This window comes from Mesorhizobium sp. M1217 (genome assembly GCF_040318275.1).
In the GTDB taxonomy this organism is placed as follows: Bacteria; Pseudomonadota; Alphaproteobacteria; order Rhizobiales; family Rhizobiaceae; genus Mesorhizobium.
In genome coordinates this window covers 228,602-338,028 of the sequence record NZ_JAMYMA010000003.1, presented here as the reverse complement: position 1 = coordinate 338,028, position 109,427 = coordinate 228,602, and the positions used below count along the sequence as shown (strand labels likewise).

Below are 109,427 nucleotides of genomic sequence, written 5' to 3'. Positions count from 1 at the left end.
CGAAATCGCCCATACGGACAACAAAGCCGCCATGCTGAATCAGACCAAACCGGATCCCGTTCGGTCGCCCTTGCTGGAAACGGCGCAAGGCATCCGCCACGGCTACTTCACACGCGTCGGCGGCATTTCCAGCGGCATCTACCGGGGCCTCAACATCGGCACCGGATCGAGCGACGACCAGACGCTGGTGCGCGAGAATCGCCGCCGCGTCGCCGAATGGATGGGCGTGGCGGCAAGCCATCTGCTGACTGCTCATCAGGTTCATTCGCCGGACGTCGTCATCGCCAGGGAACCTTTTGCCGGCGAGCGTCCCAAGGCCGATGCCATCGTCACCGACCGGCCGGGCATTGCCATCGGGGCCTCGACCGCCGATTGCGGACCGGTCCTCTTCGCTGACGCCGAGGCGTGCATTATCGGAGCCGCCCATGCCGGCTGGAAAGGCGCTTTCACGGGAGTGCTGGAAAACACCATCGCGGCAATGGAAAGCCTCGGCGCCCAGCGTGACCGCATCGTCGCAGTGCTCGGTCCTTCCATCGGCCCACAGAATTACGAAGTCGGACCGGAATTCGTCGCCCGCTTCGTCGACGCCGATGCCGGTAATGCCCGCTATTTCGCGCCCTCCGCAAATGCCGGACACGCGATGTTCGATCTCAACCGCTACACGGTCGACCGGCTGACCAAGGCTGGCGTCAATGCCGAAGGGCTCGGCCGCTGCACCTATGCCGAGGAAGAGCTTTTCTACTCCTATCGGCGCAGCACGCATCGCAACGAGCCCGACTACGGACGGCAGGTTTCGGCAATCGTTTTGGAGACTGACTGATGGCGCTGCATTTCGAACGCTCGGAATTCGACGCGCGGCGCGATCGACTGATGATCGAGATCGCCGAAAAGAAGCTCGACGCCGTCCTGCTGTTTGCGCAGGAAAGCATGTATTGGCTAACCGGCTACGACACGTTCGGCTTCTGCTTTTTCCAGTGCCTGGTGGTCAAGGCCGACGGCTCGATGGTACTGCTGACGCGTTCGGCCGATTTGCGCCAGGCACGCCACACCTCGATCATCGACAACATCGTTTTGTGGACGGATCGCAACGGCGCCAATCCGGCGGTCGACCTGCGCAATTTGCTCAACGAGCTTGACCTGCTCGGCGCCCGCATCGGCGTCGAATACGACACCCACGGCCTGACGGCATATAATGGCCGGCGCCTCGACGAGCAGTTGCAGACCTTCGGGCAGATCGCAGATGCCTCTGGCATTGTCAGCCGGCTGCGGCTGTTCAAGAGCCCGGCCGAAATCGCCAAGGCGGAAAAAGCCGCAAATCTGGCCGACGACGCGCTGGACGCAGCACTGCCGCTAATCAAGCAGGGCGGCGATGAGGCGCTGATCCTCGCCGCCATGCAAGGCGCGATCTTTGCCGGCGGCGGCGATTATCCGGCCAACGAGTTCATCATCGGCTCGGGCGTCGACGCCCTGCTCTGCCGCTACAAGGCCGGTCGCCGCAAGCTCACCAAGAACGACCAGCTGACACTCGAATGGGCCGGTGTCTTCCATCACTACCATGCGGCAATGATGCGCACGGTGTTGACCGGCAAGGTATCGAAACGCCACCAGGAATTGTTCGATGCCGCCCGCGCCGCGCTACTTGCAGTCGAGAAGGCGATGACACCTGGTAATACGTTCGGCGACGTGTTCGACGCCCATGCCCGCACGCTCGAAGCCCACAATTTGACCAAGCACCGGCTCAATGCCTGCGGTTATTCGCTCGGCGCCCGCTTCACCCCGTCCTGGATGGATATGCCGATGTTCTATCAGGGTAATCCCGAACCGATTGCGCCGAACATGACGCTGTTCGCCCATATGATCATCATGGACTCCGAAACCGAAACGGCGATGACCCTTGGCCGCACCTACCTGACGACCGAATCCCAGCCGAAGCCGCTGTCCCGCCATGATCTCGACTTGATCGTGCAGTGAATCCATAATGGAAAAAGTGTGAGGGGCGTTCGTCGCCAAGGAGTTTTCAGGCTAATGAGACGATCGCATGTGACGACCGTGTCATTGCTCGCGGCGCTGGCGCTGGCGGCTTGCACCAATGCGAAGGACGTTCTCGAACCCTCGGCCATCGCCCCGCAATCGACCCAATCCCTGCCCGGAGCCGGCGGCGCCGCAACGCCCCCCTCAACTGCGGCGCCGTCTTCCGGCACCGCGCCAACTGCAGATACAGCGCAGCCTCCGGCGGCAGCAGCCGTGCCGCCCGCCAAAAGCGCCGCTGCCATTGCGCGAACCCGGCTGCAGGTGGCGCCGATCGTCGGCGCCTCGGTAGAAGCCGCGACACCGCTGACCGCCGAGCTTCAGACACGCGCCAGGCAGCGTGGCATCACCTTGGCCGGCAGCACCGACCAGACCCCAACGCACGTGCTCAAGGGCTATTTCTCGACCATGACGGAAGGCAAGGACACCACCGTCATCTATGTCTGGGACATCTATGACCCGGCCGGCAACCGGCTGCATCGCATCAACGGCCAGCAGAAGGCGCCCTCCGTCGGTGGCGGCGAAGGCTGGGCGGCGGTCGCGCCGGCGACCATGCAGGCGATTGCCGACCAGACAATCGACCAGTTCGCCACCTGGCTTGGCGGCGGCGCCGGCTGACCTGGAGCATGATTCCGAAAAGTGGAATCCGGTTTTCGGAAAAGAGCATGCTCAGACTGAAAGATAGAAGCTATCCCGATTCTGTCGGCATCGAAGTGGACCTATCGCCGCATCGTCAAGCCGTAAGCGATTATTGAGATTAGCCGGCGGATTCCCATTCACGACGCTTGCAATACCGGCGCGGGCCGCTAAAAGCCCGACTAAGAGGCTGGAGTGCTATCGGAGTCTCTCAATCCTTCGCCAGGAACGGTGCATGAAGCTCTTCGCGGGCAATTCCAACAGGGTGCTGGCCGAATCAGTCGCCCGCTACCTCAACATTCCGCTGGGCAAGGCCAGCGTCAGGCGCTTCGCTGACCAGGAAATCTTCGTCGAGATCCAGGAGAACGTGCGAGGCGAGGACGTCTTCATCCTGCAGTCCACCTCGTTCCCGACCAACGATCATCTGATGGAACTGCTCATCATGATCGACGCCTTCATGCGCTCCTCGGCCAAGCGTATCACTGCGGTTATTCCTTATTTCGGCTATGCCAGGCAGGACCGCCGCGCCTCCGGCCGCACACCGATCTCGGCCAAGCTGGTAGCCAACATGATCACGCGGGCGGGCGTCAACCGGGTGCTGACGCTGGATCTGCATGCCGGGCAAATTCAGGGCTTCTTCGACATCCCGACCGACAATCTGTTTTCCGTGCCGGTGATGGCGCGTGACGTGAAGGCGAAATACAAGCAGCTCGCCAATGTCATGGTGGTGTCGCCGGATGTCGGCGGCGTGGTCCGCGCCCGTGCCCTCGCCAAGCGCATCGATGCCCAGTTGGCCATCGTCGACAAGCGTCGCGAGCGCCCCGGCGAATCGGAAGTCATGAACGTCATCGGTGACGTGCGCGGCAAGGATTGCCTGTTGATCGACGACATCATTGATTCGGGCGGCACGCTATGCAATGCGGCCGATGCGCTGCTTGCCGACGGCGCCACCAGTGTCACCGCCTATACTACCCATGGCGTTTTGTCCGGCGGCGCCATCGCCCGCATCGGCGCCTCGAAACTGCAGGAACTGGTCATCACCGATTCCATCCAGCCGACCCAGGCAGTGCTGGACGCCGCCAATATCCGCGTCATCTCCATCGCCGAACTGATGGGCGAGGCGATCTCCCGCACGGCAACCGAGGAATCGGTGTCGAGCCTGTTCGATTAATACATGTCGCGCAAAAGTGAGCAGCGGTTTTGCGACAACGACATGCATAAAACAAGACCCTAAAGCGCGTCGCATGAGACCGGTCGAACGCGACGCGCTTTAGGGCTGCGACTCAGGCCGAGCCGGACCGCTTATTCGCCGCACACCTTCACCAGCACCACGGGCGCCGCGCATGTAACCGCGTGGCGAGGCTCCCAGCATGCGCTTGAACATGGTGATGAACGCCGGCACGCTGTCATAGCCGAGATCGAGCGCCACCCTTGTGATCGGCTCGCCGTCGGCCAGCCGTGGCAGCGCCGCGAACAGACAGGCCTGCTGGCGCCAAGTCGACAGCGACAATCCGGTCTGGCGATGAAAGGCGCGGGTGAAAGAGCGGCGGCTCATGCCGACGATAGCGGCCCATTCATCGATCGTCGCGTGCGGTGACGGTGCCGAGACGAAGCGCCGGCACAGCGCTGCCAGCCTTGCGTCGGACGGGAACGGCAGTCCGAGTGGCCGTTGCGGCAGGTTCGGGATTTCGTGCAGCAGGAGCTTCATGATCAGCCCGCCCCGCCCCTCCAGCTCGGCGCCCTGCGGCAGCTTTTCCGATTCCACGATCAGGCTGTGCATCAGGTCGGTGATGCCGACGACGCGCAACCCGTCCGGCAGGCCGGGAATGGCCTCCGGCATCACATAGACGGAGCGCATGCTGACGTCGCCCAGCATCTCAACCGAGTGTTCGGTGCCGGCTGGGATCCACATCGCGTGGTCGGGGGGCACCATCCAGCGCCCATGCCGCGTCGTCACCAGCACGACACCGACCAGCGCGTGCAGCAACTGGCTGCGGCTGTGATGGTGCCGCGGCACGTGATAGCCGTCCGGATATTCGGTCGGCAGCGCCACCGCCGGCCCGACGGCCTGCTCCAGCCATTGCCAGCGACGCTCATGCAACAGCCCAAGATCGGTATCGCCCGCTCTGAACATTTCCCTGCCATGCGGCATCAGCTATGGCCCACTTGCGAAACTATTGGACCAAACCACGAAAGAAGTCGCGTGACAAGCAACGTATAAGGCAGCCGGCCCATAAGACCGCCTGCGGGAGCGCCCGCCAAAAAGACCACGGAGCCTGCCTTGACCGATACCACAGCAACCGCCGACGCCAAGCCGGCAGCGGCCAGCCACATTTCAGCTCAGGCGACGGCCTTCACCGTCATCCTGGCGGTGAGCTTCTGCCATTGCATCAACGACATCATGCAGTCGCTGCTGTCGGCGATCTATCCGCTGCTGAAGGACAATTACGGTCTCGATTTCTGGCAGATCGGCCTTTTGACTTTCACCTTCCAGGTGACGGCATCCTTGCTGCAGCCGGTGATCGGCATGATTACCGACAAGCGGCCGATGCCGTATTCGCTGCCCTACGGCATGGCCTCTTCGTTGATCGGCCTGGTCGTGCTGGCCTATGCTGGACATTACTCGCTGCTCCTCATCGGCGCCTCGCTGATTGGCATTGGCTCGGCGATCTTCCACCCGGAATCCTCGCGCATCGCGCGCTTCGCCTCTGGTGGCAGGTTCGGCCTGGCACAGTCGCTGTTCCAGGTCGGCGGCAATTTCGGCCAGGCCATGGGGCCGCTGCTGGCAGCCTTCATCGTCGTGCCCTTCGGCCAGACCAGCATCGCCTGGTTCGCCGGCGGCTCGCTGATCGGCATCATCGTGCTGTGGCAGGTCGGCGGCTGGTACAGCCGCCTGCGTGCCGCGCAGAGCACCCGCAAGGCGGCAGGCTTCGTCTCGCCCTTCCCGCGCCGCAAGGTGATGGGAGCGCTGCTGGTGCTGACGCTGCTGGTACTGACCAAGAACGCCTATATTTCCAGCCTTGCCAGCTATTATACCTTCTATTCCATCCATAAATTCGGCGTTTCAGTCCAGATGTCGCAAGTCATGCTGTTCCTGTTCCTCGGCGCCTCGGCCCTGGGCATCCTGCTCGGCGGCCCGTTCGGCGACCGCTACGGGCAGAAGGCGATGATCTGGTTCTCGATCGTCGGCGTGCTGCCCTTCACCCTGGCCCTGCCCTATGCCAATTTCGAGTGGACGATGGTTCTCACCGTGCTGATTGGCCTGATCCTGTCCTCGGCCTTCTCGAACATCGTCGTCTTCGCGCAGGAACTCGTGCCCGGCCGGGTCGGCATGATCGCCGGCATCTTTTTCGGCTTCGCCTTCGGCATGGGCGGCATCGCGGCCGCCGTGCTTGGCGTCGTCGCCGACATGAAAGGCATCGATTTCGTCTTCCAGGTCTGCTCGTATTTGCCGCTACTCGGGCTGCTGACGGTTTTTCTGCCTAACATGAAGGAAGCGAGGAAGGTGACCACGGTCGGATGAAGCCCGGTTCGGTTTCTAAGCGAATCCCCTCTTCCGACGCGCCCGTCCAGCCGCCGTGCCATCGCCCGCTGCGGTTATTTGGGCCAGGCCCGGCGACGCCGATTTGGCGGCCGTCAGCCGCTTTCGTAGTTCGTTCCCTCTACACCCAGGCCTGCAGCTGCCCACTCGGGCAAGCCGCCTTCGAACCGGCGCGAGGCCCAGCCTCGTGCCCTCAGGATTGCCAAAGCGTCGGCCGACAGAACGCACTGGACCCCACGACAATAGGCGACAACGACCTTCTCTCGTGGAAGCTCCGCAAGCCGCTGCTCCAGCTCATCAGCGGGAATGTTGATCGCACCCGGCAAATGCCCCGTCGCGAATTCGTTCTGCGGCCTGACATCGAGCAGCACGACTTCGTCGTTTCGCATGCGGCGCACGAGTTCCTCGCGCGAGATGTTTTCCAGCCTGTCCGGCTGGCTAATGCTGTCGTTGATAAACTCACGGATCTGCTCGCGTCTATGGTTTGCAAGGCTTCGCAGCGCCGCGAACACGTTTTCGATTGGGCCATCTGCAAGCCGGTACAGAACGCGTTTTCCGTCTCGCCGGGTCTGCACCAGGCCCGCTCGCTTGAGATGTTGAAGATGCTGCGACGTATTCGCCAATGCGATCCCCGAAAGCTGCGTCAGCTGCTCGACGGCCAGTTCGCCATCGGCAATGTGACGCAGCAGAACCAGCCGGTGGGCATGCCCCAAGGTGCGGGCGAGATCCGCTACTTCGTCGAAGATCGGGTGGTGAACGTCCGTGCTTTTCATATGACTTGGCTAGCATTAATCAATCAATCAATCAATATGTTGAATGATTGATTCTAATTGGTTAACGTCTGGCTGAAACAGGAGAGCAAAAATGTTGGAGTTCGTTGTCCGTGCGGCCGTCATTGGTATCGGCGCGACAGCCCTGATGGACCTTTGGGGATGGTTTCTGAAGCGAATGCTCGCGATTCCATCGCTTGATTACGCCTGGGTCGGCCGCTGGATCGGACACTTTCCGCGTGGCCGTTTCGCGCACGCGAATATCGCGCAAGCTGCTCGCGTTCGCGGCGAAACCGCCATTGGATGGAGCGCACATTACGCGACCGGCATCGTATTTGCCGCGGCGCTGATTGGAGTGTGGAGCCTCGACTGGGCACGGCACCCGACAGTGCTTCCGGCCCTGTTGGTCGGCGTCTGCACCATCGTCGCCCCGTTCTTCGTGATGCAACCGGCTTTTGGGATCGGCATCGCGGCTTCGAAAGTTCCCAATCCGCGCACTGCGCGCCTGCGCAGCCTTATGACCCATCTGTCCTTTGGCGTCGGACTGTACATTGCAGCATTGCTTTCGGCACTGCCGTTTCCGGCCTGACATTGATGGGACACGGTCCGTCCCTGGGCACCTTCCGCCCCGCTTGCACCTCGCGCCGCCTTCCGCTATAGAGCCGCCACCCGCGTAGACACCCTTGGAGGCAACGCGGCGGAAGGCCGCCTTCCCGCATGATCCCGAAAAGTGGATTCCGGTTTTCGGACCAGGTCATGCGTTAGCTATGTCGGCTTTCGACGTTTACGGCCCCGGCACGTTGCCGGCCGCGAACGCTCCAGAACAACGCGAAAGGAAATGCCATGAGCCACGATACTTACGAGCTCAAGGCCGAAGCGCGCGAACAGGTCGGTAAGGGGTCCGCCCGTGCAGTTCGCCGCAACGGTAAAGTGCCTGCAGTGATTTACGGCGACAAGCAGCCTCCCCTGGCGATTGCGCTGACCTATAAGGACATCTACTACAAGATCCATGGCGGCGGGTTTCTGACCACGGTCGCCACGATCGATGTCGACGGCAACAAGATCCAGGTTCTGCCCAAGGACTTCCAGCTCGACCCGGTCAAGGATTTCCCGGTCCATGTCGATTTCCTGCGCATCGGCAAGGACACCGAAGTCAATGTCGACGTGCCCGTGCACTTCATCAATGAAGACAAGTCGCCCGGCATCAAGCGCGGCGGCGTGCTCAACATCGTGCGCCACGAGGTCGAATTCCACTGCCCGGCCAATGCGATCCCGGATTTCATCACCATCGATCTCACCGGCACCGATATTGGCGATTCGATCCACATTTCGGCCGTCACCTTGCCGGCCGGCGTCAAGCCGGTGATCTCCGACCGTGACTTCACCATCGCGACCATTGCCGGCTCCTCGGCGATGAAGCCGGAGGCCGTAGAAGAGACGACTGAAGCGGCTGCGCCCGAAGCGGCTCCTGCCGCCGAAGAGAAGTAACCCCTTCCCGCCCGGAGGCGACGATGCTTGTCTTTGCAGGCCTCGGCAATCCGGGCGCGAAATACGCCAACAACCGGCACAATGTCGGCTTCATGGCGGCGGACGCGATCGCCCGCCGCCATTCCTTTTCGCCCTGGTCGAAGAAATTCCAGGGGCTGATCGCCGAAGGCACGCTTGCCGGCGACAAGGTGATCCTGATCAAGCCGCAGACCTTCATGAACCTGTCCGGCCAATCGGTCGGCGAAGCCTTGCGCTTCTATAAGCTCGGCCCTTCGGCGCTGACTGTCTTTTATGACGAGATCGACCTTGCCGCCGGCAAGGTGCGGGTCAAGGTCGGTGGCGGCTCCGGCGGCCACAACGGTATCCGCTCGCTCGACCAGCACGTCGGCAAGGATTTTCGCCGTGTGCGCATCGGCGTCGGCCACCCCGGCGTCAAGGAAATGGTGCATGGCCATGTGCTCGGCGATTTCGCCAAGGCCGACCGCGAATGGCTGGACGTGCTGCTCGACGCAATCGCCGATGGTGCCGGATTGCTTGCCAAGGGCGACGACAATTCGTTCATGAATCGCGTGACGCTGGCGCTGCGCGACAAGCTCACGCCGACGGACGACGACGACCGCCCGCCACCCAAGGCGCCAAAGGCACAAAGCCACGTCCGTCAGGCACGGCCGCAGCAACCGGCGGCCAAGCTGCCCAAAACCGGCCCGATGGCGGCGATGCTGAAGAAGCTTTTTGGCGGCAAGGACTGAGCCATGAATATGGATGACGTCCAGCAATTGGTTCGCCGCGTAAGGCAGAAGTATGTTGATTATTTCGTCGCCGCTGCCGGCGAACTTGCTCGCAACGGCCAAGGATCGCATGCGACCGAGGTCAAGTTTTCGAACGTCGATTCCTTCTATCGAAATCTCATCGCGGTTGATTTCGTCGGCAATGACGGACAGCCAAATCCGCAGTTCATCAATAGCGATACCTATGTGAAATTCTCTCCGGATATTCACGCCGGGATCGGTGGAATGGATGTCCTCATCTCACCGTTCAAGTGGGACGAGGTTCATTTCAAATTCCCCGTAAATGAGCTTGACGGCGATCTCTTCGACGAATGGTTTCGCGGCTGGTTCGATATCGATGGCGAGCGTGAAACATCGGAGACCTTAGGAAGCATCATTCACAGTGCGCAATTGCTCGAGGGGCAACTGACGATCGATTTCGGAACCGCGGATGTCGACGCGTTCTGGCATCTTCTGCAAATACTGAGCAGGTCCGGCGTTCACGCGTTGGCGATAGGCACCGATGACATCGCGCAGCGTCTGAATTGAATTGCGCCTTGACGATCGTCGGCGCTTTCGCCCATAGCCCTGATCAAATTTCGATTTCCCGATAGGACCAGACAAAAATGGGTTTCAAATGCGGCATCGTTGGCTTGCCCAATGTCGGCAAGTCGACGCTCTTCAATGCGTTGACCAGGACGGCGGCGGCACAGGCCGCCAATTATCCGTTCTGCACCATCGAGCCGAACACCGGCGAGGTGGCGGTGCCCGACCCGCGCCTGCAGAAGATCGCCGCGATCGGCAAGTCGAAGGAGATCATCCCGACGCGCATCTCCTTCGTCGACATTGCCGGCCTGGTGCGCGGCGCCTCGAAGGGTGAAGGGCTGGGCAACCAGTTCCTCGCCAACATCCGCGAGGTCGACGCCATCGTCCATGTGCTGCGCTGTTTCGAGGATGACGACATCACCCATGTCGAGGGCCGCATCGATCCTGTCGCCGATGCCGAGACCGTCGAAACCGAATTGATGCTTGCCGACCTCGACAGCCTCGAGCGCCGCATCGTGCAGATCCGCAAGCGTGCCGCCGGCAAGGACAAGGAGGCAGCGACCGTACTTCCCATGATGGAAGCGGCGCTTGAACTACTGCAGGCCGGCAAGCCCGCCCGCATCCTGCTCAACGGCATCTCGGCTGAGGATCTGCGCATCCTGCAGGGACTGAACCTTTTGACGTCGCACCCGGTGCTTTACGTGTGCAACGTCGCCGAAGCCGATGCCGCCATCGGCAACGCCCATACCAGGGCGGTCGAGCAGATGGCGGCCGCGCAAGGTGCCCGCACCGTTGTGATTTCGGCGGCGATCGAGGCCGAGGTCGCCCAGCTCTCGGACGAAGAGGAAATGGAATTCCTGGCAACGCTCGGCCTGGACGAACCCGGCTTGAACAAGGTCATCCGCGCCGGCTACGAGCTGCTGCAGCTCATCACCTACTTTACCGTCGGGCCGAAGGAGACACGCGCCTGGACCGTGAACAAGGGCGCCAGGGCGCCGCAGGCGGCAGGCGTTATCCACACCGATTTCGAGCGCGGCTTCATCCGCGCCCAGACCATCGCCTATGACGACTTCGTCAGGCTGGGCGGCGAAGTGGCGGCTAAGGAGGCCGGCAAGGCGCGCGACGAAGGCAAGGAGTATGTCGTCCAGGACGGCGACATCATGCTGTTCAAGTTCAACACCTGACCAGGCGAGGGAGCCCAGCGGCCACCATTGCCGCCGCTCGATGCCAAACTTCAAAGCAGGGGTCGCAGTGCCTCTTGCGCTGCTTGACGGGCCGTCGTGCGGGGTCTAAGGGGCCTTTGCACCGGCCTCGCGCCTCACCTGCCCGTGTCCGTGCGATCTGACTGACGCGCCCCTCCAACGAACGCTCTTTGGCAACAGCAAGGGAGACCCGGCGATGATCAAGGCCTTCGTCGTCGACAATGATCGCCTGCGCCTGGTCGACGATCTCCTGCAGAACAGCGACACTGTGGTCTGGGTCGACCTCTTCAACCCGACAAAGGAAGAAGAGACGACAATTGAGACCTGGCTCGGCATCGCCGTTCCGACCCGCGAAGAGATGGAAGAGATCGAGATCTCGAGCCGTCTCTACGTCGAGGACGGCGCCTACTTCATGACCGCCATTCTGCCTGCGCAGACCGAGGTGGACGATCCGTTGATGTCGCCGGTTACCTTCGTGCTCGCCGGCAGCAGGCTGATCACCGTGCGGTACCACGAACCGAAGGCGTTTAAGACCTTTCCGCAGCGCGCCGAGAAGGTGGCGACCGGTTGGACCAGCGGTGACACCATCCTGATCGGACTACTGGAGGCGATCGTCGACCGCCTCGCCGACATTCTGGAGCGCGCCGGCCGCGACGTCGAGGCGATCTCGCGCGACATCTTCGAGGCACGCTCGACCAAGGTTTCCAAGCGCAACCGCGACTTCCAGGAGCTGTTGAAAGGCATTGGCCGCAAGGAGGATCTCGCCTCCTCGGTCCGCGACAGCCTGATCTCGCTGCAGCGCCTTGCCGGCTTCCTCGCCCATGCCTCCACGCAGACCAGGATGAGCAAGGATACCCGCGCCCGCATCAAGACCTTGTCGCGCGATGTGCTGTCGCTCGCCGACCACGCCACGTTCCTGTCGCAGAAGATCAGCTTCCTGCTCGACGCGACGCTCGGCATGATCTCGATCGAGCAGAACGCCATCATCAAGATCTTCTCCGTCGCCGCTGTCATCTTCCTGCCGCCGACGCTTGTCGCTTCAATCTACGGCATGAATTTCGACATCATCCCCGAGCTCAAATGGCACTTTGGTTATCCCTTCGCCATCGGCATGATGGTGCTTTCGGCAATCCTGCCCTTCTGGTATTTCCGCCGCCGCGGCTGGCTGTAGGGTCATCAATACCTCCGCTGCGGCTTGGGCGCCGCAGGCTGGCGCACTAGAAATTGCTTGACCAAATGCCGCGCTGCCTGCATCCGGGACCCCGACCCGCAGCGATCGTACAATCCTGAACAGGATTTCCAGACCATGACCGCAAAGACCTGGGCTTATGAGGATTTTGTCGAGGGCGCTTCGCTCGACCTCGGCACCAAGCTGGTAAGCGCCGCCGAAATCATAGAATTCGCCGGCGAGTTCGATGCCCAGGCGATGCATCTCGACGAGGCTGCGGGTAAGGCCAGCATCCTCGGCGGGCTGGCGGCTTCGGGTTGGCACACCTGCGCCATGTTCATGCGCATGCTGTGCGATGCCTTCCTGCTCGACTCGACCTCCCAGGGCGCGCCAGGCGTCGACCAGGTCAAATGGAAACGGCCGGTCCTGGCCGGCGACCTGTTGAGCGGCAGCACCACCGTCCTTGCCAAGCGCCTGTCTAGATCGAAGCCCCGGCTTGGCCTGGTGACCATGCGCAGCGAGTTGTTCAACCAGCGCGGCGAAGGTGTTTTCGAGCTCGAAAACACCGTCATGTTCCTCACCCGCGAGGGCAGTGCGTGAGCCTCGACGAATTCTTCTGCATCGGTATCACCGTCACGCTCGGTTCGCATCGATTCGAACCGGAGGCGATCAAGGCGTTCGCCCGCAAATACGATCCGCAAGTTTTCCACATCGATGAAGAGGCGGCGAGGAACAGCATATTCGGCGGGCTCTGTGCCTCGGGCTGGCACACCGCCGCCACCTGGATGAAATTGAACCTCCAGGCTGGCATAGAGGCAGAGGTCGCCCGCTGGCCCGGCCCCGGGCCGGTGCCGGAATTCGGCCCCTCGCCCGGCTTCAAGAACCTCAAATGGCCCAAACCTGTCTATGCCGGGGAAACCGTGACTTTCACCCGCACGGCGCTGGCCCACCGCCCCATTTCCTCGCGACCGGGCTGGCGGCTGCTGACGCTCCGCTCAGAGGCCTTCGATTCGACGGGCGACAAAGTCATCGAATTCGAAAGTGCCGTGCTGGTGAAGGTGGGGTGAGCGGAATTCTTCCCTTCTGCCACGGGGGAGAAGGAAGAAACGCTCAATGCCCCTCAAACCCGATCAGCGTCCTCACCGGCACGCCGAGCCCCTCTAACCTCTCGCGGCCGCCAAGGTCCGGCAGGTCGATGACGAAGCAGGCGGCGAGAATGTCGGCGCCGATCTGCCGCAATAGCTTGACGGCCGCCTCCGCCGTGCCGCCGGTGGCGATCAAATCGTCGACGAGGATTACCTTCTCGCCCGGAGAAACACCGTCCTTGTGCATCTCCATCTCGTCCAGCCCGTATTCCAGGCTGTAGGCGACGCGCACCGTCTCGTAAGGCAACTTGCCCTTCTTGCGGATCGGCACGAAGCCGGCTGAGAGCTGGTGGGCGATGGCGCCGCCGAGGATGAAGCCGCGCGCCTCGATGCCGGCGATCTTGTCGATCTTCAGGCCGGCATAGGGATGCACCAGTTCGTCGATCGCGCGGCGGAAGGCCCGCGCATTGCCGAGCAGCGTGGTGATGTCGCGAAACAGGATGCCCGGCTTGGGATAATCCGGAATGGTGCGGATCGCGGCAAGCAGCGTCTCTTCGAGCGAGGACTTCATCAAGCGGCTCTCCGGGCCATTCAGATTCGGCTAAAGACGTGAAAGGAATTGGCCAATCGTAACCCGGTGCAGCCAAGTCCGGCTACCGCCATGTGACGCCTGACGGAAAATTGTCCGGCAAAGGGCCTTGTTCAGCGCCGGCTGCGATGAATCGACATGCCTGCAATGAAAAGGGCGCCTTTCGACGCCCTCGCATTCTCTTATATCGTAGGGCTCAGTGCGCCACGCCGGCCCACACCTTGCGCTTGGTCAGGTAGACCAGTGCGCCGAACAGCAGCAGGAAGACCAGTACGCGAAAGCCGGTCTTCTTGCGGTCCTCGAGGTGCGGTTCTGCCGCCCACATCAGGAAGGCCGACACGTCGCGAGAATACTGGTCGACCGTCTGCGGCGCCCCGTCATCATAGGTAACCTGGCCGTCGGAGAGCGGCTTCGGCATCTTCAGCGACACGCCGGACAGGAAGTACGGATTGTAGTGCGTGCCTTCTGGTATGACCATGCCCGCCGGCGGCTGTTGGTCATACCCGGTCAGCAGCGAGTGGATGTAGTCGGGGCCGCCCTGGGCATATTGCGTAAAGATGTCGAACACGAAGCGCGGGAAGCCGCGCTCGACGCCGCGCGCCTTGGCCAGCAGCGACATGTCGGGCGGTGCTGCACCGCCATTGGCCGCCGCCGCCGCTTCCTCGTTGGGGAACGGCGGCGGAAAATGGTCGGACGGCTTGCCGGGACGATCGAACATGTCGCCGGCATCGTTCGGGCCGTCATGGATCGTATATTCGGCCGCCAGCGTCTTGATCTGCGCATCCGAATAGCCAAGGCCTTCCAGCGTACGGAACGCCACCAAATTCATCGAATGGCAGGCCGAGCAGACTTCCTTGTAGACCTTGAGCCCGCGCTGCAGCTGGGCCTTGTCGTAGGTGCCGAATGGCCCGGCGAAGCTCCAGTCCATTTCCTTCGGTTCGTCAATCGGGAAATGCGTCGGCGCCGCCTCATTGTGCGCCTCTTCCTGGGCGCTCGCTCCAGTGCCTGTGGCCCCAATGCCCGCGGCCACAAGGCCAAGCAGCGCCAACGAGGCGAGAATCTTCTTCATGCCATATCCCCTTGAGATTCTCTGACGCGCGGTCATCGTCCCGAGCATGATCTTGTCCGAAAACCGGTTTCCACTTTTCGGGATCATGCTCAGCCTTTGGTTTCCGGCGCGGCCGTGGCGCCGGCAGGATGTCCACCGCCACCCTTGTTCTTCTCGAGCACCGCCTCGGTGATCGAATTCGGCAGCCGCCGCGGCGTCTCGATCAGTCCAAGCACCGGCAGCGCTACCAGGAAGAAGGCGAAGTAGAACAGCGTCGCCATCTGCGCCATGAACACATAGCTGCCCTCGGCCGGCTGCGAGCCCAGCCAGCCGAGCAGGATGGCGTCGGCCATGAACAGCCAGAAGAACAGCTTGTACCAGGGCCGGTAGACAGCCGAGCGCACCTTCGAGGTGTCGAGCCACGGCACCAGGAACAGCATTACAATCGCGCCGAACATGCAGAGCACGCCGCCGAGTTTGGAGTTGATGGGCCCGATATTGAAGGTGATGGCGCGCAGGATCGCGTAGAACGGCAGGAAGTACCATTCCGGCACGATGTGGGCCGGCGTCTTCAGCGGGTTGGCCACGGTGTAATTGTCCGGATGGCCGAGATAGTTCGGCAGGTAGAAGACGAAATAGGCGAAGAAGAACAGGAACACGATCATGCCGAACCCGTCCTTGATGGTCGCGTAAGGCGTGAAGGCGAGCGTGTCGGTCTTCGATTTGACCTCGATGCCGGTCGGATTGTTCTGGCCAACGACATGAAGCGCCCAGATATGCAGCACGACGACGCCGGCGATCATGAACGGCAGCAGGTAATGCAGCGCAAAGAAGCGGTTCAGCGTCGGATTGTCGACCGCGAAGCCGCCAAGGAGAAGCTGCTGGATCCAGTCGCCAACCAGCGGTATGGCGGTGAAGAAGCCGGTGATGACGGTGGCGCCCCAGAAGCTCATCTGGCCCCAGGGCAGCACATAGCCCATGAACCCGGTCGCCATCATCAGCAGGTAGATGATGCAGCCGAGGATCCACAGCAGCTCGCGCGGCGCCTTGTAGGAGCCGTAGTAGAGGCCACGGAAAATATGGATGTAGACGGCGACGAAGAAGAACGACGCGCCGTTCGAATGCAGGTAGCGCAGCAGCCAGCCCGAATTCACGTCGCGCATGATCTTCTCGACCGAATCGAAGGCGAGAGTGCTGTCGGCCGCGTAGTGCATGGCCAGCACGATACCCGTCAGGATCTGCGCCGCCAGCATGAGCGCGAGGATGCCGCCGAAGGTCCAGGCATAATTCAAATTGCGCGGCACCGGATAGGCGATGAAGCTGTCATAGACCAGCCGCGGCAGGGGCATGCGCGAATCGAACCAGCGTCCGATGCCGGTCTTGGGCGTATAGGTCGAGTGTCCCTCGCTCATCGAAATATCCCTTGCCTCAGCCGATACGGATCTTGGTGTCGGAAATAAACTGGAACACCGGTACCGCCATGTTCTCGGGTGCCGGCCCCTTCCGGATGCGGCCGGCGGTGTCGTATACGGAACCGTGGCACGGGCAGAACCAGCCGCCGAAATCGCCTTCCTGGCCGAGCGGGATGCAGCCGAGATGGGTGCAGACCTGGACCATCACCATCCACGCTTCCTTGCCCGGCGTGGTGCGGTTGGCGTCGGTCGCCGGCGCGTCGGCCGGCAAATTGGCGTTGCGGGCAATTGGATCCTTGAGCTCGGCGAGATTGACCGCCTCGCCGTCCTTCATCTCTTGCTCAGTGCGGTTGCGCACGACCACCGGCTTGCCCCGCCACTTCACAACGAGCGACATTCCTGGCGTCAGCGAAGAGACGTCGACCTCAACCGAGGCAAGGGCCAGCGTCGAGGCATCCGGACGCATCTGATCGATGAACGGCCAAGCGACGGCGCCCGCGCCGACCACCGCGGCCATGCCGGTGGCGACGTAGAGAAAATCACGACGGTTGGGATCCTGGGTGTCGGTTGCGCTCACGGGTGCCTGATCCTTTCGCCTCTTCCATGCCGGCGGCCGAGCCTTGTTCCCGCTCAATCGCGCCGGCCCGACAGCGCATGGCGAACAGGCTAGCGAATTCCTCCGGCATTTGGGACTTGGGTTTATGCGTGAAGCCTGTTTTTGTCCAGACGGGTGAAGGCACAAGGGCAGATTGTCGCGGGGACGTAATTTGCCCGATGGAATGATTGGAAAATCGCAGGAAAACCAAACGACTGCGTTCGCCTCGACAGCGGGCGCTGGCGCGGTTTATCCTCGCCCTATGGCGCATGTTATAGACCGCGACAAATGGGCCGAAGCGCCCGACCACTGGCAGGGCGAGTTGCAGTGCGGCGCCTACGGCTCCAACAGCTGCCTGATCTTCAACTACCTGCCTGAGATCGGCGGCGGCCCCAGGCTGCACAGCCATCCCTATTGCGAGATTTTTATCATCCGGACCGGGACCGGCCTGTTCACCGTCGGCGACCGGCAGATCGAGGCCACATCCGGCCAGATCCTGATCGTACCGCCGGACACGCCACACAAATTCACCAATCTCGGGCCAGGCCCGCTGGAAACCACCGACATACACGAGAACGGCAGCTTCATCACCGAGTGGCTGGAATAACGCCTCCCAAACCGATTCCGGTTCGGATCATACGCTGGCGCCGAGCCTGGCCAGCACGGCCTTGGGAATATTGTATTCCCGGATCACCGCGTCGTGCTTGCGCAGGCCGCAGAGTTCGCGCTGGATGAAATAGCCGTGCACCGCTTCGGCTGCGTCCTTGAGCAGCTGGGCTCGATCGTCGCTGTCGCCATTCTCGCGCAGCCTCGTCAGTGTTTCCTCGACGCGCCGGCCGGCGCGGCCGAGCGCTGCCGCCTTTTCGCCGAGGATTTCGTGGCCAAGCAGATCCAACGCGCTCTCCTGCGCGCCGGACCGTCCGAAATTCGATGGCATTCTCACCGCCATGGCTCACTCCGGTTTATGGAAAACTACTCCGCCGGCCGGGTCTCGGCCAACGCGCTCTCTTCGTTGAACAGGAAGCCGCCGGACTGCCGTTTCCACAGCCGTGCATAGAGCCCGTCGAGCGCAACCAGTTCGTCATGCGTGCCTTGTTCGACGATGCGGCCCTCGTCGAGCACCACCAGCCGGTCGAGTGCCGCGATGGTCGACAGCCGGTGCGCGATGGCGATGACTGTCTTGCCTTCCATCAGCCTTGCCAGATTCTCCTGGATTGCCGCCTCGATGTCGGAATCGAGCGCCGAGGTCGCCTCATCGAGCACCAGGATCGGTGCGTCCTTGAGGAAGACGCGGGCGATCGCCACGCGCTGGCGCTGGCCGCCCGAGAGCTTGACGCCGCGCTCGCCGACAAAGGCTTCATAGCCAGTACGATCGCGACTGTCGCGCAGGCCGAGGATGAACTCCTGCGCCTCGGCCTTCTCCGCTGCCGCGATCACCTCGGCGTCGGTTGCTTCCGACATGCCGAGCTTGATGTTGTCGCGCAAGGAACGGTGGAAAAGTGCCGTATCCTGGCTGACGACGCCGATATTAGCGCGCAGCGAATTCTGCGTGACCCTGGAGACGTCCTGCCCGTCAATGGTGATCTTGCCGCTCTCGAGGTCGTAGAGGCGCAGGATCAGGTTGACCAGCGTCGTCTTGCCTGCGCCGGACGGCCCGACCAGTCCGACCTTTTCACCCGGCCGCACCACGAGGTCGATGCCGTTGAGCACGCCGGACCCCTTGCCGTAATGGAACTCGACGTTTCTGACGTCGATGCGCCCACCGCCAACGAGAAGCTCTTTCGCGTCGGGCGCATCGGTCAGGCCGAGCGGCTTCGAGATCAGCGCCTTCGAGTTTTCCAGCACGCCGAGGTTCCGCAAAATACTGTTGAGCTGCATCATCAGCCGGCCGAGCAGCATGTTCAGCCGCAGCACCAAGGACAGCGTGAAGGCGACGGCGCCGACGGTGATCGAGCCTTCGACCCAGAGATAGACGGCAAAGCAGGCGATCGCCGTGATCATGATCCCCGACAGCATGGTCAGCGCCATGCGCACGCCGGTCAGCCGGCGGGTGAACGGGCGCAGCGCGTCGAGATAGATGTCGAAGCCGTTCCTGATATAGCGGTCGTCGCCATCGGCCGAGAACAGCTTCAGCGTCTGCACGTTCGAATAGGAATCGACGATGCGGCCGGTGATCATCGAGCCGGCTTCGGCGGTGGCCTCGGCATGCTTGCGGATCGCCGGCAAATAGCGTCTGGCCAGCAGGCCGAAGGCTGAGATCCAGATCACCACCAGCACCGCCAGCCTGAGATCGAGCCCGGCGACCAGCGCCAGCGTCGTCACCGTATAGACGACCATGAACCAGACGACCTCGATGAAGCTTTCCATCAGATCGCCGGTCGCCTGCCCCGCCTGCCAGACCTTGGTCGCGATACGTCCGGCAAAATCGTTCTGGAAGAAGGCGTAGGACTGGCGCGACACATGGCGATGCGCCTGCCAGCGCACCAGATTATAGAAACCCGGCGTGATCGTCTGCTCGTCGACCAGCGCCGACAGGCCGACGACGATGGTGCGGATGACCAGCACCACGGCGATCATGAAGACAAGTTCGGGGCCGGCGGCAGTCCACAAGGCATGCCAGCTACGTTCGCCAGGAAGCTGGTCGAGGATGTCGACCAGCCGCCCGACGAAGTAGAACAGTCCGGCCTCGACCAACGGCGCGATGCCGCCGATCACCAGCATGGCGAAGAAAGCGATCTTCGCCTGCCCGACATAGTGCCAGAGGAAACCCCTGACGCCGGCAGGTGGCCGAAGGTCCGCGGGCTCCCGGAACGGATAGACCCAGTTCTCGAACCAGCGGTAGATGGCAGTCATCATTCGGCGGCTTCACCCTTGGCGAGTGCATCGTTGGCGGCTGCATCGTTGGCAGAGGGGCCGTCGTCGAGCAGGAAGCCGCCCGACTGGCGCTGCCAGAGCTGGGCGTAGAGCCCGCCGCTGGCAACGAGTTCCTCATGCGAACCTTCTTCGATGACGCGGCCCTTGTCCATCACGACGAGCCGGTCCATGGCGGCGATCGTCGACAGCCGGTGCGCGATGGCGATGACGGTCTTGCCTTGCATCAGTTTGTAGAGGTTCTCCTGGATGGCCGCCTCGGCCTCGGAATCGAGCGCGGACGTCGCCTCGTCGAGAATGAGGATCGGCGCGTCCTTCAGCATAACGCGGGCAATGGCAATGCGTTGCCGCTGGCCGCCGGACAATTTGACGCCGCGATCGCCGACATGCGCGTCGAAATTCTTGCGGCCACCGGCGTCCGAAAGCCCTGATATGAAATCAAGCGCTTCGGCGCGGCGTGCCGCCTCGACCAGCATCTCGTCACTGGCGTCCGGCCGGCCATAGAGGATGTTCTCGCGCACCGAACGATGCAGCAGCGAGGTGTCCTGCGTGACCATGCCGATCTGGGCGCGCAGCGAGTCCTGCGTCACCGCCGCGATGTCCTGGCCGTCGATCAGGATCTTGCCGCTTTCAAGGTCGTAGAAGCGCAACAGAAGATTGACCAGCGTCGACTTGCCGGCACCCGAACGGCCGACGATGCCGACCTTCTCGCCCGGCTTCACCGTCAGCGACAGGCTTTCGATCACGCCCTTCTGCTTGCCGTAGTGGAAGCGGATGTCCTCAAAACGGATCTCGCCCTTGGTCACGGCAATATCCTTGGCCCCAGGCCTGTCTTCGACGAGGCGGGGCAGCGAGATCGAGCTGATGCCGTCTTGCACCGTGCCGATATTCTCGAACAGCGTGGACATCTCCCACATGATCCATTGCGACATGCCCCACAGCCGAAGCACGAGGCCGATGACTAGGGCGACGGCGCCGATCGTTACGGCCTGGCCGAGCCACAGCCACAGCGAGATCGCCGTGACCGAAAACAACAGCAGCGAATTCAGGATGTAGAGCAGGCCGTAGAGCTGCGTCACCAGCCGCATCGACCGATAGACGGTATCGAGAAAGCCGGCCATGCCTTCCCGGGCGAAGGACGCTTCGCGCCGCGCATGCGAGAACAGCTTGACCGTCTGGATGTTGGAGTAGCTGTCGACGACACGGCCGGTCATGGTCGAGCGCGCATTGGCCTGCTCCTCACCGACCTTGCCCAGCCGCGGGATAAAATAGCGCAAGAGCAGGACATAGCCGGCAAGCCAGACGGCAAGCGGCGCCGCCAGCCGCCAGTCTGCCGAGCCGACGATGAACAGCATGCCGAGAAAATAGACGACGATATAATTGAGCACGTCGATGAGCTTGATGACGCATTCGCGCACCGCGAGCGCAGTCTGCATCAGCTTGGTCGCGATGCGTCCGGCGAACTCGTCCTGATAGAAGCTCATCGACTGCTTGAGCAGATAGCGATGCACCTGCCAGCGGATACGCATCGGATAGTTGCCCATCAGCGTCTGCTGGTTGAGGAGCGAATGGAACCAGACCGTCGCCGGCAGCGCGAAAACCACGATGAAGGCCATGCCGGCCAGCTTCAAGCCTTCGGTCTGCAGGAACGTCTCGCGATTCTGCGCCGACAGCCAGTCGACGATCCGGCCCATGAAGCCGAACATCCACACCTCAGCCAGCGCGATGGCCGTCACCAGCACCGCATCGAGAGCGATGTAGGGCCACGCGCCGCGCGTATAATGCACGCAGAAGGCGATCAGCGTCCTCGGCGGCTCGACCGGTTCCGCAGCCGGAAACGGATCGAGCCTTTTTTCAAACCAGCTAAACATAGTGATGCTCACAATATTGTTTCCGCTCACGCGGCACGGGAACGGACGACGTGCCCAGACCGCATGGCGTCAAGGACCGGCGATACGGAATCGTCCGCCTCGCCGGTCCTGCTTCGCGCTATATAGGTTGTCGCGGGCCTTTCGCCGACAGTTTCGTTTGACGATGCTGACGACGTTTTGACGATCCGGATTTTCGCGCCGGTTTTTGCACCAGGCCGGATGAGCCTGATGATCCGGCGCACCAGCGACGGCCGGCTATAGTCCGGAACGGCATGCGAGAAATCGACGTCCGGCAGCATGCCGCGATGCGGACGCTGGCGGGTCTCGGCGTGAACCGCCGACGAGTAGGTCTCGCCGATTAAAAGCGCCCAAGTCGCGGTTTTGCGCTCGTGCAGGCTTCTTGAGCCGGGTATTCTACAGGGATCGAACATCGGTCCGTCCTCCAGTTGAAGATGCAGATAGAAGGGTGAACCAACCCGGACCGTGGGCACGCGCCGCGCGGCAAGGGTGATATCGGTCGAAGCACGTTCAGGTGGGGCGTTCAGCCCCTTCGACAGCTTGAAAAACATCGCCGGATTCCTTCGAAGGCCGAAAAAGGTTTCGGCGGGAATCGGTGCGATTGAAGTCTAGAAGTTCAGGAGAATCGTCGTACCGAAACCGCCGTCGGGCTGGTAAGCCCACGAGAGGGGTGGTGGATGTGCATGGCCATCATGAATTACCCCTTCATCGGTTCGGGTTGACAATGCTGGCCGTATAACCGACTTCGCAGAAAATGACCACCCGCCAGTCCAGGAATTTCCAAAACCGCGAGAGCTCTGTGGCTGATCTGCCACTTATTAGAAAGACGCGGAAATGAACGACCGTCTCCGCATTGCGCTCTACCAGCCGGATATCGCCGGCAATACCGGGACTATCCTGCGCTTCGCCGCTTGCCTCGGCCTTGGGGTCGACATCATCGAACCGACCGGCTTCCCGCTCTCCGACCGGGCGCTGAAACGGGCCGGCATGGACTATCTCGAAATGGCGGCGCTGACCCGGCATGTCGACTGGCACGCCTTCGAGGACTGGCGTAAAGGCGAAGCGCGGCGGCTGGTGCTGCTGTCGACCAAAGCCGCGAGCGCCTATACGGATTTCGTCTTCACCGGCGCCGACGTTCTTCTGTTCGGCCGCGAATCCGCAGGCGTTCCGGATCATGTCCACGAGGCGGCGGATGCGCGACTGACCATCCCGATGCAGGGCACCGCGCGCAGCATCAACGTCGCGCTTTCCGTCGCCATGGTGGCTGGCGAGGCGATGCGGCAGCTTGGATAGGATTTGCAGACCGTCAGCGCGCGCGGCGAGTACGGCCGCTTTCTGGTCGACGACTGCGCCCTCGCTTGTCATTCTAACCCAGGCGCACATCGCCTTCTCCTGCGGTTTGCCTATCCAGAATTTCTTCGTTACAAGCTCAACTTAACTTGAGGTCAAGCGGAAAATCGGAGATGGCTGCGGCAACGGAATTAACAGTCGGCCAGGTGGCGATGCGCAGCGGCGTCGCGGTGTCGGCGCTGCATTTCTACGAAGCGCGCGGGCTGATCCGCAGCCACCGTACCGCCGGTAATCAGCGGCGCTACGGCCGCGACGTGCTGAGGCGTGTGGCGATCATAAAGGTGGCGCAGGAGGTCGGCATTTCGTTGGCCGAGATCGGCACAGCACTTCGATCACTGCCTGAAGGCCGAACGCCGACGCGCGAGGACTGGAATCTGCTGTCGACGGCTTGGCGCGACGAACTCGACCAGAAGATTGCCCAGCTCAAGAAGCTGCGCGACGGGCTGACGGACTGCATCGGCTGCGGCTGCATGTCGATTGACAAATGCCCGCTGCGGAACAAGGGCGATCGGCTGAGCACCCGGGGGCCGGGAGCGAGACGGCTGTTGATCGAGCGTTAATCCGCCGCCGGCAGCCGCCTGATGGTGAATTCGATGACGTCGCCCGGCCGCTCGAACCAGCTTTCGATCTCTGTCCAATAGGCCTGCTTGGGAAAACGCTCGAACCACTCTTTCGCCTTGAGGCGCGCGTCGGAGCGCGGCAGCACGAAGGTCTCGCGCAGGAAGCCGTCGCGCGGCATGCGCGCGTTCTCGGCGCGCGAACGGTCGAGCCTTTTCTTCAGGCCATCCAGCGGCGGTCTTGCCGGGGTGCGCACGAAAGAACTCCATTCACACTTGACCCTTGCATCCAAGAGATTAGGGATCGCGGCCGGAAAAGACGAGTCATTTGTCGGGCGCGCCCGCAACCGGAGACAGCATTTGCAACGACCCGAGATACCGGCGGGGCTGCCAGCCGACATCGAACAGAAGAAGACGAAGGCACGGCTGTGGTTCGAGACGTTGCGCGAGCGCATCTGCGCCAGCTTCGAGCAGATCGAGCAGGACCTGCAGGGGCCGCAGGCCAGCTGGTCGCCCGGCCGCTTCGAAAAGACGCCGTGGCAACGCGATGCCGGCAACGGTGGCGGCGGTATCATGTCGATGATGCATGGCCGCGTCTTCGAAAAGGTCGGCGTCCACACCTCGACCGTTCATGGCGAATTCTCGCCCGAGTTCAGGAAGCAGATGCCGGGCGCCGACGACGACCCGTCCTTCTGGGCGAGCGGCATTTCGCTGATCGCCCATCCGTGGAACCCCAACGTGCCGGCCGTGCATATGAACACGCGCATGGTCGTCACATCGCGCCTGTGGTTCGGCGGCGGCGCCGACCTGACACCGGTGCTCGATCGCCGCCGCAGCCAGGACGACCCCGACACGATCGCCTTCCACAGGGCGATGCAATTTGCCTGCGAGAAGAACGCGGCGATCGCCGACTTCGCGAAATTCAAGGCCTGGTGCGACGAGTACTTTTACCTGCCGCACCGCGACGAGCCACGCGGCACCGGCGGTATCTTCTTCGACTGGCTGCATTCGGGCGAGGACAAAGGCGGCTGGGACGCCGATTTCAACTTCGTCCAGGATGTCGGGCGATCCTTTCTCGTCGTCTACGGGCATCTGGTGCGCGCCAACTTCAACGACAACTGGACCGATGGCGACCGTGACGAGCAGCTCATCCGCCGCGGCCGCTATGTCGAATTCAACTTGCTTCACGATCGCGGCACCATCTTCGGGCTGAAGACCGGCGGCAATGTCGCCTCGATCCTGTCCAGCCTGCCGCCAGAGGTGAAATGGCCGTAAAATCTCGGTGAGCGCGACGTGAGCCGCAATCGGGTCCAAATCCCGAGAATTTGACGGCGAATGTGGCGCAAGGCGCGCCAGAAAATATCTTTTTCGTCTAATATACTATTGAAAAGATTGGGCTATTTGTCGCGTCGGGCCGGGAAACGCCGGCGGTTCTTACCCCCCGAGAGCTGCGACCCGACGTGACCGGACGGCCCATGATTAAGTGGGGTACCTCTCCCAAGCAGGTGCCCGCATTTTCCAGGAGAGCATGCCATGCGCAAGCTTATTATGACCGCAGCCGCTGCTGCCGTTCTCGCCTCTGGTACCGCCGCATTCGCCGCGGTCAAGCACACCACCGGCACGATCAAAAGCTTTGATGGAACGGCGATGAGCCTAGTTCTGGATAACGGAGCCACCTTTACGTTGCCCCAGACCTTCAAGGATCCTGGCCTGAAGGTCGGCGAAAAGGTCCGCGTCACGTGGGATATGAGCGGCAAGGACAAAATTGCCGAGGCAGTCAAGATCGTGAAGTGATGGCCTGCCCGCTGGAGCAAGACAACGTCTTGCCTCGGAGGTAGCGTAGAGGGCGGAGCAGCGATGCTCCGCCTTTTCGCAAACCCGTACACTAGAACGCCGCTTGTCGGGTTGGACGCGCGGCGCTCTAAGGCAACCAAAACCGTTCGATCGTGTTATGCTTAGCTGGCCAGCGTATAACCCGAATGCCGGAACCCGGTTTCGAGATCATGCGCGAGATCAAAGGTCTGGAGCTTCCGTGTCAGTGCGCTGCGCGGCGCTCCAAGGAGGAAATGAGGAGAAGCCGATGAAGGAATTCCATTGCGGGTCGCTCGTACCCGGCTGCGAGTGGCACACACGCGCCGAGGAGGAGGCAGAGGTCATGCGTCGTGCCGTCGAGCATCTGCGCGAGACGCATGGCGAGACGGTGATCCGCGAGACGATGATCGAGGCGATCCGCTCGCGCATCGAAAAGGTCCGCGACGCAGCGTGATGGTTAGGATTGGAGTGCCTCTGCGGCGCGCTTGAGCAGCGCGCCGCGATCAAGCGCAAAACCGGACTCGACCCATTCCTTTTCAAGATTCTTCAACGTTGCACCAAGCTTCGGCCCCGGTGAGGCGCCAAGTGTCGTCAGATCGGCGCCCTTGACCGGAAAAACAGGGCTTTGCCATTTTGCGGCGAAGGCAAGCAGGCGCGAGAAGCCGCCGGCTTCGAGCAGTGCGTCATTGTCTTCGACCGCGCGGGCTCGAGCGGAAGCGAGCGACAGCCGCAACCGATCGACAAAGCCTTGGCGGTCGCCAGAATAGAGCTTTTTCGCCAACTCTCCTTCGGTTGTTTTCGGATCGATGGCAGCTGTCATCGCCCAGTACCGCAGGCGGCTTGCCTCGCTCACGGAAAGCCTCAATCTCTCGGCAAGCGTTTTCATGCGCGCGGCATCCGGCGGCACGATGGCTTCCAGCCTGAGCAGCGGGTCCGGCGCCCAGGCCAGATCCTTCTCGGTCTTGGTCAGCCCGTGGATGGCATCAATGCCCCATTTCTCGCTTTCCGGCAAAACGCCGGTCAGAACGCCGGCCTGGCGCATCCACAGCAGCGCCCGCGACGGATCTGGCGCTGACAGCAATTTCTTCAACTCCCACCAGACGCGCTCGACCGAGAGCTGGTCGAGCCCCTGCTTCAGCCGGGCGCAAGCCTTCAACCCTTCGGCATCCGGCCTGCCGTCCCCATACCAGGCGAAAAAGCGGAAGAAACGCAGGATGCGCAGATAATCCTCGCGGATGCGCGCTTCCGGATCGCCGATGAAGCGCAGCCGCCGCGCTTCGATATCGGCGATACCGCCGACCAGATCGACGACAGTTCCGTCAGCTTCGGCGTAGAGTGCATTGATGGTGAAATCGCGCCGCTCCGCGTCGGCTTTCCAGTCGCGGCCGAACGACACTTTGGCGCGGCGGCCGTCGGTTTCGATATCGGCACGAAGCGTGGTGATTTCATAGGCCTTGCCGTGGGCGACCGCGGTGACGGTGCCATGCTCGATGCCGGTCGGCACCGTCTTGAAGCCTGCCGCCTCGGCGCGCCGGATGGTTTCCTCGGGCACTGTGGTGGTGGCGATGTCGATGTCGGCAACCGGCTGTCCGATAAGCGCATTGCGCACGGCACCGCCGGCGACACGCGCCTCCTCGCCACCGTCAGTCAGCGCGGCGAGCAAGCGCTGCAAGTGGCTTTCGCCGAGCCAGCCGGCCTTGCCCGCGATCGACACCGGATCGCTCACGAATAGAGCCTTTCATAAAGCGTTCGGATGATGCCCGCAGTAACGCCCCAGATGCGCTGGCCGCCATAGGGCATCTCGTAAAAGAACCATTCGAGGTCGTTCCACATGCGGCTGTCCCTGGTGTGGTTGGCGGGGTCCATCAGAAAGCCCAGCGGCACCTCGAAGACGGCATCGACTTCGTCGGAATTCAGCGTCAGGCTGAAACCGGGCCGCACAATCCCGAGCACCGGGGCGATGCGATAGCCGCTGCCGGAGACGTAGTCCGGCATGCGGCCGAGGATCTCGATATAATCCCCATCGAGACCGATCTCCTCGAACGTCTCGCGCAATGCCGCCGCTTCCGGGCTCACATCGGTTGGATCGATGGTTCCGCCGGGGAAAGCCACCTGCCCTGAATGGTTGCGCAGCTTTTCCGCCCGCCGGGTCAAAAGGACCGTGGCCTCGTGGCCATGGTCGACCACCGGGATCAGCACGGCGGCATCGCGCAGCGCCTTGGCCAGCTTCAGCCTGGGATGACCCGGATTGAAGCGGTGGTCGCCAAAATCGTCACCGGCATGCGCCTGCGGCTGCGCCACGACGCGCTGGCGAAACTCGGCGGCGGAAAATGGCACCGGCGTCACCTGATCCATCATAGGCGGTCCATCATGCGCTCAGCCGTTTCAGTTTCTCAGCCGGCATGATCGGATAGACCTCGCCTTTGGAACGGACGGCAAACATCGTCTTGCCGCCGATGTCGATCTCTTCGCCGTGCTCGACCAGCTCGTACATCACTGGCCGCGCCACCAGCGCTTCCAGCCGCCCGCGCACCAGCACATAGGGCTTCAGGCCACCTGTCTCGTCCTCGTCGACGAATCGCAGCGGATGCTCCGCCCCAGCCTCGACCACATCGCCGACATTGGTACGAAAGGTGATGATTTGCCCGTCGCCGGCGCCCGACACATCCATCTCGACGGCGATGAAGGGCGCGTCGGCGACGCGGATGCCGACCTTTTCCACCGGCGTCACCAGATAGGTCTTGCCGTCGTCGTCCTTGCGCAGCACCGAGGAGAAAAGCTGCACCAGCGGCATCCGGCCGATCGGCGTTCCCAGATAGAACCAGGTGCCGTCCTGCTTGATCTCCATGTCGAGATCGCCGCAAAATGCCGGATTCCAGCGTTCCACCGGCGCCGGCCCCTTGCCGGCGCGCGTCGCGCGCGAGACCAGCGCCTCTAGCCCACGCGCCTCGGTCGCGGCCGTCAGGCTCTCTTCACGATGCTCGGCGGCTTCTGTCATGGTCACGAAATAGTCACTGTTGTTCCGCTTGTCAGCCTAAGTCTGTGATTTAAGTTCTTTGCAGGCGCCATGCGAGGCCGAATCGCGGCATTCTGCGGCCCCCAAGGTGCCAAGCGGTATTTCCAACCAGAAGGATCGATGCTGCATGAGCGTTATGATCAAGGAAAGCCCGATCAGCGAAAAGGACATGGTGGCGCAGGCCGAGAAGGCGCTGGCTGACATTTCGAGGGTCCGCGACGGCGTCGGCCGGGTCATCTTCGGCCAGGAAAGCGTCGTCGAGCGCACGCTCGTCGCATTGCTGGCAGGCGGCCATGCACTGCTGGTCGGGGTGCCCGGCCTTGCCAAGACCAAGCTGGTCGAAACGCTGGGCATCGTGCTCGGCCTCGATTCGCGCCGCATCCAGTTCACGCCCGACCTGATGCCATCCGACATTCTCGGCTCAGAGGTGATGGAGCAGGATGAATTCGGCAAGCGTTCGTTCCGCTTCATTTCCGGACCGATCTTCGCGCAACTGCTGATGGCCGACGAGATCAACCGCGCCTCGCCGCGCACCCAGTCGGCGCTGCTGCAGTCGATGCAGGAATACCACGTCACCATTGCCGGCGTGCGCCATGACCTGCCGGCGCCGTTCCATGTTCTGGCGACGCAGAACCCGCTGGAGCAGGAGGGCACCTATCCGCTGCCCGAGGCTCAGCTCGACCGCTTCCTGATGCAGGTCGACATCCTTTACCCCGAGATCGAGGCGGAGCGCCGCATCCTGCTGGAAACCACCGGCATCGAGGATGCCAAGGCCGAAAACGTGCTGCAGCCGACGCGGCTGAAGGACATCCAGACGCTCATCCGCCGCATGCCGGTGCCTGAAAGCGTCGTCGAGGCGATCCTCAAGCTGGTGCGCTCGGCGCGTCCCGGCCAGGGCAACGCCGATACCGACAAGCACGTCGCCTGGGGCCCGGGCCCGCGCGCCAGTCAGGCGCTGACGCTGTGCGCCCGCGCCCGCGCCCTCTATGACGGCCGGCTGGCGCCGTCGGTCGACGATGTCCGCGCACTGGCCGAGCCGGTGCTGCAGCACCGCATGGCGCTGACCTTCGCCGCCCGCGCCGAGGGCACCACGGTACGCGACGTCGTGGCGAAGCTCGCGAAAGGGATTTGATGGCGCGCATCGGTGAAGCGCAGGCACCGACAGCGACGCGCGATGCGCTCGCCAGAGGCCGGTTGCGGGCTTCCCTGGTGCCGGACCTGCTGGTCGAGGCGCGCCGCATCGTCAACACGGTGATTGCCGGCTGGCATGGCCGTCGCAAGCGCGGCATCGGCGAGAATTTTTGGCAGTTCCGGCCCTATGTCGAAGGCGATTCCTCGCGCATCGACTGGCGCCGCTCGGCGCGCGACGACCACACCTATGTCCGCGACCGCGAATGGGAGGCCGCCCATACGGTGTGGCTGTGGGCCGACCCCTCGCTTTCCATGCTCTACAAATCGACCGGAGCCAGCGTTTCCAAGGAGTCGCGCGCTCTGGTGCTGGCGCTGGCCATGGCCGAGCTTTTGTCGCGCAGCGGCGAGCGCATTGCCTGGCCGGGCCTGACCGACCCGTTCACCGCCCGCAATGGCGCCGAGCGCATCGCGGCGCAACTGATGCACGCCGCCGACCTGCCGGCAAAGCCCGACCTGTCCGGCATCCGCCGCTTCTGCGACATCGTCATCGTCAGCGATTTCCTCGACCCGGTTGAGGACACCATAGCCTGGCTGGACGTGCTCGCCCGCCACGGCGTGCGCGCCCATCTGATCGAGGTCGCCGATCCGGCCGAGGAAAGCTTCCCCTATGCGGGGCGCACCGAATTCACCGATCCTGAGACCGGCGACAAGCTGACCGCCGGCCGCGCCGAAATGCTGGGCGAAGAATATCGCCTGCTTTATGCCGCCCGCCGCCAGGAACTGGCCGCGTGGTGCAAACGGCTTGGCTGGAGCTTTACCGTCAATCATACCGACCGCCTTGCCTCCGAGGCGCTGGTGCGCATCCACATGGCGATGACCGCCGAGGGCGCCTTTGCCGGGAGGGCTCGCGCATGAGTTGGCTGCCGCTCTCCTTCGGGGCGCCGATGGTGCTGTGGGGCCTGCTGGCGCTGCCGGTGATCTGGTGGCTTCTGCGGCTGACCCCGCCCAGGCCGCAAACCGAGGTGTTTCCGCCGCTCAGGATTCTCGCCCGCGTGCTGAGGCGCGAAGAAACGCCGCAGCAGAGCCCGTGGTGGCTGACGTTGCTCAGGCTGCTGATGGCCGCGCTTATCGTGGCAGCACTTGCCGAGCCCGTCTTCAACCCGCGCGAAAAGCTGCCGGCCGAGGGCGCTGCCCTGGCGCTGGTGATCGACAATGACTGGGCAAGTGCCGCCGACTGGGGTAAGCGCGTCGCCACCGCCGAGCGGCTGATCGCCGATGCCAATTCGAACGGTGTGCCGGTGCTCATCGCTTTCACCGCCGAGAAGCCGAATGCCGAGATCGGTCCCTTCGATGCCGCTGCCGCGCTCAACCGGCTGCGCGCGGCAAAGCCGCGCCCGATCCCGACCGACCGCCCCGCCGTCTATGCCCGCGTCGCATCAGCCCTGGAGTCGCTGCCGGGCACCAGCGTTGCCGTGCTCGCCGATGGCCTGGCGGCGCAAGGCGACGAAGCCGCCTTCAACACGCTGTTGTCGAAGAACGCAGCACGCGTCGTCTGGGCCGTCTCCGACCGACTGTCGCTGACCGGCCTGACCGGCGCCGATAACCAGGTCGACGGCTTCGCCCTGACCGCCATCCGCGCACCGGGCGATCCGGCACCTGCACAGGTGACGGCCGGCGCCTTCGACGACAAGGGCCGCCGCATCGCCGACGCGACGCTGACCTTTGCCCCGGGCATAACCACCGCCACCGCCACGATGGCGGTGCCGTTCGAACTCCGCAACGACTTCGCCTACATCGCGCTCGATGGCGAACGCCAGGCCGGTGCCGTCCGCGTGCTCGATGAGAGCTCGAAACGCCGCCGCGTCGGGCTGCTGTCGCAGGCCGAGGCCGACCAGGCGCAACCGCTGCTGTCGCCGCTCTACTACATCCGCCGCGCCCTGCAGCCCTTCGCCGATCTCGTCGAGCCGTCCAGCGTCGATCTCGCCGATGCCATCCCGCAACTGCTCGATCAGAAACCGGCGATGATCGTCATGGCCGATGTCGGCACCATTCCGGAACAGGCCCGGGAAAGGCTGGTCGACTGGGTCGACAAGGGCGGCACGCTGGTGCGTTTTGCCGGTTCGCGGCTCGCCGCTGCCGGCAATGACGACGACCTGCTGCCGGTCCGGCTCCGCACAGGCGAGCGCTCGCTGGGCGGCGCGCTGTCATGGACGGCGCCGCAGCCGGTCACCGAATTCCCGAAAACCGGCCCCTTCGCCGACCTCGCGCCGCCCACCGAGGTCACCGTCACCAGGCAGGTGCTGGCCGAACCGACGCCCGATATCGTCGAGCGCACCTGGGCCACCCTTGCCGACGGTACGCCGCTGGTGACCGGGATGAAGAAGGACAAGGGTACGCTCGTGCTGTTCCACGTCACCCCCGAGGCGACATGGTCCAACCTGCCGATCTCCGGCAGCTTCGTCGAGATGCTGCGGCGCATCGTGCAACTGTCGCGCAACCAGGGAGCGGCGGTCGCCAATGCCGAAGCCGCCGCCACGTCGCTGGCACCTTATCGCATGATCGCCGCCGACGGCACGCTGGTGCCGCCGACGCCGGACGCCAGGCCGCTGGTGCCCGGCGCCGGCCCGCTGCCGGTGACGCTGGAAAACCCGCCCGGCCTCTACGGCTCCGAGACGGGGGTATTCGCTCACAATCTGCTCGGTGGCGACAGCGCATTCACGCCGCTGGCCCGGCCTGAGATCACCGTGCCGGTCACCACCGTCCAGTATGCCTTCGACGAGCAGCGCAACCTCAAAGGTCCGCTTGTCACGGCCACCCTGGTGCTGATGGTGCTCGACACGCTTGCCGTATTCTGGATGGGCGGCCTGTTGTCGCGCCGCCCGCGCCGTCCCGGTGCTGCGGCGACGGCAGCCGTCCTGCTGATTGCGCTCGGCGCCTTGATTGGCCACGCGGACGTCGCGCGTGCCGACGACGCCAAACCGGGAGATACGGAGGCGATCGGGGACATTTCAAAGACCCGGATCGCCTATGTGCTGACCGGCGAGCCGGGTGTCGACTCGATCAGCCGCGCCGGGCTCGAAGGCCTGACCCGCTTTCTCATCGAAAAAACCGCGCTCGAACCCGGAGCACCGGCCGGCGTCGACATCTCGAAGGACGAACTGTCCTTCTACCCGCTGATCTACTGGCCGATCGATCCCGCCGCCCCGATGCCGAGCGAGGCCGCCATCGCCCGTATCGACGCCTATATGCAGCAGGGCGGAACGGTCTTGTTCGACACCCGCGACCAGTTCGCCAACGGCATTGGTGCGGATTCGACCAGCCCCGCAACGGAGCGGCTGCGCGACATCCTCGGCAACCTCAACGTGCCACCGCTGGAACCGGTGCCTTCGGACCACGTGCTGACCAAATCCTTCTACATCCTTCCAGAGTTTCCCGGCCGCTTTGCCGGCAGCCCGCTTTGGGTCGAGGCATCGCTCGAAGCCAGCAACACCGAGCACCGCCCGGTGCGCACCGGCGACGGCGTTTCCCCGATCATGATCACCGCCAATGATTTCGCCGGCGCCTGGGCGGTCGACGAGAATGGCGACCCGCTATTGCCGACCGTGCCGTCGGATCCGATGCAGCGCATCTATGCGCTGCGCGCCGGCGTCAACATCATGATGTACATGCTGACCGGCAACTACAAATCCGACCAGGTGCACGTCCCGGTGCTGCTCGAACGGCTGGGGCAATAGACCATGAATTGGTCGCTCGCCTTCGAACCGCTCATCACTTGGCCGCTGCTCGCCGTGGTTCTGTTGCCGCTGCTGCTGCTGGCGCTGGTCGGCCTTTGGTTTCGCCAGCGCGGCGCGATCTTCCGCCTGGCAGCCCTGATTGCGCTGGCTGCGGCGTTGCTCAATCCGGTATTCCTCGACGAAGAGCGCGAGCCGCTGAAAAGTATCGTCGCCGTCGTCGTCGATCGCAGCCAGAGCCAGGATATAGGCGACCGCACCAAGCAGACCGACGCGGCCTTGGCCGGGCTTCAGCAGCGTCTCGGCCGCTTCAAGCAGTTCGACGTCCGTGTCGTCGAAGCCGGCAAGTCCGAAGCCGCCGACGAGCGCACCGAGACGCGGTTGTTTTCCTCGCTCGAAAATGCTTTCCGAGACGTGCCGCCGTCGCGCATTGGCGGCGCCATCATGATCACCGACGGCGAGGTGCATGACGCGCCGCTTGGCGCACCCGACTTCAATGCCCCTCTGCATGCGCTGATTACCGGCAACGACCATGAAAAGGACCGTCGCATCCGCTTCGAGAATGCGCCGCGCTTCGGCCTCGTCGGCAAGCCGCTCGACATGACCTATCGCGTCATCGCCACCAACAACGAAACCGGCCCGGTCGATGTCCGCGTATCGGTCAACGGCGAGCAGGTATCGGTCGAGCACGCCAACATCGGCCAGGCGATGCCGCTGCAGGTGACCATTCCCAGCGCCGGGCGCAACATCGTCGAACTCGCCATCGACCACGAACCGGGCGAACTCACCGATACCAACAACCGCGCCATCGCGCTGATCGACGGCATCCGCGAAAATCTGCGCGTGCTGCTCGTGTCCGGCGAACCACATGCCGGCGAGCGCACCTGGCGCAATTTGCTGAAATCCGACGCTTCGGTCGACCTCGTGCACTTCACCATCCTGCGCCCACCGGAAAAGCAGGACGGCACGCCGATCAACGAGTTGTCGCTGATCGCCTTCCCGACACGCGAGCTGTTCGTCGAGAAGATCAAGGATTTCGACCTGATCATCTTCGACCGCTATCAGCACCGCGACGTGCTGCCGATCCTCTATTACGACTACATTTCCGAATATGTCGAAAAAGGCGGCGCGCTGCTAATCGCGGCAGGCCCCGAATATGCCGGCGAAAGCTCGATCGCCCGCACGCCGCTGATGTCGGCGCTGCCGGCAATGCCGACCGGCGAGGTCATCGACAAGGCCTTCTACCCACGTCTCACCGATACCGGCCAGCGCCATCCGGTCACGCGCGGGCTCGACGGCTCCGCAACCGAGCCGCCGCACTGGAGCCGCTGGTTCCGCACCATCGGCGTCGAGAACCCCGAGGGCGAGGTGGTGATGAAGGGCGCCGACAACCGGCCGCTGCTGCTGCTCGACCGCAAGGGCGAAGGCCGCGTCGGCATGCTTTTGTCCGATCAGGGCTGGCTATGGGCGCGCGGCTTCGAGGGCGGCGGCCCGCATGTCCAGCTCTACCGACGCATCGCCCACTGGCTGATGAAGGAGCCCGAACTCGAGGAGGAGCGGCTGACCGCCGACGGCCGCGGCATGGTGCTTGAAATTCGCCGCCAGACGATGAGCGACGACCCCGGCCCGGCGCAGGTCATCACGCCGTCCGGCAAGGCACTGATCGTCAGGCTCGAGAAATCCGAGCCAGGCGTCTTCCTCGGCAGCGTCGAGACCAGCGAAATCGGTCTCTATCAGGTCGGCAATGGCGACCTGACGGCATTGGCCCATGTCGGGCCTGTCAACGCGCCGGAATTCACCGACGTCGTCTCCACCGAGAACCGGCTGAAACCGCCGGCTGAGGCAACCGGCGGCAGCGTTCGCCGACTGGCGCCGGCCTCGGCGATTGGCAATCTCACCAGCACTGTCACGCTGCCCTCCATCGTCCCGGTTCGTGCCTCGGGCGCTGCCTCCGGCAACGACTGGATCGGCCTGCGCACCACCGACGACAGCGTGCTCAAGGCCGTCTCGCGCGTGCCGCTGTTCGGCGGCTTCCTCGGCCTCGGCCTGCTGCTTCTGGCGATGGGCTCGATGTGGTACCGCGAAGGACGGTAGTTCCCTTCTCTCTCCCTGCAAACGGGGCGAGGGAGGAGGTCTATTCCTCCGGCTCCGTCGTGAACATCAGCGGGTAGCCCTTAGCCTTGCCGGCATCGGTTGCCCGCGCCGCCTTGGTCTCGGCGACATCCCTGGTGAAGACGGCGACGACACAGACGCCGCGCCGGTGAGCGGTGATCATAACCCTATGTGCCTGGTCTTCACTGAGCTTGAACTCGGCCTTGAGCACCGTCACGACGAATTCGCGCGGCGTGAAGTCGTCATTGACCAGGATGACCTTGTAGAGCTTCGGCCGTTCGACCTTCGGCTTCGTGCTGGTACGGGGTTTTGTCGTGATTTCAGGCATTGGACCGGCAATTGCGTACGACAGCTTTGCGGTCATTTTGACATGGGCAAAAGCGGTCGTCCATTCAACCGCGCGCGATCGGCCGTAGTGTCTGCACGCCAACAAAGATGACCGCTCCAGGCAAATCGCAACTGGAGCGGTCTTCTCATACGGCAGAAGATGTCGCTTGATCAGGCCTTCGGAGCTGCCTTGACCGCGTGCTTCTTGTGCTTCTTGACGGTCTTCTTGGCAGCGACCTTCTTCACGGCCTTGGCCGGCGCAGCGGTCGTCGTTGTCGTCGCAGCCGGGGTGGTGGTCGCGGCATTGGCGCTGCTGGCGCCGAGAACCGGCATCGAGAGGGCCAGCGCGATGGCGAGACCGAGGGCGGAGAGGAGGGACTTTTTCATGGCTTCACTTCCTTTTTGTGCAGATCGGATTGAGTGTCACTGAACGGGATCGATCGGTGTCACTCCAAGCAGCTTCAAAGCGTTCGCGAGCATCCGGATTCCCTGTGCCTGTTTCTTGTTGGCGCAGAACCGGTTTCCCTTTCTTTGAAGTGCTTTCGCCGCGGTGACCTGCGTTGCCGCGGCATGGGTTTCGAGGGCTTCGTCAAACTGGCGGTTCAGATCGATGCAACGCTCGCTGCGGGTGGTCGCCACCTTTGCATCGGCCGCCTTTGAATTGGCCGCCTTTGCATCGGCCAGCTTTGCATCGGCATGTTCGACCGCAGCCGTGACGAGCGAAATGGAAAGCAACGCACCCATCAGACTGATCGAGAACCTTTGCATTGGTCTGTCCGTAATCCCGTAACGCGTGTCGCAGCCGATGACCCGACCGCCACGGCACCACTTATGCCTTTGATTTTTTTCGGCAGTTTTTCCGGATTGTAGAATTTTGTTTCTGGATTGTTTCTGGGCGGCCGGATCAAGCCGCCGATCTCCACTGGCCAACTTATGGCCTGAATTCTATCGTCTGGCTGACGGCCGAAGCACCGCTTGGGCGATCCACAAATGACAGGTTTCCTGTGAAATCCGACCCCCACATACTGATCGTCGACGACGACAAGGGCATTCGCGACCTGCTTCAGGAATTTTTCCAGAAGCGAGGGCTGCATACATCGGTCGCCGCCGACGGCACCGAGATGGAGACCGTGCTGCGCCGCGCCCAGGTCGACCTGATCGTTCTGGACGTCATGCTGCCCGGCAAGAGCGGCCTGGAGCTCTGCCGCGAGTTGCGCGCCAATTATTCGACACCGATCATCATGCTGACCGCGGTCACCGAGACCACCGACCGCGTCGTCGGCCTGGAGATGGGCGCCGACGACTACGTGCCGAAACCCTTCGATCCGCGCGAGCTGCTCGCACGCATTCGTGCCGTCTTGAGGCGTAATGGCACCGCCGAACCGCGACGTGCCGCTTCGCGGCAGATCTACCATTTCGCCGGCTGGACGATGGACTGTTCGCGCCGCCGGTTGATGGCGCCCGGCGACGTCAGGATCGAGCTAACGATGGCCGAATTCAATCTCCTGCAGACCTTCGTCAAGAGCGCGCAACGCGTACTGAGCCGCGAGCAGCTCATCGAGCTGTCCGGCGGCGACAGCGGCTACAGCTTCGACCGCAGCGTCGACATTCTGGTCAGCCGGCTGCGGCGCAAGATGGAGGACGACCCGAAAACGCCGAAGCTGATCCTGACGGTGCGCAGCGGCGGCTATCAGTTCCTGCCTGAGACGACCTCCGAATGAGACGCATTCTGCCGCAAACGCTGCCGGCCTGGGTGCTGCTCATCGTCATCGCCGGCCTGCTGATCAGCCAGATCGCGACCCTCTACATCGTTTCGCGCGACCGTGCCGCCGCCAATGACGTCGTCGATCTCTACCGGCTCAACGACCGCGCCTTCTCGCTGGTACAGCTGATGCATGATGCTACGCCGGAACAGCGCAAGGCGACGGCCTCCGGCCTGTTCAACGCCACTTACGCACTCACCGTCTCCGGCACGCCCGCCGTCACTTCGTCGATAGCCGGCGACGACGAGCTGGCCGAATTGGAGGACATATTGGTCGGTCGGCTATCGAAGTTCGGCATCACCGACGCGCGGGTCCGCCGCGACCCGGCAACGCACGAAGCCGACGCTCCCGGTGGGACGGTCGCCGGTCCCGATGTTGGCCAGGTCGAGCGCGACCTGCTGGTGCTGGCCGCCGATTTCGCCCAGAGCGACAAGCTGACCGCTTCGCTTCGCTTTGCCGACGGCCAATGGCTGAACTTCACCGAACCGAACACGCCGGCCGGGCCGATACTGAGCTTCGATAGCCTGCCGCTCTATGCCTTGATCGCCGGGCTGGTGGTGGCTTCCTCGATCTGGTCGCTGCGCCGGCTGACGGCGCCCTACCGGATGATGGAGACCGCGGTGAAGCGGATCGGCGAGGACCTGAAGAGCCCGCCGATCGCCGAGAGCGGCAGCCGCGAGGTGCGTACCGCGGCGAAGGCGGTCAATGCCATGCAGGCAAGGCTGCGCGCCTATGTCGAGGACCGCGAGCACCTCGCTGCGGCGCTCGCGCACGACCTGCGCACGCCACTGACCAGGATGCGGCTGCGCCTCGAACTGCTCAGGAATTCGACCATTCGCGCCGCACTGGGGCACGACCTCGCCGACATCGAAGGCATTGCCAGCTCGGTCATCGACTTCGCCACTTTCGAGGTGACCGAGGAGAAGAGCGAGAGGATCGATTTCTGGTCGCTCGTCGAATCGGTCGCCGACGGCTTCGAAGAGGTCTCGTTCGACAATGACGATGCGCGCTCGCGCGGCCTGATCTGCATAGCGCGCCCAGTCGCGCTCCGGCGCTGCGTCACCAATCTCGTCCAGAACGCGGTGACCTATGGCAAGAAGGCGCATCTCAACCTGCGCCAATCGGACAGGATCATCGCGCTGGCGATCCGCGACGAGGGGCCGGGCATACCGCAGGCCGAGCTCGACGCCGTGTTCGGCTCGTTCGTACGCCTGGACCAGTCGCGCAACCGCCAGACCGGCGGCCTCGGCCTCGGCCTGACCATAGCCCGCAATATCGCCCGCGGCGCCGGCGGCGAAGTCAGCCTGTCCAACCATCCCGATGGCGGCCTGTTGACGGAGCTGCGCCTGCCGCTGGCGGTTTAGCTTGCGGTATCGGGCTAAGCTGGCGTTCCTTCGCGCCCCCCTCTGTCCTGCCGGACATCTCCCCCACAGGTGGGAGATTGGCTGTCGTCGCCGATTTCGCCAACTACAAACGTTGGAGTGTGAGAGCCGTCTGCGAAACCGCCGATCTCCCCCAAGTGGGGGAGATGTCCGGCAGGACAGAGGGGGGCGCGACAGAACTCGGCGTTGGTCTTGGTTCTCTCCCCAAGGAGAAAAACTACCGCCGCAACACCGCGCTCAGCACATCCCTGACGCCGATGGCGCCGACGAAGCGCGATTGGTCGTCGAATAGCGCCACGGGTGCTGTCTGTGAGCGATGCATGGCCAGCATCACCGTCTTCAGCGAGGTGCCGGGATTGGCCCAGAACACCTGCGCCGTCTCCTCCGGCTGAGCCTCGACGTCGGCGCAGGAGACCCACACCGCCGGCTTGCCGTCGCGCTCGGCCGCCGCCACCAGCCCATGCTCGTCGATCTTGAAGCGCGTCGTCTTGCGGCGGTCGAGCCACACCCAGCCGTTTTCGCCATGTTCGAGGTCGCGGCGGTCGCGCATGACGTTCCAGGCGGTCAGCACCGAGAGCGGGTTCACATTGGCGATGAAGTCGCGGACATAGTCGTTGGCAGGCCGCAGCACGATGTCTTCCGGCGCACCGGTCTGCACGATGCGCCCGCCCTCCATGATGGTGATGTGGGTGCCGATCTTCAGCGCCTCCTCGAGGTCGTGGCTGACGAAGATGATGGTCTTCTTCAGTTCGGCCTGAAGCTGCAGCAGCTCGTCCTGCAGCTTGGTCCGGATCAGCGGATCGAGCGCCGAGAACGGCTCGTCCATCAGCAGGATCGGCGCCTCGGTGGCGAAGGCGCGCGCCAGGCCGACGCGCTGCTGCATGCCGCCGGAAAGCTCATGCGCGTATTTCTTCGACCACTGGTCGAGATGAACCAGCTTCAGCTGTTTGCTCACCCGCTCCTTGCGCTCGGCTTCCGGTACGCCGGCGAGCTCGAGGCCAAGGCCGACATTTTCCTCCACTGTGCGCCAAGGCAGCAGGCCGAACTGCTGGAACACCATTGCCACCTGCTTTTGCCGCAACCGCCGAAGCGTCGCCTCGTCGCAGGTGACGACGTCGACCGTACCATCGCCGTCCTTGACCAGCACCTGGCCGCGCGAGACGACGTTCAGCCGGTTGACGGCTCTGAGCAGCGTCGATTTGCCGGAGCCGGACAGGCCCATCAGCACCGAAATCTCACCCTCGTGCACGGTGAGGCTGGCACCGGCACAGCCCAGCACGTTACCGGTCTGTTCGAGGATCTCGGCACGGGTGGCGCCGCTGTCGATCAGCGCCAGCGAACCGGCCTGGTCGGCGCCAAAGACGATGTCGACATTCCTGAAATCGACGGCGACGGTCATTTCTTGCCTCCCACGCCGATGCGCGTCATTCGATCAAGCACGATGGCGAGCACGACGATGGCCAGACCTGCCTCAAGCCCGAGGTCGATCCGGCGCGACCCGAGCGCCCGGTTGATCTCTGTGCCGAGGCCGCCGGCGCCGATCAGGGCGGCGAACACCACCATCGACAGCGACAACATGATCGATTGGGTCAGCCCAGCCATGATGGTCGGCAGTGCCGAAGGCAGCTCGACCTTCCACAGCAGCTGGCGCTTGGTGGCGCCGAACGCTTCGCCCGCCTCGACGATCGATTTCGGCACCGAGGTGACGCCGAGATGGGTGAGCCGAACCGAGGTCGGGATGACGAAGATGATGGTGACGATCAGGCCGGGCGCGTTGCCGAGGCCGAACAGGGTCAGCACCGGGATCAGGTAGACGAAGGTCGGCAGCGTCTGCATCAGGTCGAGCACCGGCAGCATGACGCGATAGATCTTCGGCTTGTGCGCGGCCCAGATGCCGAGCGGCACGCCAATGGCCATCGAGACGGCGGCGGCGGCAACGACCAGCACCAGCGTCTCCACTGTCTGCTTCCACAGGTTCTGGTTGAGGATGAACAGCAACCCGATGAACACCGCCAAAGCAAGGCCTTTCGAACGCTGCAGGAAATAGGCGAGCAAAGCGATCAGGGCGATCAGCAGAACCGGCGGCAGCAACAGCAACCCGTCGACGATGCCATCGAGCAGGAAGTTGAGGCTGTTGGAGAAAGCCCTGAAGACGGTGTCGAAATTGTCGGTGAGAAAGCCGAAAAACGCCTTCCCCCACGCGCCTATGGGGATCTTGTAGCTGACCAGGAATTTGGAGATCGGATCCATCTAGCCCCTCTTCTGCCGGCGCCGTCCTTTGCCGGACGGTCATCTTGTCACAGGATATGAAAAAGGGCAGCCATTTCTACCGTGGCTGCCCCTTGTCTCGTCATGCCAGATGGTCGGGTCAGCTTCCGAGCGCTGTTTTCACCGCTGCCGCCGCGTCGCCGCCGTCGAAGGTGGTGACGCCGGCGATCCAGGGAGCAACCGCGTCCGGGTGCTTCTTCAGCCAGTCGGTCGCGACCGTATTGGCGTCGCCGCCCTTCAGGATCGCGTCCATCATCTCGCCTTCCATGTCCAGGTTGAACTTCAGGTTGGTGATGAACTTGCCGGCGTTCGGGCACTCGGTCGTATAGCCCTTGCGCACGATCGTATGCACGGTGGCGGCGCCGAAGCCAGTGTCGCCCATGCCGTCGAGATAGGTGATCTTCATGGCGCCCATCACCGGATGCGGCGTCCAGCCGAGGAAGGCGATCCATTCATTGTTTTTGATCGACTGCTCGGCCTGGGTGAGCATGCCGGCTTCGGACGATTCGACCAGCTCGAAGCCTTCGAGATTGTCGGCCGGGTTCTTGATCATGTCGAGGATGATACGATTGCCGTCATTGCCGGCCTCGATGCCGTAGATCTTGCCGTCGAACTTGTCCTTGAACTTGCCGAGATCGGTCAGCGTCTTGACGCCGGCGTCGGCGACATAGGTCGGCACGACGATGCCGTAGCCGGCACCGCTCAAATTCTCGCTCACGGTCTCGATGGAGCCTTCTGCGGTGTAGTCCTTGATGTCGTTGGTCATCGACGGCATCCAGTTGCCGAGGAAGACATCGAGGTCCTTGTTCTTCAGCGACGCCATCGTCACCGGCACCGAAAGCTGGATTACCTGCGGCTCGTAGCCGAGCGCGGTGAGCAGCACCGAGGCTATACCGGTTGTCGCCTGGATGTCGGTCCAGCCGACATCCGACAGACGAACCGCCTTGCAGCTTTCCGGATCGCCGGCGAAGGCCGCAGTCGTGGATAGAAAAGCCGCCAGGCCGAGACCGGCGACGAATGAATTCATGCGCGACATAGAAATTCTCCCATTTCAGTTCTCGGTGAAGCGAAGTGGCGGTTTTATCTCCACCTTTGTTCCGTCAGCCAAACACCATTCTGCTGCGGTTTCAAGCACTAAGGCAACCACGATCAACGGCGCAGGCTGGTCGATCAACGACACGCCCGCCGCTTTCCGGATGGAAGTCGTCTTTTCCCGGTGGAATGTAGGCGCTCCCCCTCCCCGCTTTGTTGCAACTCGGCTTAAAAGGACGGCATGGCCAAGCTGTACTTCCACTATGCGACGATGAATGCCGGCAAGACGACGATGTTGTTGCAGGCCTCGTATAATTACCGCGAGCGCGGCATGACGACGATGCTGTTCATCGCCGGCCACTATCGCAAGGGCGATACCGGGCTGATCTCGTCGCGTATCGGCCTGGAGACGGAAGCCGAGATGTTCCGCGACGGCGACGACCTATTCGCCCGGGTCGCCGAGCATCATGACCACGCCACGGTCCATTGTGTCTTTATCGATGAGGCGCAGTTCCTCGAAGAGGAGCAGGTCTGGCAACTCGCCCGCATCGCCGACCGGCTGAACATCCCGGTCATGTGCTACGGCCTGCGCACCGATTTCCAAGGCAAGCTGTTTTCCGGCTCGCGCGCCCTGCTGGCGATCGCCGACGACCTGCGCGAGGTGCGCACCATCTGCCGCTGCGGCCGCAAGGCGACGATGGTGGTGCGCCTCGGCGCCGACGGCAAGGTGGCCAAACAGGGCGAACAGGTGGCGATCGGCAAGGACGTCTATGTCTCGCTCTGCCGCCGCCATTGGGAAGAGGAAATGGGCCGCGCCGCCCCAGACGATTTCATCGGCTTCACCAAAGCCTAAACCAGCGCTATTGCTTTCATCCGACCTCCCGGCTGACATTCGTTCCGCAATCGCGCCATTGCCGCCTTTATTGAGCGTGCCGCCTATTTTGATCCACAGCCAGAGCCGTCGGGAGTTCCCATGCTTCGAGTAATTTCGTCTGCAACTGCTTTCCTCATCGCCGGCATCGTTGCCGCGCATGCCGACGGCGATGCTGCTCTCGGCAAGAAGGTCTTCAACAGATGCATGGTCTGTCACGAGGCAACGAGCGACCGCGACAAGGTCGGCCCGCATCTGCTTGGTGTCGTCGGCCGCACCGCCGGCACCGCGGACAGTTATCTCAGCCGTTACTCGCAGGCGATGAAGGATGCCGGCGCCGCCGGTTTGGTCTGGGACGAAACAAACCTTGCCGAATACCTGCGCGCGCCCCGGCAGAAGGTCCCCGGTAACAAAATGGCCTTCTCCGGCCTGACCAGCGACGATGACATCGCCAACGTCATCGCCTACCTCAAAGCCGATCCCAAGCCCTGAGCGTCGCTCCCGAGCAAAAGTCCAGCCGAGGTCGAAGCGGTGCCTGACCGGCCGGCAGTTACAGCGTAATCATGGCTTGATTATCCTGCAGTCGCCTCCTGAAATTCTTTGTTTTCCTGTGATCCCATGTCTTCCGTCTTTCATTCGCCAAACCCGGCACATATATTCGCGGCGGTTTGCGAAACGAAACCGATGCCGAAGCGGGAGGCCCCAATGGCGACATTGCAGAATTTCGATGCCGAGATTGCCAAGACCAAGCAGGTCGTGCAGGACATGCGCACCAAGATTGAGCAGTCCGGTGCCGTGCTCGACACGCTCGCCACCGCCGACAAGAAGATCGGCGACGCCAATTTCGACATCGAGAATGCCCGCATCGAGGATGTGCTGAAGCAGCAGAAGGTGATGGAAGGCAATATCGCCGACCTGATCATCGGCCTCGAGGACGCCACCAACGTCTTCGGCGCCGAATTCGAGAGCATGAAGAACTACACCGGCTGGGAAAGTTTCGTCGGCGTCTTCTCCAGCCAGCGCAAGCAGCGCATGCGCACCGACCGCGTCCGCAACATGTCGCTGGCCGGCAATTTGCAGGAGCTGCTGGCGAAGTCCGACACCATCGTCGGCATCCTCAAGGCGCAGAAGCAGGTTCTCGATACGCGCTACAAGACCTCCGAGGCCAGCCTGTCGCAGGTGATCGAGCGCCGCAAGACCACCATGTCCAATCTCGAGACCGTGCAGAAGCGCATCGAGGAGCTCAACCCGATGCTGCTCGACATCGAGAACAAGATCGCCGCCTCGACCAGCCAGAAGGAGCGCACGCAGCTTGAAGGCGAGCGTTCGAAACTGGCCACGGAATACAACGAGAAGCAGGCCAAGGAGCAGGAATTGCTGGCCGAAAGCCAGACGCTGGAGCGCTACACCTCGATGTTCCAGACCTTCGTCGATTCGCTCAACAACCAGATCGCGGCGCAATCGACGCTGATCAACAAGCTGACCATCGATACCGAGCAGCGCATCGTGCTGTACAAGGCCCTGGAAGATTCGCTGAAGACCGCCGCCCAACAGGATGTCGCCCACAAGATCAACACGCTGGGCAGCCAGGTCGACAACACCGCCGAAGAGACCATGGCCGGCATTGGTGCTGCCTCGCAGAAGCACATTGGCGATCTGCTTCAAATGCACGAGAAGAACATGGTCGCCACCGCCGACATCCAGCGCCGCAAAAAGCTCGCCGACGATGCCTTCGCCCGCCGCTTCGACGATGTGATGAAGAAGCACAATTCGGCAAATTACGTGCAGTCGTAATTGCTGCACGTGCACTGCTCCCAAGGGCTGGCAGCATGACCCCCGAAAACGAAGCGGCGGCGCGCTATTTCTCGGCGATCGCGGCGGCACTTGGCGGCCTCGAAGTGTTCATGCGCGACGATCGCTCGCCGCTCTACCGGCATGGCATCGTCGCCAAGATCGTCGCCGAATACATCGCGCGGCTCGACAAGTCGTTCTCGTGTTGGCGCAACCGGCTGGGCTTCACCGAGACGTTCCGCATCTCGCGCGCCGAAAGCGGTTTTCCGGTCTTCCAGAACCTGCTCGAGCTGGAAAACGACCGCCGCCAGGCCGATGCGCGCCTCGCCAACCTCCCGTTGGCCGACGAGCTGCGCGAGGAAATGGCGGACTTCATCCTGCGCCACAAGGAATTCCCCGAAGCGCTGCAGAAGTCGATGGCCGAGCGGCTCTACCTCGAAGACGTCAAGAGCGAGACCACCTTTGGCCCGTTCACGCTGGCCCAGACGGCCAAGGTTTCGGTCAATCCGAAGACATTGCGGCCCTATTATCTGGTCCACTGGGCCTGCTTCGACGGCAGCGCCAACCTGCCGCTGGTCTATATGCTGACGGTCGAGGATTCCTCCGACGACATGATCCGGCAGCTGGTCGACTCCGGCGGCAAGCTTAATGAGAGGGTCGACATTCCGCTGCCGGTCGACGGCTTGCTCAATCCCGAGCTCGCCCACCGTTTCGACGATTTCGCCGAGAAGAATTCCGCCTACACGCTGTCGCCGGCGACCATCGCGGTCAACCTCGACAAGGATTTCGAACCGCTGCATCCCAAGCAGCTGCGTCGCGTCGTGCTCGGCCCGTTCTATTCTGCAGGGATTACCGACAACAATTCGACGGTAAGCGAAGTGCTGGCCAAGGTGCGCAAGCCGGAAAACGCCTGGCTGCTGACCTGGACCATCCAGGAGGTCTTTTCCAAGGCAGAGAAGCCAGGCCGCAAGGGGCTGTTCTCGAGCGAAAAGACGACGCAGGAATTCTTCATCAATACCGACGATCTCGAGGCGGCGCGCCAGGGCGTGTCGAGCTATGAGAACCATGCGCTGATCCCGCACGAGGCCTATCAGGCGCTCTATGCCGCCGGCGAGGCGCAGAAGATCTTTTCGGGCTACAAGGTCCACATCCTGTCCAAAGGGCAGGTCATCAGCGACGTCTGACCGTCAAATCGCGGAGCATCTTCCATGGACACCGGCCTGACCACCATCCCGGAAGCGGCAATTGAAAAGCACCGCGCCACTGCGCAAAGTTTCATCACCCGCATCGTCGTGCTGGAAGACCCATCGCGTGAGTCCGGCACAGCACTTGCCGGCACCAACCGCCGCTTCGTCTCGACCGTCTCGGTCGGCTCGGTTCGCCGCACGCGCGAGGTCGAGCTCGCCAAAACCGTCGCCGCCGTCCATCCCGACGACCAATTGCTGACCATACCGCAGCACATGCTGTTGTTTCGCGCTCGGCGCGGGGCGGCAATAGCGCTGGCCATATCGGATGTCTTCGCCGAAGGCTCGGACCTCGAAAGCCTGCAGGCGAAAAACGCCCGCGCGCCGCTCGAAGGCGACGAAGCTGCCACCTTCAAGAAGCTGCTGTCGGCCTCTGCCTACATCTCCGCGTTCAGCCTCGCCTCCTATTTGTTCCAGCTGATCGACAGCGACGGCGAGGCGCCGAACGACACGCCCGAGCCGGACTTTCTGTTCGACACCCCGCAGGATGCGGTGAAGTCGATCGTGGCCGGGCTCGACAGGGCGATAGCAGGTTCGAAGGACGACGCCGACCTGATGACCCGCGCCCGCGCCTTTGCCCGCGTAGCCATCGACGGGCTGTTGGCGCGAAAGGGCCGCTTCGACGGCATCGGCCCGTTCGAGAACGCCCATATCCGCATCGACGTCGACGATTTTACCCTCGATGGTTTCGACGTCGCCCCTGGCAAGCGGGCAAAACCGCTGGTGATGACCTTCAAGAAACCGGAAGAGGTCGTCGGCAACCACATCGCCAAGTACCAGTCGGTAAAGCTCGCCAAGATGCTGATGGCGTACGACTTCGAGCGCGAGCTGAACCCATTCGTCGAGCTTGGCGGCTTCCTGTTCACGTTTATCGGCGACGGCGCGCCCGGCACCGGCAAGACGACGCTGATCCAGATGATCGCCGGCCTTCTCAACGGCTACTGCCAAGTCGCCGGCTATCCCTTCGCCTACGAAAATTTCGGCGTCGACCAGATCTCCTCCTACCAGGGCAAGTCCGGCCAGAACTGCCGCCAGTTCATCAACAATGTGCTGAACCCGCGCGTCATCGGCTTCGGCACCATCGACGATATCGACCAGGTCGCCGCACGCCGCTCAGACGACCGCGCCTCGGCCGGCCAGCAGGAAATCACCGGTGTGCTGATGGACGCATTTGCCGGCGCGGCAACCGTGGTGCGCGGTAATTGCTCGTTCGGCATGTTTTCCAACTATCCCGAAAACGTCGACGACGCACTGCGCCAGCGCGCCGGCGCACGCTGGCTGGTCGACGGTCCGCAGACCCGCGACGATTACATCGACATCTTCGTCCTGCTGGCCGGCAAGAACCACAAGATCCCGCTCGGCGACCACAAGCTCTACGCAGCCCAGGAAATCCAGCGCGCGGTGATGGAGGCTTATGAAGAGCATGAGAAACCGCAGGAAGACGGGCTGATGAAGGTCTACGAGCGCTACATGAAGGAGAACAGCGCGCCGAAGTCGATGGCCGATATCGGCACCTATCTGCACATGATCAAGGATGCCGAGCCGCGCTTCACCGGCCGCGCCATCAAGAACGTCACCGACGCGATCAAGATGCGCGCCATGGATATCGAGTTGCCGGACGAATGGTTCGAGAAGCCGGAAGTCTTCATGCACAAGGGTTACGACGACAAGAAGGCGATGATCGAGGAACTGCGGGGGCCGTTCTCGATGGACATGGTCATGCAGGAGATCAACCGGTATGCGGATTCCGAGTTCCGCTATTCCGACAAGGCCGACGATGCGGCGGTGACCAAGATGATCCGCGACACCCGTCTGCGGGAGCGTGCCGTCCGCGAGATCGAGGAGTTGAAAAAGAAGGGAATGTGGAATGCGTGATCTTCCTTCTCACCGGATAGCACTGTTTCCGGTGCGATGCATAAGCTCCCACAGCAACGCTGAAAGACGTGGCTCAAACGCTGACGCCCCCCTCTCCCCGTTCTTCACGGGGAGAGGTAAGGGTGAGGGGCAGCGCATGCGTGGGCCAGAAATAGACACAACCAAGCGCGCAAGGCGCCTGCGTCAATCCGACAACGATGCAGAAACCGCGCTCTGGCTGGAGTTGCGCGACCGCAGACTGAACGGCCATAAATTCGTACGGCAGTTGCCGATAGGCTCTTACTTCGTCGATTTCGCCTGCAGAGACTGCCAGCTCGTCGTCGAAGTCGATGGCAGTCAGCATGTCGGCAGCCAATATGATCGAATCCGAGATCGCTTCATCGTCTCCGATGGCTGGTCTATCCTTCGCTTTTGGAACGTAGACGTATTGAAGGAGCGGGAAGCAGTCCTTGAAACAGTGGTGGCTGCGATCGAAGGGCGCCTCGAACGCCATATCGAAACGCGTGATCTTCGATTTGTCGCCGCCAAAGGCTATGGAGAGACATGTCCTTGACCGTTTGCGCTGCCCCTCACCCTTACCCTCTCCCCGTGAAGAACGGGGAGAGGGGGGCGTCAGCGTTGGAGCTCGGTCATCCAGCGCAAGATCCGTTGGGACTACGCGCATGAGCCCTGCCAAGAAACCCGACCTGCTACGCGACAACGAGCTGATCTACGGCCGGCTGCTGACGGTCGACGAGCCGCATCTGATCCAGCGCTACAACAAGGCGATGGTCGCCTTCGGGCTGAAGCCGACCAAGCTGAAAAGCTTCGAGATCGACCGTACCGGCTTTTCGCCGCAGGTCGCCGAGGAATGCGGCGACTACAGCTACCTCGATCCGAACGAGGTCAACCGCCGCTTCATCATCCTGACGCCGTCGCAGATCGACCTGCCGGTGGTGCACACGGCTTTCTCCAACACCTCGCTGCTGATGTACGAGTTCATGTCGAAGAACCAGCGCGCCATCGATGCGCTGACCATCAAGGACGTGATCTACGGCGAGATCGAGGACTCGGTTCCAAAGGTCGACGACATCGAGGACCTGCTGTCGATCAACCAGGTCGAGTTCAAGGTGCTGTCGGCCGAGGACGTGCTGGGCAAGGCGGCCGAGCTCGGCAAGCTGGTCGACCGGCTTAAGCAGGAGCCGGACGCCTGGCGCGACAACGACATGCTGGCCCGCATGGTCGAGCTGGCCAAGATCTGCGGCGACATCCGCGAGAACGCGCTGGTGCCGGACCAGGTTATCTTCCGCCACAACGCCTATTGGACCAGCCATTTCGGCGGGCTTTATGTGTTCGTCGACCCGGACGTGACGACGGTGATCAGCGACCCGTCGGCGCCCGGCTTTCGCCGTTCACGGCCATGGCAGGTGAGCTACCTGTCGATCAACGACGCCGACAAGGTGTTCAAATTCCTCGCCTCGACCGGCCGCATCGAGCTGCCGCGCGCCTCATGGATCGAGACCTCCGGCTATCTGGAGCATCGCGCCGAAATGGTGGTGCGCACGCTGATCCGCGACACCGAACCGGACCGCAATCTGACCGACGTCGACAAGGTCTGGCTGCAGACCTGGATCCACGGCCATGCCGATCTGATCACCAGGGACGGCAATTTTCCCTTCCTCAACGCCGCCAAGCGCGAGATCGCCCAGCTCGGCCATCTCAAGATCGAGGATGTGTTTCCGCATCAGCGCTTCCTGGTGATCCGCGCCAAGCCGGACCATCAAGACGCCTGGCTGACCAACCAGCTGATCTCGGACTTCGTGCCGCAGGACTTCGTCTCGCGTTACGTCTTCAACAAGCCGGGCTTCTACAGGGATTATGACGGCTTCAGCGACGCTTGGCGATCGCATGTTGTGGACGTTCTGAAAACCACATATTTGAAGGACAAGGTGGCGTTTCGCACACGCCTCTACGGCTTGACTGACTGAGGGGGTGACATCGCCATGCTTGATCCGATCGTGAATTTCTTCACCCCGATTTTCCAGTGGATTGGCCGCGGCATCGGCTTGCTCATCGGCGCGATCCTGTGGCCGTTCCTGTGGGCGGGGCGCTGGTACACGCAACGCGGCTGGATCCTGAAGGCGGTGCTCGGCCTGGCTGTCGTCGTGCTGATCGGCCTCTACATTAATTTCTTCTACGCCACCCAGTGGTGGAACAATTTCGACCCGAATTACGTCGACAAATACACGTTCGAAAAGCGCAACAGCTCCGCCGGTGAACAGGTCTCTGCAGGCGCCGGCACCGACACGGCCAAGACCTGCGGAAATTCAGCCATTGCCCAGGTTGCGGCCGACCTGACCGACTTCAACGTCAACCAGAATGCCTGGGTGTCGTCGATGATCCTCTACAAGCTCGGCCTGTTCGGCATCGACTGGGACCACACGCCGTTCATGGACAACAAGGCTTCGTTCCAGCGCGGCATCAACCAGGCGGTGCGGCGCACGGCGACCGAGCTTGCCGACAATCTCGGCCGCGTCCGCACCACCTCGCAGATCGACGCCGACCTGCAGGACGCCCGCGGCAATCTGCAGTTCGATGAGGAAACCTGGTACTTCGGCTTGAACCCGTTTGGTCCCAAGACGCCGACGCCGAGCTATTATCGCGACGCGGTGCGCAAGCTGCGTTCCTTCAACGCCCGTCTGGCAGCCTGCCAGGCCACGTTCGATGCCCGCGCCGACAATCTCAAGCAGTATATCGACCGCATCTCGTCCGACATCGGCTCGACCTCGGCGATCCTCAAGGAGCGTGCCGAAAACCACAACAATGGCTGGTTCGACACCCGTGCCGACGACCGCTTCTGGTTCGCCTATGGCCAGCTTTATGCCTATTACGGGCTGATGAAGGGCGCGCAGGCCGACTTCGAGGACGTCATCAAGGAAAAGCACCTGCAGAACCTGTGGGATACGATGGACGCGCAATTCGTCTCGGCGCTGCGCATCCAGCCCTTCATCATCGCCAATGGCCGCGAGGACGGCTGGCTGTTGCCGACACATCTGACGACGATGGGGTTTTACATACTCAGGGTCCGCTCGAACATGGTCGAGATCAGCAACGTGCTGACGCAGTAGCGGATCGTTCCGCGCAGCCGGCGCTGGTGAATTTGCGCCGTTGCTTCTGTCGCTTTTCGCGTATTACGCGGCTGTTTTGAGACGGCGGAACCGCGCCTGCTCTGGCTTCTATACGGCGCGGCGACCGGCGCGAAAAAAGAACCTGTAGCAGGGCAGCCGACCGCAGAGGCACTTTCTTCGTAGGAAACATAGTTGCATGAAAGTTGACGCCGCGGCAGCGACAGGGGTAGAACATGCCCGCGCCTGCAGTGCCGGGCTTGCGACCACAGTAATCGAATCCGTTCAATTCAAAGGGAAGCCGTCATGGCCGAAGTGAAGTCCGACATCGAGATCGCGCGCGGCGCCAGGAAGAAGCAGATCCAGGAGATCGGCCAGAAGATCGGCATTCCGAGCGAACATCTTCTGCCCTACGGCCACGACAAGGCGAAGATCTCGGCCGAGTTCATCAAGTCGGTGAAGGGCAACAAGGACGGCAAGCTGATCCTCGTGACCGCCATCAACCCGACACCGGCCGGCGAAGGCAAGACGACGACGACGGTGGGCTTGGGCGATGGCCTCAACCGCATCGGCAAGAAGGCCATCGTCTGCATCCGCGAGGCTTCGCTCGGACCGAATTTCGGCGTCAAGGGCGGTGCCGCCGGCGGCGGCTATGCGCAGGTCGTGCCGATGGAGGACATGAACCTCCACTTCACCGGCGATTTCCATGCCATCACCACCGCCCATAACTTGCTGTCGGCGCTGATCGACAACCACATCTATTGGGGCAACGAGCTCGGCATCGACACCCGCCGTGTCGTCTGGCGCCGCGTCATGGACATGAACGACCGGTCGCTGCGCGAGATCATCTGTTCGCTCGGCGGCGTCGCCAACGGTTTCCCGCGCGAGGCCGGTTTCGACATCACAGTCGCCTCGGAAGTCATGGCCATCCTGTGCCTGTCGACCGACCTGAAGGACCTGGAAAAGCGCCTCGGCGACATCATCGTCGCCTATCGTCGCGACAAGTCGGCCGTCTATGCCCGCGACCTCAAGGCCGACGGCGCGATGGCCGTACTCTTGAAGAACGCCATGCAGCCCAATCTCGTGCAGACGCTGGAGAACAACCCGGCTTTCGTCCATGGCGGCCCCTTCGCCAACATCGCGCATGGCTGCAACTCCGTCGTTGCCACCACGACGGCGCTGAAGCTTGCCGATTACGTCGTCACCGAAGCCGGTTTCGGCGCCGACCTCGGTGCCGAAAAGTTCTTCGACATCAAATGCCGCAAGGCCGGCCTGAGGCCGGCAGCGGCGGTCATCGTCGCCACGGTTCGCGCCATGAAGATGAATGGCGGCGTCAAGAGGGAGGAACTCGGCAAGGAGAACGTCGAGGCGGTCAAGAAGGGATGTGCGAATCTCGGCCGCCACATCGAGAACATCCGCCAGTTCGGTGTGCCGGCCGTGGTCGCCATCAACCATTTCTACTCCGACACCGAGGCCGAGATCCAGGCGATGAAGGACTACGTCGCCTCGATGGGCGAAGAGGCGATCCTGTGCAAGCACTGGGCTCAGGGATCGGCCGGCATCGAGGAACTCGCCAAAAGAGTCGTGGCATTGGCCGAATCCGGCGCGTCGCAATTTGCCCCGCTCTATCCTGACGCCATGCCGCTGTTCGAGAAGATCAACACCATCGTCCAGCGCATCTATCGCGGTTCCGAAGCGATCGCCGACAAATCGGTGCGCGACCAGCTCCACGCCTGGGAGCACGCCGGCTACGGTCATTTGCCGGTCTGCATGGCCAAGACGCAATATTCCTTCTCCACCGATCCGAATCTGCGCGGCGCGCCGACCGGCCACACCGTGCCGGTGCGCGAGGTCAGGCTGTCTGCCGGCGCCGGCTTCGTCGTCATCATCTGCGGCGAGGTGATGACCATGCCCGGTCTGCCCAAAGCGCCATCCTCGGAAAAGATCTTCCTGAACGAAATGGGCCAGATCGAGGGCCTGTTCTAAGGATATCAACGCTCGAACGGCAAAGGGCGCCGCAACGCTGCGGCGCCCTTCTGCCTGCTCGCAATAGTCTCCTACGCCGCGCTTCGCGCCAGCGCGCGCTGGTTGGAGGCATAGGGTGTGTCGTGCTGGGGTACCACGCCGGTCTTCAGGCAATCGATCCATTCGGCGGTTTTGAGAACGGCCGCGAAGCGCGACTGCAATACGATCGTCACGACGCGATGGATTTCCTCGCCCGAAGCGTAGCCGGCGCTGTTGGCGTAGGGCAACGACCCCGTCGCGTCCGACAGGAACTCGACCTCAAAACCCATATGCACGGCATGGATGACCGTGGACAGATTGCAATTATGCGTCATGTAGCCGATGACCGTGATCGTATCGATAGAGTTGGCGCGCAGCCACTCCTCTAAATCCGTGCCGGTGAAGGCGCTGGGCAAGTTCTTTTCGATGTAGTGGTCGCGGTTTCGCCTGGCGATTTCCGGGTGCAACTCGGCGCCATGGCTGCCCTTGGCGAAGACCGATGAGGTTTCCGGTGCCAACTGCTTGATGACCACCACCTTGACGCCTGCCTCGGTGGCCGCGTCCATCGCTCGCGCCACATTGACGACGCTCTCGCGGAACGGCGGATGCTGGATGGCGAGGTTGCCGCCGTCATAGTCGTTCTGAACATCGATGACGATGAGGGCGCGGCGTGGAGCTTTGCCTTTGGCTGGGTCCGACATGGGGTTTTCCTTTCCCGTTTGGCATTGATGGGTGGACGATAAGCGCGGCGCCGGATCGCAAAAAGTGTCCCGATTGACATTGTTCGAAAGAATTGGGACAATCGGTGTCACCCTTTGCTGGAGCTCCCATGGCCGATCCTGTCGTTGCCGCCATCGCCTTCGATGGCATCAGCCCGTTTCATCTCTCCGTGCCGTGTCTCGTGTTCGGCGCGGATCGCACGACGCTCGGCCTGCCGCGCTTCGACTTCCGGGTCTGCGCGATTGAGAACGGGCCGATCCGCACTGATGCCGGGCTGACCATCAGCGTCCCGCACGGGCTTTCGGCGCTCGATGATGCCGACATCGTCATCGTGCCGAGTTGGAAGAATCTCGGAATCTCACCGCCGACGACACTGATCGAGGCGTTGCTTGGCGCGCACGAGCGCGGCGCGCTGATTGTCGGACTGTGCTTGGGAACGTTCGCTGTCGCGGCGACCGGATTGCTTTCGGGGCGGCGAGCCGCGACGCACTGGGCCTACGCGGATCAGCTGCAGGAACTCTACCCCGACATTCTCGTCGAACCAGAAGTGCTCTACATCGACGATGGCGATGTCGTGACATCCGCCGGCGTCGCCGCCGGGCTTGACTGCTGCCTGCACGTCGTACGGGCTCGTTACGGCGCGGAGGCAGCGCTTCGCCTTGCCCGGCAGATCGTGCTTTCTCCGCATCGGCAGGGCGGGCAGGCGCAATTCATCGAACGTCCCATCGCCAGAACCGGCAATGCGGACCGCTTCACCCAGGCTCTCGAAACGGTGCGCAAAACCCTGGGTGATCCGCACAGTCTGGACAGCGTTGCCGGTCTCGCCGGCCTCACCCGCCGGACGTTCACGCGCCGTTTCCAGAAAACGATCGGCACCAGTTTCGGCGACTGGCTGACCGACCAGCGTGTGCAACTCGCACAGCGGCTGCTGGAAGCAACGGAAAAATCGATGGATACGGTTGCCTTCGAGGCCGGCTTCGGCAGCGCCACCTCGCTGCGCCAGCATTTCGCAGCGCGGCTCAGAACCTCGCCCGTGCAATACCGGCGCGAATTCTCGAGGAGTGTCGATTTGGATAGACGCGGCGCTTCACGCTGATCCGGCTCACCCGCTCCTGATTACCCGTGCCGGATTGCCGACCACCGTGGTGTTCGCCGCCACGTCGCGCTTCACCACGGCACCGGCGCCGACGATGGCGCCATCACCGATCCTGACCCCGCCGAGGATGATGGCACCACCGCCGATCCAGGCATTGTCGCCGATCTCGACCGGCCTAGCGATCTCCAGCCCTGCCCGTCGCCCCGCAGCCTCCCTGTGGTGCTCGGCGCAATAGATCTGCACATTGGGGCCGAGCAGCGTTCCCTTGCCGATGCGCACTGGCGCCGTATCGAGAATGGTGCAGCCGGCATTGAGGAAGACGCGGTCGCCGAGAAAGATGTTGAAGCCATAAGCGCAGTGGGACGGCGCTTCGATCCGGGCGCCCTCGCCTGCAGCGCCGAGCAGCGCCCGCAAGGCAGGCCCGATATCGCCGTGCTGTCGTGGTGGCAGGCTGTTGTGCTCGAACACCGCGTCGCGTGCCGTGATCCGCAGCGCCTCCAGTTCCGGGTCGAGGCAGCAATACCACTCGCCCGCCGCCATTTTCGTGCGTTCGCTCCCCGTCATGGCCGCAACTCCAGTCTCAATCTTTGCCAAGCACAACTGGTGAAAATACGGAAGCGCCGGCGGCGACACCACCTCTGGTCAAATACCGGACCTATGGTAGCTTGCTCTCTCGGACCTGTCCCAAGCCGGCCATCGAGGGATCAATCATGCTGTACATTCTTGCACTCCTGATTGGCATCGTTGCCGGGCTTCGCGCCATGACAGCGCCCGCCGCGGTCGCCTGGGGCGCCTGGCTAGGCTGGTTGCCGGTCGCCGGCACCTGGGCGAGCTTCATGGGCCACTGGATCGCCGTCGGCATCTTCACCATCCTGGCCATCGCCGAACTGGTCACCGACCAGCTGCCATCGGCGCCGAGCCGCAAGGTGCCGCAGCAATTCGGCACGCGCATCGTCTTGGGCGCTTTCACCGGCGCGGTGATCGGCGCCACCGGCGGCGCCACCATCGGCGGCCTGATCGCCGGCGCCGTCGGCGCGGTGATCGGCACGTTGGGCGGCGCCGAGGCGCGTAAACGCCTGGCCACCGCCTTCGGCAAGGACCCGCCCGCCGCCTTCATCGAGGACGCGGTGGCGATCGTCGGCGGGCTTCTGATCGTGGCGGCGGTGGCATGACGGCAAAGACATTCGACGCCATCATCGTCGGTGCCGGGCAGGCCGGCCCACCGCTCGCCGGCCGGCTGAATGCGGCCGGCATGAGCGTGGCGCTGATCGAGCGAAAGCTGGTCGGCGGCACTTGCGTCAATACCGGCTGCACGCCGACCAAAACGATGGTGGCAAGCGCCTATGCCGCGCATCTCGCCCGCTGCGCCGCGGACTACGGTGTGACGCTCTCCGGTCCCATCGGCGTCAACTACAAGGCGATCAAGGCGCGCAAGGACAAAGTCTCGAACGATGCCCGCGGCAATCTCGAAGACTGGATTGCCGGCATGGACAAATGCACGCTCTATCGCGGCCATGCGCGCTTCGTGACCGCCAATACGGTGCGCGTCGGCGACGATCTGCTGAGCGCCGAAAAGATCTTCCTCAACACCGGCGGCCGCGCCTCGGTGCCCGACCTGCCCGGCCTCGACGGCATTTCTTACCTGACCAATTCGTCGATGATGGATCTCGACGTGCTGCCGCGCCATCTCATCGTCGTCGGCGGCAGCTATGTCTCGCTCGAATTCGCGCAGATGTTCCGCCGCTTCGGTTCCGAAGTCACGGTCATCGAAAAGAGCCCGCGCCTGATCGGCCGCGAGGACGATGACGTCTCGGACGCCATTTTGTCGATCCTCGAAAACGAAGCCATTGCCGTCCATCTCGGCGCCGACGATATCCGCTTCGCCAGGCGAGGCAACGAAATCGCCGTGACCTTCTCGCCAGGCAAGGCGGCTGCGGTCGGCTCGCATGTGCTGCTGGCCCTGGGCCGCACGCCAAACACCGACGATCTCGGCCTCGACAAAGCCGGCGTCGAGGTCGACAAACGCGGCTTCATCGTCGTCGACGACCAGCTGCGCACCAGCGTGCCCGGCATCTGGGCGATGGGCGACTGCAACGGCAAGGGCGCCTTCACCCACACCTCGTACAATGACTACGAGATTGTCGCCGCCAACCTGCTCGACAACGATCCGCGCAAGGTCAGCGACCGCATCGAGGCCTATGCGCTCTATATCGACCCACCACTCGGCCGCTGCGGCATGACCGAAGCCGCGGTAAGGAAATCCGGCCGCCGCGCCCTTGTCGGCCAGCGGCCAATGACCCGCGTCAGCCGTGCCGTCGAAAAAGGTGAGACGCAAGGCTTCATGAAGATCCTGGTCGATGCCGACACCAAGGAAATCCTCGGCTGTTCGGTGCTCGGCCCGGGTGGCGACGAGGCAGTGCACTGCGTGCTCGATCTGATGTATGCCAAGGCGCCAGTCAGTACGCTGGCGCGCGCGGTGCACATCCACCCGAACGTCTCGGAGCTTCTGCCGACCATCGCCCAGGAATTGAAGCCGCTGGCATAGGCCGGGCGCAGGCGTTATCTCGCGATCCTTTGAGCGCCAAGCCCGGATAGAGCCGTGCGCCCATAGCGCGAAAAGCTGGACCAATCGACAGTGTATTGGCGAAAGGGCATGTGTTCGGTCTCGTTTCCTGGAGACAGTCCATGCAGAAATCCATCGAACGCATCGCCGGCGACAGCGAGGGCGTTTCCTACGAATTCCCCGTCTTCCGCTTCACCGGAACGGACAAGACAGCGCCTTCGGCCTATCTGCAGGCGGCACTTCATGCCGGCGAATTGCCGGGCGTCGTTGCCATCGATGCGCTGATGCCGATGCTCAGCAGGGCGGAAGCCGAAGGCCGCATCAGCGGCAATATGACCATCGTGCCCTGGGCCAATCCGATCGGCCGCGCGCAATATCTCTATGGCGACCATCAGGGCCGCTTCCATCTGGGGACGCGCACCAATTTCAATCGCGGCTTTCCGCGGCTCGCCGCGCCCGACCTCACGCTCCTGCCGGCGCACGGCACGGTCGATCAGCGGCTGAAGACGCGGCTGCTGCAGCTCTCCATCGGCCACGACATCGTGCTCGACCTGCACTGCGACGATGAAGGCCTCGCCTACCTCTACGTCCACACCAGCCTGTGGCCGGCCATGGCGGATTGTGCGGCGGCTATGGGCGTCGATGCGGTGATGCTGTGGCACGAAGATCCCGACGGCACCTTCGAAGGCGCCTCGATCATGCCGTATCAGAACGTTCCCGCCGACGTCGCGCGCCTCGATCGGCGCGTCGCCACCACCGTCGAATATCGCGGCATACTCGACGTCGACGGCGCCCTCGCCAGCGCCGACGCCGAAGGGCTCTACCGGCTGCTGGTGGCGCGCGGCGTCATCCGGGATCAGGCGCTGCCCGCGTCTGGCAGCTTCGGAGGACTCGTCGCGCCGATCGAAAATATCGAGATGATGCCGGCGCCCCGTTCGGGCGCGATCCTCTACCACGTGAAGCCGAGCGACCGCGTCAACAAGGGTGCGCGCCTTGCCACCATCGTCCACGCGCCGGGTGAGCCCGACGGCCGCACGGAAGTGTTGGCGCCCCAGGCCGGCCTCATCCTGACACGCCGCTCGCGCCGCATAATTCGCGCCGGCGAGGACCTCTTGAAGCTGGTCGGCGACAGGAAGAGTGCCGATGCAAGGTCGGGGACGCTGGAGGACTGACGCAACCCGCCATGCTACCCCGAAATCGCCTGTCGCGCCTTGGACTCCAGCCATTCGGCCATCTGCCGGTAAGGCACCGGACCATGGCTCACGCGGGCGACGCCGAGTTCGGCAAGCCTCTGGCGCGGCGGCACATGCGCCAGTGCAATGATGTTGACCGGCAATGCCGTTGCCTGGCAGAGCGCCTCGATCAGGCCTTCATCGGCAAGCCCCGGCGCAAAGAAGCCATGCGCTCCGGCCCTTTCGTAGGCGTGCGCCCGCTCGATCGCCTGATCGAGGAGAGCCTTGTCGTGCGCATCCGGTTTCGCCTTCAGGAAAATGTCGGTTCGGGCGTTAATGCAGGCCGGAATACCCGAGGTCTTCACGGCCGCCGCGGCGGCTTCGATCCGCCTCACCTGTATGGCGATGTCGTGCAGCCCACTGCCGCCGACAATCTGATCCTCGAAATTAAAGCCGACGGCTCCAGCCTGCACGGCGAGCCCCACGCTGCGGGCGACAACCTCCGGAGCGACCCCGTAACCGCCCTCGAGGTCCATGGTTACCGGCAGATCCACCGCCGCAACGATGCGTTTGATGTTTTCGAGCGCCAGTTCCAACGGGATTTTCTCGCCATCGGCGAATCCGAAAGCGGCCGCGACCGGCCAGCTTCCGGTGGCGATGGCCTTGGCCCCTGCTTGCGCGATGATCTTGGCGGAGCCTGGGTCCCAGGCATTGTAGAGGACAATCGGGTTGCCCTTGACATGGAGGGAATGGAACGTCCGTGCGCGGTCGATCTGCTCGGTCATCGATGTTTTCCCGTCTTCCTGCTGTTTGATGCAGAGTCTAGGCAGGACTGCCGGTCTTGGCCATGTGCCATAGGTTGCGAAAGCAGCAGCCACCCCACAGACTTTCAAACCTGTTGCGCATACCGCTTTTCGCGGCTATGGATTTCGCCATGAATATGCGTTCGATCAAGACCATTTGGTGGTGGGCTCGCTGACAGCGGCCTGTTCGAACGCGTTCGCGTGACAATAGAAGGTGGCCGCAGCGGAATGTCCGGGCGGCCATTTGTTTTTTCAAGCCATTCCCGGGTCCGTTGCCCCAAAGACGCTGATGGAGACGGCAATGACGACGAAAATTCTGGAGAATGGCGCCGAGCGCTTCGTCACCGCGGGTGGCGTGGCGATTACCCGCCAGCGCCATGACCGGCCATATGAGGGCGCGATCGACGGCTATGTCGATGGCCTGAATTCGCGCCGCGGCGCCGTGTTTTCCTCGAATTACGAATATCCCGGCCGTTATACGCGCTGGGATACCGCCATCATCGATCCGCCGCTGGTGATCTCGGCACGCGGCCGCGCCATGCGCATCGAGGCGCTGAACCGCCGTGGCGAGGTGCTTTTGCCGGTGATCGGTACGGTGCTTGCCGGCCTTGACGATGTCACGATCGCCGAGACGTCGAACAAACTCATCCGCCTCGAGGTCGCCAAGCCCGGCCGTGTCTTCACCGAAGAGGAACGCAGCCGCGTTCCCTCCGTGTTCACCGTGCTGCGCGCCATCACTGCTTTGTTCAAGACCGAGGAAGACGCCAATCTCGGCCTCTATGGCGCCTTCGGCTACGACCTCGCCTTCCAGTTCGATCCGGTCGACTACAAGCTCGAGCGCAAGCCAAGCCAGCGCGATCTCGTGCTGTTCCTGCCCGACGAGATCCTCGTCGTCGACCACTATTCCACCAAGGCCTGGACCGACCGCTACGACTATTCCGGCGACGGCTTTTCGACCGAAGGCCTGCCGCGCGACGAAATCGTCGAGCCGTTCAGGACCGCCGACCGGATCCCGCCGCGCGGCGACCACGAGCCCGGCGAATATGCCAAGCTGGTGCGCAAGGCGATGAAGAGCTTTGAGCGCGGCGACCTGTTCGAAGTGGTGCCGGGGCAGATGTTCTACGAACGCTGCGAAACCCAGCCCTCCGAGATTTCCCGCAAGCTGAAGAGCATCAATCCCTCGCCCTATTCCTTCTTCATCAATCTCGGCGAGGGCGAATATCTGATCGGCGCCTCGCCGGAAATGTTCGTTCGCGTCAACGGCCGCCGCGTCGAGACCTGCCCGATCTCCGGCACTATCAAGCGCGGCGACGATGCCATTTCCGATAGCGAGCAGATCCTCAAGCTGCTCAATTCCAAGAAGGACGAGTCCGAACTCACCATGTGCTCGGATGTCGACCGCAACGACAAGTCGAGGGTCTGCGAGCCGGGCTCGGTGCGCGTCATCGGCCGTCGCCAGATCGAGATGTATTCGCGCCTGATCCACACCGTCGACCACATTGAGGGACGGCTGCGCGAAGGCATGGACGCCTTCGACGCCTTCCTGTCGCATGCCTGGGCCGTCACCGTCACCGGCGCGCCGAAATTATGGGCCATGCGCTTCATCGAGCAGAACGAGAAGAGCCCGCGCGCCTGGTATGGCGGGGCGATCGGCATGGTCAATTTCAACGGTGACATGAACACTGGCCTGACGCTTCGCACCATCCGCATCAAGGACGGCATTGCCGAGGTGCGCGCCGGCGCCACGCTGCTCTTCGACAGCATACCCGAAGAAGAAGAAGCCGAAACCGAACTGAAGGCATCCGCCATGATCTCCGCCATCCGCGACGCCAAGTCAGGCAATGCCGCCAGCACCGAACGCAGCACCGCGCGGGTCGGCGATGGCGTCAACATCCTGCTGGTCGACCACGAGGACTCCTTCGTCCATACGCTGGCCAACTATTTCCGCCAGACCGGCGCCAATGTCTCGACGGTGCGCACGCCGGTGCCGGACGAGGTCTTCGACCGGCTGAAGCCAAACCTGGTCGTGCTGTCGCCCGGCCCCGGCACGCCGAAGGACTTCGACTGCGCCGCCACCATCAAGCGAGCCCGTGCGCGCGACCTGCCGATCTTCGGCGTCTGCCTCGGGCTGCAGGCGCTGGCCGAGGCCTATGGCGGCGAGCTGCGGCAATTGCACATCCCGATGCATGGCAAGCCGTCGCGCATCCGCGTGTCGAAGCCGGGCATCATCTTCTCCGGCCTGCCCAAGGAGGTGACGGTCGGCCGCTATCATTCTATCTTCGCCGATCCGGTGCGGCTGCCCGATGGTTTTGTCGTTACCGCCGAGACCGAGGACGGCATCATCATGGCCTTCGAGCACCGCAAGGAGCCGATCGCCGCTGTGCAGTTCCACCCGGAATCGATCATGACGCTCGGCCACAATGCCGGCATGCGCATCATCGAGAACATCGTCGCGCACCTGCCGCGCAAGGCCAAGGAAAAGGCCGCTTAATTCGAGGGCTCAGTGTTGGGATTTCTTCCCCAGTGACCGCGGCAGAAATCAAAGCAGCCGCCAGGCAGAAGGTCGCCAGCCTCGCTTTCTGGTCGATCGTCGTCGCCTTCGTCGTGCTCGGCCTCAAGCTGGTGGCCTGGTACGTCACCGGTTCGGTTGCGCTTTATTCGGACGCGCTGGAATCGATCGTCAACGTCATTGCCTCGGCCGCCGCCTATTGGGCGATCCAGGTCAGCTACAAGCCAGCCGACCAGGACCATCCGTTCGGCCACCACAAGGCCGAGTATTTCTCGGCCGTCCTGGAAGGCGTGCTGATCGTGCTTGCCGCCCTGCTCATCCTCAACGAGGTCTGGTGGTCGTGGCAGCATCCGGCCCCGCTCGAACAGCCATGGACCGGCCTTGCCGTCAACGGCGTCGCAACCGTCATCAACGCCGTCTGGGCCTTGACGCTGATCCGCACCGGACGGAGTGAAAAATCACCGGCGCTGGTTGCCGACGGCAGGCATATCATGACCGACGTAGCGACCTCGGTCGGTGTGTTCATTGGCCTGGTCGGCGCCGTGCTGACCGGCTGGCAGGTTCTCGATCCGGCTCTTGCGGTGATCGTGGCGCTGAACATCCTGTGGCAGGGCTGGCACGTCATCGGCTCGTCGATGAACGGGCTGATGGACCGCGCCGTCGACACCCAGGAACATATCCGTATCCGCGACATCATCTCTGCCAATTGCAAGGGCGCGCTCGAGGTCCACGACCTGAAGACGCGCATCGCCGGCCGCGCCACCTTCATCGAGTTCCATCTGGTCGTCGACGCCGACATGTCGGTCGGCGCCAGCCACGTCATCTGCGACCGCATCGAGGACGCGCTGCGGGCAGAGATTCCTTCGGTTCGCGTCATCATCCATGTCGAGCCCGACGACGAAGCGAAACTGCCCAAGGGCACGACGGCCGTGCCGTTCGCGTGAAGCAATTCGCGCAGAAAAATCGCTCAGTCGTGATCCTTCGCGCCCCCTCTGTCCTGCCGGACATCTCCCCCACAAGTGGGGAGATTGGCCGTCACCGCGGCTTTTGCCAATAGCCATAGTCGCAGGAGTGAGTGACGCGAGGAAGCTGCCGATCTCCCCCCAAGTGGGGGAGATGTCCGGCAGGACAGAGGGGGGCGCGAAGGATCGCTGTAGCCCTCATTCCGAGCCGCTGCGCGCCATGGATTCGAGGATCTGATCCGACGGACTTTCCAGAGCCGCCTCCGCGAAATCGTCATCAAGCGGACCGATCACTCTGTCCAGCCAAGCCCAATCCTGCGCAAGAGGCTCGATAATGACGCTCTGGCCGTGGCGGCTGATGAAAACCTCTTTGGTGTCGAAACGGTACTCCTTTGGCAAGCGCACCGCCTGCGAGCGGCCGGACCAAAACACCCTTGTCTTGCGCATGGCATCCACCTCCTCGTCACATGATCAAGGCCCGCAGGCGGCCTGCGGCATCGGCTCCAGCCGGTAGACCTTGTCGTCGGAGCTGGTGTCGCCTTCCGCCGCCTTCGAGCACAGATCGACGATCGGCAGGCCGCTGTTTGGGTTGGCCAGCATCATCGTGCCGTTGGCGCCGCGGCGGAGGAAAATCTCCTTTTGCGCGATATCGCAGGAGGCACCACCCGTCTTCGCGCTCGCCGCGCAGCGCCACTGGTCGCCCTCGCCCTGGCAGTTATAGACCTGCGTGACCTTGGCCGATTTCTGCCGCGTGGTAACCGAAACGGCGATGTCTGCGCCGCTCGGCCAATTGGCGAGGTCGCCGCCCTTGGCGAAGGATGCCAGCTCGACCGGTCCGCGGAAAACCCGGATCGTCTGGGTCAGCTGATCGGGATGCGAGCCGAGATGCGCGGCATCGTAGTCACGCCCGTAGCAGAAGGCCTGGTCCGGCTTCAGCCGCTCGCGCAATGGCGGGCCAAGTGCCGGATCGATCGGGTCGATGCGGGCGAACTCCGCCTTGCAGGTCGCGGCCGGCATCGGATCGAGCCTGAAGCCGTTGTCGTCCTTGCCCAACGCCTGCCGTTCGTACTCCGCCTCCCCGAGCTCGTCTTCCGATCCGGCATCGAGATAAAGATCGGGCTGCACGTCCGAGACGATCAGCCGGCCCTTGTCGTCGACCTTCAGCGAAGCCATGGTGCGATCGCAGTCCATGCCGCAACGGATCGGACCGGTTTTGCCGTCCTCCGATTCATGGCTGCACCAACCGCCGAGCCATTCCGGCGCCTTGGCGCCGCGTACCGTCGTCGCCATGAAGCCATTGTAGGAGGAATCGATGCCGGTGCTTGGCTCCTCGTTTGGCCGGCTGACCGGATCGCGGCCGTAATAGAAGAAGATGCGCGCCACCTTCTGGTGCGGATGCGACTTGAGATGCACGGCGTCGTAGACGCGCCCGAAACAGGCGTCCTTGCCGTCGGGGCTGAGCTCGGTGAGTTTGAGCGTGTCATCGGCGAAAGCAGCGCCGACGACGGCGGCAAGCAAGGCAAACCCAAGCCCGGCGCCCACAATGGTCCCCATTATGGTCCTCGACGTCATGCTACCCCTCCATTGCCCCGACAAGACGTGGCTTCAATTTATGCTAGGATCGAGGCCGAGGCCACGCAATTTGCGCGGGCCGGCTAAATGGGAGATGAAGCCATGCGACGCCGCGATATTTTCCGCGTCGGTCTTGCCGGGGCCGCCGGGCTTTTCGGGCTGCGCCCCACCAAGGCGGCAGCCATTGAAGTCAAGCCCGTCGAAGAGGAAAGGCAAAAGGTCGCCTATCACCTCAGCGATCTCGACAAGGTCAATTTCGTGCTCGGCAACATCAAGAATCACTTCGAAGGCACCGACGGCAAGGTCGACATCGCGCTTGTCGTGCACGGCCCAGCACTTGCCGCCTTCAAGTCGAAGGGGATATCCGCCGCCATTTCCGGGCGTTTCGCCGGCCTTGTCCAGGATGGGCTCAGCCCGCACGCTTGCGCCAACACCATGCACGGCATGGATATCGGCCTGGCCGACCTGCTCGACGGCTTCCATGCCGCCGACAGAGGCGGTGTCGTCAAGCTCGCCGAATTGCAGCGCCAGGGCTACGCCTATCTCAGGCCATAGGCTTTTACGGACTTGAACGCGAGGACTGGGAGGGCCTACGAAGAGCAGGCCGAGTCCCCCGGAGGAATAGACGTGCCAGCCACCACCACCCTTGTCAGCCCCTCTCTGGTCATCCCCGACCTTGCCGGAAAGGCGGTGCTGGTCACCGGCGCCTCGACCGGCATCGGCGCGGCGCTTGCACTTGCCTATGCCGCGCAGAAATGCCGCGTCGCACTGCACTACAATTCGAGCCGGGTGGCTGCCGAAAACCTGGCGGCGACCATTCGCAACGGCGGCGGCGACGTGTTCCTGACCCAGGGCGATTTCTCGATCCCCGCCGATGTCGAGCGTGTCGTCGAGGACAGTGCGCAACATTTCGGCCGGCTCGACGGCCTCGTCAACAATGCCGGCGGCATGCTCGGCCGCGTGCCCTATGCCGAGCAGACCGAGGCGCATTACGACGCGGTGATGGACCTCAACGCGCGTTCCGTGCTGACAGCTTCGCGCAAGGCGATCCCATGGCTGAAGCGGCAGGGCGGCTTCATCGTCAACACCTCCTCGATCGCCGCGCGCAACGGCGCCGGTGGCGGCGCCGGCCTTTACGGCTCCGCCAAGGCCTTCGTCTCCAACGTCACGCGCGGCATGGCCAAGGAGCTGATCGGTTTCAACATCCGCGTCAACGCGGTGGCGCCCGGCACGATCGCGACACCTTTCCACGAGCGCTACTCGACCGACGACCAGATGAAAGGCATGATCGCCACCATCCCGCAGGGCCGCGCCGGCACCGCCGAGGACTGCGTTGGCGCCTATCTGTTCCTCTCCTCCGATCTGTTGAGCGGCTACATCACCGGCCAGGTGATCGAGGTGAATGGCGGCCAGTTGATGCCGTAGACGGCGAACTGCATACTCCTGGTTGCGTAATCTCAACGGAGCAAAGCGAATGTACGGACTGATCGGCAAGATGCGGGCGACGCGCGGCCAGCGCGACGCGGTCATGGAGGTCCTGCTCGCCAGCACCGGCGCCATGCCCGGCTGCCTGAACTACATCATCGCCACCGACCCGGTCGACGCCGACGCGATCTGGGTGACCGAAGTGTGGACCGACGCCGAAAGCCACAAGGCTTCGCTGCAGCTGCCCGAAGTCCAGGCGGCAATCGCCAAGGCACGGCCGATCATCGCCGGCTTCGAGTTCCAGGTGGAAACGCGTCCGGTTGGTGGGTTTGGGTTGCCGGCGGTGAAGGCGGGATAGAGGAGAGGCCGGCGGGACAGCGCCCCCCCTCTGGCCTGCCGGCCATCTCCCCCTCAAGTGGGGAGATTGGCAGCTTCGCCGACAGCTCTCTTTTTGGAGATTGGCGAAGGCCGACGTGACATCCAATCTCCCCACTAGAGGGGGAGATGTCCGGCAGGACAGAGGGGGGCGCGAAGGATCGCTACGGATGGCTGGTGCCATTACCACCCAAGCCCTTTTCCCCCGCAAAAAGGTTCGCATTTTTTCGCGACCGGTCTAAGAGCCGATCTATGGATTCTTCCCCGAACCCGCCGGCCATCGAGCATGTGGCGCGGATCCACAAGGGCTGGCAGTGGCCGGTCCTGGTGGTGGTCTCGGTGCTGTTTGCCGGCGCGCTGGAACTCGCCGCCCTTCCCGCCGCGCTCTTGATCGGACCGATGCTGGCGGCCATCGCTGCCGGCACCAACGGCGCCACGGTGCGCGTGCCGCGGGTTCTGTTCGGCTCCGCCCAGGCGGTCGTCGGCTGCCTGGTCGCCAGTTCCATCTCGGCCGATATCTTTCCCGTCTTCTACAAGGAATGGCCGCTGTTCCTCGGCGTCGTGATGGCGACGGTCGCGGCATCCAGCCTGCTTGGCTGGCTGATCAGCCGCTGGCGCATCCTGCCCGGCACCACCGCCGTCTGGGGCTCGTCGCCGGGCGCCGCCACCGCCATGGTGCTGATGGCCGGTGCCTTCGGCGCCGACCAGCGCCTCGTCGCCTTCATGCTCTATCTGCGCGTCATCTGCGTCTCGATGACGGCAGCCCTGGTGGCCAAGCTTTGGGTCGACACCTCAGGCATCGAGGTGCCGGCCATCGTCTGGTTCCCGCCGGTCGACCCGCAAGGCTTGGCCGCGACGTTCGGCGTGGCGCTGGTCGGCGGCCTCGCCGGAAAGCTTTTCCGGCTGCCGTCGCCGTTCTTCCTCGGCACCTTCATTTTCGGCACCGTGATCCATCTCGGGCTCGGCGTGACCATGCAGCTGCCGCCCTGGCTGCTCGCCTTGAGCTATACGATGATCGGCTGGAGCATCGGCCTGAATTTCACCAGGGCCATCTTGCGCCACGCGGCCCGCGCGCTGCCGCAGATCGTCGGCTCGATCATTGCCCTGATCGTCTTTTGCGGCGGCCTCGCCTTCCTGATCAGCCGCCTGCTCGGCATCGATCCGCTGACCGCCTATCTGGCGACCAGCCCCGGCGGCATGGACAGCGTCGCCATCATCGCCGCCGCCGCGCAGCATGTCGACATCTCCTTCGTCATGGCGCTGCAATCGGCACGCTTCCTGATCGTGCTTCTGGTCGGCCCAAGCGTGGCGCGGCTGGTGGCGAGAAGCCTGCGGGAGTAAAGACCAGCCGGGCAGTGCGTCAGCTGATCACCAGGCCCGATATACGCTCGCCGTCCAGCGTGAAGACCATATCGCCGTCGCCGTTGAAACCGTTGCCTTCGACGGCGATGCGAACGCGGCAGGTGCCGTCCTTCGCTGCGATGCCGAGGATGCGGAGCCTGGATTGCACGCCGATATTGTCCGACTGGTTCCAGCGCGCAATCTGCTCGCGGCCCTTGAACGACCGGCCCCAGTCGCTCAGGAAGGCGTCGGGCGTGAAACTGTCCAGGAAGGCTTCGCTATCGCCGGCATTGGTGGCTTCGACAAAGCGGCGGATCGGATCGGGTGCGGTCATGTTTCCTCCTGGGAGGTGCCGGAAATAAAAAACCCGCCTCGACGGCGGGTCCTCGGCGCCAATCAGCACCATAGCCAGATTAGTAGCATAGCTGCCGGCACAAAGCAAGAACAAAGTTGCCCCACCCTCAACTTTGAATGTTGGCGAAAACCAAGGCGACATCCAATCTCCCCCTTGCGGGGGGAGATCGGCAGCTTCTGCGACGGCGAGGCTCCCACTTGCCTCGCTTTGCCCGCTCCTGTATGAAATCCGCCATGAGCCCGCGCGCCACCTCTTTTGCGTCCCGCCCGACCGGCATTGCCGGCCAGACCGTTCGCGCGCTTGCCTCCACCCTGCTGCTTCTCGGCCTTATCGGCGATCGCCGGGTTCGCTGAAGGAGCGCCCGGCGGTCGAATTGCCGCTCACGCGCACGCTCCTTGGCCAGTCACAAATTGGCACGTCACATCAAGCGAACGAAATTCTGGTAAAGGCGCCGCTCGCCACCAATCCGCCTGAAGCTGGATCCGCGAGCCGCCGGGAGAAATGACGATGAACGCACGAGAAGATATCCGCCTGAATGTAGCGGAAATCAGCAAGCCTGCGGTAAAGGGCATGCCGGACGCCGCCCGCAAATACCAGCCCTATCCGACCGTCGGCCTTGCCGATCGCACCTGGCCTTCGAGAGTGATCGACAAGGCGCCGATCTGGTGCTCGGTCGACCTGCGCGACGGCAACCAGGCGCTGATCGATCCGATGGGCCAGGAACGCAAGGCGCGCATGTTCGCCCTGCTGCTCGACATGGGCTTCAAGGAGATCGAGATCGGCTTCCCGTCGGCCTCGCAGACCGACTTCGATTTCGCCCGCTGGTGCATCGAACAAGGCAACGTGCCCGCCGACGTCTCGCTGCAGGTGCTGGTGCAGTGCCGGCCGGAACTGATCACCCGCACTTTCGAGGCGCTCAAGGGTGCCACCAACCCGATCGTCCATTTCTACAACTCGACCAGCGAGCTGCAGCGCCGCGTCGTCTTCGAGAAGGACGTCGCCGGCATCAAGCGCATCGCCACCGATGCGGCCAAGATGATCACCGACATGGCGGCGAAGGCCGGCGGCGGCTACCGTTTCGAATATTCGCCGGAGAGCTTTACCGGCACCGAGCTCGACGTGGCGCTGGAGATCTGCAACGCCGTCACCGAGATCGTCACGCCGACGGCTGAAAACAAGCTGATCATCAACCTGCCCTCCACGGTCGAGATGTCGACGCCCAACATCTATGCCGACCGCATCGAATGGATGTGCCGCAATCTCGACAACCGCGAGAACCTGTTGATCTCGCTGCATCCGCACAATGACCGCGGCACCGGCATCGCCACCACCGAGCTCGGCCTGATGGCGGGCGCCGACCGCGTCGAAGGCACGTTGTTCGGCAATGGCGAGCGCACCGGCAATGTCGACATCGTCACGCTGGCGCTCAACATGTACACGCAAGGCGTCGATCCCGGGCTCGACTGCTCCGACATCAACCGCATGAAGGACGTCTACGAATACTCCAACCAGCTGAAGATCCCCGAGCGCCATCCCTATGTTGGCGAGCTCGTCTACACCGCCTTTTCCGGCTCGCACCAGGACGCCATCAACAAGGGCATGAAGGCGCTGCGCAAGGCCAACACGCCGCACTGGGAGGTGCCCTACCTGCCGATCGACCCGGCCGATGTCGGCCGCAGCTACGAAGCCATCATCCGCATCAACTCGCAGTCCGGCAAGGGCGGTATCGCCTATGTGCTGCATGCGGATTACGGCCTCAACCTGCCGCGCAACCTGCAGATCGAGTTCAGCCAGGCTATCCAGGCGATCACCGACGCCGAAGGCAAGGAGGTGCCGGCCAAGCGCATCTACGAGCGTTTTCTCGACACCTATGTCGACCAGCCCGGCGCGCGGCTGAAGTTCCTCGACCACCACACCTACCCCGACACCGAGGTCAAGGGCCGGCGCGTGGTCGAAGCGGTGATCCTCGACAGGGGCAAGGAGGTGACCATATCCGGCACCGGTACTGGCCCGATCGACGGCTTCGTCGATGCGCTGTCGCGCCATGTCGGGGTGCCGATGTCGGTGCTCGATTATTCCGAGCATTCCATGCAGCGCGGCTCGAATGCCTCGGCCATTTCCTATGTCGAGATGGAACATCCGGGCGGCAAGCTGTTCGGCGCCGGCATCAACACCAATATCGTCGCCGCCTCGCTCGAAGCCGTGGTTTCGGCCGCCAACCGCATCGTCGGCCGAAAGGGCGGCTAGCCGAAACTGCCAGGCCCGCGCCATCAGCCCACCGGATATTTATCCGGTGGGTACGCTATCGCACCATAAGCACATGCTTGTAAGGCGGCGCCAGCGCTATATGATCGTACCTCAACCTGTGCCGAATTCGAAGGGATCGACACTTGCAGCATACCACGCCTGCCGCCCCCGCAGTGCGCGAAACGTTGGAGCGATTGCTTGCCAGCGAAACGTTCGGACGATCCGAGCGCGCGCGCAAGCTGCTCCGCTACCTGGTCGAGCGCGAGCAGGCAGGCGAAGCCGATAGGCTCAAGGGCTTCTCTATAGCGATGGACGTCTTCGGCAAGGACGGCGATTTCGATCCGTCGACCGATGCGGTGGTGCGGGTGCAGGCCGGCAGGCTGCGCGAGCTGCTGCAGCAGTACTTCGCCAACGAGGGCGTTGCCGAACCGGTCCGCATCGCCATTCCGCGCGGCGGCTATGTTCCATCCTACGAACTCAATGCCATTCGCTTGCCGGCGGAGGCCGAGGCAGAGAGCAAGCCGCAGCCGGCGACAGAGGAGGCGGCGACGAGCGCCCCGCCCGGATCCTCGGAGGATGCCCGCAACCGGGCACATCCGGCTGCATTGCTGAGCGTTCCAGCGCTCAGCCCCGCTGCACCGTCGCTGCAGCGCCATTTGCAGTTCTTCTGGCTGGCGATCGCGCTGGTCATCCTCATGCTGGGTGTGCTGATCCTTCGCCAGGGCAGCGTGGTGTTGCTGACCGGCGGCGACACGGCGGTCGAGACCGCGGTGGCGACCGGCAGCATAGCGGCGCCTCCGGTTGAAACCCTCCCCCAGGTTTACATTGCCATCAAGGCCGACAGCGACGTGGCTCGCCGTGTCGCTGCATCACTGCGCGCCGGCCTTAGCGGCTTCGATACCATCAACTTCATCGGTCGTGATGCCGACAGCCCGCCCGATCCACTTACCGACGCCGCCAGCTTCGTGTTCGATGTCCTGCCCGGGCCGCGCAGCGGCGACATTATGCTCGAGCTGCAGAGCGTGGCGACCGGCCGCGTGCTGCTGTCACGCAACCTGACCGCCGGCGACAGCGCAAACACCGCTATCGAGGACCAAATCTCCGGCATTTTGAGCTCGGCTCTTCCCGCCTCGGGCACGATCTACAATTACATCGAGCAGAGCGGCATCCAGACCGGGCTGACGGCGTGTCTGGTGCTCAACGGCAAATATTATCTCGACCAGAACGCGCAGACGCACGAAGCCGCCTACCGCTGCCTCGAAGATCTTGCCAACCGGGAGGCGAAGTCGTCGCTCGTCTATTCGGAACTCGCGTCCTTGCATCTGGAGGCGGTCACCGACCATTATCCCTACCCCGCCGACGCGACGATGGAAAAGGCGATGATGTTTGCCCATCGCGCCATCCAGATGGGCCCCACCAGCCCCTATGCGCACCGCGCCCTTGGTTATCTCAATTCGCGCATCGGCAATTCCGAGGAATCGATCCGCTGGATGCGCAAGGCCTACGAACTCAATCCTTACGATCTCGCAATGGCCGCCGCCTATGGCTACGGGCTCGTTTTCGCCGGCAGGTACAGCGAGGGCACCCCGATCCTTGCTCACGCGGTGGATATCGCCAGCGCCCATCCGACATGGTGGGATTACGGGCTGTTCGCAGGAGAGTTCATGATGGGCGACATGAACAAGGCGACGCTTGCCAGCGACGGCTTGCGAACGACGGAAATGAAATCGCATTATCTGGCGGCGCGGCTGATCGGTGCCAACGCTGCCGGCCGCGAAAAGCTGGCAAGCAGGCTGCTGCAGGAATTGACCACAAAATTCCCGAAATTCGCAGCCGATCCGCGTGCAACGTTCGTCGAGCGCAGATATCCCGCCGATCTGACCAACCGGCTGGTAGAGGCCCTGCGCGCCGCCGGGCTTGGCGGTGCCAGCTGACGTCTTCCGGCGCGCGAACGACGTCAGCTGATCGCGAAAATTTTACTGGCCATCCGCACGGCCAAAGCGCAATTCAGACACGATTGAACCGCCCCAAACCCATCGCGGCATAAAGACCAATCGCGGCACAAAGATTGATCCCCCCGGCATCCGGACTGATCCCGGCACAAACCCATTAAGTTTGCATGACCCGATCCCTTTACGCTGCCGAACGGGGCACCGGCCCGACGACGATTGTCTTCCTGCATGGCTTCGGTGGCTGCCACGACGACTGGCGCGATGTGGTCGCGCCTCTGGCTCCGGGCGCGCGGACCTTGGCCTATGATCTGCCGGGTCATGGCTTGTCGTTCGATTTTCCGGGCGGCGGTCCGGCCAGGATCGCAGCCAGTGCCGTCCTTGCGGACCTTTCCGCACGCGAGATAAAGCGGGCCCATCTCGTCGGCCATTCGATGGGCGGCGCCGTGGCCGCCCTGATGGCATTGAGCGAGCCCGAAAGAATGGCTTCGCTGACGCTGCTGGCACCGGGCGGTCTTGGTCCTGAGATCAATGGCCCGCTGCTGCGCCGCTACGCCGCCGCTGCCGGCACCGACGAAATCCGCGCCTGCCTTGCCGCCATGTCGGGACCGCAAAGCCAGCCCCCGCAGCACCGGGTCGATCTCCTCAACGAGATGCGCCAGCGTCCCGGCCAGTTGGGGACACTTGTCGAGCTCGCAGCCGCCATGACCAGGGATGATCGGCAAGGTGTCATCCCGAGCGAGCGGCTTGAAACGCTGAACATGCCGGTGATGGTGGTTTGGGGGACGGACGACGCGGTGCTGCCCGTCAGCCAAGCGGACGGCCTGCCGAAGCGTTTTCATCTGCACCACGTGCTGGAAGCCGGCCACATGCTGGTCGAGGAAGCGCCCGGCCTGATCGCCGAGGCCATCCGTCGCAATATGCGACGCCGCAGCAGGCGGCTTCGTCCGGGATTCGCCGCTGCGGCGAGCTGATCGGTCTTCGCACAGGCACGGCGGCGGCGCTGGTGCTGCTCCAGCGAACCCTTGCCCACCCATCGATCTCGCAAGTGCATTTTGCCGGCGGCTGTGTTAATCCGGTGTTAACCAAACCCGCGAGGCAACGCCGATGAAGGATGCAGGCGAGAACATCACCCAGATCGATCAGTCGCGAAAACTGTCCGATGCCATTCGCGACGTCAAGAACGCCTTCGCCGACCGCGACGACGTCGTCGTCGACATGCGCGAAGCGCATCGCATGCGGCTCGATTTGCTTGCCGCCGAACTCGCCCCGGTGTTCGGCGACGTACCCACCGACATGGACAGTTTCGACTTCGCCGTCTCGTCCGGCCTGCAGCCAAGGCTGTGGATCGACGCCGTCAGCCATGTCGCCATGGGACGCGACCGCCGCACCTACCGCTTTCTCAAGGACACGCGCATCGGCCGCGTCGTGCTCGCCGAGTCGACCGAGATGAAGGTCGTTGCCGATCAGGTGACGCGCTATGTCGCCGAGCGCGTCGTCGAACGCCAAAGGATGATGGAAGGCGGCATCGAGCAGGCCGTCGCCGGCCTGAAACGCGCCCTAGTGGTGGAAGCCGAGCCGCCGCTGCATGTCCCTGCGCGCAGCAACGGCTGGTCGGCCTTCTTCTCGGGCCTGGGCCTGATCGCCGCCGGCGCCCTGGTCGGCCTGGCGATTTCGCTCGTGCTGTTCTGGGACCGTATTGTCGCAATGAAAATCAGCTTCTAGAGCCGTTCAGCGTTTCACGGAAACGCTGAACCGCTCTATCTCTTTGTTTTGACGCAATTCCGGACGGAAAACCGTTTCACACTTTTCCTGGAATTGCTCCAGCCATCGACGCCTCGGCTTCGACGCCAAGCTCCATTGTCTGCAGGTCGCTGGGCGGCAATGCCGGCCCGGTCAGGCCGCGGCGCGTCAGCCTGATCCGCCAATTGTCCTTTTCACCGTCGATGTCGAGCAGATTATATTGCGCCGGTGCATGCGAACTGCCGGGGGCCTGCCCGGCGGCGGCGACCCCGACCACCGGGATTTTGGCCTTGCGGGCGCCGATGAAGAAGAGCGACGGCACATGCGAATGGCCGTGCAGCACAAGCTCGGCGCCGTGCCGGTGAAGAACCTTGTGGAAGCGCGAGATGCCAAACAGCCGCTTGTTCTGCGAAACGGCGCCGCGCACCGGCGGGTGGTGGATCATGATCACCCGGAACAGGCCGCGCTTGCCTGTGGCGTCGAGCATGTCGCGCAGCCTTTCCGCCTGGCCTTCCAGAAAGAAGCCGTTGGCCATGAACGGAGCCGTGGCGCGCGCCGTGGAGACGCCGATCAGCGCAGCATCGCCGCGCACGCGCAGATAGGGAAAGGTGTTGCGGTCGACCGGCGTATTGACGCCGTCGCCGGTCATCCATGCTGCCCAGGACCGGCAGGTCTTGTCGAAGGCGCCCGGCACATAGGCATCATGATTTCCTGGCACGACCGACACGTCATTCGGCGAGCCCAGCGTCTCCAGCCAGTGCTTGGCCATCTCGATCTCTCCGTCGAGCGCCAGATTGACCAGGTCACCGGTGATGGCGAGATGGTCCGGCCCGCTGGCCTTCATGTCGGCGACGATCGTGTCGATGACGGCGTCGTGCATGTGGCGGCGGCGGTTACGCTGCCAATTGACGTAACCGACCACGCGCTTGGAGGCGAGATCGCGATAGGTTACATCGGGAAGCGGCCCCAGATGGACATCGGAAATATGCGCGAGCCTGAACATCTTTTCTTCATAGGCGAGGCGCGCGCGGCTTTCCACTCACGGTTTCGCGGACGATGACGCCGGATCCGGAGCAAGCCCTGCGCCAGACCGGCTGGCCAGGCTTCAGGGCAAGGCTGTTTCACCTGTACTTCGTACTGCGGCGGCCGATGACGCTCGGCGTGCGCGGGTTGATCCACGACCGCCCTTCCAATTCCGTCTTCCTCATCCGCCACACCTATGTCCCTGGCTGGCACCTGCCCGGCGGTGGCGTCGAGTTGGGCGAGACGATGATCGAGGCGCTGACGCGCGAAGTCTTCGAGGAAGGCAACATCGCGCTGACCGGACCGCCGGTGCTGAAATCGCTGCATTTCAACCGCCGCGCCAGCCGCCGCGATCATGTCGGCCTTTATCTGGTCGAGGAGTTCGACCAGCCAGCACCCAAGCTGCCCGACCGCGAGATCGCCGAAGCCGGCTTCTTTCCGCTCGACCGCTTGCCGGAAGGCACGACACCGGCGACGCTGCGGCGGATTGCCGAAGTTTTTGAGGGGAATTCGGCATCGCCTTACTGGTAGATCATCTCTCCAACAGCTTTGGCTGCTTCGCTTTAGGCCGGCAACATCCATTGTTCTCCGAGAGAAATATATATATTAGGCGATAAGAGAAAAATGAAACATAGCCAAAACGACAGGTTTAGAATCGTACTATATATCTCACTTTACACGGTAATTACTGTGACAACAATTCTTGCTACAGCCTTAATTTCGACAATGGTCCTTGGGATAGATCCATCCAGGTTGGAAAAAAGTGGAAGAGGCATCCAGTTCGCAATACAACTTTTTGCGGCATTCGTGACATATTTCGTTTTTATAAAGCGACATGCTCGGCTTTTTACTCGCACTGAATTCTGGAAAATGGTCGGCTTCTCAAGCCTGATAGAAATGGGTTTGGGAATGGCCGTGCTTCTGCTGTCGGGATCGTTTCGCGCAATCCCGCTCCAGATGTCGGTCCAGATCGTCATGATCGGCGGCATCGTGGCGTTCCTGGCAACGTCGCTCGGCTACTCCAATCGATTTGGAAATACCACATTGAAAGCTGATCTCGTCAGAAGGGCAAAGATGGACTCAGAAACCTTCCGCTAGGGCGCCGGTCTCACGCCGCCTTCCTGAACCTGTTGCGGTCGTGCAGCGCGCCATAGTCGAGCTCAGGCCCGACCGGCACGATGCGTGTCGGGTTGATGGTCTCGTGGCTGCCGTAATAGTGCGACTTGATGTGGTGCAAATTCACCGTGCCGGCGACGCCCGGCACCTGGTAGAGGTCGCGCAGATAATTCGACAGGTTCGGATAGTCGGCGATGCGGCGCAGATTGCACTTGAAATGGCCGACATAGACCGGGTCGAAGCGGACCAGTGTCGTGAACAGCCGCCAATCCGCCTCGGTGATGCGGCCGCCGACGAGATAGCGCTGCCTTGACAGACGGTCCTCCAGCATGTCGAGCGTGGAGAACAATTCGCCGAACGCCTCCTCGTAGGCTGGCTGCGTGGTGGCGAAGCCGGCACGATAAACGCCGTTGTTGACCGCGGGATAGACCAGCGCATTGACCGCATCGATCTCGCCGCGCAGCGGTTGCGGATAGAAATCGAGCTTGGCATCGCCCCATTCGTCGAAGGCCGAATTGAGCATGCGGATAATCTCGGAGGATTCGTTGGAAACGATGGTCTGCTCGCGTTTGTCCCACAGCACGGGAACGGTGACCCGGCCCGAATAGCCGGGATCGGCCCTGGTGTAGATCTGGTGCAGGAAATCGAGGCCGTAGAGCGTGTCGCCGGTGGCGCCGTCCTCGGCCAGGAACGTCCAGCCGTCGGCGCCCATGAAATGATGGACGACCGCGACGGAAATCACGTCCTCGAGTTTTTTGAGCACGCGAAAGATCAGCGTCCGATGCGCCCACGGGCAGGCGAGCGAGACATAGAGGTGATAGCGGCCGGGCTCGGCCTTGAAGCCACGTTTTCGCCCTTCGGCCGGGAAGCCGTGGCGGGTCACCCAGTCGCGCCACTGCGACTGCGCCCGCACGAATTTGCCGCCGCTCTCCCCGGTATCGTACCAGCGGTCCTGCCATTGGCCTTCGACTAGCAATCCCATGAAATGTCCTTTCGCGTTCCTGCCTGATGTAGGGCATGAAATGGACCTGCCGAAATCGCCAGCGCTGAACAGATCGTCAACAGCTGCGTCGTCGAGCGCAACCGGCCGATTGCGGCGGCTGAAAATTGGTGCTAGCGGACAATCCGCATGTTCGACTTTGCCCTGATCCGGTTCGACCGACGACGAAAGAGCGCCCGCGCTTGATGAAGCGCTGACTGGCGAACGCTGCCGCTTGCAGCAAACCTTTCCTCGCATACCGGAACGCAAAGACCATGAGCCTTGCCGACGTGAAATACCTGCCGGAAACTCCGGCGCATGATCCTGAAATCGAAGCCATCAATGACGAAGCCTTCGGGCCGGGCCGTTTCGTGCTTGCTGCCTACAGGATCCGCCAAGGTGGCCCGCATGAACGGGCTTTGTCCTTCGTGGCCGTCGACGGCGCAACCGTCGTCGCCTCGGTACGGATGACACGCATCGCCGCGGGCGCCGGCCGCGCGCTGATGCTAGGGCCGCTCGCCGTGCAGCCGGCCTTCAAGAACCTCGGCATCGGCCGCCGGCTGGTGGCAATCGCGCTCGAAGCCGCTGCCAAAGCCGGCGCGCCGGCCGTGATGCTGGTCGGCGACGAACCCTATTACGGTCCGCTCGGTTTCAAGAGGCTGCCGCGTGGGCAGATCTCGATGCCGCGTCCGGTCGACCTCGACCGGCTTTTGGCGCACGAGATCGTGCCGGGCGCAGTGGCAAGGCTGGTGGGCGAGGTTTGCCACGCCGACCAGGCGAGGATTGGCGAGCACATCGCGGCGATGGCGTGACCATGCCGGCGCTGTCGCACGGTGGCTTGGCAGAATAGTCTGGGCTCGGAGGAGGACGTCGAGATGAACCCGAACGGCCAGATTGCGATCGTCACCGGTGGCGGCTCCGGCCTTGGCGAGGCGACGGCGCGCGCTCTTGCCGCCGGCGGCGCCAGGGTTGCCGTCCTCGATCTCGGCATCGAGCGGGCGGCCAAGGTGGCGGCCGACATCGGCGGCATTGCCGTCCGATGCGATGTGAGCGACGCGGAAAGCGGTGCCGCTGCTGTCGCGGAAGTGGCTGAGACGCTCGGCGAGCCGCGCATCCTGGTCAATTGCGCCGGCATCGTTATCGGCATGAAGACGATCGGCAAGGACGGACCACATCCGCTCGACCAATACCGCAAGGTGATCGAGGTCAATCTGATCGGCACCTTCAACATGATCCGCCTGGTTGCCGACCGGACCGCGAAGCTCGAGCCGCTGCAGGGCGGCGAGCGCGGCGTCATCGTCAACACCGCATCGGTCGCCGCCTATGACGGCCAGATCGGCCAGGCGGCCTATTCGGCATCCAAAAGCGGCGTCGTCGGCATGACGCTGCCGGTGGCGCGCGATCTCGCCCGCTCCGGCATTCGCGTCTGCACCATCGCGCCCGGCATCTTCAGGACGCCGATGATGGCCGGCATGCCGCAGGAGGTGCAGGATTCGCTCGGTGCGGCAGTGCCCTTCCCTTCCCGTTTGGGCGAGCCTTCGGAATATGCCGCACTTGCCTTGCACATCATCGAGAACCAGATGCTCAACGGCGAGACCATTCGCCTCGATGGCGCCATCCGCATGGCGCCGAAGTAAACGCGACGGTGGTGCTTTGGACGAACCCAGGAAAGACGTGATCCGCGCGACCGACGCCGAGGCGATCAGGCTGGCAAAGACGCTGATCCGCAGCGCCCGTTTCGGCGCGCTGGCAGTGCTCGAGCCAGGAACCGGTTCGCCGCTGGCCAGCAGGGTCGGTGTCGCCACCGACATCGACGGCACGCCATTGATCCTGGTGTCGATGCTGTCCGCCCATACCGGCGCTATCCTTGCCGACCCGCGCTGCTCGCTGCTCGTCGGCGAACCCGGCAAGGGCGATCCGCTGGCGCATCCGCGATTGACGCTCGTCTGCCGCGCCGTACGGCTCGAACGCGGATCGAACGAACACGCCCGCGCCGAGCGGCGCTACCTCAACCGCAATCCCAAGGCGAAGCTCTATGCCGGGCTCGGCGACTTCTCGATCTTCCGGCTCGAACCGGAGCGCGCCAGCCTGAACGGCGGCTTCGGCAAGGCCTATCTGCTCGAACGCGCCGATCTGGTCGCGACGGGAGCAATCGTTGAAGAGCTTGCCGCCGGCGAGCAATCGGCACTCGACCACATGAACGCCGACCATCTCGATGCGATTGCCCTCTACGCAAGTCATTTCGGCGGGGCCGAGCGCGACGGCTGGATCGTCACCGGCTTCGACGCCGACGGGATGGATCTCGTATCCGGCGACAATGTCTGCCGGGTCTTTTTTCCCAATCCGCTGCAGGCGGCACGCGACCTCAGGCCTGTCCTGGTCGACATGGCAAAGGCTGCCCGATCGGCAAATTGATCACAGCCGCACAGTTAATCGGCTTGCATGGAAAGCAAGCCTTGAGATTTGAGCGAAATGTTCTACCTTTGCGAGTGACGCTGAATCGCTGGCGTGCATCTATAGGGAAAGTCTATGGAATCCGACGCTATTGCCCCCATAGCGGCGGATGAGCAGGAAGGCATGGGGGATCTATGGTCTCGAACAAGCTAGTCGCCAACGCCGGAGCCGCGGCCGCGTTTCTGACGCTGATGGGCAACGAAAAACGTTTGTTGATCATGAGCTATCTGGCCGAGGGCGAAATGTCGGTCGGCGCCATAGCCGAGAAAGTGTCGCTCAGCCAATCCGCTTTGTCGCAGCATCTGGCCAAGCTCAGGGCTTCCGACCTTGTCGAGACCCGTCGCGACCGGCAAATGATCTATTATTCCTGCAAATCCGGCGCGGTACGCGAACTGCTGCACATGCTGGACGGTATTTTCGGCGAAGGTGAACTGTCGCAGATGGCTCACCGGCTGCGTCGCGCCGGGACCTGATTGGCCGGGGCGGAGAACGCCCCGCCAAGTCCGTTTGGTCGCCAAGTCCGTTTGGCCGGCAAGTCCGTTTGGCCGGCAAGTCCGCTTTGCTGCCAAGTCCGCCTGCTACTGAGCGCGCTCTTCGGCGGCCTGCGCAATCTCGTCCTTGAACTCGACCTTCGTGCCCGGCTGCACCATGGAGGCGAGGTCTTCGGCATCCCAATTGGTCAACCGGATGCAGCCATGGGAAAAGGTCGTGCCGATCTTGCCCGGTTCCGGCGTGCCGTGGATGCCGTAGCTTTCGATGGAAAGATCGATCCAGACCGATCCCACCGGATTATTCGGCCCGGCAGCGATAGTGAAGGGCCGCTTGGTCTTGACCCCCTTGAAAGCGAAGTCCGGATCATAGTGATAGGTAGGGTTGTGCACCACGCGCTTGACCTCTGCCGTGCCGCTTGGCGCCGGTTTCTCGTCGCTCCCAATCGAGGCGGGGTAGACCGCCAGCCATTTGCCGGCACGGTCGAGCACACGCACCAGGCGAGCGCCCTTGTCGATCTCGACGGCGGCAACCCCGGCGGCAGGGTCGCCCCTGCCGCCATCAGGCACCACCAACGTCCTGCCTGGTTTCCTGAGACTGGTGCCAGGATTAAGCATTCTCAACAATTGTTCGCTGATATGGAAGCGCTCGGCCAACTTCTCCACCGCATTGCGGTAACCGAGCCGCCGCAAGCGGGCCATCCTCTCCAAGCGGGCCGGAATACGCTTGGTGAAAGGTCCGCGCACGTCCTTGCGCATCACCTCATAGGTCACCAGCACCGGCCTGGCGGAGGTTGCGATGAGTTTGCTCCAGGTCTGTGGATCGAGCTTGCCGTCGGGCGGAAGTCCGTTTGCCGCCTGAAACGCGGCGACGGCCTTGGCGAAGTTCTGGGAAAGACGACCGTCGATCAGGCCCGGCGAGAAGCGGGCGCGATCCAGAAGGATCTGCGCCTTCAGCAGCATCGGATCGACACCCTTCGGTTCGCCGATAGTGAATTGGGCCTGATTGACGGTGGCTGGATCGAGCTTGGCTGCGCGAGCCACGCCGCATGCGAGGGCAAGCGTGGCGGCGAAGACGAGGAGGAGCCTGATCATCGATGTCCTCCCAGGACTGCAGCAGGAGCCCGCTTCTATGACGCGGCATGGCCCTGTGTGGTTCCTTCGCCCGATCGAAATTCTGAATTGAAGCGGCTTGGCCGAAGGGCTGTGCCGCGGGAATCAAGTATTTCTCGTCGTCGGGGGGGCCCGGCCCGGCGTCCAGTGATTGAGCTTGACCGTTCGAACGGCGTGCATCCATTTGGACGCTGAGATACGGTCCGAGCTTCGGATCCGGCATCATGCCTTCCGAAACCGAATCCCGATTCGCGGCCGATGCCATGGTCGGCCGAGGAAGCCATGAATCCGATCCGCATAGACGACCCGCAGGATCCCCGCGTCGCTGCCTATCTCGACATCCGGGAGCGAGATCTTGCCGGCCGGCAAGGCCGTTTCGTCGCCGAAGGCAAGGTGGTGCTCGACACGCTGCTCGCCGCCCGGCGCTTCGAGGCAGAATCGGTGCTGGTACTCGAAAACCGGCTGGCCGGCCTCGATGACGTCCTGCGCAAGGCGCCTGCCGGGCTCCCGATCTATGTCGCATCCAGCGAAATCATGGACAGGATCGCCGGATTCCACATGCATCGCGGCATATTGGCGATCGGCCGCAAAGGTGCGGCCATCTCCGCTGAGGCCTTGCTCGGCGCGCTGCCCGCCCGCGCGCTGATCGTTGTGCTGGTCGGCATCGCCAATCATGACAATATGGGCTCGATCTTCCGCAATGCCGCCGCCTTTGGCGCGGATGCCGTGCTTCTCGATCCGACCTGCTGCGATCCGCTGTACCGCAAGGCAATCCGCGTCTCGGTGGGCGCCGCCTTGAAAGTCCCCTTCGCCTCCTTTGCCGACGCCGCCGGCTGCATCGCCATACTCGACCAGCAAGGCTTCAGCCAATTCGCGTTGTCGCCGCACGGGCAAATCGACATTCGCGATGCCAAGAGAAACGAGCGGCTGGCTCTCTATCTCGGCACCGAGGGCGAAGGCCTGCCGGAAAGCCTGCTTGCTCGCCTGCAGACGCTGCGGATCGGTATGGCGCAGGATTTCGACAGCCTGAATGTCGCAGCGGCGTCAGCCATCGCACTTCATCATTTTTCCGGGGCCTGATGCATGTCGCGCAAAAGTGTGCAGCGGTTTTGCGGTAACGACATGCATCAAAACAAGAACATAAAGCGCGTCGCATGAGGCCGGTCGAACACGACGCGCTTTAGAGCCGGGCGTCTCGCTCTTGCGCTTGCGGCGTCTCAGTTGGTCGATGCGGCCTTCTGCAGCGCCCGCACGCGATCGGCAAGGCTGCGTCCGCCGCTCTCCGGCCGCGCATCCTCAGGCGCTGCAAGCGCCTGGGCGATCGGCGAATCCGGGCCGTCGAGCTTGGCCGTCAAGGCGACGACTTGCGCTGCCAGATCGTTCATCTCTTCGCGCAATGCCGCGCTGGCGCTGCCGGTATCGTCTCCGGCGTGTGATTTCGATGTTTCGACGGCAGCAAGATCTGTCTTCAGCCTCCTGTTCTCGCGTGCCAGCGATGTCAGCCTGGCCTCCAGCCGCTCGCGGTCGGCATCGAGCTTGGCGCTTGCCTTTTCGATGTCGCCGTTGGCGGTCGCATTGACCTGGCTTCCTGGCATGCCGGCAAGGGCCGCCGCAGGCGGGCTTTCAGCGCCTTTCGCCCTTTCGCGAAGGCGCACCAGTTCCTTTTCGCGGCGCTCCAGCCTGTCCTCGCGATCGGCCAACGTGGCGAGCAGGCGTTCGACCTTCTTTTCCAAGTCGCCGGTTCTTTTCTTCTCGGCCTTCAGCGCGTCCCGCAAAACCTTGCTTTCGGCTGTCAATTCCTGGCTGCGCCTGTCCGCCTCCTTGCGCTGGCCGCGCAGCAGCGAAATGTCGCTTGCCAGCTTCTGCAGCTCGGATTCGCGCGCCACCAGCTCGATCTGCCGGCTGCTGGACGAAAAACTGGCGTCGTCATACATGTGCTCCAGTTTTCGCAGTTCGAGCCCGCGCTTTTCGAGCGCGCGCTCGGTCTCCGCAAGCCTCTCCGACAGCTGCTGCAGCTGCTCATCGCGCTTGCGAAGCTCCTCGCTCCTGGTTGTGAGGTCGGCGACGACCCGGTTCTTGTCCTGCCGCTCGGCCGCCAATTCCTTCAGGGCTTCGCGGTCGCGGCCGATCTCGACCAGCTGTTCGGCGGCTTTCTCGCGCAATGACTTGATGGTCATTTCGAGCCGGCGCGCCGAAACGGCGAACTCGGCGCGGACGCGATCCTTGTCCGCCTGGATCTCGGCCAGCGTCAGCGGCATCGAACCCTCGACGCGCCTGCGCGTCAGCGCCACCGCCCGCCGCCAGACGGCCGGGGCAATCATCAGCGCCAGAAAGCCCGCGCAGAGAAAGCCGAGGACAAAGAACAGGATCGACTGGACCAAGATGACTATCCGTTATGCATGGCCGGCCGTTATGGGCGGCAGGCAATGGTCAAAGTTCGACTTTGCCATCTTCGCATGACGGAAATCCGGCGCCGCGGCAAGGGTCTGCCGCGGCAAAGCTCAGACCGTGGGATCACAGGGCCAACCGCAGTGGCGCCATCGTGCAGGTCAGAACGGATTCCAGGTCGCGCGTTGGGTGAGCTTGAGGTAGCCGAGATTGACGCCAAGACGGGCGCCGACGCCGGTACGGATCGGCACGAGCAGCACATTGTTGTTCTTCAGCACGTTGAAACCGACGCCGGCGATGACATAGGCAGAGCCGGCGACGCCGCCAAAGCGGTTATAGAGGCTGCTCACATCGTCGAGATTGTAGACCAGCATCATCACGCGCGAGCCCTCGCCGCCGAAATCCCAGCCGAGCGACGGGCCTTGCCAGAACACTTTGTGATCGCCGGCATTCTTGGTGTAGAGCGTGCCTTCGCCATAGGTCAGGCCACCGATCAGCGCCCCGGACCCCTCTTCGCCGAGCAGATAGCCGTTCGGCAGGCCATAGGTGGCGAAAATCTTCTCGACGACCGTGGCCAGCCCACCCGATGTCGCGCCGAAGAATTTATGACCGGAATCAACGATCTCCTGGGCGGTGTACTCTTGCGCCCGCGCGGCCGATGTCGAAAAGGCGACAAGGCCGATGAGCGCGATCGTCATTGAGATGACACGGAAAAAAGTCCGGTCGTAGAATCGGGAAACCATGCTTCCAATCTCCGTCAGGGAGCACTTTCGCCGACGCCTCGCACCCGTACGGCTCTTTGGCGGCCGTTAAGGATGACTGTTAGGGGCAAACTATGCCGTAATCCTTTTTCAACCATTAAACTCTCACATGAACATGGCGGTTCGAAGGCTGTTTTCGCATGCCCGCGCAGCACCCAGGCTGCGTGAACACACCATTTTCGACAATGATAATTTGGATTTGTTGCTGCACGCACAAGCGCTGTGTATTCACAATGCTTGGGAGAGAGGGTGATTCGTGTGGACAGGCGTGATCATGATCGCCCGGTCATTTTGTTGTGAAATTTGCAGGGATTTTTGCCGATGGCCGAGCTTTTCACCCTTTCCGCACCCGACCTGGCAGCGCTGCTGTGCAGCCGGGTCTGCCACGACATCATTTCGCCGGTCGGCGCCATAAACAACGGGCTTGAGCTGCTCGACGAAGGCGGCGCCGACGAAGACGCCATGAAGCTGATCCGCCAAAGCGCCAAAAACGCCTCCGCCCGCCTGCAATTCGCCCGCATCGCCTTCGGCGCCGCCGGTTCGGCCGGCATGCTGATCGACACCGGGGACGCCGAGGCCGTGGCCATCGCCTTCCTGAAGAACGAGAAGCCGGAACTGGTCTGGAACGGAACCCGCGCCCTATTGCCCAAGAACAAGGTCAAGCTGCTGCTCAACCTCATCCTCGTCGCCAACGCCGCCATTCCGCGCGGCGGCAGGCTGGTGGTCACGCTGGAGAACCTCGAGACCGAGCCGCGCTTTGCGCTCGCGGCGAGCGGCCCGATGCTGCGCGTGCCGCCCAAATTCCTGGAATTGCATTCCGGCCACAGACCGGAAGAGCCGATCGACGCGCATTCGGTGCAACCCTATTACACGCTGCTTTTGGCCCGCGAAGCCAACATGACGATATCGATCCATGCGACCGCCGACGAGATCGTCCTTTCCGTAGCCTGAAGTTCTCCAAAAGAGCGCGAAGTATTTCTCCAGGTCATATTTGCGGCACTGTCTTAACATCTGCGAGACGGGCTTGCGGATTGATTGGATGAAGCATTGCGAAAGAAGATTTCGCTTACAACACCTTCAGGAAAATTTTACCTAACGGCTTTTCGGCTTCTTTACCAGATCGGCCTATGTTCCCCGGCAGATGCCACGACGCTGCCGGTTCGCCGCATGGCAAAGAGGGTCCGGGAATGAAACGCTGCATGTTCGTCGACAATTCGAGCGTCATCAGGAAGGTTGCAAAGCGTATCCTGGGCGGCTCCGGCATGATGGTGATCGAAGCCGCCAGCGGCCATGAGGCGATCGAGATGTGCACTGCCGACATGCCGGACATCATCGTCGTCGACGGCGCCTTGCCGGACATGCAGGCGCAGGACCTCATCCGCCGCGTGCGCTCCATGGAAAGCCCGGTATTGCCGCAAGTTCTGATTTCGCTGGTCGAGGTCGACGTCGGGGCGATCATGCGGGCAAAACGCGCCGGCGCCCAGGGTTACCTGCTGAAGCCGTTCAACCGGCCGCAATTGCTCGAGTGCTTCCGCGCCTTGAAGATTGCCGCCTGATCAGGGGTCGTTCCATTCCGATGAAATCGGGATGAGGCTCTATCCTATTGTTTTACTGTGTTCTTTTCCGAAAACCGGCATCCACTTTTCGGGATCAGGCGCTGACGCGGATATCTTCCGGCTCACGCAGCACATAGCCGCGGCCCCAGACGGTCTCGATGTAATTCTGCCCGCCCGATGCGGCGTCGAGCTTCTTGCGCAGCTTGCAGATGAAGACGTCGATGATCTTCAGCTCCGGTTCGTCCATGCCGCCATAGAGATGATTGAGGAACATTTCCTTGGTCAGCGTGGTACCCTTGCGCAGCGAGAGCAGCTCCAGCATCTGATATTCCTTGCCGGTCAGATGCACGCGCTGGCCACCGACTTCAACGGTCTTGGCATCGAGATTGACCACCAGGTCGCCGGTGGTGATGACCGACTGGGCATGGCCCTTGGAACGCCGCACGATGGCATGGATGCGGGCGACCAGTTCGTCCTTGTGGAAGGGCTTGGTCATGTAATCGTCGGCGCCGAAGCCAAGGCCGCGCACCTTGTCCTCGATACCGGCCATGCCGGAGAGGATGAGGATCGGCGTCTTCACCTTGGACAGGCGAAGTGTCCTCAAAACTTCATAACCCGACATGTCGGGGAGATTGAGATCGAGGAGAATGATGTCGTAATCGTAAAGCTTGCCTAGATCGACACCCTCTTCACCAAGGTCGGTCGTATAGACATTGAAACTTTCCGATTTCAGCATCAGCTCGATGCTTTGTGCGGTTGCACTGTCGTCTTCTATCAGCAGAACGCGCATTTCATTCCCCTTTTCTGCCGCCGGACCATTTCACGACCCGTCCAGGACCGGAGCAGTGATTGCCTGAGCAGAGGCTGCCATCGAATGGTTAATAAAACCTAATTCCCCGTCCATGACGGTATCAGATTTTTTAACCCCTTTCTACACCTTGTTGAATCCAATAATGAATCACAGACCCAAACCGTTAATGCAGCACATTAATAAGCCAGACTAAGTGACTCTTCGGACTCGTTGGCCGGGTTTCGCGACGAGTAGCAGAATTTTTACCCGCCCTTAAGTCCTGAGCCGTATGATTAACAATGCCCGTAAACGAATGGTTACCGCCGGCAAAAAACTTTAGGAGTTTGTTTCCCATAGTTCCGGGAAAGCCGGTGGAAACGGGTGAAGCCTGGGCCTTGCCGGGTGAATTGGACGATATGTGCAGGTGTGCGTTTCCGGGAGTACCGAATCATGAAGTCACGTGAAAACCTCGTTCGGCTGAAGCAATTTCAGGTGAGCGAGAAGCGGCGGCAGCTGCTGCAGCTCGACATGATGATCGCCGAGTTCGAGCGCATGGCCGTCGAGCTGGAACTTCAGATCGCGGCCGAAGAGAAGAAGGCCGGCATCACCGACATCAATCATTTTGCCTATCCGACCTTCGCCAAGGCGGCACGCCTGCGCCGCGACAACCTCAGAAATTCGCAAAGCGACCTCGCCCAGCAGCGAAATGTCGCCGAATCATTGCTGAGCGAAGCCGAAGCGGAGCTTTCCAAGGCCGAGATGCTCGAATCGCGCGACACCAAGGCGCGCGACACGGAAGCCGGCGGCCGCAGCGCCATGATCGGCTGAAAACAAGGCTTTAACGCGCGTCGCGCTTGAGCGCTATTGCTGTGCACCGAACGGTGCCGGCCTCAGGCATCCAGATCTTCTTGCTGTTCGGCCGCCCGCGCGCGGGCGTCCTTGATGTCGGGCACATGCTGCTCCGACCAGGCCCTGATCTGATTGAGCAGTCCTGCCAGGTTCTGGCCAAGTTCGGTCAGCTCGTATTCGACCCGCGGGGGAATGACCGGGAACACCTCGCGCCGCACCAGGCCGTCGCGTTCCAGGATACGCAGCGTCTGCGTCAGCATTTTCGGGGTGATGCCTTCGAGCTTGCGCGCCAATTCGCCGTTGCGGAGCCGGCCCCGGCGCAACGCACAAATCACCAGGTGGACCCATTTGCTGGCGAGCGTCTCAAGCACCGCGTGCGAGGGGCACGTCCGTCGGAACGCGTCATAACCGGAAGGGAAACAATCTTCGCTATCCATGAGGTGCGTATATATCAAAAAGGTACAGACTAGACAAGAGAATATTACTATCCAAATGATAGTGGCATATCAAACCAGCAGGAGAGAGCCTCCCATGCGTGCCATTATCCAGAATTCCTTCGGCGCACCCAACGTCCTCGTCATTGCCGATCGTCCCGCGCCATCACCCGAGGCCGGCGAAGTGCTGGTCCGCATCGAGGCGGCCGGCATCAATCCGGTCGACGGCGCAGTGCGCGGCGGCCACTATCCGCTGCTTGGCGAGCCGCCCTTCATCCTTGGTTGGGACGTTTCGGGAACTGTCGAGGCGCTGGGCTCCGGCCTGTCCGGCCTTAAGGTCGGCGATGCCGTCTTTGGCATGTCGCGCTTTCCCAAACAGGCGGCAGCTTACGCCGAACTCGCCACTGTCCCGGCTGATGAGCTTGCGCCGAAACCTGAAGGCATAGACCACGCCCAAGCCGCCGCGCTGCCGCTGGCCGGCCTGACGGCCTGGCAAGGCCTTGTCCGCCATGGCCGGCTCAATCCTGGCCAGCGCGTGCTGATCCACGCCGGAGCCGGCGGCGTCGGCCATCTGGCGGTGCAGATCGCCAAGGCGCGCGGTGCTTACGTCGTCGCGACCGCCAGCCCGGAAAAGCTCGATTTCGTCCGCTCGCTCGGCGCCGACGAGGTGATCGACTACACAGAGGATGATTTCACCGGAAAGGCTCGCGACATCGATCTCGTTCTGGAGCCGTTCGGCGGCGAGCATGCGGAGCAATCGCTAAAAGTGCTCAAGGCCGGCGGTGTTCTGGTGTCGCTGCTCGATGTCAGCGATGCCACCAAGGCAAAGGCCAGGACGCAAGGCATCCGCGTCGAGCGCATGTCCGTGGTGCCCGACCGTGCCGCTCTGGTGGAACTCGGCAAATTGATCGACGCGAAAAAGCTGGCCGTCCACGTGGCAAAGGCGTTTCCGCTCGAACAGGCCGGTGCCGCCCATGCCTTTCTCGCCACCAGGCCGATCGGCAAGGTGGTGCTGACGGTCTGAAATCCCAGATCGTCGCTCCGGCAAACTTTAAGGGCGCGGATCAGCGCCCTTATCGGACTAATGCCGGTATTGCTGGATGCGCGTGGTGCGCAGCCCGGCAAGGCCGTATTCGTCGATCGACGCCTGCCAGGACAGGAATTCCTCGGTGGTGAGCTTGTAGCGCTGGCACGCCTCTTCCAGGCTCAAAAGCCCGCCACGCACCGCCGCCACCACTTCCGCCTTGCGCCGGATAACCCAGCGACGTGTGTTCGTCGGCGGCAGATCGGCGATGGTAAGTGGGCTGCCGTCAGGCCCGATAACGTATTTGACTCGCGGTCTAATTAGATCGGTCATCGTACTCTCTACAAAAAACTCAAAGACCCAATCCCCACCACATTACCGCCACAGCTTTAAAATTTGGCTAAGCAGACCCTAATGGATAGGTAAGGATCATGAACGCCGCGTTAGTCTTTTCATCGGCATTTGAGATATCTGCCGGCAAGCGCGTTGAACCCGGCTGGAAAAAATGAGCCGGCCTGCAAAGCTGGCGCGGCCGGGACGCTTGACCTATATTCCGGCCATTGGCATTGAAGCGCCGCGCAGAACGAAAGAACCATGAACAGCCTCGATCTTCCCGGACGCCCCGAAAACACCCGTGTCGTCGTCGCCATGTCGGGCGGTGTCGATTCGTCGGTTGTTGCCGGTCTCTTAAAGCACGAGGGCTACGACGTCGTCGGCGTCACGCTGCAGCTTTACGACCACGGCGCGGCAACGCACCGGGCCGGCTCATGCTGCGCCGGCCAGGACATCGACGATGCCCGCCGCGTCTCCGAGACGCTCGCCATCCCGCATTACGTGCTCGATTACGAGGAGCGCTTCCGCAAGGCGGTGATTGACCCGTTCGCCGAGAGCTATGTCGCGGGCGAAACGCCGATCCCTTGCGTCTCCTGCAATCAGACGGTGAAATTCGCCGATCTTCTCGCGACCGCCAAGGAACTCGGCGCCGACGCGCTGGCCACCGGTCACTACATCCGTTCCGGCGCCAATGGCGCCCACCGCGCGCTTTACCGGCCGGTCGACGCCGACCGCGACCAGAGCTACTTCCTGTTCGCCACCACCCAGGCGCAGATCGACTATCTGCGTTTTCCGCTCGGCGGCCTGTCGAAGCCTGAGGTTCGCGCCATCGCCGAGGAGATGGGACTGACGGTCGCCGCCAAGCAGGACAGCCAGGACATCTGTTTCGTGCCGCAGGGCAAATATTCCGACATCATCGCCAAGCTGAAGCCGGCTGCCGCCAATCCGGGCGACATCGTCCATATAGACGGGCGCGTGCTTGGCCGCCACGAAGGCATTTTGCGCTACACCGTCGGTCAGCGCCGCGGCATCGGCATCGCCTCCGGCGAGCCGCTCTACGTCGTCCATCTCGACGCCGACCGGGCCCGCGTCGTCGTCGGCCCGCGCGAGGCGCTGGAAACCCACAAGATCTTCTTGCGCAACATGAACTGGCTGGGCGATGGCCCGCTGACCGAGATCCTGGCGGCCGGGCTTGAGCTTTTCGCCAAGGTGCGCTCGACGCGGCCGCCGCGCCCGGCCGTGCTGCATCACCGCGCGGGCGTCACTTCGGTGGAGCTGGTCGACGGCGAGTCCGGCATCGCGCCCGGTCAGGCCTGCGTGCTCTATTCCGACGACGGCAACGAGGCGCGCGTGTTCGGCGGCGGCTTCATCGAGCGCTCCGAGCGCGGCGCCGAAGCCGAGGCGATGCTGACGCGGCTTGCCGTCCAGCCGGCGCGGGTTCCCGCCGAATAGACGGCGTTTTTCGCTTAGGGCCTGGTGTGGGCGACGGTGCCGGCGGTCAGGATGCGCAGCACTCGGATGGCTTCCTCGCCGCTGGTGCGCGGTTCGGCCCGCGTCTCGATGCAGTGGATGAAATGCTCCAGCTCGCGCGTCAGCGGCATGCCCTCGCCGACCGCCACATAGGACGGCTCGTTGGCGGTGAACGCCCATTGGCCGCTGTCCTGCCACACCGCGTGGCGGTAGACGGCAAGCTTGCGCTCCCACGGCTCGACATCGTCGAACACCGCCATCGCCTTGGTGCCGACCACGGTCAGCCGCCGTTCGCGGTAAGGGTTGAGCCGCGAGGCGAACAGATGGCCGCGCAGGCCGTTGGGAAAGCGCATGTGCAGATGCGCAAAGTCGCTGAGATTGTCGAGAAGGGCAGCGCCTTCGCCGCGCACCTCGACCGGCTCGGTGCCGGTGATGGCCAGGATCATCGACAGATCGTGCGGCGCCAGATCCCACAACGCATCGTTTTCGGTGTGGAACTTGCCGAGGCCGAGCCGGTGCGAATGGATGTAGCGGACCTCGCCGAGCTCGCCATTGTCGATCAGCGCCTTCAGCGTCTCGAATGCGGGATGGAAGCGCAGCACATGGCCGACCATGAAGACACGGCCATTGTCGGCGGCAGCCTGCACCGAGCGCTCGGCGTCGGGCACCGTCAGCGCGATCGGCTTCTCCACCAGCACGTCCTTGCCGCCGAGCACGGCGCGCACCGCCATGTCGGCATGGAACTGCGGCGGCAGCGCCATGACAATGGCGTCGACATCGTCGCGGGCAAACAGCGCCTCCGGCTCGATCGCCAGGCAATCCTGCTCGCTGGCAAAACCTTCCGCACGCGCAGGGTTGACGTCCGAAACCGCGTGCAGCGCGCCGAGCGCCTTGAGGGTGCGGATGTGGTTGCTGCCCCAGTATCCGCAACCGAGGACTGCAATGCGCGGTTTCATCAATTTCTGACCATGGCTTTCGTGGGCGAGACATAGCGACGTGCCTCGCCGAACTCAACCCCGGCCTGTGCGCCCAAATGTCTGCCCGGCAAAGCTTTAGGCGCCAGCAATATGCCGTCGCGGCAGCCACTTCGATGCTTGACAGGCTTGGCCTCGCAACCTTATATCCGCGCGACCTTGGCGAACGCGCCGATATGCCTGCCGATTTAAGCTGGATTTCGGGCCTTCGCCGCCCTGGCGGGGTAGCTCAGTTGGTTAGAGCACGGGAATCATAATCCTGGGGTCGGGGGTTCAAGTCCCTCTCCCGCTACCATCGCTCCCCCCGAACGGAGACGCGGTGGCTCAGGCCCTGGTCGACCATGTTGGACAGATATCCATCGATCAGGATCGACGGCTGCTCACCCGCCTTTGGCGGGTAGACCGTCACTGTGGTCACGACGTCGCGGACGATCTTCTTGGCCTCTTCAGAGACGAAACCGTTGTCGCCGATCGCCGCGGCGAGCGCTTCGAGATCTCTGATATAGCGGGTGACCAGCGCCGGCTTCAGCGTAACGACCTTGGGCGGCTGCGGCGTCACCGCGAACTCGCCCTCGAGGCGCTGGCGCTCAGCGCGCAGCTCGGGCAGGCGCTGCTCGGCCTCGGCTTCGGAGATCATACCTTTGACGTAGGCGTTCAGCACCCGGTCATATTCGCGCTTGGCAGCGTCAAGCCGTTGCGCTGCCTTTTCGCGCGAGGCGCCCTGCCCCGAATAGAGCTTTTGATGCTCATCATTGTAGGCGGCGACATAGTGGTCGATCAGCGCCTTGTCGTTCAGCCTGGCGCGCAAACCGTCCAGCACCGTCGCCTCGATATGATCGACGGCATAGGGCCGCGTGTTGGTGCACGAGCGCGATTCCTTGGCGCGCGTGCAGACGATGCGGGTCAGCCGTCCCATCTTGTCCTTCACCGACATGCCCGAGCCGCAGGCGCCACAGCGAAGCAGACCTGAAAGCAGCCGCGTGTTCTTGCGCTGCGGCGTCTCGCAACGATTGCGCGGCTTGCGGTTGTTGACCGCGGCGAACAGCTCGGCCGGCACGATGCGCAGATGCTCGGCGGCATGCTCCTGCCACTCGGACTTCGGATTGACGCGCGACTGGCGCCGGCCGCTATCCGGATCCTTGACCATGTGGACACGGTTCCAGACGATGCGGCTGTCATAGATGGCATTCTGCAGAATGCCGTAGCCTCGCTTTGGGTTGCCGTTGATAGTCCCACCCGACCAGTAGCGACCGCGCGGCGGGGCAATGTTGTCATCGTTCAACCCGCCGGCGATGTCGCGCGGCGTTCGGCCGGCCGCATACTCCTCGAAGATGCGCAGCACGATCGCCGCTTCTTCCGGCAAGATCGACAGTTCGCCAAGCTTTCCCGGCACCGGCGCATAGCCATAGGCCTTGCCGCCGGCGCTGCGGCCGTCGCGCACCACGCCGGCCATGCCGCGCCGCACCTTCTGCGCAAGATCCTGTAGATATAGCGCGCCGACCAGGCCGCGGATGCCGATCTGCACGATGTCTGCCCGGCCGTCATGCACGGCGCGGATTTCGATGCCGAGATGGGTGAGCCGCTTGTAGATGCCGGCGAGGTCTTCCTGGTCGCGCGACAGGCGGTCAAGCGCCTCGACGATGGGGACGTCGAACAGGCCGTCGCGCGCGGCGTCCATCATCGACAGCACGCCGTCGCGGCCCATGATCGAGGCGCCGGAGCGGGCGCGGTCGTGAAAGACGGTGGCGACGGTCAGCTGCTGCTTGGCGGCATAGTCCGAGCAGAGCGCTACCTGGTCCTCAATCGACCTGTCGGTCTGCAGGTCGCTTGAATAGCGGGCATAGAGTGCCGCTCGTTTCATGGGTGTTCTCCTGGCGGCGCTCATAAGCGTCGCGCGCCGCCTGACGCGCAAGGGCCTCGACGAGGCGCGCCAGCGCCGCGGGCAGCGAGGAACCGCCGCCACAAGAGACGAGGAACCGCCGCCACAAGAGACGAGGCGGCCTTCGAGGTCGAGCGCGAGTTCACGTGCTTCATCGCCGAGACTGATAAGTACCGGTGCTGATGCCGCGACGGTTTTACAATCCCGCCGTAACCCGTTGATATCACACAAGCGACTTTCCGCCTGTTTTACAGGCAAGTCCTTGGAATCGGGTCGAAAGGGCTAGCTTCCCAAGCTGAACGCCTATCTGCCCTCAGTTTGAATTGGAAACTCGATTCTGCTATGAACCGGCAATGACCAAGACCTACTGGAAGACCATTGCAAAGCGCGCCTGGCGGGAAAGTCTCGCATCGGTCAGATGGAACAATTGGGAGCGCATTCTAGTTACTCTGGCTCCGCTTTTCGCTGTGTTTTTTGCCACTTGGTATTTCCTTGGCGATATGTCCGGAGCGCTAGTAAAGCTTGTGGCGGCCGTAGGTATGACAACGGTGCTGGCGGCGATTTTCTTTGTGTCGAAACTTCTTACTGTGCCCGCGAAACTGCAGGCCGAAGTTGAAGAAAGATTGAGCGCGACGACGAAGGCCGTTGATAAGGATGCTGCTCAAAAGGACCTAATCGCCAATCGCGTTGAAATCGTCCGGCAATTTGCCGGACTGTACGTCCTAAGCCACGACGGCATAACTTCTCGTATGATGGCAGGACTAGAGCTTCCTCCTGCCAAGTGGCTAAACACAGAATTGGCTAATGCAGGCCACAACTGGCGAGTTCGCAACATCTCCGGCTCCAATTTTGAGATGGTCGAAGATTGATTGCCGCTAACACTGGCCTCGGTCTTTGATAGACCATGGCCTGGGGGTTCTGGTTTCAACTTTTGTCCATTTTCGTGCGAATTCGGCCTGACGAACAATCGAAACTGTCGTTGATCAGAATGGCCTTTTCACTGGCCTGTCACGCCGGCATTCTAACCGCCCCGCTCTGACACAGCCTAGTGCGGGCTAAACGGACAACCTATCAATGAGGCGAACAATCACTTCGTCGTCTACTTTCTTCTTCCGGGCTCCTAACGGTAATGATTCAAAATGTGTCGCCGCCCGTCTGCGGCCCGCCGTTTCGCCCGAAATCAGGGAACGATATCGGCCCCCATGTATTAGAAATCAATGGACACTATGGAACCCCACGGCCACGGGATGGCGGCCGATATTTTGACGTCAGAAGTTGCCAACGCCAGGCAGCGCATTCACCGGACCGAGCTCGCGCTTCAACGCACTGAAGAAATGCTGGCCGAGAATCTCGCGATGTGCAGAAGAATACAGGCCGCGCAACGGCGCGTGGTAGAGGCGAGATCGCGGCTGACGAAGATCGATCCCTGCAGCGCTGACAGAGTTCGCACGGGTCACGCAGCGGTCCCTCCGGGCTGACTGCCACGACAGGACTGCCTGATCATCTCGACTTGGACCGCAGACCAGAACGCGCTTTCTAGTTGCCTGACTTTTCTGCCGAGCGATAGGCGTTGACGAGCCGCTCGACACGTTCCCGCGTCACGGTCTTCCACTGGTCGGAAGGTTTGTCTTTGCCTTTTGCGGGCAGGTCTGCCGACTGAACCAGGTCCGGAGATTGAGCAGGTCGACTGAGCAGCATCATCGGACGATCTCGTCCCGGCCTTCCGGCCAGCCCTTTGCGAGCGTAAGGTCGGACATCGGAACGAAAGTCGGCTCCGCGAATTCTACTGCGAGATAATGGGAATCGTCGCCCATGAGGCTCGCGACCCTCCACCTTGAAACTGCGAGATACGGCGACGTATTTCGCGCAGCAAGGCTCGCGCAGCTGAGGCGGGAAATGGTGAGGCATATCCAGCGCACAGACGCCTCGGCTCAAAAAGTCGAGCAAGCGCTGGCTAGGTTGGCCGAAGCAAACGCACCCATGGACCGGCTCGCGCGGCATCAGTAGGGCCACGCTCATGTCCGCCTCCGCATCGGCACGATGTTGAGACGGCCGCGCACATAACTGATTTGCTCGAGACCTGATCGACATGGTTGGCACCGATCGTGCATCGCTGCTGCAAGAAGCCAGGATTCTGAAGGCGCATGGAGGTCTTACTTCCTGACCGAGTCCTGGCAGCCGAATGGTATTGGAACATTCGGGGGGGAAGCAGCAAAACGGGCTCTCGCTACCATAAACGTAATTTAGACCCGCCCCTTGGCGGGTTTTTCATTTCCGTCGCCGAGTTGGGTGCGCGCGGTTTCGCGGCTGACGCCGCGTGCAATTGCCGCCGCAGCATCCTCCCGTTGACCAACCGGATGGACGCGCCGAGATGATGTCCTTCATTCCACGCTTCGCTGGTCGGAGAAAACCCGAACGGGCACGAGGCGTGCTATTCGCTGTGGCGGTGAGCCTGACAACGTCGCTGTCGGCCACGGCGGAGCAGGTTTCCTCGGTGGATCTCGAACTGGTTCTTTGTGTCGATGTATCGTCTTCAACGAGCGAGACGGAACAACGGCTGCAGCGGGAGGGATATGTCAACGCACTGCTCGATGCCGAAGTGTTGCAGTCCATTAGAATCCGGCCGGCGTGGTAATGCCCATATCGGTCTCCTTCGACCAATATGAATCATAAGCCGTCCATCAAAGGAATCCTGAATCCCTTAATTCGCGACTGACTTTAGCCCGGTGGCGGGGCAGCCACAGGGTGGACATTTCAGCCCACATGGAAAATGATCATGTTGCCATGCACAACACTGCAGTGCTCTGATCTCGACGAGAAGCCTGAGCGTAGAAGCGGATCAACCGACCTCCGGTCCAGCGAGCGAGGACGCAAATGGACACCCCAGAGAATGGGCAATTGCATCGCGACGCGGGCGGGCGACCCCGTCGATCGGCCGGCTGGCTTGCCCGCGCCGCCATGTCGACGGCATTCCTGCTCGGCATGGCTTTCAGCAGCACTGCGTTTGCGCAGGACCAGCAGCTTCCCGTGGTGACGGCGGCCAAGCCGGTGGTCCGTGAAATCGTCGAGGACGACGAGTTCGTCGGGCGCTTCGAAGCCGTCGACCAGGTCGCCATCCGTTCGCGCGTCAGCGGCTATCTGGACAAGGTCAGCTTCCAGGACGGCGCACTGGTCAACAAGGGCGACCTGCTCTTCACCATCGACCAGCGTCCGTACCAGGCGGCTTATGATGCCGCCAAATCGCAAGTGGACGTCGCCAAGAGTCTGCTCGAATTCTCCAAGATGCAGCTGGATCGCGCCGACGAACTCGCCAAGACCGGCAATATCTCAACCGCGACGGTCGACGACCGCCGGCGGGAATACCTTTCGGCGCAGGCGCAGATGCAGGGCGCGACGGCTGCGCTGACGACGGCCAGCCTGAACATGGAATTCACCGAGATCAAGGCGCCCTTGTCCGGCCGCATCGACCGCCGGCTGGTGTCGGTCGGCAACCTCGTGCAGCCGGATTCCACCTTGCTGACGACCATCGTTACGCGCGATCCGATCGACTTCTATTTCGACGTCGATGAGCGCCTGTATTTCAGCTACGCCCGCGACGCGAAGGAGCGTGGCGGCAGCATGCAGGAAGGCGCCGGCGGGCTCGAGGTGGTGGTTCGCGTCGCCGACCGCGCGGAGGCGGTATTCAAAGGCAAGCTCGATTTTGCCGAGAACCGGATCGACAACGCGACCGGCACCATGCGGGTGCGTGCAAGTTTTCCCAACGCCGACGGCATTCTCCAGCCAGGCATGTTTGGGCGCATCAACGTGCCGGGGTCGCTGCCGCATAGCGGCGTGCTGGTGCCCGACAAGGCGATCGGCGCCGATCAGGATCGCCGCATCGTGTTCCTGGTGGATGAGGCCGGGATGGTGTCGGCCAAGCCTGTGCGCACCGGCCCGCTTCTCGACGGCTACCGGGTGATCCGCGCGGGCCTGACCGGCGACGAGACGATCATCGTCAACGGGCTGATGCACGCCAGGCCCGGCACCAAGGTGAAGGTCGAGATGGTGACGTTGCCGCCCAAGGCCGAGACCGCCGAGTTGCAGCAATGAGGTTCGCACATTTCTTCGTCGACCGTCCGATCTTCGCATCGGTCGTTTCGATCGTCCTGCTGATCCTGGGCGGGATTGCTTATACCCAGCTCCCGGTCGCGCAATATCCCGAGATCGCGCCGCCGACCATCGTCGTTCGCGCGCAGTATCCGGGCGCCGACGCCGAGACGGTCGCAGCGACGGTGGCAACGCCGATCGAGCAGGAGATCAACGGCGTCGAGGGCATGCTCTACATGTCGTCCTATTCATCGGGCGACGGGGCGATGGCGCTGACCATCACCTTCAAGCTGGGCACCGATCTCGACCAGGCGCAGGTGCTGGTGCAGAACCGCGTGTCGGTCGCCGAGCCGCGCCTGCCCGAAGAAGTCCGCCGCCTCGGCATCACCACCACCAAGACCTCGCCCGACCTGATGATGGTCGTGCACATGCTGTCGCCCGACAATACCTACGACCAGCTCTACGTCTCGAACTACGCCCGCTCGCGGGTGCGCGACATACTGCTCAGACTCGACGGCGTCGGCGACCTCATCATCTTCGGCGAACGCGAATATTCGCTGCGCATCTGGCTCGATCCGGAAAAACTGTCCGCCCTGGGGATGACCTCGGGCGATGTGGTGCAGGCGCTGCGCGACCAGAACGTCCAGGTGTCGGGTGGCTCGATCGGCGCGCCGCCGACCAGCACCGGCACGGCGTTCCAGTACACGGTCACCACGCAAGGCCGCTTCAACGACGCACGCGACTTCCGATACGTGATCGTCAAATCGACCGACGACGGCCGTCTGATCTCGCTGCAGGACGTGGCGCGCATCGAGCTCGGCGCCAAGGATTACGTCACCAACTCCTATCTCAACGGCAAACCGGCCGTGGCGCTCGCCATCTTCCAGCGGCCGAGCACCAATGCGCTCGCCGCAGCCGCGGAGATCCAGGACAAGATGAAGGAGCTTTCCCGCGACTTCCCGAAGGGGTTGAGCTACGACATCGTCTACAATCCGACCGAGTTCGTCGCCGAGTCGATCCAGGAGGTATACAAGACAATCCTCGAGGCGATGCTGCTGGTCATCATCGTCATCATCGTCTTCCTGCAATCGTGGCGCATGGCGATCGTGCCGATCGTGGCGATCCCCGTGTCGCTGATCGGCACGCTGGCGGTGCTTTACGCCGCCGGCTTCTCGCTCAACATGCTGACGCTGTTCGGCCTCGTTCTGGCGATCGGCATCGTCGTCGACGATGCGATCGTCGTGGTCGAGAACGTCGAGCGCAATATCGCCAGAGGGCTGGCGCCCAATCCGGCGTCGCACCTGACCATGGACGAAGTCGGAACGGCGGTCATCGCGATCTCGCTGGTGCTGATAGCCGTGTTCGTACCGACAGCCTTCATCCCCGGCATTTCTGGGCAGTTCTACCTGCAGTTTGCGATCACCATCGCGGTGTCGACGGCGATCTCGGCATTCAATTCGCTGACGCTTTCGCCGGCGCTGGCGGCACTGCTGTTCAAGCCGCATCACGCTGCGGCGGCGCCGCCGCGCTTTTTCCTGGCGCGGTTCGGACGGGCGCTCGCCGACGGCTTCAATCGCGGCTTCGACAGGGTCGCCCACTGGTATTCGAGCATCATCCGCGTGCTAGTCGGGTCGTGGATAACGATCGCCGCCATGCTGACCGTTTTCGCGGCCCTCATCTACGCCACGGTCTACATGGTGCAGGCGGTGCCGCGCGGTTTCATTCCGTCGCTCGACCAGGGCTATGCGATCGTCGTCGTCCAGTTGCCGGACGGCGCCTCGCTGTCGAGGACCGATGCGGTCATCCAGCAGGCGTCGCAGATCATCCAGAAAACGCCAGGCGTCGACTACGCAGTCGCCTTCGCCGGCTTCTCCGGCGCGACCTTCACCAACGCCAGCAACGCGGGCGTGATCTTCGCCAGGTTCAAGCCGTTTGACGAGCGACTGAAAGCCGGCCAGTCGGCGACCCAGGTCATCGGCAATCTGTTCGGCAGCCTGCAAAGCATCAAGGAAGCCTTCATTATCGCACTGCCGCCGCCGCCGATCCGCGGCGTCGGCAATGCCGGCGGCTTCAAGCTGCAGATCCAGGAGCGCAACAGCGCCGACATGCGGCAGATCCTGGCGCTTGCCAACGAAATCGCCGGCATGGCCAACAAGACGCCGGGGCTGACGGGCGTGTTCACCACGTTCTCCGCGTCGAGCCCGCAATTCTTCCTGGCGATCGATCGCGACAAGGCGCGCATCCTGAACGTGCCGATCCCCAACATCTTCGAGACGCTGTCGATCAATTTGGGCACCGCCTACGTCAACGACTTCAACGCTTTCGGGCGCGTCTACCAGGTGCGGGCGCAGGCCGACCAGGCGTTCCGCCTCGATCGCGCCGACATCTTGAAACTGAAGGTGCGCTCGGCGACCGGCGCGCTGGTTCCGCTCGGCACGTTGATCGAGATCCGCGACGTCACCGGCCCGGCGCTGGTCCAGCGCTACAACATGTACGTCTCGGTGCCGCTGCAGGGCAACGCCGCGCCCGGCGTTTCCACGGGCGACGCGCTGGCATTGATGGAAGGGATCACGGCAAAGACGCTGCCGGCCGGTACCTCCTATGAATGGACCGAGCTCGCCTATCAGGAGCGCAACACCGGCAATGCCGCTGTCTATATCTTCGGACTGTCGGTGCTGTTCGTGTTCCTGGCGCTGGCGGCGCAATATGAAAGCTGGGTGCTGCCGTTCGCCATTGTGCTGGTGGTGCCGCTCGGCGTGCTCGCGGCGTTGCTCGGCGTGTCTTTCCGAGGGCTGGACAACAACATCCTCGTGCAGATCGGCCTCATCGTGCTGATAGGGCTTGCCGCCAAGAACGCGATCCTGATCGTCGAATTCGCGCGCCAGGCGCAGGAACGCGGCCTGTCGGCCGCCGAGGCTGCCGTCGAAGCCTGCCGGCTCAGGCTGCGGCCGATCCTGATGACCGCTTTCTCGTTCATCCTCGGCGTCGTGCCGCTGATGATCGCAACGGGCCCGGGCGCAGAAATGCGCCAGTCGCTGGGCACCGCGGTGTTCTCCGGCATGCTCGGCGTCACCTTCGTCGGCCTGTTCCTGACGCCGGTGTTCTACGTCACGCTCAGGTCGCTGTTTTCACGGCGCAAGCCCCGTGCCGAGGCCGAGCCTTCGGGGCCGGCAGAGGCGCCATCGGAGACGGCCGCCGAGTAGGGTTACGAATTCGCCGCGTCGGGCGCGGCTTATCACTCCAGAAAATCGGCGGCGCGGTAACGGCCACGATCTGCGCGACAACCGCGACCTCCGGAGTCCTCGCTTGCGATGTCTGCTTTCAGGACGCGGCGAAGCTGATCTCTATGACCGAAATCAGGCGCGAAGCTGCCTTTCAACACCGGACCAAAGCGCTGGATTTTGATTCGTTTAAGATATCTGGCACGACCGAAGAGATTAGACTGCTGACCCCCGAATTTGATTCCCAGCAGACGGCTCTACTCAACCGCAGCAACGAAGCCTGAACTGGTAAATTATAGGGTCTGGGGAAAGGCGGTAGCGCTCTCCCGCTACCATCGCTCCCCCCGAACGGAGACGAGGTGGCCAAGGCCTTGGTCGACCATGTTTGACAGGTATCCATCAATCAGGATCGACGGCTGCTCGCCTGCCTTCGGCGGGTAGACTGTCACGGTCGACACGACGTCGCGGACGATCTTCTTGGCTTCTTCCGAGACGAAGCCATTCTCTCCGATCGCGGCGGCGAGCGCTTCCAGATCGCGGATGTAGCGGGCGACAAGCGCCGGCTTCAGCGTCACGACCTTCGGCGGCTGCGGCAGCACGGCGAGCTCGGCCTCGAGGTGCTGGCGCTCCTCGCGTAGCACTGGCAAGCGCTGCTCGGCTTCGGCTTCCGAAATCATGCCTTTGACATAGGCGTTCAGCACGCGGTCGTATTCGCGCCTGGCGGCGTCGAGCCGCTGGGCGGCCTTTTCGCGAGGCGCCCTGCCCCGAATAGAGCTTTTGATGCTCGTCATTGTAGGCAGCGACATAGTGGTCGATCAGCGCCTTGTCGTTCAACCTGGCGCGCAACCCGTCGATGACCGTCGCTTCGATATGATCGAGCGCATAGGGCCTGACATTGGTGCATGAGCGCGATTCCTTGGCGCGCGTGCACATGATGCGCGTCAGGCGACCCATCCTGTCCTTGACCGACATGCCCGACCCGCAGGCGCCGCAGCGCAGCGGGGTGTGCCAGCGCAAGTGCCTCACGTCGGCGATTTCCTGCCTCGATTCTCCTCTGAGGAAATGCTAAATTAGTCATTGCTTGGGCAAAGAGAGGGAGGTCTTTATGCGTGCATTTGCAATTTTTCTGTTAGGCGGCGCTTTGACTAGTTTTGTGTGTGCGTCCGCATGGGCCGGCAAGCTGCCGAAGGACGCGGTCGAATTAACCGCAGCCGAGGTCAAGGCGATATATTCAGGCAAGACCGGTATTTATGACGTCTCTAGCATTTACTATGCATCTGACGGCACAACCAAAGGAATCTTTGGCAAACCTAAGGTAACGGCAACTTTTAAGGGCACTTGGAGCGTAAGTGGTAATGAGATGTGCGCCAAGAATAAGCCAAAGGGTGATCCAAAAATCTACAGGGACTGCAACAAATTTTGGCGTTCTGGAAAAAGGATATATGACCTTTGGTCTGTCCACTATGATGGATCAAAGCCGGATCTAAAGAGCGGGTATGTTACCACTACCGTTAAGAAGCTTAAGGACGGAGATTTAGTGGCGAAAAAATACGCTGCTGCAGGCGGGGAGTGACAAAAGCGACAGGAACACGCAAGGAAAAAGCCCGCCACCGTGAGGCGGCGGCTTAGCAGTTCCGTCTGGGTGCCGGTTCAGTGGCGCCCAGCGGGCCCTTCAAGGAACTCCATGAAGTTTTCCACCGCTCTGTCCGCTGGCGTTGACCGGGAGTTGCAAGCACTGAGAATGGCGGCGGCGATTTTCAGCATATCGGTGCGACTTCCAACAATCTTTGATACCACGGCATTTTCTGTGCCGCCGTCATAAGTCGAGCGCTGCAGGACATGCAGCGTCAGCCTGAGATTGTCGCCCATAAATTGGAGTGGGCCGGCACCAGTGACGAACGTGTCAGAGACGCAGAACGGTTCGACGGTCGGGACGGCGCTCATGATGCCGCCTTTCTGGCCTTGGCGTCGGCCATCGCGTTGTCGATACACGCTCCAGCCGCTTCGTTCAGACGTTCGGCGAGGTCGCGGGCGATCATGGCCAGCGCGCTTATTTGGTCCGCCAAAGCGACCCTCTTCCCGTCGCGCTCGAACTCCTGTTCCATGGTCTGGCCATAGAGCACTTCGAGCAAGTGGTGCAGGTTCCCAGTATCGAATTGCAGGTCGTCGAGGTCATCTGAAGGCGCGGTCATGAGGCGGCGCCCCCGAGGGTTTCGTAGTAGGCGTTCTTAACCTTCCGCGTCATCTGCTCTGCAATGGTGGCAATGAAGAAAAGGCGCTCCCCCTCGCTTGGGTCAGAACGAAATTCCCGTCAGGTACTGTGGAAAAGACCTCCAGCATGGTCAGCAAGACGTCGGCCACGTTGTCCGCGTCACAGATCAGCGGCTCCAGATCGGCGAAGGTCATCTTCTCCTTGGCGGCGCTCATTTTGGGCAGAATCTGAACTTGGAGTTGGCCAGCAGTTCTGTAGCCGAAAGTGGAGTTGCGGCTCCGTGGCTCGGAAGGTCAGAGCCAGACCTTCAAGCGCCCCGCGAGCATCGGCATGAACTATGCCCCGAACCGGACTTATCCCAAAAGTCCGAAATGCCTGCTCTCGAGCCAAATCTGGCGATCCGCTTCCTGGCACAAGTGTGCGGCTGTCGATCCGTTGCGTCATTCGATCCTGTACGCAACGCCGGATCAAAGCGCTCTCCTCTGCAGTTGTTGTTTGGGATCCCGGGCTCGTGCCTTGTTGCCGAAACGGATTCCGGCGTAGGGCGAGGCCCCCGCAAAGCCGACATTGACGTCGCGGCAGACGTTCGTCGTCTGCGGGTCAGACTTTTCGTTTCGGGAACTGCGCGATTGCGCCAACTTCGGACGTTCAGCTTCCCTACTGCTACGGCAGGTGTAATCCTGGTTAGAAGCCTCAGCGCACCGTTCACGTCGAGAGGTGAGCGCATCAGCCTAGCGACTGGACCCTTGGCTAGGAACTCTCCGTCGTTCACATGTCGAGACCAGAGAAAGACGATGAACTCCGCAGACTAAATCGCAGACTAATTTCTCTCTCTCGTCTGCGATGTCCTTCTAAGTCATTGAAATGTTGGCGCGCCCGGAGAGATTCGAACTCCTGACCCCAGATTCGTAGTTTGCAGCTACGCCGCATGCCGGCGAAAATGGAAGACGCGTCTTCGATAGTGGGTATTGCGATGTAGCGGTCTCCCGCTACCAAATTCAGATATTTGTCCAGCCCGGAGACATGGGTAACAGTTTGTACCTAAGACATGGGTGACAATCTCGTGCCGAACGGATTGCCGATGGTCTGCAACGTCCTCTGTTCCAGGTCGAGATATCCCAGATCATAGTGCATGAAGCTGACGAGCCAAATGCCTCCGGCCAAAAGCCAAAAGTGTTACCCATGTGTCCGGTACAAAATGTCACCTATGTCTCGGGTCGCTCAGCCTGCCATATGCATCGAGATCGTAGCCGAATGCAGCCGTATCGGGCGTGGCGCTGTAGCCGAAGGCTGGTGAGGTCGGAATCAGAAAGGCACCTGCGCTCAACGGCCATTCGCCCGGCGGACCCGCCAGATGACGTTACCGACGTCGTCGGCGACGAGCAGTGCGCCAGTCTGATCGATAGCAACGCCGACCGGACGGCCCATCGCCTCGCCATTACGCCCGATGAAGCCAGTGAGCACATCTTTCGGAGGACCGCTCGGTTTGCCGCCATGGAACGGCACGAAGATCACCTTGTAGCCGCTGTGCACGCTTCTATTCCACGAGCCGTGCTGGCCGACGAAGGCGCCGTTGCCGTAGGTCGGACCGAGCCGGGCGCCTTTGGAGAAGGTCAGTCCCAGCGAGGCGGTATGAGAGCCCAGGGCGTAATCGGGCTTGACCGCCGTCGCCACGAGATCGGGGCGCTGCGGCTTAGCGCGTTCGTCGACGTTCTGTCCGTAGTAGCTGTAGGGCCAGCCGTAGAAAGCGCCGTCACGAACCGAGGTCATGTAATCCGGCACGAGATCGTCGCCGATCTCGTCACGCTCGTTCACGGCGACCCAAAGCTCGCCAGTTTCAGGATTCCAGGAGAGCCCGTTCGGGTTGCGCAGGCCCGAGGCGAAGACCCGCGTGCGGCGGGTCGACCGATCCACTTCAAGGACAGTGGCGCGGTTCTTCTCCGCGGCTATGCCGTTTTCTCCAACGTTACTGTTGGAACCAACGGTGACATAGAGCTTGCGTCCATCCGGACTTGCGATCACGTCCTTGGTCCAATGATGGTTGAGGTCCCCGGCCGGCAAGTCGATGATGTTTTCCGGCGACGTGCTGACTCGGGTCTGGCCATTGGAGTAGGGGAAAGCGACGAGCGCGTCGGTGTTCGCGACAAAGAGCTTGCCTTTGGACAGCGTCATGCCGAAGGGCGAATTGAGGCCTTCCGCGAACGTCGTGCCCACATCCGCAATGCCGTCGCCATCGGTGTCGCGCAGCAGCGTGATGCGATTGGCGCTTTTGGTCGCGGCGCCAGCCCGCTTCATAGCCAGGTCCATGAAGACCTTTCTAAGACTGAAGCCTTCGTCATGCTTGGCAGGGGCATTGGTTTCAGCAACCAGAACGTCGCCGTTCGGAAGCACATGCAGCCAGCGCGGATGGTCGAGGCCGGTGGCGAAGGCGTTCACTGTCAGCCCCTTCGCCGGGGTCGGCATACCTCCTTTCTGCCAGCCTTTCGCCTCGGCGATGTTAACAGTCGGGATCAGCGTCGGTCTTGGTTTCGGTAAAGTGGGGTTGGGGCCATAGCCGGTTATTGCCCCGGTTTTTTGCGCCGGGATGCCGGCGCAGCTTGCCATGACGGCGCCCAACACCGCTACGAGTATGCTCCCTCGGAAGCCGGCATGCATCGGACGTCCTCCGCATGGATATGTGTCGCGCTCTTTGTGCAAACGGAAGTCAGTGGCTTATTCTTCCAATTGCTTCGAAAAAAACAGCGGCGCTCGTGATCCGAGGGCCAGGAATTCGCGACAGATCTGCTCTCGGCAGAAATATGGCGCGAGAAGATTGTGGCAACCGCGCGAATATCTGTCGCGCAATATGAATCTCAGATTCGTATCGCGCGAAATCGATACGGCTTGCGCTTTTCGGTATCGAGTTGCTCATGGGCCAACATGCGTTCGAATGGAACGAGACCGTGAACGGCGGGACCCACAATGACCCACCGATTGCACCAGCCGGTGAAACAGCTGTTGTTGCTGCTTAGCAAGACGCTGCAAATCTGCTAAAGTCTGCGATGGGAGGAGACGGATATCCAATCACTGCCGATCGCACAGCCAAATGTAGCTAAGGCGACACCCGGCGCATCACTTCCGTTCGCCTATTCCCTCGCGACGCTCTGCTGGCTCCTGTCCGCCGGCGTCTATATTGCCGCCAAGTGGGTTGCCCCCGAGATGCCGCCTTGGGCGCTCTGCTTCTGGCGGCTGACGCTCGCCTGCGCGATCCTGCTGCCTATCGTCCATCGTCATCACGGGGCGATGCTCGTGCTGATCCAATCCCGGGTGATCGAGGTGCTGGTCATCGGCGCCATCGGGCTGACCTTGTGTCAGGGCATGATCTACACGGGCCTCAACTACACCAACGCGACAACCGCCGGCATCATCATGGCGCTGTCGCCGATCATGACCATGGTGCTTGCCCGCTTCGTGCTTGGCGAGCCCCTCGGTGTCTGGAAAGCGCTTGGAGCGCTGGTCGCCCTGGCCGGGATGGTGGTGATCGTGGCGCGCGGCGACCTCGCCGCGCTGATGCAGCTGCAATTCAATCCCGGCGAATTGTGGATCGTCGGCAGCGCGTTTTGCTGGGGCCTCTACACCGTGCTGCTGCGTCGCTCCAAATTCGGCATCGAGCTTCTGCCGATGGTGGTCCTGCTGCTGGGAGCCGGCGCGCTGGCCGCACTGCCTCTCTATCTCTGGGAACTGTTTTCCGGGGATCGTTCGGCGCTGCATGCGAATGGCCTTCTGGCCCTCGCCTATGTTGCTGGCCCGGGCGGCGCTCTGATGTACTATCTCTACAACCGCAGCGTCGAGACGCTTGGCGCCGGGCGCGCCAGCATGCTGCTCTATCTGCAGACCGCCTTCGTCGCCGTGCTCGCTTATCTGTTCCTTGGCGAAAGCCTACACGACTACGATCTCGCCGGCGCCGCCTTCATCGTCGCCGGCCTGCTGCTCGCCACCGCGATCAAGCCGAGGCAGCGCACGGTGCGTGTCGCGTAGCGAACCTCAGCACCGTCGCTTCGGCGAGCAGTTCGTAGAATCAAAGCACCACCCGAAGCGAAGCCGGATCATTGAAGCCGGCTCTGTACCGCGCCTTGGCCCACGCCGCCCGTTGATTAATGCCGTTCAGCAATCAAGCCAAAGGGAGACGGCGCTCGTTCCCGCCCATCCTCGAGCTCGAGCATCGAATCGAAATAAGTTTTCCAGCGCGTATCGTGAGTCACAACGCAGATCGCGACATTGCGGCTGTCCGCCAGATTCCTGAAAACCTTCATCACCATCTCCGCCCGTGTACCATCCAGTGCGGCGGTAGGTTCGTCGGCCAGAATAACGGTGGGATCGTTTGCCAAGGCCCTGGCGATTGAAACGCGCTGCTGCTCGCCGCCGGAAAGTTGGGAAGGATAATTGGAGCCGCGATGTTCAATGCCCAATGCCGCAAGAAGCCGGCTGGCTCGCGCCTGCGCCTGCTGGCGACCGACATCGTTGACCTGCATGGCGATGGCAATGTTTTCGGCGGCCGTGAGAAAGGGGATCAAGTTCGCTTTCTGGAACACAAACCCAAGATGGCTCCGCCTGAAGGCTCGTAGCTCGTTGAGCTTCGCACCGGGACGCGAAATCACCTTGCCGTCGAACAGGACCTCTCCCGTGGTCGGTGTCTCCAGCAGACCGGCGATCATCAGCAGCGTCGTCTTGCCGGAGCCGCTGGGCCCGACGATGCCGGTAACGCTGCCGGGGCTCAAGGTCAGCGAACCTGCCGCCAGCGCGGTGACCGGCGAGCCCCCGCTCTGGTAGACCTTGCTGGCGTTCCGAACCTCCAGCGTGGCGAGGCGGCGCTTCGACATCAGGCCAACACTTCCTGGGCACGGACCGCGAGCGCGCGACGAATCGCAAACCAGCTGGCCGCAAGGCTGAGTGCCATCAGCACGAACGACAACACGCCAAGATCGGATTCGGTGATCAGCACAGTTCTTGGAAACCTCGGATAGATCGTAAACGAGATGGCTATGGCCAGAACGAGGCTGCAAAAGCCGATCAACCCCGCCTGCTGCGCAATCATGCCGATGATCACCCGGTCACGCGCTCCGATCAGCTTCAGAAGTGCTATCTGCGCGACCTTCTCGATCGTCATCGTATAGATGGTCAGTGCTATGACGGCGCAGCAGATCAGCAGCGTCATCGTCGTGAAAGCCAGGATCTGGACGCGGAGCTTGCCGAGGCGGCCGTCCAGTAGAAGCGTTTCCTGGTCCTGCTGCGTGAGGACCTCGACGTCGCCCCAGCGTTTGATCGAGTCACGCACGACCTCCTTGTCCGCGCCCGGGAGAGTTTCGACGATGACGGCAGCGACACTTCCGGTCTCGTCGCCGAGACCCATGCGCGTCTTGCCCTTGGCCGCACGGTTGAGGAGGATCGCCTCGCTGGGCAGCAGTTGGTTGATGACCTGCGCGTCCGGGATGGTGACGAACAACAATCCGTCGCCACCCATGTCGACCTGCCCGGTCGACACGCCGACAATCGTATAGCTATCTCGTCCAAGCCGGATCTCGTCACCCACAACCAAGCCGAGAGTCTTGTCGGCGATAGCCTCATAGCGATTTGATTGGAAGTACCGGCCGGCGATCAACGGTATCCAGCTGCCACTGTCGCTTGGATAGTCCACACCAGTGACCGACATGCGCAGCGGAAGCCCGTCAATTTCGAACTGCTGGTTGTATTGGATGAACCGCCGCGTTGCCGCCACACCGGCCACACCGGCCACGCGGCGATCGAGATTGGCCGGAACGGCGGAAGATTCGGCGAACGGTCCGGACTTTCCCCCTTCGACGACCCAGAGGTCGGCACCAATGCCGTCGATCACGATCAAGGCTTCGTAGACAATGCCGCGATACATGCCCAGCATGCCGATCGTCGCCGCCATCAGCAGGCCGACGCCGAAAACGGTCAGGATGAACCTCAGCAGGTTATGCCTGATATCTTTGATCGCGAGATTCACCTGCCCAATGCCTGGAGGTTAACCGCCTGGTACTGGAAGCGGCCTGTCGGACTGAGCACGACATCACCCACCTTTAGGCCGCGCGTGATCTCGATATCGGTGCCGCTGGAGTAGCCCAGTGAAACAGGAGCCCAATAGGCCCGCCCGTCATGTGCAATCCATAGACCCACCCGTCCCTGGTTTCTCGCCAGGAACCGCTGTGGCACCGCAATGCCTGGTGACGGCGATTCCGCTTGGATGGTGACGCTTGCACGCTGACCCACAGCCCAGTTCGCCGGCACCTCACGCAATTTAAGATCGACCGTAAACTCGCGGGTCTCTTGATCGACCTGCCGGCCGATCCGCGCAATGGAAGCAGCGTAGGGTCGTTGCGGATCCGATGAGAAGGTGACTTTGGCTACTTGCCCCGGCCGAAGCGACCCCATTGCGGATT

The 109,427-nt window shown here is 62.6% G+C and carries 114 protein-coding genes, 1 tRNA gene and 2 pseudogenes (1 of these 117 cut by a window edge); 68 read left to right on the top strand and 49 right to left on the bottom strand.

Features of this window, described 5'->3' with window-relative positions:
- Window positions 1–31: 31 nt before the first annotated feature.
- The 4 genes from pgeF to NKH37_RS06785 all read left to right on the top strand — a co-directional run bounded on the left by pgeF (window position 32) and on the right by NKH37_RS06785 (window position 3,835).
- Window positions 32–820, top strand: a complete 789-nt coding sequence (gene pgeF, locus NKH37_RS06800; RefSeq protein ID WP_353004843.1) for a peptidoglycan editing factor PgeF — start codon at window positions 32–34, stop codon at window positions 818–820.
- Window positions 820–1,971 (top strand): M24 family metallopeptidase, encoded by a 1,152-nt coding sequence (locus NKH37_RS06795; RefSeq protein WP_023678425.1) that lies wholly within the window; start codon window positions 820–822, stop codon window positions 1,969–1,971. Before pgeF ends, NKH37_RS06795 begins: the two co-directional genes overlap by 1 nt.
- A 54-nt stretch (window positions 1,972–2,025) precedes the next feature.
- The gene (locus tag NKH37_RS06790; RefSeq protein WP_352591747.1) at window positions 2,026–2,646 is read left to right on the top strand and encodes a hypothetical protein; all 621 of its coding nucleotides are present in this window, start codon (window positions 2,026–2,028) and stop codon (window positions 2,644–2,646) included.
- A 253-nt stretch (window positions 2,647–2,899) separates the two neighbouring features.
- Window positions 2,900–3,835, top strand: a complete 936-nt coding sequence (locus NKH37_RS06785) for a ribose-phosphate pyrophosphokinase (RefSeq protein WP_023678427.1) — start codon at window positions 2,900–2,902, stop codon at window positions 3,833–3,835.
- A gap of 99 nt (window positions 3,836–3,934) precedes the next feature.
- Here the strand turns inward: NKH37_RS06785 and NKH37_RS06780 are convergent, their stop codons facing one another.
- Entirely contained in the window at window positions 3,935–4,816 is an 882-nt protein-coding gene (locus NKH37_RS06780) for an AraC family transcriptional regulator (protein WP_353040871.1), read from the bottom strand.
- A 129-nt stretch (window positions 4,817–4,945) separates the two neighbouring features.
- On the opposite strand from NKH37_RS06780, the gene NKH37_RS06775 reads away from it, so the two are divergent.
- Window positions 4,946–6,187: an MFS transporter gene (locus NKH37_RS06775; protein ID WP_352482090.1), complete on the top strand. Its 1,242-nt coding sequence runs from the start codon at window positions 4,946–4,948 to the stop codon at window positions 6,185–6,187.
- 113 nt (window positions 6,188–6,300) lie between these two features.
- Here the strand turns inward: NKH37_RS06775 and NKH37_RS06770 are convergent, their stop codons facing one another.
- Complete coding sequence (locus tag NKH37_RS06770; RefSeq protein WP_352787744.1) at window positions 6,301–6,978, bottom strand: ArsR/SmtB family transcription factor; 678 nt, start codon at window positions 6,976–6,978, stop codon at window positions 6,301–6,303.
- Between the two features lie 91 nt (window positions 6,979–7,069).
- Between NKH37_RS06770 and NKH37_RS06765 the strand changes: the two genes are divergently transcribed.
- From NKH37_RS06765 to NKH37_RS06730, 8 genes are all read left to right on the top strand, one after another.
- Window positions 7,070–7,564 carry a DUF2938 domain-containing protein gene (locus NKH37_RS06765; RefSeq protein WP_023719195.1) on the top strand — a complete coding sequence of 165 codons (495 nt, stop codon included), beginning with the start codon at window positions 7,070–7,072 and terminating at the stop codon, window positions 7,562–7,564.
- Between the two features lie 254 nt (window positions 7,565–7,818).
- Entirely contained in the window at window positions 7,819–8,463 is a 645-nt protein-coding gene (locus tag NKH37_RS06760) for a 50S ribosomal protein L25/general stress protein Ctc (protein ID WP_023719196.1), read from the top strand.
- Window positions 8,464–8,486: 23 nt separating this feature from the next.
- Complete coding sequence (pth, locus tag NKH37_RS06755) at window positions 8,487–9,212, top strand: aminoacyl-tRNA hydrolase (protein WP_023719197.1); 726 nt, start codon at window positions 8,487–8,489, stop codon at window positions 9,210–9,212.
- Between the two features lie 3 nt (window positions 9,213–9,215).
- Entirely contained in the window at window positions 9,216–9,779 is a 564-nt protein-coding gene (locus tag NKH37_RS06750) for a hypothetical protein (protein WP_023719198.1), read from the top strand.
- A gap of 77 nt (window positions 9,780–9,856) precedes the next feature.
- Window positions 9,857–10,960, top strand: coding sequence for a redox-regulated ATPase YchF (gene ychF, locus NKH37_RS06745; RefSeq protein ID WP_023719199.1), 1,104 nt, complete (start codon window positions 9,857–9,859; stop codon window positions 10,958–10,960).
- Between the two features lie 214 nt (window positions 10,961–11,174).
- Window positions 11,175–12,149 carry a magnesium/cobalt transporter CorA gene (gene corA, locus NKH37_RS06740; protein WP_353004839.1) on the top strand — a complete coding sequence of 325 codons (975 nt, stop codon included), beginning with the start codon at window positions 11,175–11,177 and terminating at the stop codon, window positions 12,147–12,149.
- Window positions 12,150–12,284: 135 nt separating this feature from the next.
- The gene (locus tag NKH37_RS06735) at window positions 12,285–12,746 is read left to right on the top strand and encodes a MaoC family dehydratase (protein WP_352482086.1); all 462 of its coding nucleotides are present in this window, start codon (window positions 12,285–12,287) and stop codon (window positions 12,744–12,746) included.
- Window positions 12,743–13,213, top strand: coding sequence for a MaoC family dehydratase (locus NKH37_RS06730; RefSeq protein WP_352482085.1), 471 nt, complete (start codon window positions 12,743–12,745; stop codon window positions 13,211–13,213). The genes NKH37_RS06735 and NKH37_RS06730 overlap by 4 nt, the downstream gene beginning before the upstream one ends.
- Window positions 13,214–13,256: 43 nt before the next feature.
- Here the strand turns inward: NKH37_RS06730 and NKH37_RS06725 are convergent, their stop codons facing one another.
- The 4 genes from NKH37_RS06725 to petA form a co-directional block, all read right to left on the bottom strand.
- Window positions 13,257–13,802 carry an adenine phosphoribosyltransferase gene (locus NKH37_RS06725; protein ID WP_023719203.1) on the bottom strand — a complete coding sequence of 182 codons (546 nt, stop codon included), beginning with the start codon at window positions 13,800–13,802 and terminating at the stop codon, window positions 13,257–13,259.
- 214 nt (window positions 13,803–14,016) lie between these two features.
- Window positions 14,017–14,889, bottom strand: coding sequence for a cytochrome c1 (locus tag NKH37_RS06720; RefSeq protein ID WP_023719204.1), 873 nt, complete (start codon window positions 14,887–14,889; stop codon window positions 14,017–14,019).
- An 89-nt stretch (window positions 14,890–14,978) separates the two neighbouring features.
- Window positions 14,979–16,280, bottom strand: a complete 1,302-nt coding sequence (locus tag NKH37_RS06715; RefSeq protein ID WP_352482084.1) for a cytochrome b — start codon at window positions 16,278–16,280, stop codon at window positions 14,979–14,981.
- Window positions 16,281–16,296: 16 nt separating this feature from the next.
- Window positions 16,297–16,857, bottom strand: coding sequence for a ubiquinol-cytochrome c reductase iron-sulfur subunit (petA, locus tag NKH37_RS06710; RefSeq protein ID WP_023719206.1), 561 nt, complete (start codon window positions 16,855–16,857; stop codon window positions 16,297–16,299).
- Window positions 16,858–17,137: 280 nt separating this feature from the next.
- Between petA and NKH37_RS06705 the strand changes: the two genes are divergently transcribed.
- Window positions 17,138–17,482 (top strand): cupin domain-containing protein, encoded by a 345-nt coding sequence (locus NKH37_RS06705; RefSeq protein ID WP_023719207.1) that lies wholly within the window; start codon window positions 17,138–17,140, stop codon window positions 17,480–17,482.
- A 27-nt stretch (window positions 17,483–17,509) separates the two neighbouring features.
- On the opposite strand, the gene NKH37_RS06700 is transcribed toward NKH37_RS06705, so the two are convergent.
- The 4 genes from NKH37_RS06700 to NKH37_RS06685 are packed head-to-tail and all read right to left on the bottom strand — an operon-like array spanning window position 17,510 to window position 22,186.
- A complete protein-coding gene (locus NKH37_RS06700; protein WP_023719208.1) occupies window positions 17,510–17,824 on the bottom strand; it encodes a DUF6665 family protein in 315 nt (104 codons plus the stop codon).
- Window positions 17,825–17,847: 23 nt separating this feature from the next.
- Window positions 17,848–19,731, bottom strand: coding sequence for an ABC transporter ATP-binding protein (locus tag NKH37_RS06695; RefSeq protein ID WP_352546823.1), 1,884 nt, complete (start codon window positions 19,729–19,731; stop codon window positions 17,848–17,850).
- On the bottom strand, window positions 19,728–21,617 hold the full coding sequence (locus NKH37_RS06690; RefSeq protein WP_352482081.1) for an ABC transporter ATP-binding protein: 1,890 nt from the start codon (window positions 21,615–21,617) through the stop codon (window positions 19,728–19,730). Before NKH37_RS06690 ends, NKH37_RS06695 begins: the two co-directional genes overlap by 4 nt.
- Before the next feature lie 26 nt (window positions 21,618–21,643).
- Window positions 21,644–22,186: a hypothetical protein gene (locus tag NKH37_RS06685; RefSeq protein WP_352482080.1), complete on the bottom strand. Its 543-nt coding sequence runs from the start codon at window positions 22,184–22,186 to the stop codon at window positions 21,644–21,646.
- 283 nt (window positions 22,187–22,469) lie between these two features.
- Here NKH37_RS06685 and NKH37_RS06680 point away from each other — a divergent pair, with 283 nt between their 5' ends.
- Both NKH37_RS06680 and soxR read left to right on the top strand, forming a co-directional pair.
- On the top strand, window positions 22,470–22,928 hold the full coding sequence (locus NKH37_RS06680) for a tRNA (cytidine(34)-2'-O)-methyltransferase (RefSeq protein WP_023719212.1): 459 nt from the start codon (window positions 22,470–22,472) through the stop codon (window positions 22,926–22,928).
- Window positions 22,929–23,098: 170 nt separating this feature from the next.
- A complete protein-coding gene (gene soxR / locus NKH37_RS06675; RefSeq protein WP_023719213.1) occupies window positions 23,099–23,545 on the top strand; it encodes a redox-sensitive transcriptional activator SoxR in 447 nt (148 codons plus the stop codon).
- Here the strand turns inward: soxR and NKH37_RS06670 are convergent.
- On the bottom strand, window positions 23,542–23,799 hold the full coding sequence (locus NKH37_RS06670) for a hypothetical protein (RefSeq protein ID WP_023679487.1): 258 nt from the start codon (window positions 23,797–23,799) through the stop codon (window positions 23,542–23,544). The genes soxR and NKH37_RS06670 overlap by 4 nt on opposite strands.
- A gap of 103 nt (window positions 23,800–23,902) precedes the next feature.
- Between NKH37_RS06670 and hemF the strand changes: the two genes are divergently transcribed.
- From hemF to NKH37_RS06655, 3 genes are all read left to right on the top strand, one after another.
- Entirely contained in the window at window positions 23,903–24,817 is a 915-nt protein-coding gene (gene hemF, locus NKH37_RS06665) for an oxygen-dependent coproporphyrinogen oxidase (protein WP_023719215.1), read from the top strand.
- A gap of 258 nt (window positions 24,818–25,075) precedes the next feature.
- Entirely contained in the window at window positions 25,076–25,336 is a 261-nt protein-coding gene (locus NKH37_RS06660) for a DUF1344 domain-containing protein (protein WP_023679489.1), read from the top strand.
- A 286-nt stretch (window positions 25,337–25,622) separates the two neighbouring features.
- Window positions 25,623–25,808, top strand: coding sequence for a DUF1059 domain-containing protein (locus NKH37_RS06655; RefSeq protein ID WP_023679490.1), 186 nt, complete (start codon window positions 25,623–25,625; stop codon window positions 25,806–25,808).
- A 3-nt stretch (window positions 25,809–25,811) separates the two neighbouring features.
- Here the strand turns inward: NKH37_RS06655 and NKH37_RS06650 are convergent, their stop codons facing one another.
- The 3 genes from NKH37_RS06650 to NKH37_RS06640 are packed head-to-tail and all read right to left on the bottom strand — an operon-like array spanning window position 25,812 to window position 28,352.
- The gene (locus NKH37_RS06650) at window positions 25,812–27,080 is read right to left on the bottom strand and encodes a CCA tRNA nucleotidyltransferase (protein WP_352496082.1); all 1,269 of its coding nucleotides are present in this window, start codon (window positions 27,078–27,080) and stop codon (window positions 25,812–25,814) included.
- Window positions 27,077–27,709 (bottom strand): CoA pyrophosphatase, encoded by a 633-nt coding sequence (locus NKH37_RS06645; RefSeq protein ID WP_352496081.1) that lies wholly within the window; start codon window positions 27,707–27,709, stop codon window positions 27,077–27,079. The genes NKH37_RS06650 and NKH37_RS06645 overlap by 4 nt, the downstream gene beginning before the upstream one ends.
- 13 nt (window positions 27,710–27,722) lie before the next feature.
- The gene (locus tag NKH37_RS06640; RefSeq protein WP_023719218.1) at window positions 27,723–28,352 is read right to left on the bottom strand and encodes a DUF1285 domain-containing protein; all 630 of its coding nucleotides are present in this window, start codon (window positions 28,350–28,352) and stop codon (window positions 27,723–27,725) included.
- A 145-nt stretch (window positions 28,353–28,497) separates the two neighbouring features.
- Between NKH37_RS06640 and NKH37_RS06635 the strand changes: the two genes are divergently transcribed.
- The 4 genes from NKH37_RS06635 to NKH37_RS06620 are packed head-to-tail and all read left to right on the top strand — an operon-like array spanning window position 28,498 to window position 35,326.
- Window positions 28,498–29,502 carry an AAA family ATPase gene (locus NKH37_RS06635; protein ID WP_023719219.1) on the top strand — a complete coding sequence of 335 codons (1,005 nt, stop codon included), beginning with the start codon at window positions 28,498–28,500 and terminating at the stop codon, window positions 29,500–29,502.
- Window positions 29,502–30,416 carry a DUF58 domain-containing protein gene (locus NKH37_RS06630; RefSeq protein WP_353040869.1) on the top strand — a complete coding sequence of 305 codons (915 nt, stop codon included), beginning with the start codon at window positions 29,502–29,504 and terminating at the stop codon, window positions 30,414–30,416. The genes NKH37_RS06635 and NKH37_RS06630 overlap by 1 nt, the downstream gene beginning before the upstream one ends.
- A complete protein-coding gene (locus NKH37_RS06625) occupies window positions 30,413–33,235 on the top strand; it encodes a DUF4159 domain-containing protein (protein WP_023719221.1) in 2,823 nt (940 codons plus the stop codon). Before NKH37_RS06630 ends, NKH37_RS06625 begins: the two co-directional genes overlap by 4 nt.
- A 3-nt stretch (window positions 33,236–33,238) precedes the next feature.
- Window positions 33,239–35,326: a membrane protein gene (locus tag NKH37_RS06620; RefSeq protein WP_023719222.1), complete on the top strand. Its 2,088-nt coding sequence runs from the start codon at window positions 33,239–33,241 to the stop codon at window positions 35,324–35,326.
- Between the two features lie 40 nt (window positions 35,327–35,366).
- On the opposite strand, the gene clpS is transcribed toward NKH37_RS06620, so the two are convergent.
- The 3 genes from clpS to NKH37_RS06605 all read right to left on the bottom strand — a co-directional run bounded on the left by clpS (window position 35,367) and on the right by NKH37_RS06605 (window position 36,439).
- Complete coding sequence (gene clpS, locus NKH37_RS06615; RefSeq protein WP_023719223.1) at window positions 35,367–35,672, bottom strand: ATP-dependent Clp protease adapter ClpS; 306 nt, start codon at window positions 35,670–35,672, stop codon at window positions 35,367–35,369.
- A 170-nt stretch (window positions 35,673–35,842) separates the two neighbouring features.
- Window positions 35,843–36,058, bottom strand: a complete 216-nt coding sequence (locus NKH37_RS06610) for a hypothetical protein (protein ID WP_023719224.1) — start codon at window positions 36,056–36,058, stop codon at window positions 35,843–35,845.
- A gap of 36 nt (window positions 36,059–36,094) precedes the next feature.
- A complete protein-coding gene (locus tag NKH37_RS06605) occupies window positions 36,095–36,439 on the bottom strand; it encodes a hypothetical protein (RefSeq protein ID WP_023719225.1) in 345 nt (114 codons plus the stop codon).
- 236 nt (window positions 36,440–36,675) lie between these two features.
- Between NKH37_RS06605 and NKH37_RS06600 the strand changes: the two genes are divergently transcribed.
- Together NKH37_RS06600 and NKH37_RS06595 are read left to right on the top strand one after the other, a co-directional pair.
- Window positions 36,676–37,392, top strand: a complete 717-nt coding sequence (locus NKH37_RS06600) for a response regulator (protein ID WP_023719226.1) — start codon at window positions 36,676–36,678, stop codon at window positions 37,390–37,392.
- Window positions 37,389–38,798, top strand: a complete 1,410-nt coding sequence (locus NKH37_RS06595; RefSeq protein WP_353004834.1) for an ATP-binding protein — start codon at window positions 37,389–37,391, stop codon at window positions 38,796–38,798. Before NKH37_RS06600 ends, NKH37_RS06595 begins: the two co-directional genes overlap by 4 nt.
- Window positions 38,799–39,033: 235 nt before the next feature.
- Here the strand turns inward: NKH37_RS06595 and choV are convergent, their stop codons facing one another.
- The 4 genes from choV to NKH37_RS06575 form a co-directional block, all read right to left on the bottom strand.
- The gene (gene choV, locus NKH37_RS06590; RefSeq protein WP_023719229.1) at window positions 39,034–40,215 is read right to left on the bottom strand and encodes a choline ABC transporter ATP-binding protein; all 1,182 of its coding nucleotides are present in this window, start codon (window positions 40,213–40,215) and stop codon (window positions 39,034–39,036) included.
- Window positions 40,212–41,066 carry a choline ABC transporter permease subunit gene (choW, locus tag NKH37_RS06585; protein WP_023719230.1) on the bottom strand — a complete coding sequence of 285 codons (855 nt, stop codon included), beginning with the start codon at window positions 41,064–41,066 and terminating at the stop codon, window positions 40,212–40,214. The genes choV and choW overlap by 4 nt, the downstream gene beginning before the upstream one ends.
- Before the next feature lie 118 nt (window positions 41,067–41,184).
- A complete protein-coding gene (gene choX, locus NKH37_RS06580) occupies window positions 41,185–42,120 on the bottom strand; it encodes a choline ABC transporter substrate-binding protein (RefSeq protein WP_352591725.1) in 936 nt (311 codons plus the stop codon).
- A gap of 15 nt (window positions 42,121–42,135) precedes the next feature.
- Entirely contained in the window at window positions 42,136–42,264 is a 129-nt protein-coding gene (locus NKH37_RS06575; RefSeq protein ID WP_280940418.1) for a hypothetical protein, read from the bottom strand.
- Window positions 42,265–42,357: 93 nt separating this feature from the next.
- On the opposite strand from NKH37_RS06575, the gene NKH37_RS06570 reads away from it, so the two are divergent.
- The 9 genes from NKH37_RS06570 to NKH37_RS06530 all read left to right on the top strand — a co-directional run bounded on the left by NKH37_RS06570 (window position 42,358) and on the right by NKH37_RS06530 (window position 52,987).
- Complete coding sequence (locus NKH37_RS06570; protein ID WP_023719232.1) at window positions 42,358–42,969, top strand: thymidine kinase; 612 nt, start codon at window positions 42,358–42,360, stop codon at window positions 42,967–42,969.
- A gap of 120 nt (window positions 42,970–43,089) precedes the next feature.
- Complete coding sequence (locus NKH37_RS06565; protein ID WP_352482068.1) at window positions 43,090–43,479, top strand: c-type cytochrome; 390 nt, start codon at window positions 43,090–43,092, stop codon at window positions 43,477–43,479.
- A gap of 213 nt (window positions 43,480–43,692) precedes the next feature.
- Entirely contained in the window at window positions 43,693–44,781 is a 1,089-nt protein-coding gene (locus tag NKH37_RS06560) for a hypothetical protein (RefSeq protein WP_353040867.1), read from the top strand.
- Between the two features lie 35 nt (window positions 44,782–44,816).
- Window positions 44,817–45,962 (top strand): hypothetical protein, encoded by a 1,146-nt coding sequence (locus NKH37_RS06555; RefSeq protein ID WP_353004830.1) that lies wholly within the window; start codon window positions 44,817–44,819, stop codon window positions 45,960–45,962.
- A 24-nt stretch (window positions 45,963–45,986) separates the two neighbouring features.
- A complete protein-coding gene (locus tag NKH37_RS06550; RefSeq protein WP_353004829.1) occupies window positions 45,987–47,897 on the top strand; it encodes an AAA family ATPase in 1,911 nt (636 codons plus the stop codon).
- A 136-nt stretch (window positions 47,898–48,033) separates the two neighbouring features.
- Window positions 48,034–48,450: an endonuclease domain-containing protein gene (locus NKH37_RS06545; RefSeq protein ID WP_084642682.1), complete on the top strand. Its 417-nt coding sequence runs from the start codon at window positions 48,034–48,036 to the stop codon at window positions 48,448–48,450.
- A gap of 109 nt (window positions 48,451–48,559) precedes the next feature.
- On the top strand, window positions 48,560–49,864 hold the full coding sequence (locus tag NKH37_RS06540) for a DUF6638 family protein (protein ID WP_353004827.1): 1,305 nt from the start codon (window positions 48,560–48,562) through the stop codon (window positions 49,862–49,864).
- Between the two features lie 15 nt (window positions 49,865–49,879).
- Window positions 49,880–51,004: a DUF2333 family protein gene (locus tag NKH37_RS06535; protein WP_353004825.1), complete on the top strand. Its 1,125-nt coding sequence runs from the start codon at window positions 49,880–49,882 to the stop codon at window positions 51,002–51,004.
- Between the two features lie 303 nt (window positions 51,005–51,307).
- The gene (locus NKH37_RS06530; RefSeq protein WP_353040865.1) at window positions 51,308–52,987 is read left to right on the top strand and encodes a formate--tetrahydrofolate ligase; all 1,680 of its coding nucleotides are present in this window, start codon (window positions 51,308–51,310) and stop codon (window positions 52,985–52,987) included.
- A gap of 71 nt (window positions 52,988–53,058) precedes the next feature.
- Here the strand turns inward: NKH37_RS06530 and NKH37_RS06525 are convergent, their stop codons facing one another.
- Window positions 53,059–53,706 (bottom strand): cysteine hydrolase family protein, encoded by a 648-nt coding sequence (locus NKH37_RS06525; protein ID WP_353004821.1) that lies wholly within the window; start codon window positions 53,704–53,706, stop codon window positions 53,059–53,061.
- 128 nt (window positions 53,707–53,834) lie between these two features.
- Between NKH37_RS06525 and NKH37_RS06520 the strand changes: the two genes are divergently transcribed.
- Window positions 53,835–54,821: a helix-turn-helix domain-containing protein gene (locus NKH37_RS06520; RefSeq protein WP_352482060.1), complete on the top strand. Its 987-nt coding sequence runs from the start codon at window positions 53,835–53,837 to the stop codon at window positions 54,819–54,821.
- Window positions 54,822–54,827: 6 nt separating this feature from the next.
- On the opposite strand, the gene NKH37_RS06515 is transcribed toward NKH37_RS06520, so the two are convergent.
- The gene (locus NKH37_RS06515; RefSeq protein ID WP_353004819.1) at window positions 54,828–55,385 is read right to left on the bottom strand and encodes a sugar O-acetyltransferase; all 558 of its coding nucleotides are present in this window, start codon (window positions 55,383–55,385) and stop codon (window positions 54,828–54,830) included.
- Window positions 55,386–55,531: 146 nt separating this feature from the next.
- Here NKH37_RS06515 and NKH37_RS06510 point away from each other — a divergent pair, with 146 nt between their 5' ends.
- The 3 genes from NKH37_RS06510 to NKH37_RS06500 all read left to right on the top strand — a co-directional run bounded on the left by NKH37_RS06510 (window position 55,532) and on the right by NKH37_RS06500 (window position 58,556).
- Window positions 55,532–55,993 carry a DUF4126 domain-containing protein gene (locus NKH37_RS06510; protein ID WP_292660700.1) on the top strand — a complete coding sequence of 154 codons (462 nt, stop codon included), beginning with the start codon at window positions 55,532–55,534 and terminating at the stop codon, window positions 55,991–55,993.
- Window positions 55,990–57,366 carry an FAD-containing oxidoreductase gene (locus NKH37_RS06505; RefSeq protein ID WP_352591699.1) on the top strand — a complete coding sequence of 459 codons (1,377 nt, stop codon included), beginning with the start codon at window positions 55,990–55,992 and terminating at the stop codon, window positions 57,364–57,366. The genes NKH37_RS06510 and NKH37_RS06505 overlap by 4 nt, the downstream gene beginning before the upstream one ends.
- A gap of 140 nt (window positions 57,367–57,506) precedes the next feature.
- The gene (locus tag NKH37_RS06500) at window positions 57,507–58,556 is read left to right on the top strand and encodes a M14 family metallopeptidase (protein ID WP_353040863.1); all 1,050 of its coding nucleotides are present in this window, start codon (window positions 57,507–57,509) and stop codon (window positions 58,554–58,556) included.
- 14 nt (window positions 58,557–58,570) lie between these two features.
- Here NKH37_RS06500 and NKH37_RS06495 read toward each other — a convergent pair whose 3' ends face one another.
- On the bottom strand, window positions 58,571–59,341 hold the full coding sequence (locus tag NKH37_RS06495) for an isocitrate lyase/PEP mutase family protein (protein ID WP_353040861.1): 771 nt from the start codon (window positions 59,339–59,341) through the stop codon (window positions 58,571–58,573).
- 319 nt (window positions 59,342–59,660) lie between these two features.
- On the opposite strand from NKH37_RS06495, the gene NKH37_RS06490 reads away from it, so the two are divergent.
- Window positions 59,661–61,850: an anthranilate synthase gene (locus NKH37_RS06490; protein ID WP_352494779.1), complete on the top strand. Its 2,190-nt coding sequence runs from the start codon at window positions 59,661–59,663 to the stop codon at window positions 61,848–61,850.
- 32 nt (window positions 61,851–61,882) lie between these two features.
- Window positions 61,883–62,812, top strand: coding sequence for a cation diffusion facilitator family transporter (locus NKH37_RS06485; RefSeq protein ID WP_023719249.1), 930 nt, complete (start codon window positions 61,883–61,885; stop codon window positions 62,810–62,812).
- A gap of 216 nt (window positions 62,813–63,028) precedes the next feature.
- On the opposite strand, the gene NKH37_RS06480 is transcribed toward NKH37_RS06485, so the two are convergent.
- Together NKH37_RS06480 and NKH37_RS06475 are read right to left on the bottom strand one after the other, a co-directional pair.
- Complete coding sequence (locus NKH37_RS06480) at window positions 63,029–63,277, bottom strand: antitoxin (RefSeq protein WP_023719250.1); 249 nt, start codon at window positions 63,275–63,277, stop codon at window positions 63,029–63,031.
- A 24-nt stretch (window positions 63,278–63,301) separates the two neighbouring features.
- On the bottom strand, window positions 63,302–64,402 hold the full coding sequence (locus tag NKH37_RS06475; RefSeq protein ID WP_353004817.1) for a hypothetical protein: 1,101 nt from the start codon (window positions 64,400–64,402) through the stop codon (window positions 63,302–63,304).
- Between the two features lie 102 nt (window positions 64,403–64,504).
- Here NKH37_RS06475 and NKH37_RS06470 point away from each other — a divergent pair, with 102 nt between their 5' ends.
- From NKH37_RS06470 to NKH37_RS06455, 4 genes are all read left to right on the top strand, one after another.
- Window positions 64,505–64,957: a DsrE family protein gene (locus NKH37_RS06470; RefSeq protein WP_023719252.1), complete on the top strand. Its 453-nt coding sequence runs from the start codon at window positions 64,505–64,507 to the stop codon at window positions 64,955–64,957.
- 72 nt (window positions 64,958–65,029) lie between these two features.
- On the top strand, window positions 65,030–65,827 hold the full coding sequence (locus NKH37_RS06465) for an SDR family NAD(P)-dependent oxidoreductase (protein WP_023719253.1): 798 nt from the start codon (window positions 65,030–65,032) through the stop codon (window positions 65,825–65,827).
- Between the two features lie 49 nt (window positions 65,828–65,876).
- Window positions 65,877–66,185, top strand: a complete 309-nt coding sequence (locus NKH37_RS06460) for a putative quinol monooxygenase (protein WP_023719254.1) — start codon at window positions 65,877–65,879, stop codon at window positions 66,183–66,185.
- A gap of 269 nt (window positions 66,186–66,454) precedes the next feature.
- Window positions 66,455–67,543, top strand: a complete 1,089-nt coding sequence (locus NKH37_RS06455; protein WP_352999561.1) for an AbrB family transcriptional regulator — start codon at window positions 66,455–66,457, stop codon at window positions 67,541–67,543.
- Between the two features lie 19 nt (window positions 67,544–67,562).
- Here NKH37_RS06455 and NKH37_RS06450 read toward each other — a convergent pair whose 3' ends face one another.
- Complete coding sequence (locus NKH37_RS06450) at window positions 67,563–67,877, bottom strand: nuclear transport factor 2 family protein (protein ID WP_352999563.1); 315 nt, start codon at window positions 67,875–67,877, stop codon at window positions 67,563–67,565.
- 528 nt (window positions 67,878–68,405) lie between these two features.
- Here NKH37_RS06450 and leuA point away from each other — a divergent pair.
- The 4 genes from leuA (at window position 68,406) to NKH37_RS06430 (ending at window position 73,819) form a co-directional block, all read left to right on the top strand.
- Window positions 68,406–70,145, top strand: a complete 1,740-nt coding sequence (gene leuA, locus NKH37_RS06445; RefSeq protein ID WP_353004815.1) for a 2-isopropylmalate synthase — start codon at window positions 68,406–68,408, stop codon at window positions 70,143–70,145.
- 143 nt (window positions 70,146–70,288) lie between these two features.
- The gene (locus NKH37_RS06440; protein WP_023719258.1) at window positions 70,289–72,079 is read left to right on the top strand and encodes a tetratricopeptide repeat protein; all 1,791 of its coding nucleotides are present in this window, start codon (window positions 70,289–70,291) and stop codon (window positions 72,077–72,079) included.
- A 185-nt stretch (window positions 72,080–72,264) separates the two neighbouring features.
- The gene (locus NKH37_RS06435) at window positions 72,265–73,068 is read left to right on the top strand and encodes an alpha/beta fold hydrolase (protein WP_023719259.1); all 804 of its coding nucleotides are present in this window, start codon (window positions 72,265–72,267) and stop codon (window positions 73,066–73,068) included.
- 133 nt (window positions 73,069–73,201) lie between these two features.
- Window positions 73,202–73,819, top strand: coding sequence for a hypothetical protein (locus NKH37_RS06430; protein WP_023719260.1), 618 nt, complete (start codon window positions 73,202–73,204; stop codon window positions 73,817–73,819).
- A 76-nt stretch (window positions 73,820–73,895) separates the two neighbouring features.
- Here the strand turns inward: NKH37_RS06430 and NKH37_RS06425 are convergent, their stop codons facing one another.
- The gene (locus NKH37_RS06425) at window positions 73,896–74,840 is read right to left on the bottom strand and encodes a metallophosphoesterase family protein (RefSeq protein WP_023719261.1); all 945 of its coding nucleotides are present in this window, start codon (window positions 74,838–74,840) and stop codon (window positions 73,896–73,898) included.
- 53 nt (window positions 74,841–74,893) lie between these two features.
- On the opposite strand from NKH37_RS06425, the gene NKH37_RS06420 reads away from it, so the two are divergent.
- Window positions 74,894–75,391 carry an NUDIX domain-containing protein gene (locus tag NKH37_RS06420; protein WP_352642764.1) on the top strand — a complete coding sequence of 166 codons (498 nt, stop codon included), beginning with the start codon at window positions 74,894–74,896 and terminating at the stop codon, window positions 75,389–75,391.
- A gap of 93 nt (window positions 75,392–75,484) precedes the next feature.
- Window positions 75,485–75,958: an ABZJ_00895 family protein gene (locus tag NKH37_RS06415; RefSeq protein WP_352591686.1), complete on the top strand. Its 474-nt coding sequence runs from the start codon at window positions 75,485–75,487 to the stop codon at window positions 75,956–75,958.
- 10 nt (window positions 75,959–75,968) lie between these two features.
- Here the strand turns inward: NKH37_RS06415 and NKH37_RS06410 are convergent, their stop codons facing one another.
- Window positions 75,969–76,958: a glutathione S-transferase family protein gene (locus NKH37_RS06410; RefSeq protein ID WP_353004813.1), complete on the bottom strand. Its 990-nt coding sequence runs from the start codon at window positions 76,956–76,958 to the stop codon at window positions 75,969–75,971.
- A gap of 272 nt (window positions 76,959–77,230) precedes the next feature.
- Between NKH37_RS06410 and NKH37_RS06405 the strand changes: the two genes are divergently transcribed.
- The 4 genes from NKH37_RS06405 to NKH37_RS06390 all read left to right on the top strand — a co-directional run bounded on the left by NKH37_RS06405 (window position 77,231) and on the right by NKH37_RS06390 (window position 79,882).
- Window positions 77,231–77,767 (top strand): GNAT family N-acetyltransferase, encoded by a 537-nt coding sequence (locus NKH37_RS06405; RefSeq protein WP_352482039.1) that lies wholly within the window; start codon window positions 77,231–77,233, stop codon window positions 77,765–77,767.
- Between the two features lie 63 nt (window positions 77,768–77,830).
- On the top strand, window positions 77,831–78,592 hold the full coding sequence (locus NKH37_RS06400) for a 3-hydroxyacyl-CoA dehydrogenase (protein WP_352642757.1): 762 nt from the start codon (window positions 77,831–77,833) through the stop codon (window positions 78,590–78,592).
- On the top strand, window positions 78,564–79,370 hold the full coding sequence (locus NKH37_RS06395) for a HugZ family pyridoxamine 5'-phosphate oxidase (protein ID WP_198030492.1): 807 nt from the start codon (window positions 78,564–78,566) through the stop codon (window positions 79,368–79,370). Before NKH37_RS06400 ends, NKH37_RS06395 begins: the two co-directional genes overlap by 29 nt.
- A gap of 173 nt (window positions 79,371–79,543) precedes the next feature.
- Window positions 79,544–79,882 (top strand): ArsR/SmtB family transcription factor, encoded by a 339-nt coding sequence (locus tag NKH37_RS06390; RefSeq protein WP_023719268.1) that lies wholly within the window; start codon window positions 79,544–79,546, stop codon window positions 79,880–79,882.
- Window positions 79,883–79,987: 105 nt separating this feature from the next.
- On the opposite strand, the gene NKH37_RS06385 is transcribed toward NKH37_RS06390, so the two are convergent.
- A complete protein-coding gene (locus NKH37_RS06385) occupies window positions 79,988–80,992 on the bottom strand; it encodes a L,D-transpeptidase family protein (RefSeq protein WP_353004812.1) in 1,005 nt (334 codons plus the stop codon).
- A 300-nt stretch (window positions 80,993–81,292) separates the two neighbouring features.
- On the opposite strand from NKH37_RS06385, the gene NKH37_RS06380 reads away from it, so the two are divergent.
- Complete coding sequence (locus NKH37_RS06380; protein WP_023719270.1) at window positions 81,293–82,090, top strand: TrmH family RNA methyltransferase; 798 nt, start codon at window positions 81,293–81,295, stop codon at window positions 82,088–82,090.
- 137 nt (window positions 82,091–82,227) lie between these two features.
- Here NKH37_RS06380 and NKH37_RS06375 read toward each other — a convergent pair whose 3' ends face one another.
- Complete coding sequence (locus tag NKH37_RS06375) at window positions 82,228–83,391, bottom strand: coiled-coil domain-containing protein (protein WP_352482035.1); 1,164 nt, start codon at window positions 83,389–83,391, stop codon at window positions 82,228–82,230.
- Window positions 83,392–83,559: 168 nt separating this feature from the next.
- Window positions 83,560–84,096, bottom strand: a complete 537-nt coding sequence (locus tag NKH37_RS06370) for a DUF1134 domain-containing protein (protein WP_245278600.1) — start codon at window positions 84,094–84,096, stop codon at window positions 83,560–83,562.
- Between the two features lie 384 nt (window positions 84,097–84,480).
- Here NKH37_RS06370 and chpT point away from each other — a divergent pair, with 384 nt between their 5' ends.
- Together chpT and NKH37_RS06360 are read left to right on the top strand one after the other, a co-directional pair.
- The gene (chpT, locus tag NKH37_RS06365) at window positions 84,481–85,110 is read left to right on the top strand and encodes a histidine phosphotransferase ChpT (RefSeq protein WP_023719273.1); all 630 of its coding nucleotides are present in this window, start codon (window positions 84,481–84,483) and stop codon (window positions 85,108–85,110) included.
- A gap of 236 nt (window positions 85,111–85,346) precedes the next feature.
- Complete coding sequence (locus tag NKH37_RS06360; RefSeq protein ID WP_023719274.1) at window positions 85,347–85,715, top strand: response regulator; 369 nt, start codon at window positions 85,347–85,349, stop codon at window positions 85,713–85,715.
- A gap of 94 nt (window positions 85,716–85,809) precedes the next feature.
- On the opposite strand, the gene ctrA is transcribed toward NKH37_RS06360, so the two are convergent.
- Window positions 85,810–86,505, bottom strand: a complete 696-nt coding sequence (ctrA, locus tag NKH37_RS06355; RefSeq protein ID WP_006203583.1) for a response regulator transcription factor CtrA — start codon at window positions 86,503–86,505, stop codon at window positions 85,810–85,812.
- 450 nt (window positions 86,506–86,955) lie between these two features.
- Here ctrA and NKH37_RS06350 point away from each other — a divergent pair, with 450 nt between their 5' ends.
- Window positions 86,956–87,333 (top strand): flagellar export protein FliJ, encoded by a 378-nt coding sequence (locus NKH37_RS06350; protein WP_023719275.1) that lies wholly within the window; start codon window positions 86,956–86,958, stop codon window positions 87,331–87,333.
- 62 nt (window positions 87,334–87,395) lie between these two features.
- Here NKH37_RS06350 and NKH37_RS06345 read toward each other — a convergent pair whose 3' ends face one another.
- Window positions 87,396–87,791: a winged helix-turn-helix transcriptional regulator gene (locus NKH37_RS06345; protein WP_023719276.1), complete on the bottom strand. Its 396-nt coding sequence runs from the start codon at window positions 87,789–87,791 to the stop codon at window positions 87,396–87,398.
- A gap of 94 nt (window positions 87,792–87,885) precedes the next feature.
- On the opposite strand from NKH37_RS06345, the gene NKH37_RS06340 reads away from it, so the two are divergent.
- Window positions 87,886–88,812: an NADP-dependent oxidoreductase gene (locus NKH37_RS06340; protein WP_023719277.1), complete on the top strand. Its 927-nt coding sequence runs from the start codon at window positions 87,886–87,888 to the stop codon at window positions 88,810–88,812.
- Between the two features lie 57 nt (window positions 88,813–88,869).
- Here the strand turns inward: NKH37_RS06340 and sciP are convergent, their stop codons facing one another.
- Complete coding sequence (gene sciP, locus NKH37_RS06335) at window positions 88,870–89,145, bottom strand: CtrA inhibitor SciP (RefSeq protein ID WP_023679563.1); 276 nt, start codon at window positions 89,143–89,145, stop codon at window positions 88,870–88,872.
- Between the two features lie 261 nt (window positions 89,146–89,406).
- Between sciP and mnmA the strand changes: the two genes are divergently transcribed.
- Window positions 89,407–90,597 (top strand): tRNA 2-thiouridine(34) synthase MnmA, encoded by a 1,191-nt coding sequence (gene mnmA, locus NKH37_RS06330; RefSeq protein WP_023719279.1) that lies wholly within the window; start codon window positions 89,407–89,409, stop codon window positions 90,595–90,597.
- A 14-nt stretch (window positions 90,598–90,611) separates the two neighbouring features.
- Here mnmA and NKH37_RS06325 read toward each other — a convergent pair whose 3' ends face one another.
- The gene (locus NKH37_RS06325; protein ID WP_352482033.1) at window positions 90,612–91,571 is read right to left on the bottom strand and encodes a Gfo/Idh/MocA family protein; all 960 of its coding nucleotides are present in this window, start codon (window positions 91,569–91,571) and stop codon (window positions 90,612–90,614) included.
- A 236-nt stretch (window positions 91,572–91,807) separates the two neighbouring features.
- Between NKH37_RS06325 and NKH37_RS06320 the strand changes: the two genes are divergently transcribed.
- Window positions 91,808–91,884, top strand: a tRNA-Met gene (locus tag NKH37_RS06320).
- Here NKH37_RS06320 and NKH37_RS06315 read toward each other — a convergent pair.
- Complete coding sequence (locus NKH37_RS06315) at window positions 91,879–93,450, bottom strand: recombinase family protein (RefSeq protein ID WP_353004810.1); 1,572 nt, start codon at window positions 93,448–93,450, stop codon at window positions 91,879–91,881. The two genes, NKH37_RS06320 and NKH37_RS06315, sit on opposite strands and share 6 nt — an antisense overlap.
- A 371-nt stretch (window positions 93,451–93,821) precedes the next feature.
- On the opposite strand from NKH37_RS06315, the gene NKH37_RS06310 reads away from it, so the two are divergent.
- Window positions 93,822–94,337: a hypothetical protein gene (locus tag NKH37_RS06310; RefSeq protein WP_023719281.1), complete on the top strand. Its 516-nt coding sequence runs from the start codon at window positions 93,822–93,824 to the stop codon at window positions 94,335–94,337.
- 399 nt (window positions 94,338–94,736) lie between these two features.
- Here the strand turns inward: NKH37_RS06310 and NKH37_RS06305 are convergent, their stop codons facing one another.
- Together NKH37_RS06305 and NKH37_RS06300 are read right to left on the bottom strand one after the other, a co-directional pair.
- On the bottom strand, window positions 94,737–94,925 hold the full coding sequence (locus tag NKH37_RS06305) for a hypothetical protein (RefSeq protein WP_352482032.1): 189 nt from the start codon (window positions 94,923–94,925) through the stop codon (window positions 94,737–94,739).
- A 79-nt stretch (window positions 94,926–95,004) separates the two neighbouring features.
- The gene (locus tag NKH37_RS06300; RefSeq protein ID WP_023719283.1) at window positions 95,005–95,169 is read right to left on the bottom strand and encodes a hypothetical protein; all 165 of its coding nucleotides are present in this window, start codon (window positions 95,167–95,169) and stop codon (window positions 95,005–95,007) included.
- Between the two features lie 670 nt (window positions 95,170–95,839).
- On the opposite strand from NKH37_RS06300, the gene NKH37_RS06295 reads away from it, so the two are divergent.
- The 4 genes from NKH37_RS06295 to NKH37_RS06280 all read left to right on the top strand — a co-directional run bounded on the left by NKH37_RS06295 (window position 95,840) and on the right by NKH37_RS06280 (window position 101,059).
- Complete coding sequence (locus NKH37_RS06295) at window positions 95,840–96,103, top strand: DUF1194 domain-containing protein (protein ID WP_352482031.1); 264 nt, start codon at window positions 95,840–95,842, stop codon at window positions 96,101–96,103.
- 323 nt (window positions 96,104–96,426) lie between these two features.
- Window positions 96,427–97,557: an efflux RND transporter periplasmic adaptor subunit gene (locus tag NKH37_RS06290; RefSeq protein ID WP_352494795.1), complete on the top strand. Its 1,131-nt coding sequence runs from the start codon at window positions 96,427–96,429 to the stop codon at window positions 97,555–97,557.
- Window positions 97,554–100,757, top strand: a complete 3,204-nt coding sequence (locus NKH37_RS06285; RefSeq protein WP_352591652.1) for an efflux RND transporter permease subunit — start codon at window positions 97,554–97,556, stop codon at window positions 100,755–100,757. Before NKH37_RS06290 ends, NKH37_RS06285 begins: the two co-directional genes overlap by 4 nt.
- A 143-nt stretch (window positions 100,758–100,900) precedes the next feature.
- Entirely contained in the window at window positions 100,901–101,059 is a 159-nt protein-coding gene (locus tag NKH37_RS06280; RefSeq protein ID WP_352482029.1) for a hypothetical protein, read from the top strand.
- A gap of 45 nt (window positions 101,060–101,104) precedes the next feature.
- Here the strand turns inward: NKH37_RS06280 and NKH37_RS06275 are convergent, their stop codons facing one another.
- Together NKH37_RS06275 and NKH37_RS06270 are read right to left on the bottom strand one after the other, a co-directional pair.
- The gene (locus NKH37_RS06275; protein ID WP_023719289.1) at window positions 101,105–101,566 is read right to left on the bottom strand and encodes a hypothetical protein; all 462 of its coding nucleotides are present in this window, start codon (window positions 101,564–101,566) and stop codon (window positions 101,105–101,107) included.
- 61 nt (window positions 101,567–101,627) lie between these two features.
- Window positions 101,628–101,801, bottom strand: a pseudogene (locus NKH37_RS06270) (recombinase zinc ribbon domain-containing protein); the annotation flags it as partial.
- Between the two features lie 79 nt (window positions 101,802–101,880).
- Between NKH37_RS06270 and NKH37_RS06265 the strand changes: the two are divergent.
- On the top strand, window positions 101,881–102,348 hold the full coding sequence (locus tag NKH37_RS06265) for a DUF995 domain-containing protein (protein WP_156948081.1): 468 nt from the start codon (window positions 101,881–101,883) through the stop codon (window positions 102,346–102,348).
- 77 nt (window positions 102,349–102,425) lie between these two features.
- Here NKH37_RS06265 and NKH37_RS06260 read toward each other — a convergent pair whose 3' ends face one another.
- The 5 genes and pseudogenes from NKH37_RS06260 to NKH37_RS06245 all read right to left on the bottom strand — a co-directional run bounded on the left by NKH37_RS06260 (window position 102,426) and on the right by NKH37_RS06245 (window position 105,642).
- Window positions 102,426–102,719 carry a hypothetical protein gene (locus NKH37_RS06260; protein WP_352482028.1) on the bottom strand — a complete coding sequence of 98 codons (294 nt, stop codon included), beginning with the start codon at window positions 102,717–102,719 and terminating at the stop codon, window positions 102,426–102,428.
- On the bottom strand, window positions 102,716–102,967 hold the full coding sequence (locus NKH37_RS06255; protein ID WP_352482027.1) for a hypothetical protein: 252 nt from the start codon (window positions 102,965–102,967) through the stop codon (window positions 102,716–102,718). The genes NKH37_RS06260 and NKH37_RS06255 overlap by 4 nt, the downstream gene beginning before the upstream one ends.
- 49 nt (window positions 102,968–103,016) lie before the next feature.
- Window positions 103,017–103,202: a hypothetical protein gene (locus NKH37_RS06250; protein ID WP_023720306.1), complete on the bottom strand. Its 186-nt coding sequence runs from the start codon at window positions 103,200–103,202 to the stop codon at window positions 103,017–103,019.
- An 826-nt stretch (window positions 103,203–104,028) separates the two neighbouring features.
- Window positions 104,029–104,142, bottom strand: a pseudogene (locus tag NKH37_RS34035) (transposase); the annotation flags it as partial.
- 168 nt (window positions 104,143–104,310) lie between these two features.
- Window positions 104,311–105,642: a PQQ-dependent sugar dehydrogenase gene (locus NKH37_RS06245; protein WP_353040858.1), complete on the bottom strand. Its 1,332-nt coding sequence runs from the start codon at window positions 105,640–105,642 to the stop codon at window positions 104,311–104,313.
- Between the two features lie 402 nt (window positions 105,643–106,044).
- On the opposite strand from NKH37_RS06245, the gene NKH37_RS06240 reads away from it, so the two are divergent.
- Window positions 106,045–107,004: a DMT family transporter gene (locus NKH37_RS06240; RefSeq protein WP_353004933.1), complete on the top strand. Its 960-nt coding sequence runs from the start codon at window positions 106,045–106,047 to the stop codon at window positions 107,002–107,004.
- A 116-nt stretch (window positions 107,005–107,120) separates the two neighbouring features.
- Here the strand turns inward: NKH37_RS06240 and NKH37_RS06235 are convergent, their stop codons facing one another.
- The 3 genes in view from NKH37_RS06235 to NKH37_RS06225 are tightly spaced (each overlapping or abutting the next) and all read right to left on the bottom strand, a layout consistent with a single transcriptional unit that may run on beyond the window.
- Window positions 107,121–107,846 (bottom strand): ABC transporter ATP-binding protein, encoded by a 726-nt coding sequence (locus NKH37_RS06235; RefSeq protein ID WP_353004808.1) that lies wholly within the window; start codon window positions 107,844–107,846, stop codon window positions 107,121–107,123.
- Window positions 107,846–108,994, bottom strand: coding sequence for an ABC transporter permease (locus NKH37_RS06230; protein ID WP_353004806.1), 1,149 nt, complete (start codon window positions 108,992–108,994; stop codon window positions 107,846–107,848). Before NKH37_RS06230 ends, NKH37_RS06235 begins: the two co-directional genes overlap by 1 nt.
- Window positions 108,991–109,427: the 3' end of an efflux RND transporter periplasmic adaptor subunit gene (locus NKH37_RS06225; RefSeq protein ID WP_353004804.1), read on the bottom strand. It continues 700 nt past the right edge of the window; 437 of the gene's 1,137 nt are visible here — the last part of the coding sequence; its start codon lies off the right edge, out of view; the stop codon is at window positions 108,991–108,993. Before NKH37_RS06225 ends, NKH37_RS06230 begins: the two co-directional genes overlap by 4 nt.

What these genes read in the sequence shown, in the direction of transcription:
- NKH37_RS06345 (WP_023719276.1), bottom strand. Translation starts at nt 87,791, where the DNA reads ATGGATAGCGAAGATTGTTTCCCTTCCGGTTATGACGCGTTCCGACGG.
- ychF (WP_023719199.1), top strand. Translation starts at nt 9,857, where the DNA reads ATGGGTTTCAAATGCGGCATCGTTGGCTTGCCCAATGTCGGCAAGTCG.
- NKH37_RS06655 (WP_023679490.1), top strand. Translation starts at nt 25,623, where the DNA reads ATGAAGGAATTCCATTGCGGGTCGCTCGTACCCGGCTGCGAGTGGCAC.
- NKH37_RS06435 (WP_023719259.1), top strand. Translation starts at nt 72,265, where the DNA reads ATGACCCGATCCCTTTACGCTGCCGAACGGGGCACCGGCCCGACGACG.
- NKH37_RS06500 (WP_353040863.1), top strand. Translation starts at nt 57,507, where the DNA reads ATGCAGAAATCCATCGAACGCATCGCCGGCGACAGCGAGGGCGTTTCC.
- NKH37_RS06680 (WP_023719212.1), top strand. Translation starts at nt 22,470, where the DNA reads ATGAACGACCGTCTCCGCATTGCGCTCTACCAGCCGGATATCGCCGGC.
- NKH37_RS06300 (WP_023719283.1), bottom strand. Translation starts at nt 95,169, where the DNA reads ATGATGCTGCTCAGTCGACCTGCTCAATCTCCGGACCTGGTTCAGTCG.
- NKH37_RS06460 (WP_023719254.1), top strand. Translation starts at nt 65,877, where the DNA reads ATGTACGGACTGATCGGCAAGATGCGGGCGACGCGCGGCCAGCGCGAC.
- NKH37_RS06480 (WP_023719250.1), bottom strand. Translation starts at nt 63,277, where the DNA reads ATGCGCAAGACAAGGGTGTTTTGGTCCGGCCGCTCGCAGGCGGTGCGC.
- NKH37_RS06705 (WP_023719207.1), top strand. Translation starts at nt 17,138, where the DNA reads ATGGCGCATGTTATAGACCGCGACAAATGGGCCGAAGCGCCCGACCAC.
- corA (WP_353004839.1), top strand. Translation starts at nt 11,175, where the DNA reads ATGATCAAGGCCTTCGTCGTCGACAATGATCGCCTGCGCCTGGTCGAC.
- NKH37_RS06530 (WP_353040865.1), top strand. Translation starts at nt 51,308, where the DNA reads ATGGCCGAAGTGAAGTCCGACATCGAGATCGCGCGCGGCGCCAGGAAG.
- NKH37_RS06400 (WP_352642757.1), top strand. Translation starts at nt 77,831, where the DNA reads ATGAACCCGAACGGCCAGATTGCGATCGTCACCGGTGGCGGCTCCGGC.
- NKH37_RS06415 (WP_352591686.1), top strand. Translation starts at nt 75,485, where the DNA reads ATGAAACATAGCCAAAACGACAGGTTTAGAATCGTACTATATATCTCA.
- NKH37_RS06565 (WP_352482068.1), top strand. Translation starts at nt 43,090, where the DNA reads ATGCTTCGAGTAATTTCGTCTGCAACTGCTTTCCTCATCGCCGGCATC.
- NKH37_RS06720 (WP_023719204.1), bottom strand. Translation starts at nt 14,889, where the DNA reads ATGAAGAAGATTCTCGCCTCGTTGGCGCTGCTTGGCCTTGTGGCCGCG.
- NKH37_RS06790 (WP_352591747.1), top strand. Translation starts at nt 2,026, where the DNA reads ATGAGACGATCGCATGTGACGACCGTGTCATTGCTCGCGGCGCTGGCG.
- choX (WP_352591725.1), bottom strand. Translation starts at nt 42,120, where the DNA reads ATGTCGCGCATGAATTCATTCGTCGCCGGTCTCGGCCTGGCGGCTTTT.
- NKH37_RS06470 (WP_023719252.1), top strand. Translation starts at nt 64,505, where the DNA reads ATGCGACGCCGCGATATTTTCCGCGTCGGTCTTGCCGGGGCCGCCGGG.
- pgeF (WP_353004843.1), top strand. Translation starts at nt 32, where the DNA reads ATGCTGAATCAGACCAAACCGGATCCCGTTCGGTCGCCCTTGCTGGAA.
- NKH37_RS06685 (WP_352482080.1), bottom strand. Translation starts at nt 22,186, where the DNA reads ATGTTTTTCAAGCTGTCGAAGGGGCTGAACGCCCCACCTGAACGTGCT.
- NKH37_RS06540 (WP_353004827.1), top strand. Translation starts at nt 48,560, where the DNA reads ATGAGCCCTGCCAAGAAACCCGACCTGCTACGCGACAACGAGCTGATC.
- NKH37_RS06535 (WP_353004825.1), top strand. Translation starts at nt 49,880, where the DNA reads ATGCTTGATCCGATCGTGAATTTCTTCACCCCGATTTTCCAGTGGATT.
- NKH37_RS06360 (WP_023719274.1), top strand. Translation starts at nt 85,347, where the DNA reads ATGAAACGCTGCATGTTCGTCGACAATTCGAGCGTCATCAGGAAGGTT.
- choW (WP_023719230.1), bottom strand. Translation starts at nt 41,066, where the DNA reads ATGGATCCGATCTCCAAATTCCTGGTCAGCTACAAGATCCCCATAGGC.
- NKH37_RS06640 (WP_023719218.1), bottom strand. Translation starts at nt 28,352, where the DNA reads ATGACAGAAGCCGCCGAGCATCGTGAAGAGAGCCTGACGGCCGCGACC.
- NKH37_RS06245 (WP_353040858.1), bottom strand. Translation starts at nt 105,642, where the DNA reads ATGCATGCCGGCTTCCGAGGGAGCATACTCGTAGCGGTGTTGGGCGCC.
- NKH37_RS06550 (WP_353004829.1), top strand. Translation starts at nt 45,987, where the DNA reads ATGGACACCGGCCTGACCACCATCCCGGAAGCGGCAATTGAAAAGCAC.
- NKH37_RS06255 (WP_352482027.1), bottom strand. Translation starts at nt 102,967, where the DNA reads ATGACCGCGCCTTCAGATGACCTCGACGACCTGCAATTCGATACTGGG.
- NKH37_RS06735 (WP_352482086.1), top strand. Translation starts at nt 12,285, where the DNA reads ATGACCGCAAAGACCTGGGCTTATGAGGATTTTGTCGAGGGCGCTTCG.
- NKH37_RS06555 (WP_353004830.1), top strand. Translation starts at nt 44,817, where the DNA reads ATGACCCCCGAAAACGAAGCGGCGGCGCGCTATTTCTCGGCGATCGCG.
- NKH37_RS06310 (WP_023719281.1), top strand. Translation starts at nt 93,822, where the DNA reads ATGACCAAGACCTACTGGAAGACCATTGCAAAGCGCGCCTGGCGGGAA.
- NKH37_RS06625 (WP_023719221.1), top strand. Translation starts at nt 30,413, where the DNA reads ATGAGTTGGCTGCCGCTCTCCTTCGGGGCGCCGATGGTGCTGTGGGGC.
- NKH37_RS06385 (WP_353004812.1), bottom strand. Translation starts at nt 80,992, where the DNA reads ATGATCAGGCTCCTCCTCGTCTTCGCCGCCACGCTTGCCCTCGCATGC.
- NKH37_RS06265 (WP_156948081.1), top strand. Translation starts at nt 101,881, where the DNA reads ATGCGTGCATTTGCAATTTTTCTGTTAGGCGGCGCTTTGACTAGTTTT.
- NKH37_RS06370 (WP_245278600.1), bottom strand. Translation starts at nt 84,096, where the DNA reads ATGACGATCGCGCTCATCGGCCTTGTCGCCTTTTCGACATCGGCCGCG.
- NKH37_RS06645 (WP_352496081.1), bottom strand. Translation starts at nt 27,709, where the DNA reads ATGGATCAGGTGACGCCGGTGCCATTTTCCGCCGCCGAGTTTCGCCAG.
- NKH37_RS06425 (WP_023719261.1), bottom strand. Translation starts at nt 74,840, where the DNA reads ATGTTCAGGCTCGCGCATATTTCCGATGTCCATCTGGGGCCGCTTCCC.
- clpS (WP_023719223.1), bottom strand. Translation starts at nt 35,672, where the DNA reads ATGCCTGAAATCACGACAAAACCCCGTACCAGCACGAAGCCGAAGGTC.
- NKH37_RS06395 (WP_198030492.1), top strand. Translation starts at nt 78,564, where the DNA reads ATGGCGCCATCCGCATGGCGCCGAAGTAAACGCGACGGTGGTGCTTTG.
- NKH37_RS06450 (WP_352999563.1), bottom strand. Translation starts at nt 67,877, where the DNA reads ATGACCGCACCCGATCCGATCCGCCGCTTTGTCGAAGCCACCAATGCC.
- soxR (WP_023719213.1), top strand. Translation starts at nt 23,099, where the DNA reads ATGGCTGCGGCAACGGAATTAACAGTCGGCCAGGTGGCGATGCGCAGC.
- NKH37_RS06405 (WP_352482039.1), top strand. Translation starts at nt 77,231, where the DNA reads ATGAGCCTTGCCGACGTGAAATACCTGCCGGAAACTCCGGCGCATGAT.
- NKH37_RS06715 (WP_352482084.1), bottom strand. Translation starts at nt 16,280, where the DNA reads ATGAGCGAGGGACACTCGACCTATACGCCCAAGACCGGCATCGGACGC.
- NKH37_RS06455 (WP_352999561.1), top strand. Translation starts at nt 66,455, where the DNA reads ATGGATTCTTCCCCGAACCCGCCGGCCATCGAGCATGTGGCGCGGATC.
- NKH37_RS06495 (WP_353040861.1), bottom strand. Translation starts at nt 59,341, where the DNA reads ATGACCGAGCAGATCGACCGCGCACGGACGTTCCATTCCCTCCATGTC.
- NKH37_RS06380 (WP_023719270.1), top strand. Translation starts at nt 81,293, where the DNA reads ATGAATCCGATCCGCATAGACGACCCGCAGGATCCCCGCGTCGCTGCC.
- NKH37_RS06315 (WP_353004810.1), bottom strand. Translation starts at nt 93,450, where the DNA reads ATGAAACGAGCGGCACTCTATGCCCGCTATTCAAGCGACCTGCAGACC.
- NKH37_RS06770 (WP_352787744.1), bottom strand. Translation starts at nt 6,978, where the DNA reads ATGAAAAGCACGGACGTTCACCACCCGATCTTCGACGAAGTAGCGGAT.
- NKH37_RS06510 (WP_292660700.1), top strand. Translation starts at nt 55,532, where the DNA reads ATGCTGTACATTCTTGCACTCCTGATTGGCATCGTTGCCGGGCTTCGC.
- NKH37_RS06695 (WP_352546823.1), bottom strand. Translation starts at nt 19,731, where the DNA reads ATGATGACTGCCATCTACCGCTGGTTCGAGAACTGGGTCTATCCGTTC.
- NKH37_RS06750 (WP_023719198.1), top strand. Translation starts at nt 9,216, where the DNA reads ATGAATATGGATGACGTCCAGCAATTGGTTCGCCGCGTAAGGCAGAAG.
- NKH37_RS06290 (WP_352494795.1), top strand. Translation starts at nt 96,427, where the DNA reads ATGTCGACGGCATTCCTGCTCGGCATGGCTTTCAGCAGCACTGCGTTT.
- choV (WP_023719229.1), bottom strand. Translation starts at nt 40,215, where the DNA reads ATGACCGTCGCCGTCGATTTCAGGAATGTCGACATCGTCTTTGGCGCC.
- NKH37_RS06250 (WP_023720306.1), bottom strand. Translation starts at nt 103,202, where the DNA reads ATGAGCGCCGCCAAGGAGAAGATGACCTTCGCCGATCTGGAGCCGCTG.
- NKH37_RS06490 (WP_352494779.1), top strand. Translation starts at nt 59,661, where the DNA reads ATGACGACGAAAATTCTGGAGAATGGCGCCGAGCGCTTCGTCACCGCG.
- NKH37_RS06760 (WP_023719196.1), top strand. Translation starts at nt 7,819, where the DNA reads ATGAGCCACGATACTTACGAGCTCAAGGCCGAAGCGCGCGAACAGGTC.
- NKH37_RS06610 (WP_023719224.1), bottom strand. Translation starts at nt 36,058, where the DNA reads ATGAAAAAGTCCCTCCTCTCCGCCCTCGGTCTCGCCATCGCGCTGGCC.
- NKH37_RS06295 (WP_352482031.1), top strand. Translation starts at nt 95,840, where the DNA reads ATGATGTCCTTCATTCCACGCTTCGCTGGTCGGAGAAAACCCGAACGG.
- leuA (WP_353004815.1), top strand. Translation starts at nt 68,406, where the DNA reads ATGAACGCACGAGAAGATATCCGCCTGAATGTAGCGGAAATCAGCAAG.
- NKH37_RS06260 (WP_352482028.1), bottom strand. Translation starts at nt 102,719, where the DNA reads ATGAGCGCCGTCCCGACCGTCGAACCGTTCTGCGTCTCTGACACGTTC.
- NKH37_RS06420 (WP_352642764.1), top strand. Translation starts at nt 74,894, where the DNA reads ATGACGCCGGATCCGGAGCAAGCCCTGCGCCAGACCGGCTGGCCAGGC.
- NKH37_RS06430 (WP_023719260.1), top strand. Translation starts at nt 73,202, where the DNA reads ATGAAGGATGCAGGCGAGAACATCACCCAGATCGATCAGTCGCGAAAA.
- pth (WP_023719197.1), top strand. Translation starts at nt 8,487, where the DNA reads ATGCTTGTCTTTGCAGGCCTCGGCAATCCGGGCGCGAAATACGCCAAC.
- NKH37_RS06410 (WP_353004813.1), bottom strand. Translation starts at nt 76,958, where the DNA reads ATGGGATTGCTAGTCGAAGGCCAATGGCAGGACCGCTGGTACGATACC.
- NKH37_RS06285 (WP_352591652.1), top strand. Translation starts at nt 97,554, where the DNA reads ATGAGGTTCGCACATTTCTTCGTCGACCGTCCGATCTTCGCATCGGTC.
- mnmA (WP_023719279.1), top strand. Translation starts at nt 89,407, where the DNA reads ATGAACAGCCTCGATCTTCCCGGACGCCCCGAAAACACCCGTGTCGTC.
- NKH37_RS06620 (WP_023719222.1), top strand. Translation starts at nt 33,239, where the DNA reads ATGAATTGGTCGCTCGCCTTCGAACCGCTCATCACTTGGCCGCTGCTC.
- NKH37_RS06560 (WP_353040867.1), top strand. Translation starts at nt 43,693, where the DNA reads ATGGCGACATTGCAGAATTTCGATGCCGAGATTGCCAAGACCAAGCAG.
- NKH37_RS06785 (WP_023678427.1), top strand. Translation starts at nt 2,900, where the DNA reads ATGAAGCTCTTCGCGGGCAATTCCAACAGGGTGCTGGCCGAATCAGTC.
- NKH37_RS06475 (WP_353004817.1), bottom strand. Translation starts at nt 64,402, where the DNA reads ATGACGTCGAGGACCATAATGGGGACCATTGTGGGCGCCGGGCTTGGG.
- NKH37_RS06690 (WP_352482081.1), bottom strand. Translation starts at nt 21,617, where the DNA reads ATGTTTAGCTGGTTTGAAAAAAGGCTCGATCCGTTTCCGGCTGCGGAA.
- NKH37_RS06595 (WP_353004834.1), top strand. Translation starts at nt 37,389, where the DNA reads ATGAGACGCATTCTGCCGCAAACGCTGCCGGCCTGGGTGCTGCTCATC.
- NKH37_RS06390 (WP_023719268.1), top strand. Translation starts at nt 79,544, where the DNA reads ATGGTCTCGAACAAGCTAGTCGCCAACGCCGGAGCCGCGGCCGCGTTT.
- chpT (WP_023719273.1), top strand. Translation starts at nt 84,481, where the DNA reads ATGGCCGAGCTTTTCACCCTTTCCGCACCCGACCTGGCAGCGCTGCTG.
- NKH37_RS06525 (WP_353004821.1), bottom strand. Translation starts at nt 53,706, where the DNA reads ATGTCGGACCCAGCCAAAGGCAAAGCTCCACGCCGCGCCCTCATCGTC.
- NKH37_RS06660 (WP_023679489.1), top strand. Translation starts at nt 25,076, where the DNA reads ATGCGCAAGCTTATTATGACCGCAGCCGCTGCTGCCGTTCTCGCCTCT.
- sciP (WP_023679563.1), bottom strand. Translation starts at nt 89,145, where the DNA reads ATGACCGATCTAATTAGACCGCGAGTCAAATACGTTATCGGGCCTGAC.
- NKH37_RS06520 (WP_352482060.1), top strand. Translation starts at nt 53,835, where the DNA reads ATGGCCGATCCTGTCGTTGCCGCCATCGCCTTCGATGGCATCAGCCCG.
- NKH37_RS06505 (WP_352591699.1), top strand. Translation starts at nt 55,990, where the DNA reads ATGACGGCAAAGACATTCGACGCCATCATCGTCGGTGCCGGGCAGGCC.
- NKH37_RS06700 (WP_023719208.1), bottom strand. Translation starts at nt 17,824, where the DNA reads ATGGCGGTGAGAATGCCATCGAATTTCGGACGGTCCGGCGCGCAGGAG.
- NKH37_RS06325 (WP_352482033.1), bottom strand. Translation starts at nt 91,571, where the DNA reads ATGAAACCGCGCATTGCAGTCCTCGGTTGCGGATACTGGGGCAGCAAC.
- NKH37_RS06635 (WP_023719219.1), top strand. Translation starts at nt 28,498, where the DNA reads ATGAGCGTTATGATCAAGGAAAGCCCGATCAGCGAAAAGGACATGGTG.
- NKH37_RS06630 (WP_353040869.1), top strand. Translation starts at nt 29,502, where the DNA reads ATGGCGCGCATCGGTGAAGCGCAGGCACCGACAGCGACGCGCGATGCG.
- NKH37_RS06725 (WP_023719203.1), bottom strand. Translation starts at nt 13,802, where the DNA reads ATGAAGTCCTCGCTCGAAGAGACGCTGCTTGCCGCGATCCGCACCATT.
- NKH37_RS06280 (WP_352482029.1), top strand. Translation starts at nt 100,901, where the DNA reads ATGACCGAAATCAGGCGCGAAGCTGCCTTTCAACACCGGACCAAAGCG.
- NKH37_RS06545 (WP_084642682.1), top strand. Translation starts at nt 48,034, where the DNA reads ATGCGTGGGCCAGAAATAGACACAACCAAGCGCGCAAGGCGCCTGCGT.
- NKH37_RS06515 (WP_353004819.1), bottom strand. Translation starts at nt 55,385, where the DNA reads ATGACGGGGAGCGAACGCACGAAAATGGCGGCGGGCGAGTGGTATTGC.
- NKH37_RS06570 (WP_023719232.1), top strand. Translation starts at nt 42,358, where the DNA reads ATGGCCAAGCTGTACTTCCACTATGCGACGATGAATGCCGGCAAGACG.
- NKH37_RS06350 (WP_023719275.1), top strand. Translation starts at nt 86,956, where the DNA reads ATGAAGTCACGTGAAAACCTCGTTCGGCTGAAGCAATTTCAGGTGAGC.
- NKH37_RS06780 (WP_353040871.1), bottom strand. Translation starts at nt 4,816, where the DNA reads ATGCCGCATGGCAGGGAAATGTTCAGAGCGGGCGATACCGATCTTGGG.
- ctrA (WP_006203583.1), bottom strand. Translation starts at nt 86,505, where the DNA reads ATGCGCGTTCTGCTGATAGAAGACGACAGTGCAACCGCACAAAGCATC.
- NKH37_RS06235 (WP_353004808.1), bottom strand. Translation starts at nt 107,846, where the DNA reads ATGTCGAAGCGCCGCCTCGCCACGCTGGAGGTTCGGAACGCCAGCAAG.
- NKH37_RS06795 (WP_023678425.1), top strand. Translation starts at nt 820, where the DNA reads ATGGCGCTGCATTTCGAACGCTCGGAATTCGACGCGCGGCGCGATCGA.
- NKH37_RS06275 (WP_023719289.1), bottom strand. Translation starts at nt 101,566, where the DNA reads ATGACGAGCATCAAAAGCTCTATTCGGGGCAGGGCGCCTCGCGAAAAG.
- NKH37_RS06605 (WP_023719225.1), bottom strand. Translation starts at nt 36,439, where the DNA reads ATGCAAAGGTTCTCGATCAGTCTGATGGGTGCGTTGCTTTCCATTTCG.
- NKH37_RS06765 (WP_023719195.1), top strand. Translation starts at nt 7,070, where the DNA reads ATGTTGGAGTTCGTTGTCCGTGCGGCCGTCATTGGTATCGGCGCGACA.
- NKH37_RS06340 (WP_023719277.1), top strand. Translation starts at nt 87,886, where the DNA reads ATGCGTGCCATTATCCAGAATTCCTTCGGCGCACCCAACGTCCTCGTC.